This window comes from Streptosporangium sp. NPDC050148 (assembly GCF_055586505.1).
In genome coordinates this window covers 95000-188539 of record NZ_JBVJIA010000017.1, presented here as the reverse complement: position 1 = coordinate 188539, position 93540 = coordinate 95000, and the positions used below count along the sequence as shown (strand labels likewise).

At 69.0% G+C, this 93540-nt stretch carries 87 protein-coding genes and 2 pseudogenes; 45 read left to right on the top strand and 44 right to left on the bottom strand.

Annotated elements, in window-relative coordinates; translation table 11 throughout:
- Positions 1 to 158 precede the first annotated feature (158 nt).
- The 3 genes and pseudogenes from ACZ6RT_RS20935 (at position 159) to ACZ6RT_RS20925 (ending at position 2118) form a co-directional block, all read left to right on the top strand.
- The gene (locus ACZ6RT_RS20935) at positions 159 to 1187 is read left to right on the top strand and encodes an IS110 family RNA-guided transposase (RefSeq protein WP_470155454.1); all 1029 of its coding nucleotides are present in this window, start codon (positions 159 to 161) and stop codon (positions 1185 to 1187) included.
- Positions 1188 to 1247: 60 nt separating this feature from the next.
- Positions 1248 to 1916, top strand: a pseudogene (locus tag ACZ6RT_RS20930) (IS3 family transposase); the annotation flags it as partial.
- Positions 1917 to 1974: 58 nt separating this feature from the next.
- Positions 1975 to 2118: an IS3 family transposase gene (locus ACZ6RT_RS20925; RefSeq protein ID WP_470155460.1), complete on the top strand. Its 144-nt coding sequence runs from the start codon at positions 1975 to 1977 to the stop codon at positions 2116 to 2118.
- 256 nt (positions 2119 to 2374) lie between these two features.
- Here the strand turns inward: ACZ6RT_RS20925 and ACZ6RT_RS20920 are convergent, their stop codons facing one another.
- A complete protein-coding gene (locus ACZ6RT_RS20920) occupies positions 2375 to 3604 on the bottom strand; it encodes a restriction endonuclease subunit S (protein ID WP_470155452.1) in 1230 nt (409 codons plus the stop codon).
- Between the two features lie 131 nt (positions 3605 to 3735).
- Positions 3736 to 6180 carry an N-6 DNA methylase gene (locus ACZ6RT_RS20915; RefSeq protein WP_470155450.1) on the bottom strand — a complete coding sequence of 815 codons (2445 nt, stop codon included), beginning with the start codon at positions 6178 to 6180 and terminating at the stop codon, positions 3736 to 3738.
- Positions 6181 to 6342: 162 nt separating this feature from the next.
- Here ACZ6RT_RS20915 and ACZ6RT_RS20910 point away from each other — a divergent pair.
- Positions 6343 to 6786, top strand: a pseudogene (locus ACZ6RT_RS20910) (transposase); the annotation flags it as partial.
- A 254-nt stretch (positions 6787 to 7040) separates the two neighbouring features.
- Positions 7041 to 7472 carry a transposase gene (locus tag ACZ6RT_RS20905; protein ID WP_470155448.1) on the top strand — a complete coding sequence of 144 codons (432 nt, stop codon included), beginning with the start codon at positions 7041 to 7043 and terminating at the stop codon, positions 7470 to 7472.
- Positions 7473 to 7878: 406 nt separating this feature from the next.
- Here ACZ6RT_RS20905 and ACZ6RT_RS20900 read toward each other — a convergent pair whose 3' ends face one another.
- From ACZ6RT_RS20900 to ACZ6RT_RS20890, 3 genes are all read right to left on the bottom strand, one after another.
- Positions 7879 to 9996, bottom strand: coding sequence for an AIPR family protein (locus tag ACZ6RT_RS20900; protein WP_470155447.1), 2118 nt, complete (start codon positions 9994 to 9996; stop codon positions 7879 to 7881).
- Positions 9997 to 10785: 789 nt separating this feature from the next.
- The gene (locus ACZ6RT_RS20895) at positions 10786 to 13089 is read right to left on the bottom strand and encodes a polysaccharide lyase 8 family protein (RefSeq protein ID WP_470155445.1); all 2304 of its coding nucleotides are present in this window, start codon (positions 13087 to 13089) and stop codon (positions 10786 to 10788) included.
- Positions 13090 to 13680: 591 nt separating this feature from the next.
- On the bottom strand, positions 13681 to 14520 hold the full coding sequence (locus ACZ6RT_RS20890; protein WP_399193756.1) for a class I SAM-dependent methyltransferase: 840 nt from the start codon (positions 14518 to 14520) through the stop codon (positions 13681 to 13683).
- A 146-nt stretch (positions 14521 to 14666) separates the two neighbouring features.
- Here ACZ6RT_RS20890 and ACZ6RT_RS20885 point away from each other — a divergent pair, with 146 nt between their 5' ends.
- Positions 14667 to 15344, top strand: coding sequence for a winged helix-turn-helix transcriptional regulator (locus ACZ6RT_RS20885; protein ID WP_470155444.1), 678 nt, complete (start codon positions 14667 to 14669; stop codon positions 15342 to 15344).
- A 116-nt stretch (positions 15345 to 15460) separates the two neighbouring features.
- On the opposite strand, the gene ACZ6RT_RS20880 is transcribed toward ACZ6RT_RS20885, so the two are convergent.
- The 5 genes from ACZ6RT_RS20880 to ACZ6RT_RS20860 form a co-directional block, all read right to left on the bottom strand.
- Positions 15461 to 16231 carry a hypothetical protein gene (locus ACZ6RT_RS20880; RefSeq protein WP_470155442.1) on the bottom strand — a complete coding sequence of 257 codons (771 nt, stop codon included), beginning with the start codon at positions 16229 to 16231 and terminating at the stop codon, positions 15461 to 15463.
- Entirely contained in the window at positions 16228 to 17799 is a 1572-nt protein-coding gene (locus ACZ6RT_RS20875) for a substrate-binding domain-containing protein (RefSeq protein WP_470155440.1), read from the bottom strand. The genes ACZ6RT_RS20880 and ACZ6RT_RS20875 overlap by 4 nt, the downstream gene beginning before the upstream one ends.
- On the bottom strand, positions 17796 to 18920 hold the full coding sequence (locus tag ACZ6RT_RS20870; protein WP_470155438.1) for a hypothetical protein: 1125 nt from the start codon (positions 18918 to 18920) through the stop codon (positions 17796 to 17798). Before ACZ6RT_RS20870 ends, ACZ6RT_RS20875 begins: the two co-directional genes overlap by 4 nt.
- A gap of 122 nt (positions 18921 to 19042) precedes the next feature.
- The gene (locus ACZ6RT_RS20865) at positions 19043 to 19600 is read right to left on the bottom strand and encodes a hypothetical protein (RefSeq protein WP_470155436.1); all 558 of its coding nucleotides are present in this window, start codon (positions 19598 to 19600) and stop codon (positions 19043 to 19045) included.
- A 12-nt stretch (positions 19601 to 19612) separates the two neighbouring features.
- Complete coding sequence (locus ACZ6RT_RS20860; RefSeq protein ID WP_470155434.1) at positions 19613 to 19894, bottom strand: hypothetical protein; 282 nt, start codon at positions 19892 to 19894, stop codon at positions 19613 to 19615.
- A gap of 198 nt (positions 19895 to 20092) precedes the next feature.
- Here ACZ6RT_RS20860 and ACZ6RT_RS20855 point away from each other — a divergent pair, with 198 nt between their 5' ends.
- Positions 20093 to 20956 carry a hypothetical protein gene (locus tag ACZ6RT_RS20855; RefSeq protein WP_470155433.1) on the top strand — a complete coding sequence of 288 codons (864 nt, stop codon included), beginning with the start codon at positions 20093 to 20095 and terminating at the stop codon, positions 20954 to 20956.
- Positions 20957 to 21166: 210 nt separating this feature from the next.
- Here the strand turns inward: ACZ6RT_RS20855 and ACZ6RT_RS20850 are convergent, their stop codons facing one another.
- The gene (locus ACZ6RT_RS20850; protein ID WP_470155431.1) at positions 21167 to 21964 is read right to left on the bottom strand and encodes an MBL fold metallo-hydrolase; all 798 of its coding nucleotides are present in this window, start codon (positions 21962 to 21964) and stop codon (positions 21167 to 21169) included.
- 47 nt (positions 21965 to 22011) lie between these two features.
- Here ACZ6RT_RS20850 and ACZ6RT_RS20845 point away from each other — a divergent pair, with 47 nt between their 5' ends.
- The 3 genes from ACZ6RT_RS20845 to ACZ6RT_RS20835 all read left to right on the top strand — a co-directional run bounded on the left by ACZ6RT_RS20845 (position 22012) and on the right by ACZ6RT_RS20835 (position 24191).
- Positions 22012 to 22497 carry a MerR family transcriptional regulator gene (locus tag ACZ6RT_RS20845; protein WP_470155429.1) on the top strand — a complete coding sequence of 162 codons (486 nt, stop codon included), beginning with the start codon at positions 22012 to 22014 and terminating at the stop codon, positions 22495 to 22497.
- A gap of 172 nt (positions 22498 to 22669) precedes the next feature.
- The gene (locus tag ACZ6RT_RS20840) at positions 22670 to 23098 is read left to right on the top strand and encodes a nitroreductase family deazaflavin-dependent oxidoreductase (protein ID WP_399193774.1); all 429 of its coding nucleotides are present in this window, start codon (positions 22670 to 22672) and stop codon (positions 23096 to 23098) included.
- A complete protein-coding gene (locus tag ACZ6RT_RS20835) occupies positions 23091 to 24191 on the top strand; it encodes a winged helix DNA-binding domain-containing protein (RefSeq protein WP_470155428.1) in 1101 nt (366 codons plus the stop codon). Before ACZ6RT_RS20840 ends, ACZ6RT_RS20835 begins: the two co-directional genes overlap by 8 nt.
- A gap of 232 nt (positions 24192 to 24423) precedes the next feature.
- Here the strand turns inward: ACZ6RT_RS20835 and ACZ6RT_RS20830 are convergent, their stop codons facing one another.
- The 3 genes from ACZ6RT_RS20830 to ACZ6RT_RS20820 form a co-directional block, all read right to left on the bottom strand.
- Positions 24424 to 24891, bottom strand: a complete 468-nt coding sequence (locus ACZ6RT_RS20830; RefSeq protein WP_470155426.1) for a DUF429 domain-containing protein — start codon at positions 24889 to 24891, stop codon at positions 24424 to 24426.
- On the bottom strand, positions 24888 to 25169 hold the full coding sequence (locus tag ACZ6RT_RS20825; RefSeq protein WP_470155424.1) for a hypothetical protein: 282 nt from the start codon (positions 25167 to 25169) through the stop codon (positions 24888 to 24890). Before ACZ6RT_RS20825 ends, ACZ6RT_RS20830 begins: the two co-directional genes overlap by 4 nt.
- 164 nt (positions 25170 to 25333) lie before the next feature.
- Complete coding sequence (locus ACZ6RT_RS20820) at positions 25334 to 26572, bottom strand: hypothetical protein (RefSeq protein ID WP_470155422.1); 1239 nt, start codon at positions 26570 to 26572, stop codon at positions 25334 to 25336.
- A gap of 337 nt (positions 26573 to 26909) precedes the next feature.
- Here ACZ6RT_RS20820 and ACZ6RT_RS20815 point away from each other — a divergent pair, with 337 nt between their 5' ends.
- The gene (locus ACZ6RT_RS20815; RefSeq protein WP_470155420.1) at positions 26910 to 28160 is read left to right on the top strand and encodes a sensor histidine kinase; all 1251 of its coding nucleotides are present in this window, start codon (positions 26910 to 26912) and stop codon (positions 28158 to 28160) included.
- Entirely contained in the window at positions 28157 to 28804 is a 648-nt protein-coding gene (locus tag ACZ6RT_RS20810; RefSeq protein WP_470155418.1) for a response regulator, read from the top strand. Before ACZ6RT_RS20815 ends, ACZ6RT_RS20810 begins: the two co-directional genes overlap by 4 nt.
- A gap of 99 nt (positions 28805 to 28903) precedes the next feature.
- Here the strand turns inward: ACZ6RT_RS20810 and ACZ6RT_RS20805 are convergent, their stop codons facing one another.
- The gene (locus ACZ6RT_RS20805; RefSeq protein ID WP_470155416.1) at positions 28904 to 29251 is read right to left on the bottom strand and encodes a VOC family protein; all 348 of its coding nucleotides are present in this window, start codon (positions 29249 to 29251) and stop codon (positions 28904 to 28906) included.
- 144 nt (positions 29252 to 29395) lie between these two features.
- On the opposite strand from ACZ6RT_RS20805, the gene ACZ6RT_RS20800 reads away from it, so the two are divergent.
- Together ACZ6RT_RS20800 and ACZ6RT_RS20795 are read left to right on the top strand one after the other, a co-directional pair.
- Positions 29396 to 30580, top strand: coding sequence for a transglycosylase SLT domain-containing protein (locus ACZ6RT_RS20800; RefSeq protein ID WP_399193789.1), 1185 nt, complete (start codon positions 29396 to 29398; stop codon positions 30578 to 30580).
- Positions 30581 to 30606: 26 nt separating this feature from the next.
- Complete coding sequence (locus ACZ6RT_RS20795) at positions 30607 to 31224, top strand: hypothetical protein (protein WP_470155414.1); 618 nt, start codon at positions 30607 to 30609, stop codon at positions 31222 to 31224.
- A 139-nt stretch (positions 31225 to 31363) separates the two neighbouring features.
- Here ACZ6RT_RS20795 and ACZ6RT_RS20790 read toward each other — a convergent pair whose 3' ends face one another.
- From ACZ6RT_RS20790 to ACZ6RT_RS20775, 4 genes are all read right to left on the bottom strand, one after another.
- A complete protein-coding gene (locus ACZ6RT_RS20790; RefSeq protein WP_470155413.1) occupies positions 31364 to 32326 on the bottom strand; it encodes a tetratricopeptide repeat protein in 963 nt (320 codons plus the stop codon).
- Positions 32313 to 32450 (bottom strand): hypothetical protein, encoded by a 138-nt coding sequence (locus ACZ6RT_RS20785; RefSeq protein ID WP_470155412.1) that lies wholly within the window; start codon positions 32448 to 32450, stop codon positions 32313 to 32315. Before ACZ6RT_RS20785 ends, ACZ6RT_RS20790 begins: the two co-directional genes overlap by 14 nt.
- Positions 32451 to 32547: 97 nt before the next feature.
- Positions 32548 to 33321 carry a MerR family transcriptional regulator gene (locus ACZ6RT_RS20780; protein ID WP_470155410.1) on the bottom strand — a complete coding sequence of 258 codons (774 nt, stop codon included), beginning with the start codon at positions 33319 to 33321 and terminating at the stop codon, positions 32548 to 32550.
- Positions 33322 to 33891: 570 nt separating this feature from the next.
- Positions 33892 to 35079 (bottom strand): esterase-like activity of phytase family protein, encoded by a 1188-nt coding sequence (locus tag ACZ6RT_RS20775; RefSeq protein WP_399193798.1) that lies wholly within the window; start codon positions 35077 to 35079, stop codon positions 33892 to 33894.
- Between the two features lie 352 nt (positions 35080 to 35431).
- Between ACZ6RT_RS20775 and ACZ6RT_RS20770 the strand changes: the two genes are divergently transcribed.
- The 5 genes from ACZ6RT_RS20770 to ACZ6RT_RS20750 all read left to right on the top strand — a co-directional run bounded on the left by ACZ6RT_RS20770 (position 35432) and on the right by ACZ6RT_RS20750 (position 40917).
- On the top strand, positions 35432 to 35674 hold the full coding sequence (locus ACZ6RT_RS20770; protein WP_399193801.1) for a hypothetical protein: 243 nt from the start codon (positions 35432 to 35434) through the stop codon (positions 35672 to 35674).
- 204 nt (positions 35675 to 35878) lie between these two features.
- Positions 35879 to 36886: a glycosyltransferase family 4 protein gene (locus tag ACZ6RT_RS20765; protein WP_470155408.1), complete on the top strand. Its 1008-nt coding sequence runs from the start codon at positions 35879 to 35881 to the stop codon at positions 36884 to 36886.
- A gap of 187 nt (positions 36887 to 37073) precedes the next feature.
- A complete protein-coding gene (locus ACZ6RT_RS20760) occupies positions 37074 to 38213 on the top strand; it encodes a glycosyltransferase (protein ID WP_470155407.1) in 1140 nt (379 codons plus the stop codon).
- Positions 38210 to 39436, top strand: a complete 1227-nt coding sequence (locus ACZ6RT_RS20755; protein ID WP_399193807.1) for a glycosyltransferase — start codon at positions 38210 to 38212, stop codon at positions 39434 to 39436. Before ACZ6RT_RS20760 ends, ACZ6RT_RS20755 begins: the two co-directional genes overlap by 4 nt.
- 239 nt (positions 39437 to 39675) lie before the next feature.
- Positions 39676 to 40917, top strand: a complete 1242-nt coding sequence (locus ACZ6RT_RS20750; RefSeq protein WP_470155458.1) for a glycoside hydrolase family 130 protein — start codon at positions 39676 to 39678, stop codon at positions 40915 to 40917.
- Positions 40918 to 40992: 75 nt separating this feature from the next.
- Here ACZ6RT_RS20750 and ACZ6RT_RS20745 read toward each other — a convergent pair whose 3' ends face one another.
- The 4 genes from ACZ6RT_RS20745 to ACZ6RT_RS20730 all read right to left on the bottom strand — a co-directional run bounded on the left by ACZ6RT_RS20745 (position 40993) and on the right by ACZ6RT_RS20730 (position 43937).
- Positions 40993 to 42012 (bottom strand): YihY/virulence factor BrkB family protein, encoded by a 1020-nt coding sequence (locus ACZ6RT_RS20745; protein ID WP_399193809.1) that lies wholly within the window; start codon positions 42010 to 42012, stop codon positions 40993 to 40995.
- A gap of 118 nt (positions 42013 to 42130) precedes the next feature.
- Positions 42131 to 42841 carry a DUF3618 domain-containing protein gene (locus tag ACZ6RT_RS20740; protein ID WP_399193811.1) on the bottom strand — a complete coding sequence of 237 codons (711 nt, stop codon included), beginning with the start codon at positions 42839 to 42841 and terminating at the stop codon, positions 42131 to 42133.
- Positions 42817 to 43218, bottom strand: a complete 402-nt coding sequence (locus ACZ6RT_RS20735; protein ID WP_344899474.1) for a phage holin family protein — start codon at positions 43216 to 43218, stop codon at positions 42817 to 42819. Before ACZ6RT_RS20735 ends, ACZ6RT_RS20740 begins: the two co-directional genes overlap by 25 nt.
- Positions 43215 to 43937 carry a hypothetical protein gene (locus ACZ6RT_RS20730; protein WP_399193813.1) on the bottom strand — a complete coding sequence of 241 codons (723 nt, stop codon included), beginning with the start codon at positions 43935 to 43937 and terminating at the stop codon, positions 43215 to 43217. Before ACZ6RT_RS20730 ends, ACZ6RT_RS20735 begins: the two co-directional genes overlap by 4 nt.
- A 392-nt stretch (positions 43938 to 44329) precedes the next feature.
- Here ACZ6RT_RS20730 and ACZ6RT_RS20725 point away from each other — a divergent pair, with 392 nt between their 5' ends.
- Both ACZ6RT_RS20725 and ACZ6RT_RS20720 read left to right on the top strand, forming a co-directional pair.
- Complete coding sequence (locus tag ACZ6RT_RS20725) at positions 44330 to 44911, top strand: hemerythrin domain-containing protein (protein WP_470155405.1); 582 nt, start codon at positions 44330 to 44332, stop codon at positions 44909 to 44911.
- 91 nt (positions 44912 to 45002) lie between these two features.
- Positions 45003 to 45245, top strand: coding sequence for a CDGSH iron-sulfur domain-containing protein (locus ACZ6RT_RS20720; protein WP_399193817.1), 243 nt, complete (start codon positions 45003 to 45005; stop codon positions 45243 to 45245).
- 156 nt (positions 45246 to 45401) lie between these two features.
- Here ACZ6RT_RS20720 and ACZ6RT_RS20715 read toward each other — a convergent pair whose 3' ends face one another.
- Positions 45402 to 46673 carry an iron-containing redox enzyme family protein gene (locus tag ACZ6RT_RS20715; RefSeq protein ID WP_399193819.1) on the bottom strand — a complete coding sequence of 424 codons (1272 nt, stop codon included), beginning with the start codon at positions 46671 to 46673 and terminating at the stop codon, positions 45402 to 45404.
- Positions 46674 to 47115: 442 nt separating this feature from the next.
- Here ACZ6RT_RS20715 and ACZ6RT_RS20710 point away from each other — a divergent pair, with 442 nt between their 5' ends.
- Positions 47116 to 47571, top strand: a complete 456-nt coding sequence (locus ACZ6RT_RS20710) for a hypothetical protein (protein ID WP_399193821.1) — start codon at positions 47116 to 47118, stop codon at positions 47569 to 47571.
- 177 nt (positions 47572 to 47748) lie between these two features.
- Positions 47749 to 48300, top strand: coding sequence for a MarR family winged helix-turn-helix transcriptional regulator (locus tag ACZ6RT_RS20705; RefSeq protein WP_470155402.1), 552 nt, complete (start codon positions 47749 to 47751; stop codon positions 48298 to 48300).
- Positions 48301 to 48468: 168 nt separating this feature from the next.
- On the opposite strand, the gene ACZ6RT_RS20700 is transcribed toward ACZ6RT_RS20705, so the two are convergent.
- The 4 genes from ACZ6RT_RS20700 to ACZ6RT_RS20685 all read right to left on the bottom strand — a co-directional run bounded on the left by ACZ6RT_RS20700 (position 48469) and on the right by ACZ6RT_RS20685 (position 52029).
- Positions 48469 to 48870, bottom strand: coding sequence for an STAS domain-containing protein (locus tag ACZ6RT_RS20700; RefSeq protein WP_470155400.1), 402 nt, complete (start codon positions 48868 to 48870; stop codon positions 48469 to 48471).
- The gene (locus ACZ6RT_RS20695; RefSeq protein WP_399193825.1) at positions 48870 to 50516 is read right to left on the bottom strand and encodes a PP2C family protein-serine/threonine phosphatase; all 1647 of its coding nucleotides are present in this window, start codon (positions 50514 to 50516) and stop codon (positions 48870 to 48872) included. Before ACZ6RT_RS20695 ends, ACZ6RT_RS20700 begins: the two co-directional genes overlap by 1 nt.
- A gap of 197 nt (positions 50517 to 50713) precedes the next feature.
- Positions 50714 to 51658, bottom strand: a complete 945-nt coding sequence (locus tag ACZ6RT_RS20690) for an anti-sigma factor RsbA family regulatory protein (protein ID WP_399193827.1) — start codon at positions 51656 to 51658, stop codon at positions 50714 to 50716.
- A complete protein-coding gene (locus ACZ6RT_RS20685) occupies positions 51655 to 52029 on the bottom strand; it encodes an STAS domain-containing protein (protein WP_470155398.1) in 375 nt (124 codons plus the stop codon). The genes ACZ6RT_RS20690 and ACZ6RT_RS20685 overlap by 4 nt, the downstream gene beginning before the upstream one ends.
- Positions 52030 to 52176: 147 nt before the next feature.
- Here ACZ6RT_RS20685 and ACZ6RT_RS20680 point away from each other — a divergent pair, with 147 nt between their 5' ends.
- Positions 52177 to 53169: an NAD-dependent epimerase/dehydratase family protein gene (locus ACZ6RT_RS20680; RefSeq protein ID WP_470155396.1), complete on the top strand. Its 993-nt coding sequence runs from the start codon at positions 52177 to 52179 to the stop codon at positions 53167 to 53169.
- Positions 53170 to 53289: 120 nt separating this feature from the next.
- On the opposite strand, the gene ACZ6RT_RS20675 is transcribed toward ACZ6RT_RS20680, so the two are convergent.
- Positions 53290 to 54627 (bottom strand): aminotransferase class I/II-fold pyridoxal phosphate-dependent enzyme, encoded by a 1338-nt coding sequence (locus ACZ6RT_RS20675; RefSeq protein ID WP_470155395.1) that lies wholly within the window; start codon positions 54625 to 54627, stop codon positions 53290 to 53292.
- A gap of 288 nt (positions 54628 to 54915) precedes the next feature.
- Here ACZ6RT_RS20675 and ACZ6RT_RS20670 point away from each other — a divergent pair, with 288 nt between their 5' ends.
- The 4 genes from ACZ6RT_RS20670 to ACZ6RT_RS20655 all read left to right on the top strand — a co-directional run bounded on the left by ACZ6RT_RS20670 (position 54916) and on the right by ACZ6RT_RS20655 (position 59828).
- The gene (locus ACZ6RT_RS20670) at positions 54916 to 55524 is read left to right on the top strand and encodes a TetR/AcrR family transcriptional regulator (RefSeq protein ID WP_470155393.1); all 609 of its coding nucleotides are present in this window, start codon (positions 54916 to 54918) and stop codon (positions 55522 to 55524) included.
- Positions 55525 to 55679: 155 nt separating this feature from the next.
- The gene (locus tag ACZ6RT_RS20665) at positions 55680 to 57413 is read left to right on the top strand and encodes an ABC transporter ATP-binding protein (RefSeq protein ID WP_470155391.1); all 1734 of its coding nucleotides are present in this window, start codon (positions 55680 to 55682) and stop codon (positions 57411 to 57413) included.
- Positions 57410 to 59503 carry an ABC transporter ATP-binding protein gene (locus ACZ6RT_RS20660; RefSeq protein ID WP_470155389.1) on the top strand — a complete coding sequence of 698 codons (2094 nt, stop codon included), beginning with the start codon at positions 57410 to 57412 and terminating at the stop codon, positions 59501 to 59503. The genes ACZ6RT_RS20665 and ACZ6RT_RS20660 overlap by 4 nt, the downstream gene beginning before the upstream one ends.
- A gap of 79 nt (positions 59504 to 59582) precedes the next feature.
- Positions 59583 to 59828: a transcriptional regulator gene (locus tag ACZ6RT_RS20655; RefSeq protein WP_399193841.1), complete on the top strand. Its 246-nt coding sequence runs from the start codon at positions 59583 to 59585 to the stop codon at positions 59826 to 59828.
- A gap of 57 nt (positions 59829 to 59885) precedes the next feature.
- Here the strand turns inward: ACZ6RT_RS20655 and ACZ6RT_RS20650 are convergent, their stop codons facing one another.
- Both ACZ6RT_RS20650 and ACZ6RT_RS20645 read right to left on the bottom strand, forming a co-directional pair.
- Positions 59886 to 61271, bottom strand: a complete 1386-nt coding sequence (locus tag ACZ6RT_RS20650) for an alpha/beta fold hydrolase (RefSeq protein WP_470155387.1) — start codon at positions 61269 to 61271, stop codon at positions 59886 to 59888.
- A 263-nt stretch (positions 61272 to 61534) separates the two neighbouring features.
- Entirely contained in the window at positions 61535 to 61960 is a 426-nt protein-coding gene (locus tag ACZ6RT_RS20645) for a DUF4259 domain-containing protein (RefSeq protein WP_470155385.1), read from the bottom strand.
- Between the two features lie 205 nt (positions 61961 to 62165).
- On the opposite strand from ACZ6RT_RS20645, the gene ACZ6RT_RS20640 reads away from it, so the two are divergent.
- Positions 62166 to 63011 (top strand): NAD-dependent protein deacetylase, encoded by an 846-nt coding sequence (locus tag ACZ6RT_RS20640; protein ID WP_470155384.1) that lies wholly within the window; start codon positions 62166 to 62168, stop codon positions 63009 to 63011.
- Here ACZ6RT_RS20640 and ACZ6RT_RS20635 read toward each other — a convergent pair whose 3' ends face one another.
- Both ACZ6RT_RS20635 and ACZ6RT_RS20630 read right to left on the bottom strand, forming a co-directional pair.
- Positions 63012 to 64388: a xylan 1,4-beta-xylosidase gene (locus ACZ6RT_RS20635; protein ID WP_470155383.1), complete on the bottom strand. Its 1377-nt coding sequence runs from the start codon at positions 64386 to 64388 to the stop codon at positions 63012 to 63014.
- A gap of 251 nt (positions 64389 to 64639) precedes the next feature.
- On the bottom strand, positions 64640 to 65365 hold the full coding sequence (locus ACZ6RT_RS20630) for an HAD family hydrolase (protein ID WP_470155381.1): 726 nt from the start codon (positions 65363 to 65365) through the stop codon (positions 64640 to 64642).
- Between the two features lie 353 nt (positions 65366 to 65718).
- On the opposite strand from ACZ6RT_RS20630, the gene ACZ6RT_RS20625 reads away from it, so the two are divergent.
- The 8 genes from ACZ6RT_RS20625 (at position 65719) to ACZ6RT_RS20590 (ending at position 72692) form a co-directional block, all read left to right on the top strand.
- A complete protein-coding gene (locus tag ACZ6RT_RS20625; RefSeq protein WP_399193853.1) occupies positions 65719 to 65982 on the top strand; it encodes a hypothetical protein in 264 nt (87 codons plus the stop codon).
- A gap of 39 nt (positions 65983 to 66021) precedes the next feature.
- Positions 66022 to 68040 (top strand): hypothetical protein, encoded by a 2019-nt coding sequence (locus tag ACZ6RT_RS20620; protein WP_470155379.1) that lies wholly within the window; start codon positions 66022 to 66024, stop codon positions 68038 to 68040.
- A 104-nt stretch (positions 68041 to 68144) separates the two neighbouring features.
- Positions 68145 to 68378: a hypothetical protein gene (locus ACZ6RT_RS20615; protein WP_470155377.1), complete on the top strand. Its 234-nt coding sequence runs from the start codon at positions 68145 to 68147 to the stop codon at positions 68376 to 68378.
- A 64-nt stretch (positions 68379 to 68442) separates the two neighbouring features.
- Positions 68443 to 68598 (top strand): hypothetical protein, encoded by a 156-nt coding sequence (locus ACZ6RT_RS20610; RefSeq protein ID WP_470155375.1) that lies wholly within the window; start codon positions 68443 to 68445, stop codon positions 68596 to 68598.
- Positions 68599 to 69257: 659 nt separating this feature from the next.
- Positions 69258 to 70142 (top strand): alpha/beta hydrolase, encoded by an 885-nt coding sequence (locus ACZ6RT_RS20605; protein ID WP_470155374.1) that lies wholly within the window; start codon positions 69258 to 69260, stop codon positions 70140 to 70142.
- Between the two features lie 10 nt (positions 70143 to 70152).
- Positions 70153 to 70890 carry a VOC family protein gene (locus ACZ6RT_RS20600; RefSeq protein ID WP_470155372.1) on the top strand — a complete coding sequence of 246 codons (738 nt, stop codon included), beginning with the start codon at positions 70153 to 70155 and terminating at the stop codon, positions 70888 to 70890.
- A 167-nt stretch (positions 70891 to 71057) separates the two neighbouring features.
- Positions 71058 to 71843 carry a carbon-nitrogen hydrolase family protein gene (locus tag ACZ6RT_RS20595; RefSeq protein WP_470155370.1) on the top strand — a complete coding sequence of 262 codons (786 nt, stop codon included), beginning with the start codon at positions 71058 to 71060 and terminating at the stop codon, positions 71841 to 71843.
- Positions 71844 to 71897: 54 nt separating this feature from the next.
- Positions 71898 to 72692, top strand: coding sequence for an MOSC domain-containing protein (locus tag ACZ6RT_RS20590; protein WP_470155368.1), 795 nt, complete (start codon positions 71898 to 71900; stop codon positions 72690 to 72692).
- A 12-nt stretch (positions 72693 to 72704) separates the two neighbouring features.
- Here the strand turns inward: ACZ6RT_RS20590 and ACZ6RT_RS20585 are convergent, their stop codons facing one another.
- The 5 genes from ACZ6RT_RS20585 to ACZ6RT_RS20565 are packed head-to-tail and all read right to left on the bottom strand — an operon-like array spanning position 72705 to position 79936.
- A complete protein-coding gene (locus ACZ6RT_RS20585; protein WP_470155367.1) occupies positions 72705 to 73502 on the bottom strand; it encodes a DUF6339 family protein in 798 nt (265 codons plus the stop codon).
- On the bottom strand, positions 73502 to 74398 hold the full coding sequence (locus ACZ6RT_RS20580) for a hypothetical protein (RefSeq protein ID WP_470155365.1): 897 nt from the start codon (positions 74396 to 74398) through the stop codon (positions 73502 to 73504). Before ACZ6RT_RS20580 ends, ACZ6RT_RS20585 begins: the two co-directional genes overlap by 1 nt.
- On the bottom strand, positions 74395 to 76359 hold the full coding sequence (locus ACZ6RT_RS20575; RefSeq protein ID WP_470155363.1) for a hypothetical protein: 1965 nt from the start codon (positions 76357 to 76359) through the stop codon (positions 74395 to 74397). The genes ACZ6RT_RS20580 and ACZ6RT_RS20575 overlap by 4 nt, the downstream gene beginning before the upstream one ends.
- Positions 76356 to 77381: a PD-(D/E)XK motif protein gene (locus tag ACZ6RT_RS20570; RefSeq protein ID WP_470155361.1), complete on the bottom strand. Its 1026-nt coding sequence runs from the start codon at positions 77379 to 77381 to the stop codon at positions 76356 to 76358. The genes ACZ6RT_RS20575 and ACZ6RT_RS20570 overlap by 4 nt, the downstream gene beginning before the upstream one ends.
- Entirely contained in the window at positions 77378 to 79936 is a 2559-nt protein-coding gene (locus tag ACZ6RT_RS20565) for a Z1 domain-containing protein (RefSeq protein ID WP_470155360.1), read from the bottom strand. The genes ACZ6RT_RS20570 and ACZ6RT_RS20565 overlap by 4 nt, the downstream gene beginning before the upstream one ends.
- A 670-nt stretch (positions 79937 to 80606) precedes the next feature.
- Here ACZ6RT_RS20565 and ACZ6RT_RS20560 point away from each other — a divergent pair.
- Positions 80607 to 81704, top strand: coding sequence for a DNA cytosine methyltransferase (locus tag ACZ6RT_RS20560; RefSeq protein ID WP_470155358.1), 1098 nt, complete (start codon positions 80607 to 80609; stop codon positions 81702 to 81704).
- 56 nt (positions 81705 to 81760) lie between these two features.
- A complete protein-coding gene (locus tag ACZ6RT_RS20555; RefSeq protein ID WP_470155356.1) occupies positions 81761 to 82231 on the top strand; it encodes a very short patch repair endonuclease in 471 nt (156 codons plus the stop codon).
- Positions 82232 to 82284: 53 nt separating this feature from the next.
- On the opposite strand, the gene ACZ6RT_RS20550 is transcribed toward ACZ6RT_RS20555, so the two are convergent.
- A complete protein-coding gene (locus tag ACZ6RT_RS20550; RefSeq protein ID WP_470155354.1) occupies positions 82285 to 83508 on the bottom strand; it encodes a helix-turn-helix domain-containing protein in 1224 nt (407 codons plus the stop codon).
- Between the two features lie 854 nt (positions 83509 to 84362).
- Between ACZ6RT_RS20550 and ACZ6RT_RS20545 the strand changes: the two genes are divergently transcribed.
- Positions 84363 to 84992 (top strand): ATP-binding protein, encoded by a 630-nt coding sequence (locus ACZ6RT_RS20545; protein ID WP_470155352.1) that lies wholly within the window; start codon positions 84363 to 84365, stop codon positions 84990 to 84992.
- Positions 84993 to 85188: 196 nt separating this feature from the next.
- Here ACZ6RT_RS20545 and ACZ6RT_RS20540 read toward each other — a convergent pair whose 3' ends face one another.
- The 3 genes from ACZ6RT_RS20540 to ACZ6RT_RS20530 form a co-directional block, all read right to left on the bottom strand.
- On the bottom strand, positions 85189 to 85548 hold the full coding sequence (locus ACZ6RT_RS20540) for a hypothetical protein (RefSeq protein WP_470155350.1): 360 nt from the start codon (positions 85546 to 85548) through the stop codon (positions 85189 to 85191).
- A gap of 236 nt (positions 85549 to 85784) precedes the next feature.
- Positions 85785 to 86432 carry a TetR/AcrR family transcriptional regulator gene (locus ACZ6RT_RS20535; RefSeq protein WP_399193879.1) on the bottom strand — a complete coding sequence of 216 codons (648 nt, stop codon included), beginning with the start codon at positions 86430 to 86432 and terminating at the stop codon, positions 85785 to 85787.
- 47 nt (positions 86433 to 86479) lie between these two features.
- Entirely contained in the window at positions 86480 to 87325 is an 846-nt protein-coding gene (locus ACZ6RT_RS20530; RefSeq protein WP_470155348.1) for a class I SAM-dependent methyltransferase, read from the bottom strand.
- Between the two features lie 194 nt (positions 87326 to 87519).
- Between ACZ6RT_RS20530 and ACZ6RT_RS20525 the strand changes: the two genes are divergently transcribed.
- Complete coding sequence (locus ACZ6RT_RS20525) at positions 87520 to 88359, top strand: alpha/beta fold hydrolase (RefSeq protein WP_470155347.1); 840 nt, start codon at positions 87520 to 87522, stop codon at positions 88357 to 88359.
- Between the two features lie 3 nt (positions 88360 to 88362).
- Here the strand turns inward: ACZ6RT_RS20525 and ACZ6RT_RS20520 are convergent, their stop codons facing one another.
- Together ACZ6RT_RS20520 and ACZ6RT_RS20515 are read right to left on the bottom strand one after the other, a co-directional pair.
- Complete coding sequence (locus ACZ6RT_RS20520; protein ID WP_470155345.1) at positions 88363 to 88755, bottom strand: PPOX class F420-dependent oxidoreductase; 393 nt, start codon at positions 88753 to 88755, stop codon at positions 88363 to 88365.
- 152 nt (positions 88756 to 88907) lie between these two features.
- Positions 88908 to 89420: an FBP domain-containing protein gene (locus ACZ6RT_RS20515; protein ID WP_399193887.1), complete on the bottom strand. Its 513-nt coding sequence runs from the start codon at positions 89418 to 89420 to the stop codon at positions 88908 to 88910.
- A gap of 257 nt (positions 89421 to 89677) precedes the next feature.
- On the opposite strand from ACZ6RT_RS20515, the gene ACZ6RT_RS20510 reads away from it, so the two are divergent.
- The 4 genes from ACZ6RT_RS20510 to ACZ6RT_RS20495 all read left to right on the top strand — a co-directional run bounded on the left by ACZ6RT_RS20510 (position 89678) and on the right by ACZ6RT_RS20495 (position 93423).
- Positions 89678 to 89893 carry a hypothetical protein gene (locus ACZ6RT_RS20510; RefSeq protein ID WP_399193889.1) on the top strand — a complete coding sequence of 72 codons (216 nt, stop codon included), beginning with the start codon at positions 89678 to 89680 and terminating at the stop codon, positions 89891 to 89893.
- A 121-nt stretch (positions 89894 to 90014) separates the two neighbouring features.
- Complete coding sequence (locus tag ACZ6RT_RS20505; RefSeq protein ID WP_470155342.1) at positions 90015 to 90680, top strand: P-loop nucleotide/nucleoside kinase family protein; 666 nt, start codon at positions 90015 to 90017, stop codon at positions 90678 to 90680.
- Positions 90681 to 90956: 276 nt separating this feature from the next.
- Positions 90957 to 91448 (top strand): DUF4262 domain-containing protein, encoded by a 492-nt coding sequence (locus tag ACZ6RT_RS20500; protein ID WP_399193893.1) that lies wholly within the window; start codon positions 90957 to 90959, stop codon positions 91446 to 91448.
- Between the two features lie 109 nt (positions 91449 to 91557).
- Positions 91558 to 93423 (top strand): CASTOR/POLLUX-related putative ion channel, encoded by a 1866-nt coding sequence (locus ACZ6RT_RS20495; protein WP_470155340.1) that lies wholly within the window; start codon positions 91558 to 91560, stop codon positions 93421 to 93423.
- Positions 93424 to 93540: the final 117 nt, after the last annotated feature.

The following is a 93540-nucleotide window of genomic DNA, read 5'->3' as shown; positions in this document are numbered from 1 at the left end:
CGGTGAGTTCTCCACGCGCCATGGCGATGGCCTACCAGGACGGCAAGCCACCGCGCAGGCGAATCCCCCTGATCTCAACTCCGTACAGGCCCTAGGCGTGCCCGCCGGAGCGGCTCGGACCTCGAAGTTGCTGGTAGGTGACTGTTCAGGAGGAACGGTTGATCGTCATCGGCGTCGACGCCCACAAACGCACCCACACTCTGGTCGCCGTCGACCAGGTCGGCCGCAAACTCGCCGAACGCACCGTTCGCGCGACCCCCGACGGCAATGCCGACGCTGCGACCTGGGCCGCCCAATGGACCGAGGTCACCTTCGCGATCGAGGACTGCCGGCACGTGACCCGCCGACTGGAGGCCGATCTGCTGCGCGCCGGCCACCGGGTCGTGCGCGTCACCACCCAGCTGATGTCCGGCCAGCGCCGCTCAGGCCGGGAACGCGGCAAATCCGACCCCATCGACGCACTGGCGGTCGCCCGGGTCGCGTTGCGCGAGCCGAACCTGCCGGTAGCTCACCTGGACGGTCCCTCTCGGGAGGTGAAACTGCTGGCCGACTACCGCGATGACCTGGTTGTTCAGCGGACCCGAATCTGCAGCCAGCTGCGCTGGCACCTGCACGAACTCGACCCCGAGCTGGAGATCCCCTCCCGCGGAATTCGCCGTCGCCGCGTCCAAGACGAGCTGTCTCAACATCTGGCCGACATGCCAGGGATCGTCGCGCAAATCGCCCGCGAACTGCTCGAGCGCTGCAGGCAGTTAACCGTGCGCATCAACCAGCTGGAAGGTCAGCTGAGACAACTCGTGCGAGCCATGGCCCCACAGTTGCTGGCCATCCCCGGCTGCGGCGTACTGGGCGCGGCCACGATCATCGGCGAGACCGCCGGAGTACACCGATTCCGCTCCAAGGCAGCCTTCACCCGCTCCACCGGCACCGCCCCCATCCCCGTCTGGTCGGGCAACAGCAGCCGGGTGCGCCTCAACCGCGGCGGCAACCGGCGCATGAACTGCGCCCTGCACATGATCGCCGTTACCCAGGGCCCGCGGTATCGGTCCGGGCAAGGCCTACCTCGACAAGCTGATGGCCGAGGGCAAGACCCGCACCGAGGCCATCCGCCTGCTGCGTCGCCGCCTGTCCGACGTGGTCTACCGCACCCTCAAAGCCGTCGATGCCTCGATCTCCGATACCGCTGAGCAGATGCTGGCAGCGGCGGCTTGACGACATAGGAGCATCCGGGAGACGGATCGGCCCAGATGAGGTTCCGGCTGATTCATGCGGAGAAAGACCACCACGACGTCTCCCTGCTGGCCCGGGTGCTGGGTGTGTCGCGCCAGGGCTACTACGCCTGGGCCGACCGCGGTCGACGCGGGGCGTCGGCACGCGCCCGCCGTGACGCTGAGCTCACCGAGAAGATCCGTGCTCACCACGCTGCTTCGGATGAGATCTACGGAGCGCCACGCATCCACGCCGACCTGCGTGAACTCGACGGCATCTGCATCGGCCGCAAGCGGGTGGCCCGGCTGACGCGCGCGGCCGGACTGGCCGGGGTCTCCCGACGTCGGGGCTGTCGCACGACTATCACCGACCGCAAGGCGGTCGCCGCCTCAGACCTGGTGAAGCGAACATTCAAGGCCGATGAGCCGGACCGGATCTGGACCGCCGACATCACCTACGTGCCGACCTGGCAGGGCTTCCTCTACCTCGCGGTGGTCTTGGATATGTTCTCACGGCGAATCGTCGGCTGGGCGATGGCCGAGCACATGCGCACCGAACTGGTCACCGACGCCTTGGCGATGGCGATCGGTCAGCGCCGGCCTGATGCCGGGGTGATTCATCACAGCGACAAGGGCGGTCAATATACCTCTGTGGCCTTCGGACGGCGGTGTGAGCAGGCCGGGGTGCGCCGCTCCACCGGCCGCACCGGCACCTGCTTCGAACTATACGAGCATCAACGCGATCACCTAGAGCTTCTTTGCCTCCCTGAAGTGCGAACTGCTCAACCGTCGCACCTTCCACGCCAGGTCACAAGCCGAACGAGCGGTGTTCGCCTACATTGAGGGTTTCTACAACCCGCGCCGCCGTCACTCCGCGAACGGACACCTCAGCCCCGCCGAATACGAGTGACGCCAAGCCCACAAGCCCACTCACGAAGACGACTACGCTGCCGCGTAGCCGCAAGCCCTGATGTGTCTACCGAACCGGGGCAACTCCAGTCTGGGTCAACGCCACACCCGCAGCTTAAAGCAGCTGACGATAAGATCGAAAGAAGCTCATATCCGTCTTCGAGGCAGCCCACCTGCGGCGGCCTGTTGCCAGGTGGTCGCTGGCCGCGCTGCGGCTTTCCGACCAATCGCAGCCAGCGCCATCACTGACAACAGGGCTACCCAACTGAATACCGAGAGCGGCCGATCGCGATCGCTTTTTCAGCCTCTTCATCAGCAATCTCCAGCCGCTGATTAGCTTCATACTTCATCTTTATAGCGTCGGCACTTGCCGACTCCCAGAGCTCAGCCAGCTCCCTCTGGATATCCAGAGGAGGCACCGGTATCTCTAGTTCACGAACATCCCTACTGTTGATGGTAGCGAGATTCGTAGTCTTCTTAGCTCTCCCCCTGAAGTGAATTCTACTCGGCCTTGTCTGCATATACGCCAACGCGTATCCAGGAAGCAGCTCTTGGTCATTGAGGCGTACTCGAAGGATATGGTTTTGATGAACACAATTTTCGATCTCATTACGCCAAATTGCTGGACGACCCACCAGCTCCGCACTGTTTCCCTCGCAGAGCAGAATATCTCCATCTTCCAACCGGTATTGAGGGAATAGCTCGGGCGGCACCTCAATCTTTTTAACCTTATTTAGATCAAGATATCCATCCTGAACATTGGCCACCCGCAGGTACGGGCGCGCGTTATCTCCAGGGCGACTATGAGGGCTGACCTGAAGGCCATATGACACGGCCGACAGAGATTCCTCCCCAAGTAACCGAACCGGAAATTTGCTTTCGAGTTCGGAATGAATACCGCGAGCGATAGCCATCGATCCCGCTGCAGACCATTGTTGAAGTCGGCCGTATTCCACCGCGAAAGGACCTTTAATAGATGGAATCTCAGGGAAGGAAAGTCCCAAGGTTTCAGAGATGCGCGAAATGGTCTCATCTCGCACCCGACGACTCTCACTTAGGAGCCGATCCGACTCAAGCAGTTTTTCGCGGTAATTTCGGACGATACTCTCCTGTTCACCCAAAGAAGGAACAGGGATGGGGATTTTCTCGAACATTTCTGCAGATACACGCTTACGTCCCGAGTGGCCAACGACAAGCGCTTCGACTTGCGCCCGAAAAATATGAGTGCGGAGAATCAAACGCACAAAGTCAGGCAATAGATCGCGCTGCCCGGAGACAGAGTAGATGGGAAATTCATTGGTAAAGGCAATTTTGCCAAACCCGTGAGGTACTACACCGATAGCACCATTTCTAACATCAATTCGCGAAAATACAAGATCACCTGGATGCGCGACGTAAGTGGTTCCCTTAAGTTGAATTTTCTCAGGACGCAAAGTAATTTGGCCATCGAAGTGAACAGATCCGATACGCAAGTCGCCTCGATTCACCTCCTCGCGGCGACTTGCCACTAGACCCAATGGCACAACCTCATTACCAGAGCGCTGCCATCGAGGCCTCAAGAAGTGCTTGACGTCCCATCGTTCGAGTGCAGATGATGGTGCAATCTGTATTATTGCCGTCACGCCTCATCCCCCGTTATGCTAATGGACTCTCTAAGCATGCGTTGGCTCTCTTCTAGAAATAGGCCTTTATCGTTAAGGAATCGCTTGTACGCGGCATGGATATCAGGCAGCTCATTGAAGACATGAGTTCCTGTTTCACCGGTAGCAGTAATCCCTGCTTGACTGACTTCAGCCATGAAGACAGGGTATGACAACACCTCTCGTGTTCTCATGCGTGTGAGGCGCTGCACCTCACGCTCAAGTTCAGCCTGCCGAGCTGTCGCTTCCCGCCGCAACTCACGAGCCCTCTCCCGATCCGCAGGCGTAACAGCCATGCGAAGGCTGCCCTTAAGTTCTCTAAGTCGTTTACTTGTAGCTGTGGTCTTAGACGCTGAACGTGAGAGCGTAACCTCAATATCATCTATTTCATCGATGAGAACAGCTAGCTCCTCTCGATCATAGATATTACTACGGCGATGCAGGCTATCTACCTCCTCGAATTTTCCTGCAAGCTCTTCTTGGATAGCTCCCTGTACTTCTGTCCATGTCTGACGCCACTTTTGCGACTCCTCATCCGTGAATTTCTGCAGAAACACAAGAGAAGTCTTTACTGTCGCTTTGGAAGAGGCGAAGACATCCTGGGGAATTGAAATTATGGCTTGAAGTTTTGCTCGCTCTTCGACATACTCTCGCAGCCAGGCTAGTGACGGGTTGTTCAAAATCCCGTCGGGCAGGACAATGCCCATACGGCCACCAGGACGCAAGAGTCGCAAGCAACGTTCTACAAAAAGAGTTTCAGTAGGACGATTCTTTCGCACTCGAGAGATATTATCTGGAGCGGCAATTGGATCACGACCGATATCAAACAGCTGGAGAACTGGCATTTTCTTCGACTGCGCATTAAGCAGACGAGCGTGGGATTCAGCGTATGGCGGGCCATATAGCTTTTTATACTCAGCGACTTTCGATGGGCTGTCGATACGGGTCTGCTCCGTGGCCCCAACAATCTGATCCGCCCCGACATTCGCACCGAATGGCGGATTAGTTACGACTACGTGAAAGCGGCCCTCGAAGACTCCAGCGGTATCGATGAGGCCATCGTGGTAGTAGATCCCGCCATGGCCGTCACCGTGCATGATCATATTCATTTTGCTCGTACGCGCTGCTCGTGGCTCAGCATCTACACCGTAGATATTTTCGTGTGCGATTCTAAAGAGGCGCGAAGATTCATCCATCTGATCCACTTCCCTGCTGAAGTCGCTTTGCATCTGCTCTAGTTCTCGAGCATGGCGCTCCTCGCTCCAGTTTTCATCGGTAGCCAGCTTGTCTAGTCTCTCCTCTTCTGCAGCCATGAGGTCATGAACGTCTCTTTCGACCTTTTCTTTCAGATGCTCGAAAACCTTAATTAGAAAGCCGCCCGTGCCAGCCGCTGGATCACAAATAAGCTCCTTTTCTTGAGGGTCAAGCATCTCCACCATAAATTCGACTATGGGGCGGGGTGTGAAAAACTGGCCAAGTTCGCCACGGAAGGTTTGGCCTAGAAATCTCTCGAATGCGATACCTTTGACGTCATCTCCAGTATTCGAGAGGTTGAACTTCTGAAGCTTTCCGACGATCCTACGAAAGGTCTCAAATGAGACCCGAAGACGTTCGTTTTCACTAAAGAGCGCATCAGCTTTATAGTGATCCTCTGTTACAGTAAAGATCTGCTGCAGGACTCTGGCATCGTCCTTAATCAGGTTTGTTTTAGCGAAATTATCGAGCGTGTCTATACTGAAGACCTCGGCGCGATCCATTCGCTCAAAGGCCATTTTAATAAACAAGATTTTCGAGATTTCGTCGAAAGCTGCACCCGGGTCCATTTTGTGGTTATCTCGAAGAATGCAGTGGCAATCGAACAAGAGACGCTGAAATTCATCTCTCGTGAAAGCCTTTGTGGATCTACGGATTTCGGCGAGTCTTTTGGCGTCTCCTAACTCATCAGCTTTAGGGATGGTAGTGATCTCTATGCGTTCACCCGGCGCTCCAGGGATCAGGCGAAGGTATGCGGTCTCCCGCATGTTGTGCATGACTAGAAATTCTGCTCCCACGCTTCGAGCATAGGACTCTCCTTGATCGTAGTCATTCACATTGATAGAGACGTTCTCAGCTTTCACCTCGACAACTATGCGATAATTGCGATTAGCGTTGAGATCATCGCTAGATTCCGAAATAACGATATCCGCCCGCGCTGATCCACGTCCGCGCTGAGTCTTCACCTCTTGTCGCATTTGCCCTAGGGAGTATCCCCAGTTTGTGTGAAGATCATAGATGAATTGCTGCCGTACACGTTCTTCAGGCTTCGCGATGAGCCACTGACCTCGAAGAGGAGCCCAGATCCACTGACCGCTGACGTGCAGGGGGGCATTTGAGGGCCCGTAGGGCGACTTGGGTGCAGTGGTGGGCTTACCGCTAGTTGTCACCGATCTTCTCCTTCAAGGGGCAGCACAGTAGGTGAGACTACGACCTGCGGAGCAATGCTTGAGAGCTGCGGATCGACTGGGAAGGGGTGTACCTTCCCAGTGATCGTTTGAGGCTCTCACGCATGGCCGACGTTGGCGCGTCGGCCGCGGAAGGCCCACCCGATGCTCACCGTAGTCCTCGAGCCCGCAGGCAGCGACCGCCGTTTCACAGACAACTCCACCTCGTTGTCGCTGATCGATGAGATCGTGCGTGAGGGCACCCGCCGGATACTGGCCCAAGCGCTCAAGGCCGAGGTCGATGCCTACATCGCCCAGTTCACCGACGAGCGCGACGAGAACGGCCGCCGCCTGGTCGTGCGCAACGGCTCCCACCAGACGCGGGAGGTCCTCACCGCAGCTGGCACCATCGAGGTGAGCACACCACGCGTCGATGACACGCGCATCAACCCCGATACCGGCGAGCGGCGGCAGTTCTCCTCGGCCATCCTGCCGCCGTGGGTGCGCAAGACCCCGCGCAGCACCAAGGTGTTGCCGCTGCTGTATCTACACGGCCTGTCCTTCGGTGACTTCGTACCCGTCCTGGGTCAGTTTCTCGGCTCAACCGCGCACCAGTCTGATGTACCCCGAGTTCGGTGGAGTCGGCTGCCGCGAGGCCCACGCGATCTTGGCCATCGCCCCGACCCCCGCCAAAGCCGCCCGGCTGAGCCGGCCGTAGATCTGCGCCGCCCTCAAGCCCAGTGGCCGGATCTACCACCTGCAGGCCTGGACCGAGAAGATCCACACCGGGCTGCGCCCCGAGCACCTGCACCAACACCCCCGTCGAAGAAGCCTACGGTTACCAAGCCCTGGCACTGCTGGCGGTGCTGGACGCCGCCTGCACCTCGGCCGCGGCCCTGAAAGAGGCCACCGTTGCCGCGTTCCGCGCGCACCCCGGCCTGGGCGATCTAACCGGCGCCCGACTGCTCGGCGAGGTCGGCGACAACCGCACCCGCTTCGCCAATGCCCGAGCCCTCAAGGCCTACGCCGGCGCGGCCCCCATCAGCCGCTCCAGCGGACGCAGCCGCGCCGTGACGCACCGCCGGGTCAAAAACCAGCGCCTAGCCCCGGTGGGGTATGTGTGGACATCCGCCGCTCTGACCGCCTCACCTGGAGCACGAGGCCACTACGACCCGCGCAAAGACCAGGACGAGCGCCACGCTGCCGCCCTGAGCAACCTCTACAACCGCTTCCTGGGCTGCCTGTTTTCACTGCCTGACCTACCAGTAACGGGCGGCGTTTCCCATATCGGCTGAGTAGTCCGCCGCAGCGTGGGTCAGCTGGGCTGAGCACCATTGCCGCTGGGACTTCGCAGCCCTCAAGACCCCCGCACGCGCCGGAGCAACCGCCGATGCGCCCGCTGTCATGCCTACGACCCGTCGTTCGCGCCGACGGTCACTCCGGACCGGGTTGACACGCCTCGCCTATCGGATGTCTCGGGCTTGACGGCCTTGCGGTACGGATCGGCTTGCCATCAGATGACGTGGTGACTCTCTCGGCGTCAAGTAATCGTCATCCTCAATAACCACCGGTACCGGTTGATGAAGATGAATCGCTTGCAATTCTATCCCGACGACGCGGCAGTTGACACCGGAGAATTCCTCAGGGTAGACCTCAACGGCTAGCCTGAGCTGGTGAACCTGCGTGCTGAATTAGCTCGGCTCATTCTTCACCGTCCTCACGTTCCATGAAAATAGCCTTGGCGAGATCCCACAGAGAACCCTCGCCTGGAAGATGCCAGCGTGAGGGCCCTTGGACAGAGACCGGAGTGGCGGTCCATCCCGCCTCTTTCCAGATGCGGGTGACCAAACCCGTAGGCGTGTACCTTATGCCGTCGGCGGCCCAGAGCAGCGGCTTCCTGCGGTCATTTACCCAACTTGCCTGACCACGTCGTGAATCCTCAGCCAGCCAGATTTTCAATGCTTCGCGTTCGGGGTTAGTCTTCGGTTCGAAATACAGGGTTGTTCCATCAGTAAGGCGGCCCGCGTCGATCAGAGTGGGTACGGCGTTAGGTCGCCTGGGTCGGCGGGGCGGAGGCAACGGCCGGTACTCTGCCGGAACGTCAGGCGCTGCTCCCCCACCGGCAAGGTCTTCAATGACTGTCCTGGTCAGGTAGCGGTACCGGTCAGGGTTAGTGAGGGTACTGGTAATAAGGGAGGTCGAGCCATAGGTCTGGTCGACACGGTGAATCAGCCACGCGAGAGCTTGCTCAGTCAGCTCGGGAATTCCCCTCAGGACAAGCTCCCAGTCGATTTCGGAGTCTTCGATCTCGCCGCCATCGATGCGCTGAATCACAATGTGAGCGATCAGAGACTCGCCATGCTCCGCAATAGTTTGAGCTCTTCCTTCGCGGGCACCCTTACTGGCGTAAAGAGCTATTTGGACCGCCCGGTTGATCTGGACGGATCGCCAGATCTGGAGTGCGGTCGGCTGGTCACCAAAAAGCAGTTGATAGGTGCCCTCTTCCCAGAGAAGTTCCGTACTCCGCTTGGCGCGGACCGCCAAATCGGGATTGCTGTGTGCACAGGCTAGCGCAATAGCCGCCTCGACAACTGAGCAACCGAGCTCAGCTGTAGGCTCCTTCTCTCCGGTCTTGAAGACATACTCCTTCTGGAGTGATAACGCAAAGTCGAGCCTGATATCAAACTGGACGCGATCAAGAGCAACGACGAGTTCACGCCGCCCGACATGGTTCTGTGTATTCGTCGCCCTCGTGACTGTCATGCCGAAGTCGGATGGACAGTCTCTTGTCGAGATGATCTTGATTCCGACGTGAGCGCGGGCGACAGCCTCAGGAGCCTTTCGGAGCGCCTCATACGTGGCCATGGCCGTCTGTGCCCCATTTACCACGCTTGCACCTTTTAAGGTAAGTTGCACTGGCCCATAGGCGGCCTTGTTCCAGTGATGTACCTCCACCGTGTCACAAAGAATAGTCATCCCGTTGTTGCGGTACCAGAAGGACTCAGGGTTCTCGATCAATGTCTCTATGAGCCCGTGGTTGACCTCGGTCAAGCCGAGCGGCTGCCGGATGTTTTGGTCGAAAAGCCGGTCACGGTGCTGATCGAACCAGTCCGCAACATCAGCGGCAGGAACCCGCCCCTGGTAGGCGTTGTACGGCTGACCGAGATTGAACCACTGATCCAGTTTGGCAACCAATTCAACCTCTGGCATCGCAAGATCATCTCTGATGACCTCCCAGAGTCGCTGTGCTCCCCAGACCTCGTGGCTGAGAAAGGTATTAAACTGGTTGACACTTTCCTCGAAGTCACCGAGTGTCAGTTCGACGTCGGGATGGAGATTCCCCGGACCCATCAGCGCGATCAGAAAAGTGATCTTGCTACGTGGATCCCAGGGGCCATTCTTGATTTGCTCCGCATACCGCCGAAGATTGTCGTTGAAGCGGTCGAACTTCCGATCTTCAAGAAGCCGGAGTCCCTCGAAGAAGGCGCGTGCATCAGCAGCGCTGAAGCCCGCATTCCCACGTTGGTTCCACTTGCTCTGAATGAAACAGATGTGAAGGCCACCGTTGAGCGGGACAATGGCATCGACGCCCATGTCGGCACGTCCGTCGACCAAGTAGTCGACAACCTCACGACTGTCATGACCAGAGAGCTTGCGCGCCACCAAGGCCGCCAGTGCCCTACTAAGGAACTTACGTTCCTGCTCGCCCGGATCTGGATGAGTGTAATCAGACAGGTCAATCAACCCGTCGAACTCACGGTGGAGGGCGGCACGGACCTGCTCCACCTGAGGAGACCTGCCGGTCGACTTCGTCGTCATTGACTGTCCTTCTAGTTCTCCGCCGCGGGTCGGCACGCAGCTCTGCTCGCCACTCGTCGCTCTATACTGGCGCCTAACACTGACAGTCGTCGATCATTTCAGGAGATTCGCACCGGGTTGCACACTTCTCGTGTATCCGCTACCCCGGGGTGCACCAAGATCTTTGGCCGTCACTTACGTCCTCCACAGGCGGAGGCGGGGGCACGCTCCCGCGGGCACAGGACATAGGCGGGATGATCAAGTATGTCGCGCTCATCCTGTGGAGCATCTCGGCAGGTCAGATCATATGAGCTAGTGTGCGAGCACTGCTCTCCAAAAGCGGGGGTCGCATGTTCGAGTCATGCCGGGGGTACCAGATTTGACCGGTAGCAAAGCGCCATTGACCAGCAAAAACGCTGGCCAAGACCTCCTTGATGTATCCGGGGCTGTACCTCTACCAGCGATCGCTGGCCGCTGATCCTCCAATGCCCTCCCAACGATGATCTTTAATCGTCTAGACCCGCGCTGTCCTGATGGCGTGCGATGCAGAGGCTTAGGCGCCGACGGCAACACCCCGGAATCGAATCCACGCAGAGGGAGAAAGCCAAGGGTCTCGTCACGAGCGCTTCGGCGGCGCCGGAAGCGAGAACCGCTCTCCGGTCTAACATGCGGACGGTGCGATGCCCGGCGGTGGCCATGGTGGTGGTCACGGTAGAAGTCTTAAGAAGCTCATCGGGCTTCTCTTCTTCGTGGCCCTGTACGCGATTCGCTCGTCGATCTCGTACCTCATCAATTTCGAGCATCTCGCCCTCATACGCGAACCTCCGCCGTGTGCGCGTGCCCACGGCTGCCCCTTACCTCCACCTTGAGGGCGGTCTTGGCCTTGCGCACGCTGCGGTCGCCTTTTTCGACCGATCTCACCGGCCAGGGCAACGTGATCTTCACCTCGTCGACGGTCCTGGACGGGTCGGAGACCGCGAGCCGTACCCGCTTGCCGGCGTGGTGGACCAGCAGGGTGCAGGGGCCGTCGACGGTGAGCGGCCCGTCAGGGGTCTCGATGGTCCCCGAGCGCCAGAAGACGGCGGCGGTCACGCCGTCGCGCGAGATGGCCTGCACCGCCGCGGAGTTGGCGAGGATCTCGATCCGCCCGTCGTAGGCCTCCATCTGCGTGATGGAGGCGTCGGGCAGTACGGCGTAGGCGTAGCGCGCCTTGCGGGGGTCGACGCCGTGGTCGATGAGGATCGTCGTGTAGTGCCTGGTGACAGGGGACGTGTCCCCTCCGGTGGTGGCACCCTTGTCGATGTCCCGCCAGCGGCCGGTGCGCTTCGTGCGGATGACCTTCGCGTCGGCGTCGTCGAGCAGCGCGTAACCGGCCACACCGTCCAGGTGGATCCAGCCGTCGCCCCGGGTCAGCGGCGGATGCCGGTCGTGGGTGTTGCGGTTCTCCACGACGGTCTCGATACGACGGCCGTCGGAGGCGGTGATGCCGGCGCCGAGGGCGATCACCGCGTCGTCGAGCAGGAACCATGCCTTCCTGGCCCGCAGCGAGGAGCCACCGGCGATGAGTCTCATCGCGGCCACGCCGTACTCGCCGTCGAGCGCCACGCCGCCCGCCCACGGGGTGGGAGGCAGACGACGGTGGTCGTGCGGGAGATCGGCGCGCCTGCGGGTGTCGACCGTCGTGCCCGGCAGCCGGTACGGGTCGATCGTGGGCCACAGGTCGTCGTTCCAGTGGGTGAGGTCGCCGGTGTAGAGGTAGGTCATGCCGTCGCCGGTGTACCAGCCGTGCAGGTTCTCCCGGTTGATGGCCTCGGCGGCGCCGATGCGCCGCGAGCTCATCGCGATCGCGTACGCCCAGGTAGGGCGGCGGTGCACGACCCGGTCCATGTCGGCGAAGACGTACGTGCCCGTCGTGCGCGGGCCGACCGGCACCGACGGGTCGGCCAGCAGGGCGGTGGCCCTCGCGATGCTCGCCGGTGGTGCGAGCGTGCCGTAGGGGGTGGCCTGGTTGCGGGTGAGCCAGCCCTTGACCAGCGGTCGCCAGCGCCGGGCGTGGTGCTCGGGTGCCGTCTCCAGCAGGGTGAGGACGGCCTCGACCGCCTTCTGTCCCGAGTGGTGGTCACGGTGGCCCTGCACCGAGATCTGCCGGCCGCGTACGCAGTCCATCATCAGCCCGTCGAAGACGAACGGCACGAAGGAGCGGTCCACGAGGTCGTAGACGTTGTCGATTCCGGTGATCTCCCACGGTGACCCGGAGAGCATGGCGATCAGCTTGGCCACGCTCTCCAGGTAGTCCACGCCGTAGCTGCCGGTGTAGGGGTACACGTCGTGCTGGATGAACGATCCGTCACGGTAGAAGCCGTCGCCCGGGCCCCTTGTCGGCCGTAGCAGGTCGGAGACGGCGTTCCTGGCCCGCTTGACGAGGCGGGCGTCGTGGGTGAGCACTCCGCGCATCGCCACCGCCATGGCCTTGCCCGCGCGGTTGGCGCCGGTCTCGACGACGCCGGGGTGGCTGACGCGGCGCTCCGGGTCGGGGCACCAACGGCGCAGGGGACGCAGCCAGCGCTCGATGCGGTCCGGGGGCAGGCCGTCGTACAGCAGGGCGCAGGTGTCGGTCAGCGAGCGGGGGACGCCGATCTCCCACCAGAACCAGTTGCTGCCCCGCCGGTCGAGTCCTTCGTGGTACGCGTGCTCGTAGAGGAAGTCCAGCGCCCTGACAGCGGTCCGGGCGATCTGGCCGTCGTGGTGCATGGCGGTGCCCGGCGTGGCCCAGGCCAGCGCCAGTGTGCGCATGCGGTTGTAGGAGCGGTTGAAGTTGCCCGTCCGGGGGTCCGACAGCGGCAGGTCGGACCACAGGCTCGGGCGACCGGCAGCGGGGTTCAGCTTGCGCAGCACCGCGTTGGCCGACCCCTCGAGCATCCGTGCCCTGTCGATGTACGTCCTGTCGGTGCGAGCGGAGTCGTACGACCCGCCGGCCAGCAGGCCCACCCACCGCTCACGCGCGGCGTCGAACGCGCCGGCGCCGGTCGCCTCGGCCGGTCTCGTCCCCAGGGCGAGACCGGCCACTGCCGCGGCGCTCAGCAGGGCGGACCGCCGGCTGAGGGGGTGGGTCATAAAGCTTCTTCCGGCAACAGGGCAGGTATCAGACGAAAAGATCATAAGTCGGCATGCAGGTGGATCATCCGGCTCTTCCGACGGCGAGCGGGCGTACGAACGTCGCCGGGAACGCGCGGTACCCGGCTCGGGCGGTGACAAACCGGACCGATCAGCCGACGGTGTCTCACCGGCCGGAGCATCCCGAACTGCCGGCTTACCTGACCGAACAAAGAGCCTCAAAAAGGGTGGAAGTCGCTCCGTAGCCATCCAGGAGAGGACCCGACGAAAGCCAGGTAAGGTCCGACCGATTGTACGCTTTGTGGTCGTCCGCGCGGCTCCTGCTCCTGGGGTACGGATCTGGTTGTGATCGAGGGACGGTCCGGGAGAGGTCCTCACACCGGATCGTCGCGGCGCGAAGTCAGCGACCGGCGAGACAGCTCTCAGGAGTCCTGTCATAGCGGGTGGGGCCGGTTCACTGTGCCCGGTGGGCGAACACCCCCCGCCGGGTCATGATCCGGAAAACGTCGGGGCCCTGGTCGCGGCCGAGAACGGGACCGTCCGGGATCACGATGGCCTCTCGGGGTGGGCTGCCGCCGGCGGTTCTCGTCGTCAGTCGCGCTTGCGTGCCGTGAGGAGGAGGTACTCCCACTCCATCACCGTTCTTCCCTCACCGTGCATATGGCGGCGGGCCAGTTCGGTGAGGGCGTGGTCCAGTGCGGCGACCCGGTCGGAGTCCCCTGCCATTCCCCGGTAGACGGCGACGGTCGGGCCGTAGTTGGCCTTGAAGTAGTCGAGGAACGCACCGGGGTGAGCGAACCGGTCGATCGTGACCGTCTGCCGACGTGCGACGACATCGGTGACCGCGTCTCCGAGCAGCGCGCGGACATGATCCTCGCTGCCCCACAGCGGAGGGGGTTGCGCGCCGGACGGAGGCGGAGGCGCGTACGGTTTCATCGTCGCGAACATCTGTCCGACGAACCCCTCCGGCGTCCAGTTGAGCAGGCCGATCGTGCCGCCCGGACGGCAGACCCGGACCAGCTCGCCGGCGGCGACCCGGTGGTGGGGGGCGAACATGACCCCGAGACAGGACATGACCGTGTCGAACTCGCCGTCGGCGTACGGCAGGGCTTCCGCGTCGTCCTGTCGCCACTCGACCTCCGCGCCGCGCCGTGCGGCCAGGGCTCGTCCCGCCTCCAGCAGTTCCGGGGTCAGGTCGCCGGCCACCACGCTCGCCCCGGTCAGCGCCGCGGGGATGGCGGCGTTGCCGGACCCGGCGGCCACGTCCAGAACCCTGTCCCCGCGTCCGACCCCGCACGCCTCGACCAGGATCGCGCCCAGCTCGGGGATGATCTCGGTGGCGACCGCGGGGTAGTCGCCCAGCGCCCACATGGCGCGGTGCCTGGCCTTCAGCGCACGGTCGGCCTCTGACGCCTCGCCCTGTACGTTCATCGTGCTTCTCCCTCATCGTCGCGGTGGACTGGGATCGACGGTAGGGAGGGACGGATCCGCCATCCAGTACACGATCTGTACCAGCACCCGCCGAGAGCCGGTCGGCTCTCACCGGCGTTCACGGCGGCGGAGCTTAGACTCGGGGCGTGGGCTCCTCGTATCACCAGTTCTGCCCGGTCGCCAAGGCCGTGGAACTGCTCGACGAACGCTGGACGCTGCTCGTCATCCGGGAACTGGTGTGCGGGACCGAGCGTTTCAACGACCTGCGTCGCGGCCTGCCGCGCATGTCCCCCACGCTGCTGTCCCGGCGGCTGCACCGGCTCACCCATGCCGGCATCGTGGAGAGGCGCGTCGAAGACAATGATGTGCGATACGTCCTGACCCAGGCCGGCCACGAGCTGCGACCGGTGGTCGAGGCACTCGCCGCCTGGGGCGTCCGCTGGATCGGAGAGCTCGGCGACGAGGACCTGGACCCGAAGCTGCTGCTGTGGGACATGCACCGCAACGTCGACCGGACCGTCGTTCCGGACGGGCGGACGGTCGTCGAGTTCCGGTTCCCGGACGTGCCACCGAGCAGTCGCCACTGGTGGCTCGTGATCACACGTGGCGAGGTCGACGTCTGCGACACCGACCCCGGTCACGCCGTCACCGTGACGGTGACCGCCGGCCTGCGGAGCATGGTCGAGGTCTGGCGCGGCGACCTGAGCTGGCCGGACGCGCTGCGCGCCCACGCGGTCGAGGTGCAGGGCCCCGAAGCGTTACGCCGCGCCGTGCCCGTGTGGTTCACACTCCCCGGCTGGGCTTCCGTACCCCGGCCCGTCTAGGACGCGGACGTCCGTCCTGCCGGGCTGCTTTCCTCTCTTTTCCGATGACGTGGATCGCTCATCGAGCGCTTCGGAGATCGTGCCGTCGGCCGGCGCCTGTCGCCCTCGACGGGTCGTCACTGGAAGATGGTGAGGACGGGGGAGATCACCAGCTGGCGGGTGCCGGGGTCCCAGTGCCTGATCTTGCCGAGGCAGCGCGCGGGGAACGGCTCGTCGGGCACGCTGCGGCGCAGCTGGGCGGTTTCGCAGGTGACGGTCACCCTCGGCAGGTCGTCGGAGAACTCGTCGGGATCGCCGTAGGGCGCCGAGAACGTGGTCGTCGTCTCGGACGTGGCCGTGACCCTGAACCGTCCCATGACCGAGACGAAGGTGAACGGGTCGAGTTCCTGCAACCGGGCCGCGTCCACCCGCTTGGCCCGCTTCTCGTAGGTCCGCTGCAGCGCGTGGTCCAGGCCGGCGCTCGGCGTGATCGTGCAGTTGAAGAGATCGACGTACACGATGTCGTTCGCGTTGTCGAGCGCGCGGGCGATGCGCCCGATGACCGTGATCGGCCCCTCGTCCTTGATGGACTTGATGAGCTGCTCCCTCTGGTCCTCGGCCGTCATCTCCGTGCTCACGCGAGAGAAGTTGCCCTTCACCTTGCCCCCGAAGCCGCGGCGGGTCGTCTCCTGGACCGAGCGCTGCAGGTCCGGGTACTTGTCCTCCTGCAGGTAGAGGTCCATGGCGTAGTCCTCGTCGAGGTAGAAGCAGCTCCCCGGCTTGTGCCTCCTCACCCAGGCCGACCGGCGGCGCTCAGTGAGCGTGTACACCGCCCAGGAGCCCACCGCGACGACGAAGGCCCCGACGGTGATCAGTTGCCACACCAGCATCCATCCTCCAGAGGTCATCGGCAGCCACGGGTCTCCTTGAAAGCCCGATCCAGCGAGGACGCGTCGGCGTCCACCATGCGTCCGCCGGTCGCCTTGGCCACCCGGTCCAGTTCGGCCGGGTCGGCCTCGCCGAAGCGGATGGCGTACGTGTGCACGGCCCTGGTCTCCGGCGGCAGGGCCCTGTACCGGCTGAGGAACTCCTTGGGTCCGATGCCCGCGTTGTTCAGGCCGTCGGTCATCAGCACGATGGTGACCGGCCGTTCCGGGTCGGCGCGCCTCAGTTCGCCGGCGCGCCCGTAGGCGTGGTCGAGCGCGGACCACACGGCGGTGCGCCGGTCGAACCTGTCGGTGGCGAGGAACGCGCGGATGGCGTCGACGTCGTGCGGGCCGGCGATGGTGAAGCCGCGTTCCGCCCGGACGTCCCCGCCGAAGCGCATCAGGATGAACCGCTCGCCCCGGTAGAAGCGTACGAACCTGCCGACGGACGAGTCGTCGTCACCGCTGAGTCCCTCGAAGGTGGATCGCAGCGCCTTGATCCGCTTCCTCCTCATGGAACCGGAGTAGTCGAGTACGAAGATCACCTGACCCGCCGACCTGGCGCTCGGGTCGTAGCCGGCCAGCAGCCGGTCGACGACCTCGGGGCGATCCGGGTAGTACAGCGCGTTACCGATCTCCGTACGCAACCGCGGATCCCGGGTCACACCGGGATCGACGGGGCGGCGCAGCGTGCGCTGCATGATCTTCCGCTGCGTGTCCGCGCGGGTCAGCCATGCCACGACCTTGTCGTAGGCGGCGCGGCGCGCCGGATTGAACAACAGCAGCGGGTACTTGGACAGCACGATGCCGTCCTCGGGGTAGACGATCTCCAGCGGCTCGCGCAGCCTCCCGCTCGCGTTGAGGGACAGAATCGTCGACTCGTACTCGATCAGCGCGTCGGCCTTCCCCTGGTCCGCGACGAACGCGTCGACGAGCCCGGCCGACGACGCCGCGGTCAGCGTCCGGCCGGAGAACAGCCCGCGTAACCGGTCGCAGGTGACGTCCTGCGGACGCAGCGCGCTGCCGGTGCCGGCGGCGGCGGTGGCCACGCCGACCAGGGCGGCCAGCCCGCTGTTGGCGTGGCGCGGGTCGGCCATGCCGAAGCGCACCAGGCCTTCGGCCGCGCCGTCCGCGATGTCCGCCCAGGACAGCTTCGGGTCCGGTGCGTTGCGGCGGAGCCGCTCCGCGGTCCGCGGCCGTACGCCGACCACCACCGGTGACATCATGATCTCGGTGGACAGGGGGCGCAGCCGCCTGCCCGGCTCCTGCAGCTTGAGCTGCAGGTAGCGGTCGTCGGACAGCCAGGCCAGGTCGTGGTCGTCGTCGCCCTTGGCGAGCGAGACGGAGGCGTCCACGGTGCCCCGGTGGTCGAGGACGACCTCGATCCCGGTGTCCCGCCGGAGCTCGTCGAGCAGCGGGCGCAGGTCGGCGAGCTCGGAGCTCGCCAGCACCCGCAGTTTCGTGTCCGGCTCGTCCGGGGCACAGCCGGTGCCCGCGATCAGCATCGCGCAGGCCACCAGGCCGGCGAACGCGCGCGGACGTCGCCTCATGGTTTGCACTCGCCGACCTCTTCGAGCAGCTTTCCCAGAAGGGGCAGCTCCGGAAGTTCCGCCCGGGTGTAGTCGGTGCGCTCGTCGGGCCTGGGCACGAGGCGACTGTCGAGCAATTGGAAGAGCCGTCTGGTCCCGGCGGTGTCGGTGCCGTCGATGACGCGGAAGCCGAGTTCCGCCATGCGGTAACGCAGCGCGGAGTCTTTGAGCAGCAGCTCGCCGAGCCGGTCACCGTCGTCCGTGTTGAGCGAGATGTACCCCGGATCGGTCTGGAGCTCCTGCTTCGGGTAGAGCAGCACCCGCTCGGTGTCCGGACGCCCGGTACGGCGCCGGTGGTCCTGCTGGTAGGCGAAGAACTGGTGCTCGTACACCACGACGACCGGCCCCTGACTCTTGCCCTCCGGTGTGACGTAGATGAGCCAGAGGTCCGACTCCGGCATGCCGGTCGCGACGATGAGCGGCCGGACCTCCTTGGCGATCCGCTTCACCTCGGCCTCGGTCTGCACCGGCTGGTCGTCGTTCTCCACGAAGGCGACCAGGCCGAGGTAGGTGGCTCCGGAGTTGGACCGGCACACCCCTGCGGTCTGGGCGAGTACGCGGTTGCCGTTGGTGATGCTCCTGCCGCTCGGGGCCGTGTACGTGCCGATCCCGATGTCGTTCCAGGTGTCTCCGCGTTTGCCCAGCTCGATGAACTTCGCCGTGTCCAGGGTGTAGTAGAGCGCCCGGTCAGGCCCGCCCGAGTGCCGATCCGCGACGCCGTTCCTGACCAGGGTCTCGGCGTACTCGCGGTAGCTGGCGAGCACGATCGGGCTGGTGAACAGGCGCGTCGTCCGGACGTACCGACCCTCCTTGCGGCGGTCGCTGTCGATCAGATCCGCGGCCGGCTGCCCGGACGGGAAGGCGAAGTCGTAGTACTGGGTCTTCTGGTTGACCACCTCGTACACGACCTCACTCGAGCCGCGCGCGGTGACCTCGACCCGCATGTTGTGCTTCAGCAACAGCCGCTGGACTTCCTCGTCGTTGAAGAAGTCCTGTTTGGAGGCCATGATGCCGCGGATCGTGACGACCGGGTCGGCAGGGTCGGCCGGGGCGGCCGGCGTGCCCGCGACGTGCAGGTTCACCAAGCCGAGTACGGCGACACAGACGGCGATCGCCGACAACCACCCCAGGGGCGAACGCCAAAAGGGGGGTTGACGGGGGATGGTGAGTGAAGGTTCTTCAACGACGTGCGAGAGATCGGCTGTCACCGCAACTCCTTGCACTCACTTTCGCCTACATCCCAAGCGTATGCGCCAAGACCCGACAATGAGGGCAATTCCAAGGTATGTCGTTGGGGCGAATGTCCCACAATGGAATGAGTGACAACAAGTGGCCTGTTTATCCAGAAAGACGGAGAGTGTCCAATCATCCAGACGTGAAACAGATGCGAAACGATCAAGGACGATCTCGACCATAGTGGTAGGTCAAACGGCCCCAGCGGCCGTGATGGCAATCTCTCCCAAAGGGGACCGACTCCTGCCGGGACGCTCTCCGGACCGGTCACCACGCCCTTCACCAGGAAATTCCTTGATCGCTTTTGGTTGATCCCGAGTAGCCGCAGGTCAATGACCATGAACCAGTGCGAACCGGTCTCGGTAACGTTTCCGCAGGTCATCTCGGGCACCAAAAGGGCCTTGGGACACCCCTGGGCCGTGGTGAGCAAAGTTGGGGACCATTCGCCGAGCACTTCAAAGATCTTGCCGTTGGCTCGCGTCTGCCGCCGTTCAACGCACTTGGCGTAAACCGGCAGCAGCACGTCCACGCTGTGACCGGTTCACCGGGCCACAGCCTGTCCGAGAAGGTCGCAGTTCTGGCGGCGCAGACCCGCAGCTTCCTCCGGACGTAGAGCCACGTAGTACATGCAGGCGAACATGCCATGCAGCCGTCCACCCCGGGTCCGGCCGACCATACGGACCGCCCTCAGCGGCGCACGAGCCTGTTCTGGATCGACGACGGTACGGGAGTCGGCTACGCCAGCGGTCGCGGGCGGAGTCCACGTGATCGCGTACAGCGGGTTGGCGGGCAGTTCCTTCTGTTCCACGGCGAGTTCGAGCAAGGAATGCAGGCCGCACGCTTGCGGCGCACCGTGTTGGCCGCGACCTCATTGCCGCGAAGGTCACCGTGATCGCGTCCAGCGCGGTCCGCGGTTGTGCATAAAAGCGGTCTCTGCAATTATCTGCGACTTAAGGATCTCCCGCTGTATCGCGTCCGGTTCCTGGACCGCGTCAGGCCCTATAGGAGGCTGATCTTCACCATGCACTCCTGGGTTGATCACTGGCCGATCGTCGATCCCACCATCCCTCCCCACGACAAGCGCCGGATCCTGGGAAACCAGGATCTCATGAGAATGTCAGTGGCCTCCCAACAGCGCCATGGCCATTCTCAGTCCTCGAGCGGTTGGCTGATCGCCATCGCCGCAATTTTCTGCACGACAACCGTCGCCTCTATTGGCGTGGCGATTGCCGAAGGGGAACCGGTAGCCCTAGTCGTCCTCGTCTTGCTCTCTGTGCTCATGACAACATTCTTCGTGTGGGTATATCAGGGATCCGCCGATCGGCTGGCACGCGTCTACCATGATCGCTATGTGCTCCCCAGCGATCTCGACAACGAAGCCCACGCCCTGTTCCGGCGAGCCACCAACGCGACCATGACAGTCAGCTGGTCCCAAACCAGTCAGCGGGGATTTCTGGATTCCGTCGCCAACAACGTGCTGTTTCCCCATCAACTGTGGGAGATCAGTCGGCTTCTACGCTTTCAGAGCATTCTCCGCGCTGAGCAGGCCGCCGCCACCCGTGGCGTCGTCGTCACTCCTGAGCTGAGGGCCGTATTGGCCCCCCAGCAGCAGGCCCTACGGCATTCGGTCGCGACGGTCACACGGCGGATCGTGGAGCTTGAGGCCTACGCGCATCGAGTCCAGGAGGCGGATGCCGCGCTCAGGGCTCATGAGCAGCTACAGCACAACGACAAGTACCGTTATCTGCTCGCGCATACCGATGACAGAATGGGCATGCAGAACCTCATGCAGCAGGCAGCCGCTGTGGAGAGCACTCTCACACGAAGCGTGCAGGATGCCATCGCAGCGGGTCAGACCCTGGCTGTGCCGGCCTCCGGCTACTGACTCGTGGGCTCGCCGTACAAAGAAGCGCGTCGAAGTGCGCTTCCCGCTCGCAGGTGTAGCAGTCCGCGGGCATCGTCATGAGGTCCGATGGTACGGGCCGGGCCGGTCGTGTTGCGGCCGTACCGGGGCCTCGATGAGTGCCGGGACCTTCGAGAGGTCACGTGTCGGTGCGTGTACCGGGATCCACCGCCGTCCCGCGATCGCCCAAGGTCAGCGGTAGCGGTCCAGTTCCCACGGATCGTGGGCGCTGATGACCGAGACCTCGTCGCCGTGGTCGCGGACGAGCTCGCGCAACCGGGCCTGGGTGCCGAGCCGAAGGTCGCGGTGCACCTCCGAGCCGGTCTGCACGATGTCGAGGAGGGGGTGCGGATGCGGGTTCCCGTCGAGTTCCCGGTGGTAGTAGTAGGCGTCGCCGCAGTGCAGGAGCCAGCGATCGCCGTCGCGCACGGCGACTCCGGTGTGGCCTGCGGTGTGGCCGCCGAGCGGGACCAGCCGGATCTCCGACGGCAGGCCCCTGGGCTGGACGGAGGTGAACCCGAACCACTCCTCGCCCGGCTCGGGGGTGTAGGGGACCCATCTGGGGCCGTGTGCCCAGTGGGCCGGGCGGTAGCGGAAGCCGGGTGCCTCGGTGGTCGCCGCTTCCAGCTCGGCGGCGAGGACGTGGACCTGGGCGTCCGGGAAGTCGGGCAGGCCTCCGCAGTGGTCCACGTCGAGGTGGGTCACGATGATGTGGCGTACGTCATCGGGTGAGTGTCCCAGCCGGACGACCTGGCGGAAGGCGGTCTCCTCCTCGTCCAGTACGGGCTGCGCCATCTCGACCCAGTCGGACCCGAGGGTTTCGCCCGGGTCGCGGATGTCACCGAGGCCGAGGCCCGTCTCGACGAGGACCAGGCCGTCGGAGTCGGTCTCGACCAGCAGGCAGTGGTTGACGGCGTGGGCGGGGGCCGGGCCGTCGTAGGTGGCCTCGATCTGCCGTACGGACCCGCAGTTGAGGTGGTGGATGTTCATGGCGGCTAGTGTGTGACTTGAAGTGCGATTCAAGTCAAGGAGGCACGGTGGCCGAACCGCTGCTGGACATCGCCGAGGTGGCCGAGCGTTCCGGGCTGGCGCCCTCGGCTCTGCGGTTCTACGAGAAGAGGGGCCTCATCGCCTCGTCGGGTCGCAACGGCCTGCGCCGTACCTACCGGTCCGACGTTCTCGATCGTCTCGCCCTCATCGCCTGCGCCCGCGGCGCCGGGTTCACGATCGCCGAGATCGCCAGGTTCCTGGTGGCCACGCCCGACGACACCGGGCTGCGGGCGCGGATGGCGGAGAAGGCGCGGGAGCTGGAGGAGGACATCGCCCGGCTCACCCGGATGCGCGACGGTCTCCACCATGCCTCGACGTGCATGCACGAACCGCTCGTGGCATGTCCCGACTTCAAGCGCACGTTCAAGGGCCCCGTGCCCCCGGTCATCGGCAGGGCCCGGCCGGACGGGCGACGGCCGACAGGCGTGGCGGCGGCGTCCGCGGGCCGCGCCGGGGCCGGCACCGGGGAGTGACATCTGGTCGCTCCTCCCCCGTCGTGCCGTCAGGGGAGGGATCGCCGTCGGGGTGTGGGACGTCTTCCGGCGGGTCCCGGGGCTTGGTCGAGCAGCATCGGCCTTGGCACGTCCGGAGGACCGGAAGACCGCACATCGGGAAATGTCCCCGGACGCCGATAGCGTGAGCGGCATGAGCGACGAGATCATCGATTCCCCCACCGACTGGGTCGCCAAGCACCTCCGCACCTACGTCGAGTCGAACGGCGCGAAGGGCCACCTCTACCACGGCAGGCCCACCCTGCTGCTGACCACCGTCGGGCGCAGGTCCGGGCTGAGGCGGCGGACCCCGCTGATCTACGGTCGCGACGGTGACGCCTACGTGGTCGTCGCCTCCAACGGCGGGGCCGACGACCACCCGCTGTGGTACCACAACATCCTGGCCCATCCGCAGGTCGAGGTGCAGGTGGAGGCCGAGGTGTTCACCGCCGTCGCGCGGACCGCGACCGCCGCGGAGAAGCCCGCCCTGTGGGAGCAGATGGTGGGGATCCACGGTGAGTACGCCGACTACCGGCGCAAGACCGCGCGCGACATCCCGGTGGTGATCCTCGAACATGCCTGAGGTGCTGGCCCTGCGTGCGCTCAACCGGGCGACCCTGGCGCGGCAGTCGTTGCTGGAGCGGTCGGCGCTGCCGGTGCCGGAGATGGTCGAGCGGGTCGCCGGGCTCCAGGCCCAGACCCCGCACACGTGGTACGTCGGCCTGTGGTCCCGGATCCGGGACTTCGACCCCGAGCGGGCGGCCGGTCTGCTGGAGGACCGGACACTGGTGCGGATCGCCCTGATGCGGTCGACCATCCACCTGGTCACCGCGCGCGACTGCCTGCGCTGGCGGCCGCTGGTCGAACCGGTCATCGGGCGCGTCACCCAGGGCGCGTTCGGCAGGCACCTGCGCGACCTCGACCTCGACGCGGTCGCCGCCGCGGGCCGCGAGCTCCTGGAGGAGCGGCCGATGACCTTCGGCGCGCTCGGCAAGGAGCTCGCCGCGCTGTTCCCCGGCCGCGACGCCGCGGCCCTCGCCCAGGTCGTACGGGCCAGGGTCGCCCTGGTCCAGGTCCCGCCCCGCGGCATGTGGGGCCGGAGCGGCCCGATCGCCCACACCAGCGCCGAGCACTGGCTCGGCGCGCCACAGGAGGCGGCCCCCTTCATCGAGGACTTCGTGACCCGCTACCTCGCCGCGTTCGGGCCCGCGAGCGTCATGGACGTGCAGGCCCACTGCGGGCTCACCCGGCTGCGCGAGGTGATCGAGCCGATGGACCTGCGGATCTTCCACAACGAGCAGGGCGGGGAGCTGTACGACCTGCCGGACGCGCCGCGGCCCGCCGAGGACACCCCGGCCCCGGTCAGGTTCCTGTACGACTACGACAACGTGCTGCTCTCCTTCGCCGACCGCGGCCGCATGGGCACCCTCGATCCCGAGCAGGTCAGGCGTGCCTGGCCCGAGCACGGCCCGGTTCCCGGTCCGGTCCTCGTCGACGGGACGGTCGCGGCCACCTGGGCGACCGTTCGCGAACGCGGCACCACGGTCCTCACCGTCACCCCGTTCGCTCCGCTCACCGCCCGCCACCGCGACGAGACCGAGGCGGAGGGCGAGCGTCTGCTGCGCCTCCTCGCTCCCGCAGACACTCACGCCGTCCGCGTCACCGCCCCCTGGTGAGCCGATCCCCGACGCGATGTGGTTTCCACGATGGTGAGGCGCCAGGACCCGTCCTGAACGGCATCGTCCAGGACGAGCCGGGTGAGGCCGCCGAATGAGCGGAGGGAGCGAGCGCGCTCTCCGGCGGGCTGTGGCGTTTCACCCCTGTGGCCCGTGCGGAGCCACGGCCGGGAGGCAGGACGCCCATCACCCGTCCAGCTCACTCGGAGGCGTGACGGAGCCCACGCGGCCCTCACCCGTGCAGCTCGTGCAGAGGCGTGGTGGGCAGGGCGATCCAGCCCTCGGTGCGGGCGGGTCCGATCTGCTCTCCCGCCGGGACGGTCGCCAGGCCCAGCGACGCGGCGCGGGCCGTGAGGGCGGCGACGACGGCGTCGGTGGCGTCGTCGGAGGCGCGGCAGACGCGCTCGTACGGGCCGAGGTCGAGCCAGGGCGCCGCTTCCCGTAGAGCGTCCACCAGGTCCCCGAGGGTCGCGAGGTTGGCGGAGCGTTTGTAGCCGCGGAAGGGGAGCCCCCACCGCCTGAGCGAGGCCGCGGGGTAGACCTCCACCACGACGCCGTCACCGCGGCGGTCGGCCGGACGGCCTCGGCGGGCGAGTTCGGCCAGCAGGCCCGCGCAGCGCATGGCGGTGTGGCCGATGCGGTCGGCGGAGACGCTCAGCGGGGTGAGACCGGTCAGGTCGTGGACCACCCGGTCGGTCACCCGGAGGGCGAGGTTCCTGCGCCAGTCCCGCCCGGCACGCCCGCGGGCACCCGGACGTGCCCGGCGCGATGGGCGGCGACGAAGTCGACGAACGCGTCCGGCCAGCCGATGGGGCAGTCGACACCGGCCTTGTCCGCGCCCATGACGGCCTCGACGATCATGTCGTCGTCCGCCTGGATCTCGATCCGGCTGACACGGGCACCGTCCGCGGACCAGTCGAGCCATGCCACGGCCGTCCTGACCGCCTCCGCCGCGAGATCGACCCCGACCGTGAGCATCCGTCCACGATAGATCGGCTCGTCCGGGAGGCGGACGGGGAGGCCGGGTCAGAGGGAGAGGCGGGAACCATCGGGTCGGCCGAGGACGCCGGGGTGACCGGATCAGCCGGAGAGGCCGGGATCACCGGGTCGGACGAGGACGCGGGGTGACCGGGGTGACCGGGTCAGCCGGAGAGGCCGGAATCATCGGAACGGCCGGGGACGCCGGGGTGACCGGGCAGGTCGACGTGGTCGAGGCGGCCAGGGCAGTCGGGTCGGCCGGGGCAGGTGTTCCGGCGGCGCCGGTGGTAGGCGAGGGTGGCCACGCCCAGCGCGATCCCCCACGGCACCCACAGCAGACCGGGCGCGGCGGAGCCGTTGATCCCCCCGTCGAGGAGGGCCCACCGCCACACCGCCAGCCCGGCCACGGTCACCGCGACCGTCACCACCGTGGCCGGGATCACGGCCATCGTCACCGGCACCCGGCGTCCGCCGAGGTAGGGCACCCAGCGCGGGAAGGTCTCACCCCAGCTCATGGCCAGCCCGGTCGTCAGCAGCGCGCCGCCGACCGCGCCCAGCGTCAGGCTGTACGCCAGGATCGGGTTGATCCCCTTGGACTGGAAGTCGGCTGCCAGCGCCCGGACGAACGCCTCGTCCACCCCGAGCGGGATGCCCAGGTTCCAGGCCGCCCGCTGCGCCGCGTACGGCAGCGGTGCCAGCACCGCCACGGCGGTGGCCCACCGGCCGATCCGCGTCCAGCGCCGCCGGTCGTCCGGGTCGGCGGGCGGGCGGCCGCAGGCGGCGCAGGGCGGGCGGCGCAGGACCTGCGTCGCGGTGGCGGCGAGCAGGATGCCCCCGGCCACGCACAGCGCCTGGTTGAGAACCGGCCAGTCGACCAGGCTCACGTTCCCGAACAGCGAGTAGGCGAGGTTCTGCAGGATGCGGACGTCCGGGGCCGCGAGCAGCAGGGGTGTCGCGAGGACGAACAGCACGGCGGCGAGCGGCCGGCGCGGCAGCCTGCGTCCCCACGGCATCACCGCCGCCAGCGCGGCCACCACCCCCGTCGCGCATCCGACGGCGATGACGGCGCCGGTGGGACCCGGTGTCGCGGCGGCCAGCCAGCTGCCCATGCTCTCGGCGTTCGCGTCGGAGGGACCGAACGGGAAGCCCGCCCCGCCGGACGCCCAGTACGCGCCCAGGGATCCGTAGACGAGGCACCACAGCGCCGCCGCCCACGCGACGAGCGCCGGGGGCCGGTCCACCGGGTGATCGTGACGCCGCCCGCCGGTCTCGATCCCGGTCTCGATCCCGGCCGCGGACGCCGAGGTCCCGGCCGCGGACGCCCGGTTTCCCCCTGTCGATCTCTCCGGCGGGCGCGTCGGCTCGTGCGCGGCGGCGCGGCCTGAGGGGGTCGGGTGGGACATCACGGCTCCTCGGTTCTGCCGCCCCGGCGGGGCGGTCACGGGTCGAGCCTCGCGCCCGGTACGGCCCGCGGGACATCCCCCGATCGGCAGACGCGGCGGGGGGCGCGGGTGACCTATGGTGAGGCTCGTGCCGACCACCCCGACGACCGCCGACCAGGGACGACCCGGTGACGACCGGGGACGACCGGGCGCCGGCCGGGAACGATCCGGTGACGACCGGGGACAAACGAGTGCCGGCCGGGAACGAGCGAGTGCCGGCCGGGGACGAGCGAGTGGCGACCAGGAACGACCGGGTGCCGGCCGCCCGGCCGTACGGGCGGGGGTGCCGGCCGGTGCGGTGGGGACGCTCCTCGCCCTGGCCGCGGTGCTGCGCCCGCACGCCGCTCCGCCGCACGTGCTGCCCGCCGTGCTGGCGCTGGGCACGGTGGGCGTGATCGCGGCCGGCCTGCCCCGTACCCGCCGGTTCGTCGCCGTCGCCTCCGGCACGGTGTCGCTGGTCTCGCTCGCCGCCACCACGGTCTGGTTCTCGGGCCCGGCCAGGACCGGTGGCGGTCCCTGGCCGCTGCTGCACACCCTGGCGATGATGATCCTCGTCGCGCTGGCCTGCCGCTGGGCGCCCGTCGCGCAGGCCGTGGCCGCCGGTGTGCTCGCGGTGCTCGCCCTGGCGTTCCTGGGGATCCCGATCACCGGCCTGGCGGCGGCGTCCGGGTGGGAGTTCGCCGCGATCTGCGCGTTCTGGTCGCTGGCCGCGTTCGTCGGCGCGGGAGCCGGCGGGTACCTGCGCTGGCTCGACGCGCAGCGGGTCCGGTCGGTGCGTCACGCGCGGCGGGCACAGCGCCTGCGGCTGGCCACCGACCTGCACGACTTCGTCGCCCACGACGTCAGCGCCATGGTCATCCAGGCGCAGGCCGCGCAGGTGCTGCTGCGCACCGACCCCGAGGAGGCGGCCCGGATGCTGCAGCGGATCGAGGCCGACGGCACCCACGCGCTGGCCTCCATGGACGGCACGATCCGGGTGCTGCGCGAGCTGGAGGAGGGCACCGCGGGAGCCCGTACGACGTCACCCGGTGTGGCCGACCTGCCGGAGCTCGTCCGGCGGTACGCCGGTTCGGGCACGGGCCCGATCGAGCTGGAGACGGACCCCGGGCTCGGCACGGGCCTGAGCCGTCAGGTCGACACGACCGTGTACCGGGTGGTGGTCGAGTCGCTGACCAACGTACGCCGCCATGCCGCCCCGGGCGCGACGGTCACCGTGACGCTCCGCCGGTCCGCAGAGGGGGTCTCGCTGACGGTGACCGACCGGCCCCCGGACACGGATCCGGGACACCGCGAACCCGGCGACCGGCCGGGTGCCCGCGAGTCCGGCGACCGGTGGGACGGCGTCCGCGACCCCGCGGGCCGGCGGCACAGCGGGATCGGGCTGGCCGGGCTGGCGGAGCGGGTCGAGGCGCTCGGCGGCACGTTCTCCGCCGGTCCCCTGCCGCCGGGCGGCTGGCAGGTGCGCGCGTGCCTCCCCGCGGGTGTCGCGGGGTCTCCCGGCGACGCGGTCGAAGGGTCTCCCGGCGACGCGACGGAGCCGGCGCCGTGACCATCCGGGTGCTCGTCGCCGACGACGAGGAACGGGTCAGGTTCGGGTTCCGCACGATCCTGAACTCGGCGCCGGACATCGACGTCGTCGGGCAGGCCGCCGACGGGATCGAGGCGCTGGAGCTGACCCGCAGGCTGCGGCCGGACGTGGTGATCGCCGACATCCGGATGCCGCGGATGGACGGGCTGGAGCTGACCCGGATCCTGTGCGCGCCCGACGCCCCCGTCGTGACGCGGGTCGTCGTGGTCACCACCTTCGACCTGGACGCCTACGTGCACACCGCGCTGCGCCACGGCGCGTGCGGTTTCCTGCTCAAGCACTCGGGCACCGCACTGCTGATCGAGGCCGTCCGCGCCGCGATGCTGGGCGACTCCCTGATCAGCCCGTCGGTGACGGTACGGCTGCTGCGGCGGCTGTCCGATGTGCGGGACGCGCCGGAGGTCCCGTCGCCGCTCACCGACCGGGAGCTCGACATCGTGTCGCTGGTCGCGGACGGCCGCACCAACCCGGAGATCGGTGCCGAGCTCTACATCACGCCGGGCACCGTCAAGACCCACCTGGCCCACATCCAGCGCAAACTGGGCGTCCGCAACCGGGTGGGCATCGCCGCCTGGGCGTGGGAGACCGGCCACCGGCGGTCGTGAGGCCGAGCCGCCCACGGGGTTCCGTGCGGTCGTGAGGCCGAACCGCCGCGGGCTCCGTACCGTCGGATCCGCTTCGCCGGGATCACCCCGCCGAGCGGGTCACACGTGTCCCAGGACGTTGACCACGCGGCCGTTCGGGTCGCGGACGAAGAACCGGCGGACGCCCCACTCCTCGTCCTGCAGCGGGTGCACGATCTCGGCGCCGCGCTCGCGCATGACCGCGTAGGCGGCGTCCACGTCCTCCACCTCGATGCTCATGTCCGGGACGACGGGTGCCGTCCTGTCCTCGGTCATGATGCTGATCTGCGCGGTGGGGGTGGACGGCGCGGCGAGGGTCACGATCCAGCCGTGGTTCATGACCTCCTGCAGGCCGAGGAGCCCGTAGAACGCGACGCTCTCCCGCATGGCGTCGGACCGGACGTTGGGAACGATGCGACGGGCGATCATCGGGCCTCCTGCGGCAGGTGACGAACATGAGGTGATCCTCCCGCCCAGGATGGCGCACGGGTGCCGCGCCCGGGCATCGCCTTCTGACCGGGACGGTCATCTTCCACCCCCTCCCACCGCCCTCGCTCGGGTACGTTGGGCCCGGTGAAGGATCAGCATGCGGAGATCGCACCGACGGGACGTGACCACCGGCCGGGCGGGCGGGTCGTGCCCGCGCGACGGAACCTCCCCGACCACGGGGTGCGGCACAGCCTCCCGGACCACGGGGCGCGGCAGGACCCTCCGGTCCGCGGGACGTCGCGGACGGGCCGGTCGCGAGGCAGGCCGGTGGTCGCCTCGCTCGGCGCGCTCGCCATCGCCCTGACCACCGCGCTCTCGGGCTGCGCCGCGTCGCAGGGTGCCGTCGCACCGGCCTCCGGCGACCGGGCGGACTCGGCCCCCGAACCGTCGCGGACGGAGCCGGCCGGCACGGACCCCGCCACCGGCACGGGACGGGCCGCGACGGCACCGCCCGGCGAGGGGACGGCGACGCCTCCGGCCGAGCAGGCAGCCGGTCAGGTACCGGCCCCGCCCGCGCCGGACGTGGCGATCCCCACCGACCCTGCCGCGCTGGCCCGCTCCCTGACCACGACCACCGCGCGGCTCCGGCGCGCCATCGACGACTGGAGGCGCGACGGCGACCCGGGCAAGGGGAACCCGCCCGAGCCGGTGGTGCTGCTGACCCTGCACCAGCAGCGCATCTACCGTCACCTGGTCCGCAACCAGAAGGTCGCCTCCCGCACCTACGCCCGGCTGCCCAAGGCGCTGGCCGCAGAGGCGAAGGCCAACGTGACGGCCGGACGCAACCTGCTCTCCCTGGTCAAGCCGATCAGCGGCGCGGCGAAGTTCCGTGTCCAGCCGGCCAAGCCCGCCGACTTCCTGCTCGCCCAGTTCAAGCACGCCGAGCGCCGGTTCAAGGTGGACTGGGAGGTGCTGGCGGCGGTCATGTTCGTCGAGACCAAGTTCGGCCGTGTGAGGTCGCCGAGCCACACCGGCGCCAAGGGGCCGATGCAGTTCATGCCGCGCACCTGGGACGCGTACGGGATGGGCGGCGACATCCAGGACACCCGGGACGCCCTGCTCGCCGCGGCCAACTACCTGCGCGCCTCCGGGGCGCCGCGCGACTACCGGCGCGCCCTGTACGCGTACAACCACTCCTACGCCTACGTCGACGCGGTGCAGCTGTACGCGCGCCAGATCGAGCGGGACGTCAGGAACTACTACGCGTACTACAACTGGCAGGTGTTCGTGGTCACCACCCGCGGCGACCGCCGCCTCACCGGTCCCTGACCGGGCCGCGGAGGGCTGGGAGAGAGATGCTGGCCGAGGAGTTCGGTTACCGGGTGCTGCCGGGGGCGGCTCTGGACACGCCCGGCGTGGAGGAGATCCTGCGGGGCCGGGAACGGCCGCTGCTCCTGGGGTTCGCCCTGCTCGCCGCCGAGGCGGTGCTGCTGGTGGTCGCGGCCGTGACCTGGGGGCCGGGGTCGGCCGCCGTCGTGGCCCTCGCGATCGCCCTTGTGGTGACCGCCGCCCCGGTCCTGCTCTGGCGCCGGGCCCGGCGCCTGGAGCGGGCGGTCGTGACCACCTACGGCTGGCAGGTGTGGCCCTGCGCCACCGAGTCCGTGCGGGTGATCGCCTCGGAGGGCCGGCGGGAGGGAGGACGGCGGTGGGGCCGGCAGAACCGGGTCGTGCTCCTGCGGCCGGACGGTCAGGCTCAGTGCACGTTCCTCCCTCCGGGTGAGGGGGCGCGGCCGGACGGGGAGGTCTGGTTCGCCGGTGACACCCGGTTCGGCGGGATGCTCGCGATGCCCGGCGGGCTTCCCTTCCGCTACGTCGTCCGCGCCAGGCCGGGCGGGGCCCGGGGCACCCCCGAGGAGGACCGCGCCGCCCGCGCCTCCGGTCTGATGCCCCGGTCCTGGCGTCCGCGCGGCTGACGCCGTGGTCACGTCCCCTGAGCGTCGTCCCCGCCACCGCGACCGGCGCTGCGACCGGCGCCGTGACCGGGAGCCCTCTCGGAGGCCGTCCCCACCGCAGTGACCGGGAGCCCCCGGAGGGCCGTCCCCGCCGCCGCGGTCAGGAGTCCCCGGACGTCGTTCCCACCACCGCGGCCAGCCGCTCCACCTCCGGATGGCCGTCGCCCAGCACCCGGCGCTTGATGGACAGCGCCTCCCGGTAGCGCCGATCCGCCTCCTCGGCCCGCCCCTGGAGCGCGTCCAGGCGCGCCAGGTTCACCTGGCACACCGCGACCTCGTAGTGATCGGCTCCCAGGCGGTCGCGGAAGACGTCCAGGGCACGGCGCAGCGCGTCCTCGGCCTCGGCGTGCCTGCCCTGGGCCGCGAGCACGGCACCGAGCACCGCCAGGTCCCCGGCGACCTGCGGGTGGGCCGGTCCGAGCGTCCTGCTCCGGATCTCGATCGCGGCCCTGGCGTGCTCCTCCCCTCCCGGAGCGCCCCGGGCGTGCGCGAGTCCCGCGAGGTTGTGCAGGGCGTCCGCCTCCATCAGGGGACTTCCGCCGTGCCGCTCCAGGTGGGACAGCGCCTGCCGGTACCGGGCTTCGGCCTCCTCGTGACGGCCGGTGTCCTTGCCCAGCACCCCCAGGGCCAGCAGGACGGTCGCCCGTCGTACGTGGTCGGTCTCCTCCAGCAGGGCGAGCGCCTCGTGCAGGTGGGATGCGGCCTCGGCGTACCGGGCCGCCCTGCGTGCGACGTCGCCCAGGAGGAGAAGCGCGTCGGCGAGCGAGCGGTCGCGCTGCGGCTCCGCGGGGGCCCGCGTCAGCGGTTCCACCGCCTGCCGGGCGCAGCGGTACGCCCGCGCGTACCGGGTGAGCCCGTGCCACAGCGTCGCCAGCTCGACCAGGAGCGCGGCCCGGTCGGCGGGGTCCACCCGGTGGACGGTCTCGTCCGCCCGCCGTGCCCACCGCTCCCCCTCGGCGTACCAGCCGCGTCCGCAGCAGTAGGTCCCGCGGAGCAGGTACCGCCGGATCGTCCTGATCCGGCGGTACCCGGCGAGCCGCGTGAGCCGCTCAGTCGGCGTCAAGGGGCGGTTCGCAGTGGTTGGCGATGCGGATGGCCTCCGCCGTCGCCGTGTCGCTCATCAGAACGACGAGGAACGGGACGGCCAGTGCCGCCGCGATGGTCCCCAGGCGTCTCATCACACGCATGAACGCTCCTTCCGTCGTGGTGCTCTCAGCCGTCATCGTGGCCACGCGGTCTTGTGGATCGCTTGGGAACGACTGCCACGACGCGCGGAGCACGGGTTCATCCCGCGTCCTCCAGTTTGATCATCAGGTGGGTGACGAGCCGGTCCGGCGGTGTGGTCGCGGGGTCGGAGACGTACACCTCGCGCAGCGGGCCGACGGGGGTGTGCCCGCGCTCTCCCGCCCAGGCGAGCAGCGCGTGCCCGGTGAGGGAGATCTGGTCGTACGGCCCCACGTGGGTGGCCGAGGCGTACGAGCCGCCCGGCAGGACGTCCCGGGACGTGCCGGGGACGTCCCGGGACGTCTCGGCCGCGACGGTCACCGGGACCTCCTGCGTGAGGTCGAGCGGGAACAGCCCGATCAGCAGCCCCTCGGGCGGGCCCACGGCCGCCATCAGCCGGGCCATGCACGCCGAGGTGACGGCGCCGATCTCCTCAGGTGCCGCGACGTCCCGCACCACGGCCACGCGCCGGGCCGGCTCGTGGACGACGGTCACCTCCGGGCGGGGCATGCCGTCGGAGAGGATGCGCTGCAGCGCGGCGACGTTGCGCTCGCGGCGTGCCAGGTCGGCCCGCATCCGGTCGCGTACCCCGTCCAGCACGCCGGTCTCGCCCTCCAGCACCCGCGCGATGGACCGCAGGGGCACGTCCAGGGAGCGGAGCATGGCGATCAGCATCGCGGCACGTGCCTGCCGTGGCAGGTAGTAGCGGTATCCGGTGTCCGGATCGACCCGGTCCGGGGCCAGCAGGCCCAGCTCGTCGTAGTGCCGCAACTGCTTGACGCTGAGCCGGCACAGCCGGGCGAACCGCCCGATCGGCAGGTGTCCCTCGTTCACGTCACCAGCATGGACGCTCCCACGGCGGGAGGGGCCGGCCGGGCCTGCAGGTCTGGCCGGCCCACCGCGGGGTACTCCTCCCTCCGAGGGCCGCCACGGCTCCTGAAATGACCGGAATTCATCCATTCATTACGGCTCGGGGATCCGCCCCAGGTCGTCTGAGACGCCCATTCGTATCGGTCGTACCTTATTCGGATTCGATGAGGCGTTTCCCTCCGGAGTAATACGCGCGACGAATCCCCCCGGCAGGGGGACGACCCGATTGGCCGGTGATGGCCGCCATGTAATCACCGTCCGGGGCCTCGCGGCGCGGACGCCGCCCCGTGAGATGACGACCCTGCCGCCGGGACCGTCCCGGGTGGCTCGTGACAGGCGGCTGATCGCGCGTCCGGCGCGCCCGGGACCTGAATGCCAGGTCCCGGGCGCGCCGAATCGTTCAGAAGGCGGATCATGCCGAAGGCGGATCGTTCTCAGGGCCGACCGTTCCGGTGCCGGACGGCCGTGAGACCGGGTCGACTCACAGCCGGGTCGCCTCGACCCCGGACGGCCTCAGAGCCGGATCACGGCCCCTCAGCAGCCCCGCGCGGCGAAGGCCAGGAACTGGTTGGCCTCCCGCCGGTCGAAGTTGTCGTCGGCGCCGACCACCAGCGTGCACTCGCCGGTGCGCAGGCGCGGGCCCCAGGCCAGGCTCTCCAGGTTCTGCACGGGCGTCCGTACCGTGCTGAGGTCGGAGACCAGGCGCTTGACCACCGGACGGTACGGGCGCCCGCCGACCAGGCTGTCCCTGTTCAGCACGTTCGTGGCACCGCCCAGGTCGACCTCGTACAGCTTGGCCCGGTAACCGACGCCCTCGATCCAGGAACGCTCCAGGGCGAGGTAGCGACGGTCGTCGATGGCCAGGATCTCCGACACGCCGCTGTCGGACTTGCCGTTCGCCGGGATCGGCGCCGCGGGCAGCGGGTCGATCGGGTAGGCGTACTGCGCGCGCGGCCGGCCGTCACGGCTCCACACGGTGATGCGGGCCGCGGCTCCGCGCCGGGCGGTGGGCACCGGGCCGTCCTCGTGGCGCGGCCCCTCGGTGACCGCGACGACGGAGTGCTCGGTGGTGGTCAGGCCCTCGAACCCGAAGTTCCGGCGGGGTCCGCTGGCGGTGGCGGTCATCTTCAGGTTGCCGGGCATCGACAGGTCGCCGAGGTGGCGGCCCCTGCGGTCGGTCCAGCGGACGAACAGGTCGGAGACGGGGATGTCGGGGTTGGCCTCGTCCGGCCGGTCGCCCTCCTGGGCCCAGATCAGGCGGCGGCTCCACCGGTCGAAGCGGATCGTCTCGGGGTCGGCGGAGCGGGGCCGGCCGTAGGCGGGGTAGGCGCTCCCGCCCTGGCGGCGCAGGGTGGTGACCCCGGTGAGGTTCACCCCGGTGAACGCCCCGGTGGCGCGGTCGATGGCCAGGCGGCCGGTGTAGAAACGGGCCGGGTTGTAGCGCCACCGGTCGTCGGAGATGAAGTACCAGGTGTCGGTACGCGGGTCGCGGTCGATCCCGGACAGGCCGCCGACGGTGGTCCCGGAGAGCCGCAGCTTGTGCGGCAGGCGCTGCTCCCCGAGGAAGCGGGTGATCCGGAGCTCCCTGGCGGGTGCCGCCGCGGTCGTCGTCTCCGTGGAAGCGGCCGTCGCGGCCGTCGACGACTGCGTACCGACGGCCGCGAAGCCGACCGTCGTCATGAGCGCGACGGCGATCGCCGTCATTCTGCGCGAATTGGCCATATGACTTTCCTCATCCCAGAAAACATCCCCGGAGGGCTGGCTGGAATATGAGACCGCGAACCACGGGAAACATCCACCGGAATCGGTGTTCGGAATGGCGTTGTCCACTTAATGCCACGCGTAGCCGAGAGTTTTTTATGATTTTTCATCATTGAATCGGCGATCGCGACAATGGCCTTCAAAGCCGGTCGGCACGGACAGCCGGGGCGAGACCGCGCGGGACGGCCGCCCCGCGTCAGGGACGCGCGACGGGGAGCGTGCGACGGGGTTTCCGGCCTCCGGGCGGGCGGGGGGTACTCTCGGAAGGGACGCCGACAACTCCGCCGGGTCTACTCCACTTGGACGGCGAATCATGGCGGACACCGAACCCGTATGCGAGCTGCACCTGCGGATCGCCGGGCAGCCCCACGACCTGATGCTGCGCGTGCACGGCCACCGGCCCACCGAGGACGAGGTGGCGGGCTGGATGCGGGACGGCGCGGTGACCCGGCTCCAGGTCACCGAGACGGCCGGCCGCGCCCCCCACACCATGCTGGTGAACTTCGGCAGCGTGGTCTTCGCCTGGCTCCGCCCCTACCAGTCCGGCCAGAGGTGAGTTCTCGGCGTGTCCTCATCGGCTCGGCCGGGGTGGATCCTCGACGTGTCCTCGCCGTCCCGGCCGGGAAAAGGATCGTCGACGCGTTCTCAACGGCCCGACGAGAAGCAAGAACCCGGCATGTACGCCGGCCGAGCCAGGGAGTGAACACGTGACATCGCAGGAAGGTCGCGGTCATCCGCTTCCGGGCGGGGCGGGCGCCCCGTGAAGGTGGCCCTGCTCGGCCCGGTCGCCTGGCGCACGCCGCCCCGGCACTACGGGCCCTGGGAGCTGGTCACCGGGCTCCTCGCCGAGGGGCTGGTCGCCAGGGGCGTCGACGTGACGCTCTTCGCCACCCTGGACTCGATCACCGCGGGTTCGCTCGACGGGGTCTGCCCGGCCGGTTACGCCGAGGACCCGTCGATGGACGGGCGGGTCTGGGAGGCCATGCACGTCGCGCACGCGCTGGGCCGCTCCGGCGAGTTCGACCTCGTGCACAACCACCTCGACTGGCTGCCGCTGGCCTTCGCCGGGCACTGCCGCGCCCCGATGGTCACCACCGTCCACGGCTTCTCCGGGGCGGGGATCCTGCCCGCCTACGCGCGTGCCCGGTCGGCGTACGTCTCCATCTCCGACTCCGACCGCTCCGACGAGCTGGACTACGTCGCCACCGTCTACCACGGCGTGGACCTGGGCCTGCTGCCGTTCGATCCGCACGGCGGTCCTGGCCTGGTCGTCTTCGGCCGCGTCCATCCCGACAAGGGCACCGCCACCGCGATCGAGATCGCCCGGCGGGCCGGGCTGCCGCTGACCGTCTGCGGGATCGTCCAGGACCGGCGGTACTTCGACGAGGAGGTCGCCCCGCACGTCGACGGCGAGCGGGTCAGGTTCCTCGGCTCGGTCGGCCCCGAGCGGCGGGCGGAGATCCTGGGCGGCAGCCTGGCGCTGCTGCACCCCATCGCGTTCGACGAGCCCTTCGGCCTGTCGGTGGTCGAGTCGATGGCCTGCGGCACCCCGGTCATCGCCTACCGGCGCGGGTCCATGCCGGAGGTGGTGGACCCCGGGATCACCGGCCTGCTGGTCGGCACGGTCGAGGAGGCGGTCTCCGCGGTGGCGCGCGTCGGCGCGATCGACCGGGCGGATTGCCGCGCCCAGGCCGAACGCAGGTTCGGCGTTGACCGGATGGTGAACGACTATTTACAGGTATATCGCAGCATGCTGGGCCGTAAATAGGGCATTGATACTGTCGAAGTGACGCAGAGCCTGCCATTGGATGTGGGATCGCGGAAAGCCGGCCCCGACGAGGACGGCCCCGGCACCAGGCTTCGAACTCCATCCGTCATCACGCCGGCCGATGGACGTCTCCACCGCGTGAGGCCGCATCCGCACCCGGAGCGGCCGATGACCGGAGGTATGACAGTTGGTCCGCACATACGGCTTTCTCAGCACCCATCCGCCCACCCAGTGTGGGCTGGCGACCTTCAACTCCGCGCTGGCCGCCCACCTCGGTGAGGGCGGGACCCGCGGCGGGATCGTCCGGGTCGTCACCGACTCCGACGACGCGCGTCCCGCGCGCGGGGTCGTGCACACCTGGACGCCCGGCGAGAGGGAGGGCTGGCGGGCGGCGACCTCGGCCCTGGAACGGTTCGACGTCGCGGTCGTCCAGCACGAGTACGGCATCTACCCGGGCGCGGACGGCCAGGACGTCCTGCCGCTGCTGCGCGCCCTGTCCGTGCCCAGCATCGTGGTCCTGCACACCGTGCTGACCCGCCCCACCCCCCGGCAGCGGAGTCTGCTGGAGGAGATCGTGGACGCCGCGGGCGCGGTGGTGACCATGACCGGCACCGCCCGCGACCGATTGTTCGGCGGTTACCGGGTGGACGCGCGCAAGGTCTCGGTCATCCCGCACGGGGCCGCCGAGCACATGCACGTCCTGGCCGTGCGGCAGCCGCGCCCGCGCCTGCTCACCTGGGGGCTGATCGGCCCGGGCAAGGGCATCGAGTGGGCGTTGCGGGCGCTGTCCCTGCTGGGCGACCTCTCGCCCTCCCCGACGTACACGGTGGCGGGCAAGACCCATCCCAAGGTGCTGGAGCAGTACGGCGAGTCCTACCGCGACGGGCTGGAGCGGCTGGGCGAGCGGCTGGGCGTGGCCGAGGACGTGCACTACGACCCGATCTACCGCGACCAGACCACGCTGATCCGGCTGATCCGCTCGGCCGACGTGGTCGTGCTGCCGTACGACTCGCAGGAGCAGGTCACCTCCGGGGTGCTCATCGAGGCGGTGGCGGCCGGCGTGCCGATCGTCGCCACGTCCTTCCCGCACGCGGTGGAGCTGCTCACCGACGGGCCCGGCCTGCTCGTGCCGCACGAGGACCCGGTGGCGCTCGCCGCCGCGGTGCGCCGGATCCTGACCGAGCCTGGCCTGGCCGACGAGCTCAGGAACCGTGCCCGCGTGGTGGCCCCGACCCTGCTGTGGCCGGCCGTGGCGGCCCGCTACGAGAACCTCGCCCGGAGCCTTCTGTCCGAGCGACCGGCCGCCGCGGCGGTGGCGCTGCCGTGACCCCGGCTCCCCCCGTGCCCCCCGGCTCCTCCGAGGCCCCCCTCGCCCCGGACCCCGCCGGGTGTTCCACCGCGCCCGCCGCCGTACCGTCCGGCCCGGACTTCCGGCACCTGGTACGGCTGAGCGACGACACCGGGCTGTTCGAGCACGCCCGGCACGCCGTCGCCCGCCGCCAGCACGGCTACTGCACCGACGACGTCGCCCGCGGGCTCGTCGTCGCCTCCCGCGAGCCCTCGCCGTCCCCGGAGGTGCACCGGCTCGCCGAGCGCTACCTGGCCTTCCTCACCCACGCGCAGGACGACTCCGGCGCGTTCCGCAACCGGCTCTCCTACGACCGGCGCTGGAGCGACGAGCCCGGTCTCGGCGACTGGTGGGGGCGGGCGCTGTGGGGCCTGGGCACCGCGGCGGTCCGCGACCCGGCCCGGTGGATCCGCGAGGAGGCCATGATGGCCTTCACCCTCGGCGCGACCAGGAGGTCCCCGCACCCGCGGGCCATGGTGTTCGCCGGGCTGGGCGCGGCGGAGGTGCTGCGCGCCCACCCGGACAGCGCCCCGGCCGCGGCCCTGCTGTCGGACGCCGCCCTCGCGGTCGGCCCGCCCCCTGACGATCCGGACTGGCCGTGGCCGCAGCCGGAGCTGACCTACGCCAACGCGGCCCTGGCCGAGGTGCTCATCAGCGCCGGTCACCTCGGGGGTGACGGCCGTACGCTCGCCGCGGGCCTGCGGATGCTGGCCTGGCTCGGCGAGGTGCAGACCACGGGCGGCCGGTTCTCGGTGGTCCCGGTGAGCGGGTGGCGCAGGGGCGGTCCCCGGGACCGCTACGACCAGCAGCCGATCGAGCCGGCCGCGCTCGCCGACGCCTTCGCCGTCGCGGAGGCCGTCACCGGCGACCCCGTCTGGCGGGCGGGGGTGTGGCGGGCCGTGGCGTGGTTCCGGGGCGTCAACGACGGTGGCGCGGTGATGTGGGACGCCGCGACCGGTGGTGGCCACGACGGCCTGACCCCGTACGGCCCCAACCTGAACCAGGGTGCGGAGTCGACCATCGCGTTCATCTCCACGATGCAGCACGCCGAGCGGCTGCGCGCGGCCGGGCACTCCCCGGAGGCCGGGCTGCCGCGACAGGGCGGGCGGCCCCGGCACGGCGATGCCGTACCGGGCGAGGGTGCGCGGCAGGACGCGCGGCGGGCCGGCGGGCCGCCTCTCGGACGGGCCGAGACGCCGTGACCGTCCGGGACCTGGCCACCCGGCTCGGCCCGACCCTGGCACCGGACCCGCGCAGGGTGGTCGTCAAGCTGTTCGTCCCGGGTGAGGACGCCGCCCTGGTGCGCAGCCGGGCCGCGGCCCTGATCGACCGGGTCGCGCTGCTGGGGCCGGACGAGACCGCCGCGCTGCTCCGGGAGACGCTGCGGCGGTTCGGCGACCGGCACGGCGACCTGGAGGCGACCTTCCTGCACCACTACGACATGGTCCGCCACCGCGTCCCGGGCCATGTCGAGCTGGGGCCGGACACCCGCCTGCTCGTCGGGGCCTACTTCAGCCACGAGTACGCCGTGGAGGGCGCCGCCCTGTGCAACCCCTCGATGGTGGCCCACCCCGACCAGTCCGGCCTGCTCCCCGGGCAGCTGCGCACGGTGATCAGCACGCGGCAGATCGGCGAGGGCCACCTGTCGTCCATCGGTTTCGCCACGGTGCTGCTGGGCCCGGGGGCGGAGCTGGCCGTCACCGACCGGTCGGGGCCGCTGACCCTCGGCCCCCGGCGCGGCACCCTGCACCGGCGGGACCTGCTGGCCGCGGCGCTCGCCGACGAGGACCGCGACAACGAGGTCTCCGCGACCGTCCTGGGCTCCCTGCCGGACCTGTTCGGCGACGACGAGTTCGAACGGGCCGTGGCGCGGCTCCCGGCCGACCTGCTGGCCCGTACCACCACGCACGCGACCCTGGAGGAGATGCGCCGGTCGACCGCCGCGGACTACGCGGTGACCTTCCCCGAACAGGTCCCCGTCGAGCGGCGGGTGCTCTGGCCCGCCAGCTCCGCCGAGAGCAACGGGATGGAGGACGCCCGTTTCGTGCGGGTCGTCGAGGAGGACGGCACGGTCTCGTACCGGGCCACCTACACCGCCTACGACGGGCGGCACATCCGCTCGCAGCTGCTGTCCAGCGACGACCTGCGCAGCTTCGAGGTGACCCCGCTGCGCGGGCCCGGCGCGGCCAACAAGGGGATGGCGCTGTTCCCCCGCCGGGTGGGCGGGCAGCGGCTGGCGCTCTGCCGTTCCGACGGCGAGACCATCGGCCTGACCTCGCTCGACGAGCGGAGCAGGTGGCGGCGGCCGATCCCGCTGCACTCCCCCCGCCAGAGCTGGGAGCTGATCCAGGTGGGCAACTGCGGCTCCCCGCTGGAGACCGCGGCCGGCTGGCTGGTCCTGACCCACGGGGTCGGCCCGATGCGCCGCTACGCCATCGGCGCGCTCCTGCTCGACCTGGACGAGCCGCACCGCGTCGTCGCCGAGCTCCCGGGCACGCTGCTCACCCCGGAGGAGACCGAGCGCGACGGGTACGTGCCCAACGTCGTGTACTCCTGTGGCGGCCTGCTGCACGCGGACGCCCTGTGGTTGCCGTACGGGGCGAGCGACGCCCGGATCGGGTTCGCCCACGTGCCCCTGGACGACCTACTGGGCGCGATGCGGCCGCTGCCGGGCGAGCACTAGAACGGCCCGGCCTCCTTGGGAGGCCGGGCCGTCGGACCGTCGAGCCGGGCCGGTCGTGCGGCCGGCCCGGCCGGGTCAGCCCTTGATGTCGCGGACCTGCTCGCGCTCCTCGTCGTCGAACTTGCGGGTGTCGCGGGGCTCGACGTAGGGCTCCTGCCGCTCGGACTGGCCGGCCTCGATGGCCCGGCCGCGGGCGAGCTCGGCGTCGAACTCCACGCCCAGCAGCACCGCCACGTTGGAGATCCACAGCCAGATCAGGAAGACGATGACGCCGGACAGGGCCGCGTAGGTCTTGTTGTAGGCGCCGAAGTTGGCCACGTAGAAGGCGAACGCGGCCGAGGCGACGATCCAGAGCACCACGGCCAGGGCACTGCCGGGGGTGAGCCAGCGGAAGCCCGGGTGGCGGACGTTGGGCGCGGCCCAGTACAGCAGCGCGAGGGTGGCCATCACGATGAGGACCAGGACGGGCCACTTGGCGATGTTCCAGACGGTCAGCGCCGTCTCGCCGACCCCCAGGACCTTCCCGGCCTGGTCGGCGAGGCCGCCGGTGAACACGACCGCCACCGAGCCGACCGCCATCAGGATCACCAGGACGGTGGTGATGGCCAGCCGCAGCGGCAGGGTCTTCCAGACGGGCCTGCCCTCGGGCATCTCGTACATGACGTTGGCGGCGCGCATGAAGGCGCCGACGTACCCCGAGGCGGACCAGAGCGCCACGGCGATACCGATGATGGTGCTGATGCCGGCCGCGCGCGGGCTGCTCTGCAGGCCCTGCAGCACGGTGTCGAGGGTCTGCTTGGCGGGACCGGGGGCGATGGCGCCGAGGTTGTCGACGAGCGACTGGGTGGCCGACTGCCCGAACAGGCCGAGCAGCGAGACCACGGCCAGCAGCGCCGGGAAGATGGACAGCACCGCGTAGTAGGTCAGGGCGGCGGCCCAGTCGGTCAGGTTGTCCTGCTGGAACTCCTTGACGGTGCGTTTGAACACCGCCCACCACGATTCCTTGGGCATCTCGGTGGGCTTGTCGGGAGCCGCCTGGTCGTCCGCCGCGCGACCGGAGCCGGTGACCGGGCGTCCGGTGTCCTGACCTGACATGGGGGTTGCACCGCCTCTGTCGGAGGCCGCCGCCCTCTGCGGTGAGGACGGCGGCGCTCGGATCTTCTGATGAATCCGCCGGACGGGCCGGGGCCCGTCATCGGCTACCGGTCACCGGTTACTGGTGACCGTTGCCCGGACGGGCGTGGTCGGCCACCTGCTGAGCCTGCTCCCGGGCGTGCTCACCGGTGGCCTGGGCGGCTCCGGTGGCGCTCTCCTTGACCTGCTGGACGGCCTCCTGGGCCACTTCCTTGGCCTCCTGGCCGAGCGACTGGGCCGACTCCTGCACCGCCTGCTTGACGGGCTCGATCACGCCCTCGGCCTGCTCCATGATCTGCCCGGCCGCGCGCTCCTCGGCCGCGGTCCGCGGGATCAGGGTCGCCGCCAGCAGCCCGGCGCCGAAAGCGATCACTCCGGCGGCCAGCGGGTTGCCCTGGGTGCTCCGCATCGCCTGCTGAGGCGCGTTCTGGACCACCTCGGCCGCCTGCTGGGCACCCTGCTTGACGGTCTCGGCGGTGCTGGAGGCCGCGTCACGGACGGTGCCCACGGTGCCGGAGGCGGCGTCACGGACGGTCTCCGCGGTGCCGGTGGCGGCGTCGCGCACCCCGGCCGCCGCGTACGACGCCTGGTTGCCGACCTTGTGGACGGCGTACGTCGGCGTGCCCATGACGCGCTCGCGCACCGTCTGGATGCGCCGGCGCACGGTGTCGGTACGGCGGCGGACGATCCGCTTCGGGCTCGTCCGGTCGGCGAGACGCTCCACGTCCGCTGCCAGCTCGGCGCGGGTGGCGTCGATCTCTGCCCTTATTTCGTCAGGTCCCGTGCCCATTGGGCATCCTCCTTGAGCGTTTCAACGGTACGTTCCGGCTTGGGCTGCACCTCGCGAAGCCGGGCGCGCCCGGTCGTGTACAGCACCGCTCCCACCACCGCCCAGATGACGGCGACGATCAACGCGGCCCATCCCAGATCCATGACATTGCCCAGGCCGAACACGACGGCCAGCGTCAGCAGCAGGGCGACCATGTAGCCGGCGAATCCGGCTCCCCCCAGCAGGCCCGCCGCCTTGCCGGCCTTACCGGCCTCCTCGCGGAGTTCGGCCTTGGCCAGCTGCAGTTCCTGGCGGACCAGCCTCGACAGGTCCTCCCCGATCTCCCCGACCAGTTGTCCCAGTGACGGCTCACTCGGCTCAGGGCCGGGATAGCTCATCGGATCTCACCACCCAGACCGGTGTTCGGCGGGGTGCTGCCGGGGCCGCCGAAACCCTCGCGGGTCGTCGTCGGCTCGGTGCCGTACGGGTCCACCGAAGGCCGGACGACCGGCTCGGTCAGCGGCTGCGCCGACACCGGCGGCGTGGTCGGGTAGGGAGTGCTCGGCGTGGTGGGGTAGGCGGGCGGCGTGTAGGACGTGCCCGTCCCCGTCCCGGCTCCGGTCGCGGAGGAGCCGGACGCGGCTCCGCCCGAGGCCTTGGCGGCCCTGCCGATCAGGAAGCCGGCGGCGACGGCGCCGAGCAGGAACGCTCCCGGACGACGGCGCGCGAAGGTCTGGACCTCCTCCACCGCCCCGGCCAGCCCGTGCTGGTCGAGGTAGTCGGCCGCGCGCCGTCCCTGGTCGGCGACCTGCTGGACCACTCCGGACACCGGTGAGTCGGGCTTGGCGCTCTCGCCCATCGCGGCCAGGTCGTCGGCCCACTGGCGGATGCCCTGGGCGGCGCGCTGGCTCTGCTGGTGCGCCTGGTCACCGACGCGGCCCTTCAGCTGCTGGACCACCTGGCGAGCCTGCTGCTTGGCCTCCCCGGCGACCGCCTGCGTCTGCCCCTTGGCGGTCTGGGCGACCTCCCCGACGGCGGACTTGGCGTGCTGAGCCGTGCTCGGGGAGTCCTGGCCATAGCCTGGGCGCTCCCCCGCCCCGGTCGGAAATTCACTCATCGATGCCCTCCAAAGGTTGTGCATCTCGACTGAGTCTCCGGTTACCCTCCTGGCCCCTTCCCATTCATCAGACTTCTGAAATTCACGGAAAGATCTATATGCCGCATAAGGTTTTTACCATCTGAGCTGCTGTTGGACGGCCGGATGATTTTTTCGATCTCCCGGCACGAGACGGACCGGACCGGGAGGGAGGACGTCCAAGGTCAGGGGCTCGTACAGGCACATTGATCGCAAACGAGTCCCGTCGAACGCCATATTTGGGATAAATGTTAAGAATGTATTTTGCTGAGACGCCTACCCCGCCTCGGCGCGCTTATTCACGCCCCATCGGGAGCCGTCGTGGTTTCGCGGCGCGAGCAGGGGTAATCGACCGGAGAGCCGAAGGGGGCCCCATGAGTGACCGCCGGATCGCACCCGAGCTGATGGGTGAGAACGACGTCGTGGATCTGCTGGTGCGCCAGCACGGGATGATCGGGGAGCTGTTCGACGAGGTGGAGGGGAGCACCGGCGAGGGCGGGCGGGCGGAGGCCTTCCAGCGGCTCGTACGGCTGCTGGCCGTGCACGAGACCGCCGAGGAGGAGATCGTCCACCCCTACGTGCGCCTGCTGCTCGACGACGGCGACGAGGTGGTGGACGGCCGCCTGGCCGAGGAACGGGAGGCGAAGCGGCTCCTGGCCGGCCTGGAGGACCTGGGCCCGGAGCACCCGGACTTCCCCGCGGGGCTGCGGGCGCTCCGGACGGTGGTGCTGGCCCATGCCCGCGCGGAGGAGGAGCACGAGTTCCCCCGGCTGCGCGCGCGCACGAGCGTGGCCGAGCGACGGGCCCTGGCCGCGGGGGTGAAGGCCGCCGAGGCGGTGGCGCCCACCCACCCGCACCCGGGGAACGAGTCGGCGCTCGGGAACCTGCTGCTGGGAGGCCCGGTGGCGATCGTGAACCGGACCCGCGACGTGATCCGCCAGGCCATGGGCCGGTAGTGCGTACGGGCCACGATCACCGTTCGCGTTTCTCCGCGACATCAGCGGGCAGTCTTCTCTAATGCCACATAAAGGGGACAATTCGGTCACAGTGACCACGTGTGAGGACGGCCCCCTGCTGGTTCGGGGGCCTTTCGAGCTGCTCACCCAGGACGGCCGGACCATCGACCCCGGCAGGGCGACGGTGGCGCTGTGCCGCTGCGGCCGGTCCGCCGCCAAGCCCTTCTGTGACGGCTCGCACAAGGCGATCGGCTTCCGCGCGCCGGGCGAGCCCGACCCTCCTCAGGACGGACCGGACCGGACCGGGAACGGAGCGGGCCCGGACGCCCCGTGACGGGGACTCGATGACTCGGTGACGGGAACGGCCTGGATCGCCGGGCGCCCCCCGGTGGACCGGCGGGGGGAGACGACCGGTGGCGGGGGACGGCCGGGGTCGCCGGGCGTCCCCCGGTGGATCGGCGGGGGGCGGCCGGGGACCGGACGGCGGCCGTCACGGCCCGATCGTGGCGCCCGCCTCCCGCAGTGACGAGACGCCCCGGCGCCAGCTCCCCATCACGTGCTCGGCGAAGAGCCGGTCCAGGGTCAGGCCGCAGGCCGCCCCGTACAGGACGTCACCGGCGCGCGAGGGGTGCTGCGCGACGAACCCCCCGCACATGTCGTGCGCGGCGACCTGCTCGTGCACGGCGTCGGCCTGCACGTGCTCGTCGTAGAAGCGCGAGGTCTCCTCGTCGCCGCCCAGCCGCCGCACCCCCCGGGAGTAGCACCCGTTGGGGATCGAGGAGGTCATCTCGAACGCCGCCAGCTGGCCGAGCAGCGCGCCGAGGTGACGGCGGTGCAGGCCGAACAGCGACATCGCGTTGGAGATCGCGAGCGTGATCGCGGGCACCCGGCCGAGGTAGGCGCCGTAGGAGTCGTCCATGCCCAGGCCGCGCATGGTGGTCCTGAACAGCTCGGAGTGCATCCGCCCGGGACGCCCGCCGCCGTACTCGTCCATCTGGATCTCCACCAGGGCGGCCTTGGAACGGCCGCGCAGGCGGGGGATCCCCCAGGTGTGCGGGTCGGCCTCCTTCAGGTGGTAGATCGACCGGTGCGCGACGAACTCGCGGAACTGGGCCAGGTCGGCCTGGCGCTGGAGGAACACCGACAGGTCGGGCCCCTCGGCGGCGGCCACCAGCTCGACCAGGGCCCGGCGCGTGTCCCCGGGCCGCGGCGCGGGCGGGCAGGACACGGCCCGCGCCAGCCCCTCCTCGAACCGCGTCTCCAGGATCTCCCGCACCTCCAGCAGGGAGGGGTTCCACTCCCACCGCTCGTCCACCCCCCGGAAGCCCTGGTAGTGCAGCTCATAGCAGACGAAGAGCGCCAGCTGCACGTCCTCGTCCGCCAGGACCGGGCCCGCGAAGCGCGCCGGGAACGACATCAGCGGGAGCGAGAACAGGCCGAAACGGTGCGGAGGGCGTACCAGCCGCTCGAACAGGAGCGTGGTGATCGGCCCCCGCGCGGCGGGCAGCTCCGGGGCCCGGATCTGCGGCGAGGGGCCGGCGGGATCGGTCCCGGCGGGCGCCGTCCCTCCCGGGACGGCCGGGGAGCGCGGGGCCTTGGACGGGCCCGCCGCCGCCCGGGGATCGGGCGTCCCGGGAAGCCTGGACAGCTCGGACAGCTCGGACAGTTCGGACAGCTCGGAGAACCCGGAAGGACCGGGTCCCGGGGCGGCGGGGCCGGGCCCCGGCGCGAGCGTGTCCGCACCCCGGGACGGATCGTTCACCGTGACGCCGTCACCGCGGACGCCGGCGGCGCCCCGCCCGCGGCGATCGGAAGCGTCGAACCCATGTGTCATGCGTCCCCCCGTCGGATGCCCCCAGACCGGTGCGATGCCCGTAGCCGTGTCCCCGAAACGCTTCCAAGATCGCGCTTTACCCCCGCTGAACTGCATAAATAACGGAATATGGTGAGGCGGCGCCGGCCGTCGGCGGCACCCCGGCCGGCCGGGGTGCCGGGGCGACGGAGCGGGAGAGCCGATCGGAGGGGCCGATTCGGGGAGGAGTGCCCGATCGAGGGAAGAAGATCGGTCCGCGGACGGGGGGACGGTCCGGAATCGGGGGATGAACCCGGATCTCGGGAAGGACGGAGAACGGGAAACCGCGGTGCCCCGGCGCGTGGAGCGGGGGAAGCGGCGGGGTTCCGGCACGGGAAGGTACGGTCAGCTCATGTCCGAGCACAGCATGCCGCACGACCTCGCCGCCTGGGCGTGCCCCCACGGGCAGGACGCTCGCCGGGGTTGCACGACCTGCTACGAGGAGTCGAACGACGCCGACCAGTCCCAGCCCTCCTGGGAGGTCGCCGCGTGGTTCACCACCTCCAGGCCGATCCCCATCAGGACCCTCCAGGACGCGCACCATCACGGCCGCTACTTCGCCCTCGACCAGCCGTCCACGCCGCTGGTCTACCTGCTGACCGGTCACGCGCGGGCCGGGGGCAGCGTGCAGGCGATCGCGGGCGTGGTGGGTTTCCTGCTGCACAATCGGCACGTGGTGGCCGACTTCACCGTGACCGAGACCCGCGCCACCCGCCGCTCGCCCGCCACCCCCAGCGCGCCCAAGGCCACCCGCCAGACCGACACCTGGCTCCAGGACCAGCGCCGCCCGGACGGCCGTACGCGCTGAGCCGGGCGACCGGACGGGTGACAGGGCGGGTGACAGGGCGGGTGACAGGGGGCGGGTGACAGGGGCGGCGCGCGTCCCTAAACTCGACAACGCCATTGTCGGAGCCGCGAGCAGGAGGTGCCCGTGTCCAGCGACCCTCCCGGCTCCGCGGGCTCCACGGGCCCTTCGGGGTTCCCCGTGGCTTCGAGCTCCGCGCGCCCTTCGAGCTCCGCGGTGTCCTCGGGCTCCCCGGCTCCCCCCGTCGCGCCGGCCCCCCCGGGCTCCGCGGGCTCCGCGGGCTTCGAGCTCCCGCTCCGGCTCTTCCTCGGCTTCCGGATCCTCATCGACGAGCTCCACGCCGAGCTCGCCCGCCGGGGACACCCCGACCTGCGGCCCATGCACGGCTTCGTGATGCAGGCGATCGGCTCGCGGGGCACCACCGCGGTGGAGCTCGGCCGCCGGTTGGGCGTCTCCAAGCAGGCGGCGGGCAAGACGGTCGACACCCTGGAGCGGCTGGGCTACGTCGAACGCGCCCACGACCCCGACGACGCCCGGCGCAAGATCGTGCGGCTCACCGGGCGGGGGGTGGACAGCCTCGTCCTGTCGGCGCGGATCTTCGACGACCTGCGCGCCGGATGGGCGAGGACGCTGGGCGAGGACCGCCTGCGCGCCCTGGAGGCCGATCTGCGGGCCGTGACGCCCCTGGACGTCTTCCGGCTGGACGTCCCCGGCTGGTTCGGCGGCTACTGACCGCCGTCACCGGTCCAGCGGCCCGGGACGGCCGCTCGGCACCACCGCGCGGAACGGCGGCTCGAACCAGCCGCGCGAACCGATCGCTCGAACCGGCAGCGCGAACCCGGCCGCTCAGGTCGACCGCGCAAACCGACCGCCCGAACCAGGCCACTCGAACCCGACCGCTCAGGCCGACCGCTCGGGCCGGTCCCCCTGCTCGGCCGTCCGCCGGGCGTCCAGGGCCTCGCGCAGCGTGGGAAAGGCCCGGATGCGCATCGTCAGGCCGGTGATCCACAGGATGCGCGTCGCGCCGCGTTCGGTGGCGACCAGGCTCAGCTCGCCCCCCTCCTCCAGGGAACGCTTCCAGCACAGGACGATCAGGCCGGTCGCCCGGGAGTCGAGGAGGTCGAGCCCGGTGAGGTCCAGGATCAGGTCCGGCCCGAACCGGTCGAAGGCGCGGTCCATGAACTCGACGACGAGCTCGTGGATGGAGAAGTCGAGGCTGCCGCCGATCACCACGACCCCGATCCCCTCCTCGGCGGTCGCCCCCAGCTCCGCGGCGGTGGTCCTCAGGTGGAGTTCCGTCATCACCCCTCCCCCCGGGCGGGCGCGACGACCTGGACGACCAGGACGCAGGTGTCGTCGGTGTCGCTGCTCGGCACCATGGCCTCCATGACCGCCTGCAGCCGGTCGTCGCCGTGATGCGAGCGCAGCACCTCGGCCACGGTCGCGCTCACCAGGTCCAGCCCCTCGTACAGGTCCCGGCCGCGTTTCTCGATCAGCCCGTCGGTGAACATCACCAGCAGGTCGTCCTGGCGCAGCCGTACGGAGCCGTAGGTGTAGGAGGCGTCGTCGAAGACGCCGAGCAGTACCCCGGGGTGCAGCAGGCGCTCCACCCGCCCGCCCCTGGCCAGCAGCATCGGCGGATGCCCCGCGTGGGTCCAGCGCAGCATCCGGTCGGCCGGGGTGTAGCGGGCCACGATCGCGGTGGCCAGCACGTCCGGCCGGAGCTTGCAGAGCATGCGGTTGAGCGTGGCGAGGATGCGCGCGGGATCGTGGTGGGCGAAGGCCAGGCCGGTGATGGCGTGGCGCAGCTTGGCCATCGCGGAGGCCGCGGCCAGCCCGTGCCCGGCCACGTCCCCGACGGCCAGCAGCACGTCCCCGTCGTCCAGCTCGATGGCCTGGTACCAGTCGCCGCCCAGCCACGCCTCCTTCTCGGCGGGGGCGTAGCGCGCGGACACCCGCAGGCCGGGAAGGCTCCGGGGCTTCTCCTCGACCGGCATGATGACGTTCTGCAGGCTGACCGAGAGGCGGTTCTCCTCCTCCAGCCTGCGGTTGGCGACGGCGAGGTCGTCGGCGGCCCGGCGCCAGGAGGTGATGTCCTGGACGACCGCGTGGATCTCCAGCGACGTGCCCTGCGCGTCCCGGACGGCCTCGGCGAAGATCCGGACGTGCCGGACGCCCGGCCCGTCCTCCCCCTCGGCGGGCAGGACGCGGATCTCGAACTCCTGGGACTCGCCGGTCTCGGCCAGCGCGGCCAGGGCCCGTTCCAGGACGGCCCGGTCCTCGGCGACGGTGGCGGCGGCGTACTGCTCCAGCGTGAGGGGGCCCTCGGCCGGGTCGCGGCCGTGCATCTCGTACACCCTCGGCGACCAGGTGATCTCCCCGCTCGTCAGGTTCCAGTGCGCCCAGCCCAGGTTGCCGAGCTGCTCGGTGCGTTCCAGGCGGGCGGCCAGGCGCCGTTCGCCGTCGTGGCTGACCCAGGTGTTGAGCAGGCCGCCGGCCACGCGGGCGGAGCGCACGCCGTACCAGGAGCGGTGCGGGACGCCGTCCGCGTCCTCGACGTGCTCGTACAGGTCGACGCGTCCGGGCTCGCCGGTCTCCATCACCCTGAGGTAGGTCTCCCACAGCTCGGTGCCGTGGACGGACGGGTAGCGCTCCAGGGTGCTCGCGCCGACCAGTTCCTCGCCCTGACGGCCGTGCACGTCCCGGGCCTCCGGGCTGGCGGCCAGGATGAGGAAGTCCAGGATCGCGCCCGTCTCGTCGCGGACCGGCCTGGACCAGGTGGCCGCGCCCGGCATCACGTCGAGCATGGCCCGTACCCCGGCCGTGACGCCGGGGGAGGGGTCCTCGATCCCGGACGGGAGCGCCAGCGTGCCGATCGCGTCACCCACCGGCCCCTGGGCGGCACCCCGCAAGGGGAGCTCGTGCTCTTCGGGCAGCGGTGTGGCCAAGATGGCGTTCTCCCAGGTGTCGCTGTTGCCGGCTTCGTCGGTGTTTCCAGGTTTTCCAGGTTTCCGGTCCGCCGGGAAGAGCGGGCCGAGGTCGTTCTCGTCCAGGATCGCACTCTCTCGCCCTGCCGTCCCATGCCGGGACGTTTTAAACGGGATGGAAGTACCGGGTGGACGCGGGACCGGGCGCGAGAAGGCTGTCAGGGGACGTCGAAGTACACGCGGACGGTCGTCCTCCCCCGCTCGGTGTGGACGCGGACGAGGTCGCCGAGGAGGTTGGTGACGAGCAGGCCCCGGGAGCCCCGCTGCCGGGAGTCGGCCGGGCGCCGTCCCGCCAGGGGGTCGGCGATGTGACCGGTGTCGCTGACGTCGAAGACGATCCGGCGGTCCTCGGTCCAGATCCGCGCGACCCCGGAGCCTCCGCCGTGTTCGAGGCTGTTGGCGGCCAGCTCGCTGGCGATCAGCCTCAGGTCCTCCAGCCGCTCCCCGGCCAGGCCGATCCCGTCCGCGTACGCCACGGCGAAGGCGCGCACCCGCCACAGGTCGTCCGCGCCGAAGGCCAGGGTCTCGGCGCCGGCCGGCTCGGGCAGCGGCCCGCCGCAGTCCCGGATGACCCGCTCGGGCGCGTACCCGGTGCTGGCGCGCGTGTCCGTGCCGTCGATGATGACCGGGTGGGTCTCCTCGGCGTGCCGGATGATCTCGGGGTCCAGCCCGTCGGCGTCGTACGGGCACAGGATGGTGACGTCCCGCCCGGAGAAGGCCAGGTTGATCAGCGCCTCGTGCTGCAGGCAGGCCACGTACTCGGTCGGCGAGCGGTCGGGCCAGATGGGCTCGCCGACGACGCGGACCCTGCGCCCCGGGTGCAGGTCGGTGAACGCCCACAGCACGGCGGGGATGATGCGTCCCGGGTTGCGGCCGGCCTGCTCCATGTCGACGAAGAGCACCTCGGCGTCCTGCGGCGCGACCTCGCCCAGCTCGTCCCGGATCAGCGCGAGGTTCCGCGCCGGGACGGCGACCGCGACCGGCTCGCCGGCCTTCAGCCCTTCCAGGATGAAGGGGACGGTGCCCTCCAGGTAGTCCCGGTCGCCGCGGTAGAACAGCGCGGGATGGACGAAGGGTTCCGTCTCGGCGGTCGTCACGCTCATTTGGTCTTCACTTCGATCGACACCGAATCCGATCCGATCAGGGCCAGCACGGATCTCAGGCAGTAGGGCGCGCTGTGCAGGAAGAGCCTGCCGCCGCCGACGAGGGCCCGCGCGGCCTGCTCCAGCAGCCAGGCTCCGCGCACGTCGATGAACGTCAGGCCGGACAGGTACAGGTGGCGGTCGCCGCCTCCCGACACCAGCTCGCTCAGCGCCTCCTGCCAGAGGCGCCTGGTGGTGCGGTCGACCTCACCGCTCACCTGCAGGCCGGGCGGCGGCCCGAGCGCGTCGATCCGGAGACCACCCCCGCGGGGCGGGTCGCCGTCGTGCTCGGAGCAGGGATCGAGAGGTCCCGTCTGTGGCGAGATCGACACGCTGACCGTCCTGAAATAGACGCTTGACTCCCATAACGTACCTGCTCGTCACTCTCGGCAGGCACGCGCGGGACCGCCGGGCCGGGCGGATCGCGGAGGCGGGCCGACGGGTGGGCACCGCCACCTGGGGCGGCGACAATGACGGGCATGCGAATTCTCATCGTCGGCGGTACCCGGTTCGTCGGCAGGCACATCACCGAGGCGGCGCTCGCGGCCGGCCACGAGGTCTCCCTGCTGCACCGGGGCAGGACCGGGGCGGAGCTGTTCCCGGGCGTCGAGCGCCTTACGGCCGACCGCGACGGCGACCTGTCCGTCCTGCACGGCCGGAGCTGGGACGCGACCGTCGACGTCAGCGCCTACTTCCCCGGCCAGGTCACTGCGCTGTCCGGGGCGCTGTCGACCGGCCGGTACGCCCTCGTCTCCACCACCGCGGTCTACCGGGTGCCCGTGGCGCCGGGGTTCACCGAGGACGCGCCACTGGCCGAGCTCCGCGAGCTCCGCGAGCTCGACGGGCCGGTCCCCGAAAGCGTGACGGACGAGACGTACGGGCCGCTGAAGGTGCTCTGCGAGCGGGCCGCGGCGGACGCGTTCGGGTCCTCGACGCTGGTCGTGCGGCCCACGTACGTCATCGGCCCGCACGACCACACCGGCCGCTTCACCTACTGGGTCAACCGGATCGCCCGGGGCGGGGAGGTCCTGGCCCCCGGCGACCCGGACGACCCCATCCAGGTCGTCGACGCCCGCGACCTGGCCACCTGGATCGTCTCCATGGTCGAGGAGACGCGGCCGGGCGCCTTCCACGCGGCCACCCCCGCCCCGCCGTTCTCCTTCGGCGACCTGCTGGAGACGATCGCGGCCGAGGTCGCGCCCCCCGGCACCACCCTGACCTGGGCGGGGCAGGACTTCCTGCTCGCCGAGGGCGAGACCGGCCGGTCGCTGCCGCTGTGGTCGGAGGGGGACCCGCTCATGGCGATCAACGCCGCCGACCCGTCCGCCGCCCTCGCCGCGGGGCTCGACCCGCGCCCGCTGCGGCGGTCGATCCGCGAGGTCCGCGAGGCGGAGTCGTCCTTCTCCACCCCGGGGGCCGTCGACGCGGGCAGGGAGGCCGAGCTGCTCTCCCGCTGGGCCGCGCGCTCCTGAGGGCCCCGCTCCCCGGCCGGAAGACCGCTCTGCGAGGCGCCGCCCGTCAGAGAGCCGCTCTCCGGACGCCGCCTCCAGGAAAGCCGCGCTGCGGGGCGCCTTTCCTGGAGGGCGGTGCCCTCAGAAGGGGTTGTCGGCGGTGAAGCGCACGCCGGAGAACCGGCTCCGCCACGCGGTGACCTCCGGCGCCACGGTGACCGGGTCGGTCCCCTGGTCCAGGCCGCGGGCGATGAACGAGGCCAGGGCGGGCATGTCCGCCTCGGTCATGCCGAGCCTGACGATCTCCGGGGTGCCCAGGCGCAGGCCGTTGACGTCCCCCTCGATGGGTTCCGTCGGCAGGCCGATGCCGCAGGCGAGCAGGTTGGCCTCGCGCAGCCGGCGGGCGGCCCGCTGCCCCCCGCCGTAGCGGTGGGCCGGGACGGCGAACTGGTGGGAGCGGGTGCACCCGCGCTCGGCGGCGAAGACCGGGACGCCGAGGGCGAGCAGCTCGTCGGCCAGGTGCCGCGCGGTCGCGGCCATCGTCCGCGCGTAGGCGGGTCCGGCCGCCTTCCAGTCGAGCATGGTCATGGCCAGCGCCGCGGTCTTGCCCGCGTCGAAGTTGGCGGTCAGCCCGGGGTAGGCGATCGCGTCGAGCCGTTCGGCCAGCTCGGCGTCGTCGGTCACGATGAGCCCGCCCGCCGGGCCGCCCAGGCTCTTGTAGGTGCTCATGGTGATCAGGTGGGCACCCTCCTCCAGCGGCCGCGGCCAGACCCCACCGGCGATCATGCCGCACAGGTGCGCGGCGTCGAAGAGCACCTTGGCGCCGACCGTGTCGGCGATCTCGCGGATCCGCGCCACCGGGTGCGGGAACAGGTTGAGGCTGCCGCCGACCGTGATCAGCGCCGGGCGTACCGTCGCGGCGAGCTCGGCCAGCGCGTCGACGTCCACCGTGTACCCGTCCGCGGTGACCGGGGCGGGGACGGTGTTCAGGCCGTACAGGCCCGCGGCGCCGGGGCCGTGGTGGGTGACGTGGCCGCCGATGCTGGCCGGCGGGGCGATGATCGTGTCCCCGGGCCTGCAGACGGCCATGAACGTGTAGAGGTTCGCGAGCGCCCCGGAGCCGACGCGGACCTCGGCGTAGGTGGCGCCGAAGACCTCGGCGGCCAGCTCGGCGGCGATGATCTCGATCTGCTCGATCGCCTCCAGGCCCATCTCGTACTTCTCCCCCGGGTGGCCCAGCGAGGGCCGCGACCCGAGACCGGCGGAGAGCAGCGCCTCGGCCCGCGGGTTCATGACGTTGGTGGCCGGGTTCAGGTTGACCGACTCGACGTCGTGGATGCGGTGGTTCTCGGCGACCAGTCGTTCGATCTCTCCCTGCACCCGGGATGGCGTCCGGTCCGTCACGGCCTTCAGGACGAACCGAACACGATCCTCGGTGACGGCGGGCACCCAGGGACGCTGGGCGAGGGTACGGGGCATCGGGTGATCTCCTGACCGGCAGGCAGACGGCTGCCGGGTGAGGCGGGGACGGTTCGTCTGCCACACGACGGTAGATCGAAGGTGACGCCCGGCGCATCGGGTGAAAGACGGGGTTTTCAATGCGCTTTTCCTACATCTGTTGCAAAAAACGGATGAAAGAAGGAACAAGGCGACACACCCGTCACACGGGTCACGGGGGCCACCGGACCGCGAGGGCCGTTCCGGGGCGGGTCCCCGCCCGCCGAATAAGTGAGTGAGTAACTCACTCATTCGCTGTAGGGTTCCCCGGTGACCTCGATCCCGCCGCGGGCCGCGCCTCTCCCGCCGGACGAGCGGCGTGCGGCGCTCATCGCGTCCACCCTCTCGCTCGTGCTCGCCCACGGTCCCGACGTGAGCACCCGGCAGATCGCCCAGGCGGCGGGCGTCGCCGAAGGAACGATCTTCCGCGTCTTCGCCACCAAGGACGAGCTGGTGAACGCCGCCGTGTCCAGTGCCTTCGACCCCGCGCCGGTCCTCGCCGAGCTCAGGGACATCGACGGCACGGCCCCGCTGGAGGACCGGCTCGTCGCGGCGGTCGAGATCATGCAGCGCCACACCAGGCGCATCTTCCGCCTGATGAACGCGCTCGGAGCGGCGGGGGCCGCCGGGGCCGAACGCACCCACCGGCAGCGCATGGAGCACGCGGAGCTCACCCACCGGGCGATCGTGGACCTGATCGTCCCCGACCGTGACCGGCTGCGCTGCGAGCCGGCCGGCGCGGCACAGCGGCTGAAGCTGCTCACCATCGCCTCCGGCCATCCCGCGTTCGTCGGATGCGACCCGATGTCCCCGGCGGAGATCGTCTCCCTGCTGCTCGACGGAATCCGCCGGCGTCCCGACCCTGGCCCGCAGCCTTGACCTCAACAAAGGTTCATGTCGGACGCTGATCCCACCATCTCCCCTCGAAAGAGACCGCTCATGATTCTGGCCAACGGGGCGCCAGAGCAGGCCGGCCGGTACGCGGCCCCCCTGCACGACGTCCTCCTCCCCTCCGCCCGCGGCGCGGTGCCGCCGTGCTGACCCGCCTGCTCCGTACCTACCTGCGTCCCTACACGGGCGCGCTGGCCGCCGTGGTGGTGCTGCAGCTGGTCGGCACCATCGCCTCGCTCTACCTGCCAAGCCTGAACGCCGACATCATCGACCGGGGCGTGGCGGTCGGCGACACCGGATACATCCTGTCCGCCGGCATCTGGATGCTGGTCGTCTCCCTGGTGCAGATCGCCTGCTCGGTCGCGGCGGTCTACTACGGCGCCCACGCCGCCATGGGGTTCGGGCGCGACGTCCGCTCCGCCGTCTTCCACCGGGTCGGCGGGTTCTCCGCCCGCGAGGTCTCCCAGTTCGGGGCCCCCTCGCTGATCACCCGGGGCACCAACGACGTGCAGCAGGTCCAAATGCTCGTCGTGATGACCTGCACCATGCTGGTCGCCGCACCGATCATGGGCATCGGCGGCATCGTGATGGCGCTCCGCCAGGACCTCGGCCTGTCCTGGCTGATGCTGGTCTGCGTACCGGCGCTGCTGATCTCGATCGGCCTGATCATCTCCCGCATGGTGCCCCAGTTCCGCGCCATGCAGACCCGCATCGACCTGGTCAACCGGGTGCTGCGCGAGCAGCTCACCGGCATCCGCGTGGTGCGCGCCTTCGTCCGCGAGCGCGAGGAGACGCGCAGGTTCGCCGAGGCCAACGAGGCGCTGACCGGGACGGCGCTGCGGGTGGGACGGCTCACCGCGCTCATCTTCCCCGTCGTGATGCTCATCCTGAACGCCTCCAGCATCGCCGTGCTCTGGTTCGGCGCCTGGCGGGTGGACGGCGGCGACATGCAGATCGGCGCCCTCACCGCGTTCCTCATGTACCTGATGCAGATCCTGACCTCGATGATGATGGCCACCTTCATCTCGATGATGATCCCGCGCGCCGCGGTCTGCGCCGAGCGGATCGCCGAGGTGCTCGACACCGACTCGTCGGTGGTCCCGCCCGCCGACCCGGTCCGCGAGGTACGCGGCCACGGCGAGCTGGAGATGCGCGACGTCGAGTTCCGCTACCCGGGCGCGGCCGCACCGGTGCTGTCGGGCATCACGTTCCGCGCGACCGCCGGGCAGACCGTCGCCGTCATCGGCAGCACCGGCTCGGGCAAGACCACGCTGCTGTCGCTGATCCCCCGGCTGTTCGACGCCACCGGCGGGACGGTCCTGGTCGACGGCGTCGACGTGCGCGAGCTCGACCCCCAGACGCTCTGGAAGCGCATCGGCCTGGTGCCGCAGAAGCCGTACCTGTTCAGCGGCACGGTCGCGAGCAACCTGCGCTACGGCAACCCCGACGCGAGCGACGAGGAGCTGTGGGAGGCGCTGGAGGTCGCCCAGGCCCGCGACTTCGTCGAGGAGATGCCCGGCGGCCTGGACGCGCCCATCGCGCAGGGCGGCACCAACGTCTCCGGCGGCCAGCGCCAGCGGCTCTCCATCGCCAGGGCGCTGGTCAGCAAGCCCGAGATCTACCTGTTCGACGACTCGTTCTCGGCCCTGGACCTGGCCACCGACGCCCGGCTGCGCGCCGCCCTGCGCCCGCACACCGCGCGGGCGGCCGTGGTCATCGTCGGCCAGCGCGTCTCCACCATCGCCGACGCCGACCAGATCGTCGTCCTGGACGACGGGGTGATCGTCGGCCTCGGGACCCACGACGAGCTGCTGGAGTCCTGCCCGACGTACATCGAGATCGTCGAGTCCCAACTAGCCGCGGAGACCGCAGCATGAGCGACCGGCCCACGACCACGACGCCCCCGGCCGGGCCTCCGGCGGCCTCTGCGCCCGCGACGCCCGCGACGCCCGCGACGCCTTCGGCGACCCCGGCGGCCCCGGCCGCTCCGGCCGCCCCGACCCCGCGGCCCCCGGTGGGCGGCGGCCCCTTCGGGCGCGGCCCCATGGGCGGGATGGGCATGCCCGCCGAGAAGGCCATGAACTTCGGGCCGTCCACCCGCCGGCTGATGCGGCGGCTGAGCCCGGAGCGCCCGAGACTCCTGCTGGTGATCGCCCTGGCCGTCGTCAGCGTGGTGTTCTCCGTCATCGGGCCCAAGGTCCTCGGGTACGCGACGGACCTGATCTTCACCGGCGTGATCGGCAGGCAGCTCCCGGCCGGGACGACCGCCGAGCAGGCGGTCGCCGCGGCCCGCGCCGCGGGCAACGACAACTTCGCCGACCTGCTCGCCCGGATGGACGTCGTCCCGGGCCGGGGCATCGACTTCGGCGCGCTGGGCACGGTCCTGCTCTGGGTCCTGGCCCTGTACGTCGCGGCCTCGCTCTTCGCCTGGCTGCAGGGGTACATCCTCAACGACGTGGTGCAGCGGACCGTCTACCGGCTGCGCGAGGACGCCGAGGAGAAGATCAACCGGCTCCCGCTGCGGTTCTTCGACGGCCAGCCGCGCGGCGAGCTGCTCAGCCGGGTCACCAACGACATCGACAACGTCTCGCAGACCCTGCAGCAGACGCTGAGCCAGCTCCTGGTCTCGCTGCTGACCGTGATCGGCGTGCTGGCGATGATGTTCGTGATCTCGCCGCTGCTCGCCCTGATCGCCCTGGTGACCATCCCGGTCTCGATGGTCGTCACGGGCATGATCGCCAAGCGCTCACAGCGGCACTTCGTCGCACAGTGGGCCCACACCGGCACCTTGAACGCCCACATCGAGGAGGCGTTCACCGGCCACGAGCTGGTGAAGGTCTTCGGCCGCCGCCCCGAGGTGGAGGAGGTGTTCCGGCAGCGCAACGAGGAGCTGTACAGGGCCAGCTTCGGCGCGCAGTTCGTCTCCGGGATCATCATGCCGATGATGATGTTCATCGGGAACCTCAACTACGTCGCGATCGCGGTCGTCGGCGGCCTGCGGGTCGCCACCGGCACGATGAGCCTGGGCGACGTTCAGGCGTTCATCCAGTACTCGCGGCAGTTCACCCAGCCGCTCACCCAGGTCGCCTCGATGGCCAACCTGCTGCAGTCGGGGGTCGCCTCGGCCGAGCGGGTCTTCGAGCTGCTCGACGCCGTCGAGCAGGACCCGGACCCGGCCGACCCGGTCCCGCCCACCGTCCGGCAGGGCCGCGTCGAGTTCGAGCGGGTCTCCTTCAGCTACGACCCCGAGCGGCCCCTCATCGAGGACCTGTCGCTGGTGGCCGAACCCGGCCACACGGTCGCGATCGTCGGCCCCACCGGCGCGGGCAAGACCACCCTGGTCAACCTCGTCATGCGCTTCTACGAGCTGGACGCGGGAAGGATCACCCTCGACGGCGTGGACATCACCGCGATGCGCCGCGAGGACCTGCGCTCGCACATCGGCATGGTGCTCCAGGACACCTGGCTGTTCGGCGGGACCATCCGGGAGAACATCGCCTACGGCAACCCGGAGGCCACCGAGGAGCAGATCCTCGCCGCCGCGCGGGCCACGTTCGTCGACCGCTTCGTCCGGACCCTGCCCGACGGGTACGACACCGTGATCGACGAGGAGGGCGGCAACGTCAGCGCCGGCGAGAAGCAGCTGCTGACCATCGCCCGCGCCTTCCTCGCCGACCCGTCGCTGCTCATCCTGGACGAGGCGACCAGCTCGGTCGACACCCGTACCGAGGTCCTGGTGCAGCACGCGATGGCCGCGTTGCGCTCGGACCGGACCAGCTTCGTCATCGCGCACCGGCTCTCCACGATCCGCGACGCCGACCTCATCCTGGTGATGGAGGAGGGCAGGATCGTCGAGCACGGCACCCACGAGGAGCTGCTCGCCGCCCGGGGCGCCTACCACCGCCTGTACTCGGCCCAGTTCAGCGGCGCCCTCGTCGAGGCGGAGGAGGAACTCGTCGAGAAGTGAGGCCGGGCCGGGCGGCGGCCGGCCGGGAAGACGGCCGGGTCAGGAGAACCGGGTCGGGAAGAGGGCCGGGTTCTGCGCCATGCTCTCGGCGGTGGAGTCCGCGGAGTTCTCGGTGCTCCGCGAGACCCTCGCCGTCAGCGACTCGGTGCTGAGCAAGCACGTCAAGGTCCTGCAGACGGAAGGGTACGTGGAGGTGACCAAGACCTCGGGCAAGGCCGCCAGGAGCACCTGGATCGCGCTCACCGCCGAGGGCCGGCAGGCACTGGCCGGGCACCTGGCCGAACTCCACCGCCTCAGCGACCTGGCGAACGTCGACGGCGGATGACCCCCGGCACGTCCCGCCCGGCCCCGGGGCGGCGGTCCGGGGGTGTTCCCCGTCCGGTCAGCAGGTCGTCCCCGCGGCCGGCAGCACGCGGTCGGCCAGGTAGCGGTCGATGTGGCCGCGGGCGCAGGGGTTGCTCACGTACAGCGTGTGCCCCGGCCCCTCGTGGCGGACGACGGTGCTTCCCGGGACCTGGGCGACCACCCGCTGGACGGCGTCGGACTCGCCCCAGGCGCCCGCGCCGAGCAGCGGCGGCAGCCCCTTGGGCAGCGGGGCCGGCGGGTTGGTGACCGGGACCGGCCAGCCGACGCAGCCCAGGGTCCCGGTCGCCAGCGTGTTGGCCGTCCCCGCGTCGGGCGCGGCCCTGCGCAGCCGGGCGATCGTCGCGTCGAGCTCGGCCCGGTTCGCCGGACGGGGCCAGTCGAGGCACTCGGTGACGCCCGTGGACTGGTCGGGGTAGCGGGCGCCCCGCTCGGGCAGGAAGCCGGAGGCGTCACCGGCGAGCGCCCCGCGGACGTCCCTGGCCAGCTCGGGCCATGCCGTCTCGCCGTCCCGGGCCGCGCCGATCGCGAACGCCTGCAGGTCGCGGCCGTCGTAGGCGATCCCGGCCCGCTTGGCGGGGATCGGCGTACGGTCGGCCCTGGCGACCAGCCCGCGCCACCGGACGCGCACGTCGCGGCACTTCCCCTCGGCCGCGCACCAGTCGAAGAACCGGCCGAGGGCCTCGTCGTTGCTCCTGGCCATCTTCTCCATCTCGGCGCCCCAGTCGGCGGTGGCGTGGTTCCAGGTGCCGTCGAGCACCATCGTGCGCACCCTGGTGGGGAAGAGGCGGGCGTAGTCCTGCCCGTAGAACCCGGCGTAGGAGGCACCGTAGTAGTTGAGCCCGGCGCTGCCGAGCGCCTTCCTGATCGCCTCCATGTCCCTGGCGTTGTCGGCGGAGCTCATGTTCGCGAAGAACTCGGGATCCTTGTTCCGGCAGGCCTCGGCGTAGCCCCGGTTGGTGTCGGAGAGCCGCCCGAAGTCGGCGTCGTCCCGCGGGAACTCCGGCAGCGGGACGCGGGTCCAGGTGCACGGCAGGCCGGTGCTGAGGCCGCCGAACTGCTCGCCGTAGCCCCGGGTGTCCCAGGTGACGATGTCCATGCGCTTGCGCAGCCCGGCCCACCAGTTCCCCGACCGGGTGATCGAGATCCCCGGCCCGCCCGGCCCGCCGTAGGCCACCAGGGCGGAGCCCTCGGAGACGCCGGTGGCCTTGAGCCGGCCCAGCCTCAGTGTGATCCTGCGGCCGTCTGGCTTGCTCCAGTCGACCGGGACGCGCAGGTCTGCGCATTCCATCCCGCTCGTGTCCTTCGGGCAGGGGGCCCAGTCCAGGGGCTCGGCCCGCCCCGCCTGCCCCGCCTGTACGCCGGAGCCCAGCAGGCTCAGGGCGACCACGATCGATGTCATCATGCGGCCACGATCTCCGAACGGGCGCCCCGGCCGCGTCGGCCCCCGGTCCGATCCGCGGAGGGCGGATCATCCCGGGGGATGTCATCCCGGCGCGCGACCGGGCGTCCCGTCCCGAGGGCCGGGACGGGTCACCCCGCGTCACCCGTGACACCTCGCGTCACCCGGCGTCGTCCGGCGACGTTCCCCGGAAGGATCCTGGAAAGCGCCGCGACGGGCCACCGCGGAACGTTCCAGGAAAGGGGCCGGGGACGTACCCGGGCCGGTCAGGAGGAGGCGCCGCCCTCCCCGTCCGCGAGGAGGATGTTCCGCAGCCGCAGGACGCTCGTCCTCCACAGGTCACCGGCCCCCTCCGCCGACCACAGCTCCAGCAGCTCCGAGGGCTCGGCCATGACCCGGTCGAGCGCCTGGACGGCGAGGCCCCCCAGCTCGGCCGGGAGCACCGGCAGGGGCTTCTTGGGACCGTACGGGCTCAGCACGGCCTCCCCACCGGGACGCTGCGCGGCGACCAGCGCGGCCGCGGCCAGGGCCTCGGCCGCGTCGTCGGAGTCGAGATGGTCGGTGGTGCCGGCCGCGCGGGCGAGCGCCTCGCGGACGAGCTCCCCCCGCTCGTCCTCGTCGGCCTTGTCCAGCCTGCCGGAGAAGTCGGCCGCCGTGTCGTTGTCGAAGGGGCCGAGGTCCCAGGTGCCCATGTACGTCTCCAGGTCGTCGTGGTGCGCGGGTACCCGGACATCGTGGCAGGACGCACCGACAGACCGGGCACCGGCTCCTCGCCACCCCCCTGCCCACCTCGTCCCCGGCCTGCCACGGCCTCCCCGGGCATCGCCCCGGCCCGGTCTCCGCGCCGGTGCGGGACGCCGGTGCCGACCGGTCCGCGGGGTGAGGCAGCATGGAGGGGTGAACGAGGATGCGAACGCACTGGCGAAAATGCTGGCCGCGGGCGGCGTCGTGGTGCTGAGCGGTGCCGGCCTGTCGACGGAGTCGGGGATCCCGGACTACCGGGGGCCGAGCGGCGCCCTGAGGCGGCACAGCCCGATGACCTACCAGGCGTTCCTGTCCGGCCCGGTGGCCAGGCGGCGCTACTGGGCCCGCAGTTACGTCGGGTGGCGGGCGATGGCCGGGGCGAGGCCGAACAGCGGCCACCGGGCGGTCGCGGACCTGCAGCGGCGGGGCCTGGTGACCGGCGTCGTCACGCAGAACGTCGACGGCCTGCACCAGGAGGGCGGCGCCCGGGACGTCATCGAGCTGCACGGCAGCCTGCACCGCGTGATCTGCCTGAACTGCGGCGACCTGAGCTCCCGGGAAGAGCTGGACGCCCGCCTGACCCTGGCGAACCCCGGGTTCGCCGCCCGCGCCGTCGCGGTCAACCCCGACGGTGACGCCGAGCTCGGGGACGAGGAGATCGACGGGTTCGAGGTGGTCGGATGCCGGGCCTGCCCGGAGGGGATCCTCAAGCCCGACGTCGTCTTCTTCGGGGAGAGCGTCCCGGCCGGCCGGGTGGGCGAGTGCTTCGCCCTGGTGGAAGGGGCGCGCCTGCTCCTGATCCTTGGGTCGTCGCTGACGGTGATGTCCGGCCGCCGGTTCGTCCTGCGCGCCGCGAAGCTCGGCATCCCCGTGGCGATCGTCAACCAGGGCCCGACCCGGGGGGACGAGCACGCGGCGCTCACCGTCGACGCCCCCCTGGGCGAGATCCTTCCCGCGCTGGTCGACCTCACCGGCCCCCGGGCCGCGACCGCGCGGTGATCAGCGGCCGCTCCACCTGATCTCGTACGGCCCGAGGGCGAACTCCCTGCCGTCCACGGTCGCGGTGACCTTCGCCCCGGTGGTGTTGACCATGACCATCTGCTGCGGCTGGGCCAGCACCCGGACCCCGGGGACGGAGGAGGTGACCGCCTCCAGCCTGGCACCGGCCGGGAACCACCGGGTGAAGTCGGCCATCAGCCGTCCGGTCGGCTGCTCGGCCCCGGTCCGCGGATCCCACATGCAGGGCAGGCAGGTCCCCTGCTTGACCTGCGGGTTCCAGTACAGCGCCGTGGCGGCGCCGCTCTCGGCGAACTCGATCATCGAGGCGGCCTGGACGGCGAGCCGCATGGGCTCGGGCCACACGGTCTTGTCCTCGGGGACGAAGTACCACTCCGACCACCAGACCGGCAGGTCGGTCTTCTCCCGCAGCCAGGTGGTGACCGCGCTGAACTTGCCCAGTGCCCCGAACGCGTCGGGCAGCAGCTCGTGGGCGTCGGTCACCGAGGCGCCGTCCACCACGACGAAGTCGGCGCCCTTCTTGTTCTCGAACCAGTACTCGAAGGCGTCCAGGGCGTTCTGGTTGACGACCCCCCACGGGCCCCGCAGCTCGGAGTTCCCGGTCCTGTTGCTGTCGAAGCCGAGGTAGGGTCCGCCGACCTGCGCGTCGGGCCTGGCCGCCTTCACCGCGTCGTAGACCTTGTTGTACATCGCGGTGTAGCCCTTGTAGTCCGCCGGTTTGGAGTGGTCCTTCCAGAAGCCCTTGAACTCGTTCCAGACCATGAAGTACTTGACGTCGCGGTACTTCGTGGCGACGGCCGCCGACAGCCTGGCGAAGTCGTCGAAGTGCTTGGGGTAGGGGGCGTCCTCCAGGTGCTCGGCCCAGGCCGAGTCCTGGGTCGGCCCCTCGGGTCCACCCTTCATCCAGTCGGGGGCGCAGCAGAGCGTGATGATCTGCGTTCCACCGGAACGCCTCATGAGGTTCGTCCGGCTGTCGAGGTCCTCCCAGTAGAACTCCCGCGGGCGGGGCTGGGGGTTGAGCGCGCCGAACCCCATGATGTGCTGGTTCTGCAGCATCGGGGTCTGGGCCAGCCGCTGGGCCACGGTCTGCTCGAACTGCGGGGTGACGTTGTTGGCGCTGACCCCGGTGTGGGTGAACCCCCAGCGGGGCCAGGCAGGGTCGACCTCCGGGGGCTCCTTGATGTCCGCGGTGGGCGCCGCGGACGGGACGACGGCGGGCCGGCCGTCCTGGGCCGCCCGGTCCACGCTCTCCCCCGAGGAGCAGCTCGCGACGACCAGTGCCATCGCGACCATCGCCGCCCCGGAGACGACCCTCCGGCCGGGACGCCGCCACATCGATCCCCATCCGAGCGCTGACACCTGAAATCTCACCCGATCCTCACCGTTCGCCGTGACCCGAGCGTTCCACGAGCCGTGTAAGGACGGCATACAGGAGCACGGTCCACGGGCGGGCGTCATGCGCCCGCGTGTCGGGGAGCGGGACGACACCCGGGCCGGCGCCCCGGACGGCGTGGCCGACCGGACGGCGTGGTCGATCGGACGGCGTGGCCGGCCGGACGGCGTGGTCGGCCGGACGGTCCGTCACGTCGCCTGACATCGCCCGCCGGCGCCTACCGCTCGCCGACCGCCCGGTCCGTCACGCCGAGGACGGCCCGTACGACCGTCTCGGTGTCGGTGAGGTCCTCCAGCACCAGTTCCGGACCGGCCGCGTCGAGGACGGCGGCGTCGTTGAAGCCCGTCGCGACCGCGATCACCCGCGCCCCGCCCTCGTGACCGGCACGGACGTCGTTGGGCGTGTCCCCCACCAGCACGGTGTCGCGCGCACCGAACGGCCGCCCGTACTTGCCCGCGGCGCGCTCCTGCGCCAGCGCCACCAGCGCCGCCCGGTCCTCGTGGTCGGTGCCGTACGCGCCCACCTCGAAGTCCACGAAGCCCTCCAGTCCGAACACGGTGAGCTTGCCGACCGAGACCGGCTCGGTGTTCCCGGTCAGCACCGACTGCACCACGTCCGGGCGCTCCCCCAGCGCCGTGAGCACCTCGCGCACCCCGGCCAGGGCCCGCCCGCGCTCGCGCATGACGGCCTCGCGCACGACGAACGCCTCGGCGAGCGCCACGTAGAAGGAGTCCAGCAGCCGATCGGAGACCTTCACCCGGTGGGCCCGGAGGATCTCGGTGACGATCGCCCGTTCGGTCCGGCCGGCCACCTCCACGGCGTGCTCCATCCGCCGGCCGGTGACGGCGTGCAGCGCGTGGTCGTAGGTGTCGGCGGTGACGCCACCGGCGTCGATCAGCGTGTGGTCGATGTCCCACAGGACGAGCGTCATCGGAGAACTCACCGGCCGAGCATAACGAGACCGCCTCGGCGACGCGCCCCTCCCTCGGCCGTGAAACAGCGGGAAAGCATGGGAGCGTTCGTTTCGGATCGACGCCCCCTGGGCATCGAGATGCCGCGAGCGTCCCGTCGAAGCCGAAGAGACTCAGGAGCGATCATCGGTCTTCCGTTCCACGGCCGGAGCGAAAAAGGCTCACCTTGTGAATCGGGAGAGAATGATCGTCATGCGGTGATCTCCGTTTCCCGAATCGCGGCTCTGGCGTTCCGGCGGAGAACATTATTAGAGTCTTTCCGTCAGGATCCCGTACCGTCACGCGGCCCTACCCCGCAGAGAGCAGCGTCCAAGGGAGGTTCGGGGTGACCCCCGCCGATCTGGCCCAGTGCAGGGCGGACATGTCCGCGGTCACCACCGCGATGAACGAGATCCTCGAGGCACTGCGCGCCGTACCACCCCTGTTCGGCAAGGAGACCTGGCAGGGGTCTTCGGCCGACGCCTGGAGTGACGAGTGGAACGCCCGCCGCGCGCATCTCCTCTCACTGCTCGACGCGGTCGCCAAGGAACAGCAGGCGATCGTCACCCGGATCGAGAAAGCCGTGGAGGCAGGCGGGAACACCCGATAGGAAACCCGCTCCATACGTGGAACGTACCGAGAGGACGGCATGGGCGAATTCGTGGGCGTCGCTCCCGACAGGCTGGAGAAACTGACCGCTCAGCTCAAACGGCTCCACGAGATATTGGCCGACCGCGGTTCGGTGATCCAGCGGAAAATGGAGAAATGGGACGCGCAGGTCGGCTTCGGCGCCCTGCCCCGCCTGGTCGACACCGCGCGGGACGACGCCCGCGACATGGAGACCCGCACCGAACGGGCCTACGAACTGGCCCGCCTGAAAGGCTGGGACCCCAAGGCACCCGTCATGGGCATGCCCGGCCACGTCCCCGGCCCGATCCCTCCCCCCGTCGTGCCGCTGGACTGGAAGGCCACCGGCCGGAGCGGCTTCCAGGCGGAACGCGACGCCACCGCGCTGGTCACGGCCATGGACGGTGAGAACCCGGAGGGGAAACGCGCCGCACTGCGCGAGGCGGCCGAGAAGCTACGGCTGCATCCCAAGGACAACGACTACCTCAGGACCTTCCTGCAGATCGCGGGCCCGGCCACGGCCCAGGCCGCCCGGGTGCTCAACGACGGGGACCACTCCGAGGGCACGCTGTTCTCCTGCCAGGACCAGGGTGTCCTCACCACCCTGGCGGGCGCCCTGGCCGCCGCCGGCAGCCTGCGCACCGGCAGCGGCAAGGACGCCAGGCCACTGATGTCCGACGCGACCCGGGCGGCGCTCACCAGGGCCAAGGACCCGTGGTCGGTGGGCATGCTCCTCAAGCACGGCCCGTCCGGCAAGGACTGGGACTCCCGGCTCCTGGCCGACATCACCCGCTCCCTGCTGGACGCGCGCAAGGCCGGCACGATCTCCTTTCCTCCCACGCGATCCGGCAACGGGTCGTCCGACCTGGGCGGGGACGTGTTCCGGTTCCAGAAGGTCCTGGCCGACCACGACCCGGTGATCGCCGCCCTGAACCGGTCGGCCGAGAACGGCAAGGCGGCCCGCCATGTTCTCGGTGACCCCGACAGGGGCCTGACCTACACCCGGATGCTGGTCGACGACTCCTGGCGGACCCCCGGGTCGGACTCGTTCCACCGGCGACCGGCACCGCCCGGCGGCATGACCGACCCTTCTCCCAAGATCGGCCAGGTCGACCTCTCCTCCCACGTCGGCACCTTCCTGGAGGCCGCCGCCTCCGCGAAGCGCGGCGGAGGCACCGACGCCAGGGAGTCGGCCTGGTCGGTGGTCAACATCGCCAAGGCCACGGCGGAGTTCTCCAGATTGAACCCGGAGAAGGTGCTGCCGGCGGAGACGCGTAGGGCACTGAACTTCGCGATCGACCGTTATCTTCCGGACTTCGCCGCCTCGGCTCATCATGGAAGCACCAGCGAAGCTGTTTTCAACACCCATTCTCCGAACGGACCCTGGCTGTCCTACCCGTCTCCCGGAGACCTCAAAGGACTTCTCAAACAAGCACTTCACGACAAGAAGGATCTCGGCAGGCTCCTTGGTTCCATGGACGCACGGCTCAGTGGAGCCGCGAAGGCGACCGTTTTGGATCCGTTGAGACAGAATTACCTTTCAGAAATGGCGGCACTATACGGTTTCGTCTCCAAGATCGAGGCAGATCGGAGTTTCAACGAGGCCGACAAGAAGGACACTCAAAACAAGCGGGACGCAACCTTCTTGTCCATGATCAGCGGGGGGTTCGGCGCCGTGAGCTTCACCAAGGCCGTAGCGGCGGGGACCAGCGCCCAGGTTTTCACCGCTCTCGCCCAACCACCGATCAACCAGGCCCTTGACACCGATCATGTGATGGACGCCCTGAAGGACAACGCGGAAGCCTTCTACGACCGAGTGCTACGGGTGAAGATCCCCGTTGTCCAAGGTCTGATCAATTCAGGCGCCATAAAGGTGGAGAGCGATGCATCGTGGTTCCGCGGCGGCGTAATCATCCCGAACGCCGAGTTCACCCACTGGTACAGCGTCAACGAGCGGAAGAGAGTCGCCGGCAAGGAGCTCGAAGAATGGGTTCGAATGACCGAGGCCGACATGCAGACTCATCGAGGAATGACGCCTTAATGAAGCACATGGGAAGATTTGCCGCATTCGTTACGCTTATCACGGTAACAGCTTGCTCGGCCGAGCCTCCACCCCCACCTCAGCGCGAACCGTGGGAAAAAAGGATGGACGCCATACATCAGGTCGTCGAATGCCTTGCCAAACACAAAAAGATTCCCGAAAAGGAGGTAGAAAAAGCCTCCTGGATTGCCAACGGCCGTCTTTCCCCGAACGGGGAGTTCACCAACTGGTACAGCGTCAACGAGGAAACAAATTTCGCGGGTAAAGAACTTGAGGAGTGGACCGCGGAAGCCGAGAAGGCAGGTGGCTCCTGGAAGTGCCCGTTCGCCACCCCCTGATCCACCTCCCCCTTCACCCCCCGGCCCGGAGACCACCCTCGGCGATGCCGTGCTCTGCCGGACGGTGAGCGTGGTCGCGAGCTCGAAGCCGACCTGCGACGTCTTCTCCCCGCGTCCCAGGGCGAGCGCGGCCGCGTACCCCTCCTCGCGGGTGAGACCGGCGCGCACCACGAGGGAGGACTCGGCCGTCAGGCCGGCGGTGTCCATGGCCGAGCGGTAGCCGTCCAGCCTGGCGCGGCAGCACAGGACGCGGTCCGGGCCGCACCGAACGGAACGGCGAAGGATGCCGTACCTTGACAACTTCCGTCGCGAAGCCCTGTAATGACGGGCATGTCGCGTGCCACCGGCCGGGAGGACGGCGGTGGCATGGAGGCGCCGTAGCAAGGGATGACGTCGTGAGTTCACACTTCACAGGCAGCGGCTGACCGCACAGCGCCCGCGCGCCGTCCCCGCGTCCGGTGGCACCGAACACCACCGTCACCCGCGAGCCCTCCCCGAATCCGGCGGGCTCGAATTCGACGGGTTCGCATTCGACGGGTCGATGACCGGCTGACGTCCCGCTGTTCTCGCGTGCTCATCGGGATCCCGCGTCCTTCAGCTTCGCAGCCGGTTCGGCCCGTGACGGCTCCGCGCCGCCCGCACCACGGGCGACCACCACCGCGCGCGTACGCACCACCGACCACGACCGCGTGCGCCCGTGCCACAAGTCACCGACCACCACCGCGCGTACGCACCACGGGCCACCGACCACCACCGCGCGCGTCCGGCATCCTCACCGACGCCACCGTCGCGCGCGTCCACCGACCTCACCCGTGCCCGGAGCAGGCCCGGCACGCCGATGCCACCTGCCCGCCCACTCCCGGAAAGGGACCCCGCATCGTGAACGTCACACGCATCCCCAGCACACCCGGCGACAGCGCCGAGACCCTGTCACGGCTCATGACCCTGCACACCAGCCCCCCGGCCCTGCCCGGCGATGCCGACCTCACCCCCGTCCTGCCGCGCACCGGCGGTGTTCCCGGCACGTGGGTCACCGCGGGCCCGGCCACGGTCGAGAACGGGGTGACGGTCTATCTCCACGGAGGCGGATTCGAGTACACGAACCCCCACTTCGAGCGGCTCATGGCCCATCGCCTGTCGCAGGTGACCGGTCGCCCCGTCCTGGCGGTGGACTACCGGCTCGCCCCGGCCCACCGGTATCCGGCCGCCCTCGACGACGCGGTGGCCGCTTACCGGAGCCTGCTCGGCCAGGGCGTGCCCGCGTCGCGGATCATCCTGGCGGGCGAGTCCGCCGGGGGCACGCTGCTGCTGTCGGCGCTGCTGGTCCTCAAGGAGGCGGGCGACCCGCTCCCCGCGGCGGCGCTGGCCGTCTCCCCGCAGACCGACCTCACCCTGTCCAGCCCGTCCATCGACGCCAACGACGGCCAGGACGTCGTCGGCCGGGCCGTCCTCGACCACGTCCGCACCCAGTACCTGGACGGGGAGCGACCGGACCGGGCACCCCAGTCCCCCCTGCACGGTGACCTGCGCGGGCTGCCGCCACTCCTGCTCGCGGTGGGCTCGAAGGAGGTGATGCTCGACGACTCGCGGCGCTTCGCCGAAGCGGTGGCCATCGCGGGAGGGGACGTCCGGCTCGACATCTACGAGGGCATGCCCCACGCCTTCCACGCGACCGTGCTCCTGGCCGACCCGCCTCCGGTCGCCACCACCCTGCTGCGCCGCATCGCGGAATGGGCCGACGAGGTGGCCACGGCGAGCGCGTAAGGTCGCCGGCATGGCACTGCGACCCGTTCAGGTGAACGTGAAGGCTCTCGACGCCTCGGCGGTCGGCCGCTTCTGGGCGGAGGCGCTCGGCTGGAGCGCCTACAACCCCGGCGTGACCACCTACGTCGGACCCGTCGGTGGCCTGGTCTGGCCGGACCCGGTCGCCGTCGGCGTCGACGTCGTTCCCGTCCCCGAACCCGGGACGACGAAGAACCGCGTGCACCTCGACCTGGCCACCACCTCCGTGGCCCACCGGGCGGAGCTGGTCGAGCGCCTGAAGGGGCTCGGTGCGACGTCTGCCGACATCGGCCAGGGTGACGTGCCGTGGACGGTCCTGGCCGACCCGGAGGGCAACGAGTTCTGCGTGCTGGAGCCCCGGGAGATCTACCGGGACACCGGGCCGATCGCCGCGGTGGTCGTCGACTGTGCGGACCCGCGGGCCATGGCCCGGTTCTGGGGGGACGCGATCGACTGGACCCTGCACGACGTCACCGACGACCACGCGGTGCTGCGCTCGGCCAGGGGCGTGGGCCCGTACCTGGAGTTCCTCCGTACGCCCGGTGTGAAGACCGTGCCGGACCGCGTCCATCTCGACCTGCTGCCGTATCCCGGTGACGACCAGGCGGCGGAGGTGGCCCGGCTGCGGTCGCTCGGCGCCACCGACCTCGACCTCGGCCAGGGCGACGTGCCGTGGACGTGCCTGACCGACCCGGAGGGCCACGAGTTCTGCGTCCTCGCCCCGTCCTGACGCGGAGCCGCACCGACACCCCGACCCTTACGAGGTCGCCTTCGGTTGTCCCCGAGCACCTCGTCCGGCGTATCCGGCTCGGCACCTGTGGCCATAGCCGGTCGACGCCGAGCACCGGAAAATGCCGGCGACCAGTCGAAAGCGCCCGCCTGATACCTTCCTGGCTCATGCTCGTGCGCGCGGCCGTTGCCCAGATCCCGATCTCCTGGAGCATCTTCGACAACCTGAACGAGATCACACAAGTGGTCGAAACCTGCACCGATGACGACCTGATGGTCTTCCCCGAGGGAGCCCTGTCCGGTTACGGCGCCGACCTGACTCCGCTTTCCCGGCTGGATCCGGCCGAGTTGGAAGTGGCCATCGTCGAGCTCGCCGAGGTGGCCGCGCGAACCGGTGTCCATGTGATCTGCGGATCACTGATTCCCGACGCCGGGCAGTGGTGGAACGCCTCTCTCATCCTCACCCCCAAAGGTGGGCGACACACCTACCGAAAGATCAACCTGGCGATGAACGAGCGCGGCGTACTGACCGCCGGTTCCGCCCTTCCCGTGCACCGGCTCACGCTTCCCGCGAGAGAGGTCACCGTCGGGACGCAGATCTGCCGCGAGATCCGCTTCCCCGAGCAGTGGCAGCACCTCGCCCGTTGCGGCGCACAGATGCTCGTGTATCTGACGAATGCCGCCAACCCCACCGAGCCGTACGGGGTATGGCGTAGCCACCTGATCAGCCGGGCGGCCGAGAACCAGCGATGGGTATTGTCGGCCAACGTCGCAGATCCGGTCACCCACTGCCCGACGATGATCGTCTCCCCGAGGGGCGAGGTCGTCGCCGAAACGGCCGGCGGGGAACCTGCCGTACTGCGCGCGATGATCGACATCGGCGACGCCGGTGACTGGTACCTCGGCCAGCGCCGCCACGACGTCATCGACGCCCGCTACCTTGGTCCGGTCTGACGAGCCGCGTCCAGGTCCATATTCCCAGGGAACTCTTTTTCCTATTCTCGTTCCATGGAAGTAGAGGAGATCCGCACCTACCCCCTCAGGTCCGCCAAAGGCATCCCTCGTTCGTCCGCTCACGTCCTGCCGTGGGGTCTGGAAGGCGACCGTCGCTGGGGAGTGGTGGGCCCGCTGGGAGAACTGATCTGGGTAGGCGAACACCCCCGGCTCCTCTCGGTCTCGGCCGTCGAAACCCCCGAAGGCGGCCTCCACCTGTCGGCGAAGGACATGGGCGAGCTCACGGTCCCCCCGGCCACCGGCGACATGCTCCCGCTCAGTTGCTCCACTCTCGACCGAGCCGTACTCGCCCACGCCGACGCCCATGAATGGTTCACCTGCCTGCTCGGCAAGCCCGCCCGCCTCGTCTGGCTGGACGACCCCGAACGCCGGACCGTCACCGAGAAACACGGCGGCCTCTGGGACGGCCCCCTCCTGCTCGTCTCCAGGAGCTCGCTCCGGCGCCTGGACGACTGGATCACCGAAGTCGCCATGGAACACCAGGAACACCCCCCGGACCCCCTCGACATCGCCCGCTTCCGGCCCAACGTCGTCATCGACGGCGCGAAGCCCTTCGCGGAGGACACCTGGACGTCGGTCCGCATCGGCGAGGTCGACTTTCGCGTCTCGGTACTGTGCGACCGCTGTGCTGTCACCATCTGGGACCCGAACACCCAGGAGCGCGGCAAGGAACCCCTGAGGACCCTGGCGAAACACCGCCGCTGGGACGGACATACCTGGTTCGGCATCCGCCTGGTGCCCAGGAACCTGGGCGAACTGAGAGTCGGCGACGAGGTCCGGCCGGGATAATTCACGAAAACGTCAGTTGATCAACTCTTTTCCAAGGTTCTCGGGATTCACCAGAGAAACGTTATGAATGGCCGCGACGGACGCCATGGCGGCGGTACGGAGCTCGGCATCGAGATTGCCCTCGTCCAGGGCGTCGAAGAGCGTGAACGGAGCAAGACGAAGAAGTCGTTTCAAAAAGTCTCGAAGAACGGCTCGTTCCTCGAGCCCTTTGAGATCCAAATCGTTCCATACTCGAAGGATGGCCTTCACAAGGTGCGGGCTTCCACCGAGCGCCTTACGTCGAGCATAGATCTGATCGAATGCGGCCTCTCCAAGGATCTTGAGCGCCGCATAAGAGTTCGCATCGTCCGGCGAATGGACGAGGTGGGCACGCCACCATAAACGGCCGAACACGTGACGAGTGATGTCCGTACCACGAACGCGATCTCCAGGCGGTTGCGGATAGCGCCAGTAGGCCACGTCCGGGAGCAGGACGAGGGCGAGAAACGCCCAGACATCTCCCGAGGCGGCCTCAGCGGGCACGATGCCCATTTCAGAGTGAAGGGTGGCCGCGAGCCACAAGTCCAGGTCGGCACGGTGCTCCCGAGTGGACTCATTGGGGAATCCGGCCTGTCGAGCGAGATCGATGCTTCTTTCGCGTAGCTCCTGAAGCCTCCTCGCAGGAACTCGATCACCGCCGGTGGCGACATAGACGGCGGACTCGTGAGTCGTGGCCGCACGCTCCGTCAATTCGGCCAGCGACAACCGCCGATAGGTCTCATGAAGTGGTTTTGCCTGGCCGCTCAGAAGGCGGGGGTAGAGGAATCCCATCAGACGTCCTCGAAGATTTTCACTGCGGCTTGAAGATCAGAGGTGAAGAGGCTGGGCGCCTGTTCAAGACGTAAACGCATATCATTGATCGAGGAGCCTGGGAACAATCGATGAAACAGAGCCGTCAAAGTGGCCCCCAGAGTTTCTTCCGGAAAGGTCGTCTCATCGACGAAGTCAGGGTGTCGTAGAGCATGCTCGATCATGACCCGAGCGACATCGGCGTACACGGCCGACAAAACAACTCGATCGATCGATCTGGGCCTGCTCGCATTTCGGAAAGCGGTCGCCGTCACCGAATTCTGTTCGTTGATCAGGAGCAGGAGAGACCCCATGGTGGCGCCGAGAAGGTTGCTGCTGATCTGTAAATGCGAGGCTGCGCCTTCGGGGAAGGAGGTCTTGGAGAAGTCGATGACGGCCATCGGGAACTGCGGAGCATCTCCTTGCAATCGCAACGTATGGCGGTCACTCCAGAGCACGGAGCCCGCTCGGCGGGCCGCGGCCGGGTTGCCGTCATGTGACGGCTCGGCCAGGACCAGGACCGTGTCCAGGATGAGCAACCCACCGAGATCGGCTCCCTTGAGCCGTGCGGACATCTCAATGTTCCGCACGCCTCGCTCTTCGAGGCGGATCCTTACGGCGGGAGCTCTGAGACTCGACCCCGTGGCCGTCCAGACGACCGTGAGGTTCAAGACAGAGTCCGGAGGCAGCCCTGCCTCGGAACGCGCTCGATCGAGGTCGACGCGAACCGACCGACGAAGATTCAGATCCATCAGGTAATCCCAGTCGGGCAGCGCGTCCGGCATCGGAAGCTCATCGTCTCCGACGACCATCGTCCACTCATCGGGCTCCAGGACGTCGTCGGAAGGAGTCCGGTACGGAAGAATCCGACGGCTCATGACGCCACCTCCATCGCTCTCGTCACGATGGCGATCTCGGTCATCGTGTCGGCCGCCGGACGGACGATCGCGTACCAGACCGCGCCGTCTCCGCCCTCTACGACATGCGACGCCACTCGATGCATGATGCCGGTACTGTCCTCCCAGCCGATGAGAGCCGGTGAGTCCGCGGCGAGCGGTGGATCGGTCTCACGCCCTCCGGTTCCGGCCAAAGCAACGGCAAGGTCGATATGGACGCGTTGCCGTCCCGGAACCGGAAGGCGGAACGGCTGAACGATGACCGCGATGCCGGAACGCTCGTCCAAGTAAGGGTCCTGGACGTACTCCACGCGCGGACGACGACGAACAGGTCTGGCAACGGGGGTCGGGCCTGAAGGTGTACTGACAGGCGAGAGTCCACTCACGTCACCTCTCGAGGCCGTGCCGCTGTTCGTCGCTTTCGTGGTGCCGTCCTTCTCCGGTTCATCGGAACCGATCACGGCGCCTGGGCGAGGACCGATCCGCACATCCCCCGGCTTGCCGTAATCGGTGGCTCCACCCGTCCCCCACGTCCCCCCGACCAGGGGAGAGAACTTGCTGCTGGCCGCGCCGAGCGCGACCTGAGCAGATCCACCACGGGCGCCACCGCCCAGGTCGAGCACACCTTCCAGGGCTTCCTTGATGCGTTGAAAGGTCGTTCGCACGTACGTGTTCTGTGGATGATCGAGGAATTGGGGATTCCAGGCATCGTGGGTCGGTGGTTCGGCCTTGGCGTACGTCTCATCGAGCGCCTCGTCGGCACGAAAGACACCTGCGTACGAGATGTGCTCGCTGGCAGGCTTCGGGCCGGCGTGGTAGGTGACCACCAGTTCCGGAGCTCGTAGAAGACAGATGTGGTGAACGATGGATTCGATGCCGACCGTCACCGCCGCCGAGGTCGGTTCCAGTGTGGGAGCGACCCTCTTCTCAAGGCCGAGGCGGCCCAGAAGCCGCCTGGGCCTGCGGCACTCCAGCACTTTTCCCTCGCCGGAGGTCATGCGTCGGTAAGCGGCGACGAACATGTCGAGGGGGCGGGTCAGGTATGGATCAGGGACCGGAAAGTCGACACCGTCACAGGTCACGGTGAAGCGCATCGCGGGTCCACCGGTCGATGTCTCGAGCATCTTGGGCCAAAGGTGCCAAGCGATCGTGTCGGCGAGATACGCCGCGACCTCGGCGGGTCGGTCCTCCCCGAGCAGAGGATCGATCGCGACGATCGTGGTGCCGGTCTCTTCCGGTTTGAACGGTTGCAGCCCGAGCCGCTGTGCCATCGCCTCTGCTTCGGTTCCGACCAGTGGTTCGATGACGTCACCGGATGTATCCCCCCACCAATGACGTCCGGTGTAGCGCTTAGCCCCTGTCGCCTCCTGTGCCAGGTAGCTCTTCCACAGGGCGCAACCGATGAGTCGAGTCTCATGGCCGGATTCCGACCTGCAACGGGTGTGCACAAGGATCGTTCCAGAGCCGGAGAGCAGGTAGAAGACCCCTCTACCGAACCCGTAGGTGCCACCCCCATGCTCGGTGTCTCTCGGTTCGCCGATGTTGCGCACGAAGGATACGAAGTCATGGTCCTTGGTGATGGCGTTGTCCGCTCGGGTGGGTCCTCCCAGCCCTTTGGTCCCGCGGTCGGAAATGACGGCGAGCCGTATGGTCGGACTTCGCAAAGACGTACGAAGCGGAAGTTGTTCATCAAGCGGAGCGTTCCGTTGCATCAGATCACGCCATGTCGCCGCATGAGCGGCCCCGACCGTCCGTAGATCGATGCGGTAGTCGACCGGTTCCGCCCGATCGACGAGTCGGGCGTCCCAGCTGTTCTGTGTCGATTCCCGTACGAGGATCGTCAGAAGATCCAGATTGGGGCGGCCGAGCTGATTGCGAATACCCTCGGCGGTGCTGGCACCACCTGCGGGAAAGGACTCCGAGAACCAGGCGGGGTCGGTCATGAGGACTCCTCAAGCATCTCGGCGAGGTGGTCGTTCATCTGCTCGGGATGTAAAGGAACCGGCGGCTCGCGAGAAAGATCGATCGTGTAGTGGACGTCGAGAACAGCGACCGGAACACGCGGATTCCTGAGATCTTCAGCGATGAGTCTGGGGAAGTTCGCGTCCACTTCGTACCATCGCTCCTCAGTGATCATGAAACGGATGTCGCGGTAAGCGGCCGCATCGGCGGGCCGATATCCGGCTTCGGCCAAGAGACCGTGGAGCGCGACCTCCTCCTCGCACAGGTGCAGCGCACGTGCCACGAGCTCGGCCAGACCATCACCGCGATCGGCGCTTCGGGCCACTCGGAACCAGGCGAGTTGCAAGGTCCCGTCTTCGGGCGCCTCCAACTGGTTCAGGCCGTGGATCCTCGTTCGACGCCCTTCGACAGTGGCGGAGGCCTTGACCTCGACGGCCCTCTTCGTGGTCGTGAAGTCATGTCGATGTCCACGTGGGCCCACCCAGAGTCGTTGGGCGCCCGGATCCTTTTCAAGGAGCCGCACCAGTACGGTGAGCTCTGCGAACAAACCGATCATCTGCTCCACACCGAGTGCTGCTTTACCTGTCTGAAACAACGATTTCCAGCGGTCGAGCACCGTATAGAGAGCTTTGATCGGATTGGCGGGTTGAGCCCCCGCGGTCTTGAGCACGTCCGCGCACAGGCCGGTGAACAGGTCGTTCAGATCGGTACGTAGACAACACAGATCGGCGTAGATCTGAAAGGTGTTCTCATCTTCCAGGGCACGACTCCTCAACGTCAGCACGGGGCCGTCGAGCCGGCGTCGCACCTTCTGGTGCGCCTTGACCGGCACCAAAAGATGGCGATGTCCTTCGTGATCTACCGCTGCAGCCAGAACGCCGTTCGCAGAGTCGACGGGGAGTTCCGACATGCGCAGCACATGAGTCGCAGAGACCGGCTCTGCCGCCAGTTCCGCCCAGTGTTCTTCGATGAGGTCGCGGAGGACGTTCTCATTGTGGCTCACCCGATGTCCTCGGCATCTATGGGGCTGAAGTCCTCCTGCTCGATCTCCACACCGGACAGGTCCGCCGAGATGTAGTTCCACTCGACCGTGCTGTCGTCACCGTTCGGCTTGGGGAAGACGAGCCCGACGCCGATGACGTGTTCGGCGGCGTTCAGCGGCGCACGGCGTACCTTGGCGGGTGCGGGCTGGGACGTCTTGTCGATCGGGTATATCGTCAGTAGACCGATCCCGGGCAGTTGCCGAAGACGCTCCTCCACGATCCGATTCTCTTCGAACCGGCCGGTGTCCCCTTCCAGGTCGATCGCGGCGTCCCTACGGCTCATCAGCGTCTTGATGTCGGCGTAATCCGCTTCAGGGGTTTGGATTCTGGCGCGAACGATTCGCCCGACCTCGACGCCCGGAGCGAACTCATAGTTATGATCGTCGGATCCGACGGGATTGCCGATGATCGCGATGTTCCATCGACGAAGGGACCCCGCAGCGCGCACCCGTTTCTCGATGTAGCGGATCAGTAGATCGGCATTGCATTCTTGCGACTTCTCGTGAAAACGGTAAGCGTTCAGGAACCCGATGACATGTTGGTGGGGAACCTCGCGGAACAGATAGCGGCCGGCCTCAGGGCGTTCCTGCCGTCTGACAGCGGTATTGGACGCTGCGATGATGAGTGTCCGTGCCGCCTCCTGGTTGACCTTCAACCAGTCGGCGTCGGTGTGGAAGTAACGGGTCTGGACACGTTGCCCCCCGTAGGCGGAAGCGGCGTTCACCGCCGCCTTCATCTTGGCTGCGGTCGTGACGCGCAGCGCCGGGTGTGTGCGCAGTCGGACGGCGAAGGTGAGGGGGGTCTTGTCCTCTGTCATGTAGACGTCGATGTCACGCCGCATCTCCGTCTCGACAGTGGCCAGATGACGGAACCACTCCTGTAGTTCCGTCGTCAGCCAGATGCGGGGCAGGTCGGCGTAGCCGTTTCTATAACCGAACCAACGCCCCATCTGTAACAAAGTGTCGTAGGCGGACACTGCCCGCACGAAGTAACTGACGGACAACCCCTCAAGGGTGAGTCCCCGGGACAGTGTGTTGCCCCCGACCGCGATGGCGACGACGGGCCCGTTCTCGTAGTCCAGCCGATCCTCACTGCTGGAGTTGTCCATGATGATCCGACAATCGTCGAGGACCTTGGGCAGTTGGGGCATGAGGTCGTCGAATTCGACCTTGTTCTCGTCGAACTCCTCCGCAGGTACACGAGCGGTCTCCGAGTCCCATAGCCGGCGCAGGTCGTCGAGAACGATCGGATCATCGAGCCGCCCTCTCATCTGCGCGCACAGGTGATACAGAGGATCACGAAAGCTGTTGTGCACCGCGGTGTTGACGCTGGTGTGGATCAGCATGGTGCTGTGCGGGTTCCCTGTGCCTCGCACTCGTCTGGCCGCCGTGCTCAGCCAGAAGTAGTGGATCGCGTCACGGAGTGTCTCGGTGATCTCCGGCGTGAAACCTTGAACCTCGGCACGCGTGTGAGGACGTACGCACTCGACATCGTCCTTCGGAACCTGTCGGATCATGTCGTAGCCGTCATCGACCTCCTCAGGATCCTCTCCGTCGAGGGCGTACCGGCCGAAGAGGACCTCGGTGCCGAAATGTCCACTCGGCTTGGGCAGGTTGACGATGAAGTGCTCCGGATAGAGATCGTCCGCGCTCGGGTCGATCAGGAGGTTGGCGAACGGAGTGGCCGTGTATCCGACGTACGCGGACTTGGGCAACCGGTCCAGGATGCGACGGATCAGCGGGTTGATCGATCTGGTCGCGACCGTCGCCTGGTCCGCCTCGTCATCGATGATGAGGGCCGGACAGTCCTGCAGGTAATCCGACGCAGAGTTCAACCAGGTGGCGAACTTACGCAACACCGTGGCGTTCTTCTTGACGACGCAGAGTACATGCGTCTTGTTGCTCTTCCCGAAGAATGAGGCGGCGTTGGCGGTCGGAACGAAATCCTTGTCCATGTCGGTCAGCTGGGACCACCGCGTGGGATTCGGTTCGACCAACTGCTGTACGAGCCTCGCCTGCGTCTGTCGGCGCAACCCGTTATGGATCCCCGCGAGCACGATGAAGAGCTTGTAACCACGGTCCGCGGCCTTGGCCATCACCGCCGTGAAGTTGGTCGTCTTCCCGGACTGCACGTAGCCGACGACGAGACCACGCGTGGAGAAGGACTTCTCCTTCGGATGGCTCAACAGCGACACGATCCTGGTCGAAGCCTCGTCAAGGCTGTTGATCGACTCCTGCGACCAGTCCGACTTCCGGAGCATGACGTCGATGGCCGGCCAACACTTGTCACGCGGGCGTGGGCCGGTGTACCAGGTGTCGCGGTTCCCGAGCACCACAGAGTGAGGCTCCTCCATCTCTCTGATTCGGATGATCTCCCGCTCGTGACGCGCGATGATCTTTTGGATGATGTCGTCATCCGTACGCAGGATCTGCAGGCTTTTCACCGCTTCCTGCGGGGTCCCGGTTTCAAGGAGATTCCGGAACACTTCGTACACCTGATCGAACTCATCACCCACGCGCTTCCCTCACCGTTCCGTGGATCCCAGTCGACCCGACCCGTCGGCCGTATACCCGATCGGGAGACATTCCAAAGAGATGTGCGCCCATCGCTTGACCATCTCCATGCCCGGCCATGGCCGAAGGGGAATCACATTACGGCGCGAAGACGACCTTTGCCGAGAGTGGAACAAAAAGCCGTCCGCTTTGTGAACATTAATGCGGAACGTGCCATGGTGAGATGTTGAAGGCGCGTGATCCTGAATGTTGCCGGACTCCAGACCCTCACCGAATCCATAACGGAGAGTCACGGGAGTGATGTCCTCATGGTCCACCCGACAAAACGGACAATAAGCACATGCAAGACAGAGGCCGAGGGCCGCGATGAGTGTTGACTCGATCACGATCGAAAGCGCATGAGCGTCGATCGTCGACCGGCCCCAGATGAGGACATCTTCCGCCTCGACAGCCCATCGCAGCCCTGCCATATGCCTTGACCAGGGACGACTCTAAAGGTGGTGGGCCCGAAAGACTCGCCTCAGACGCTGAGCACGATCACACGGCATCGCTTCGACCCCACAAGCCCTGTCACGCCCCGGTAACGTTAGGCTCTTTTGGATCATACGATTTCGTGACGGCCCTTATTATGCGAACGCCGGTTCGTAGCATGGAGGGCGGTATCACAGGTCGATGTCCGATCCCTCCCAAGCCACGACTCCCCCCTTCCGCGTCATCGACCTTTTCGCAGGTTGTGGTGGACTCTCGGCAGGTTTTCGGGCGACCGGATCGTTCACTCCGGTGGCCGCGGTCGAACAGAATCTCTTCGCAGCGGCCACTTATGCGGCCAACTTCGGTGAGGAACACGTTTACCACGGAGACATCGCGGACTGGATTCAAGGAGATCTGCCATCCGCCGATGTCGTCATCGGCGGTCCTCCCTGCCAAGGCTTCTCCAATCTCGGCGCGAAGCGCGAAGACGATGAACGCAACGAGCTCTGGGAGCGCTACGTCGACACGCTGGTCAAAGTCCGCCCGAAGGCGTTCCTGCTCGAGAACGTCGACCGGTTTCTCAAGACCCGTCAGTTCGTCCAGTTGCAGGCAGAAGCCAGAACCGGCAGGTTGAAGGATTATGAGATCGATTTTCATATTCTGAAGGCCACCGATTTCGGGGCCGCCCAACTACGTCGGCGCGCCATCGTCATCGGCACCCATAAAGATCTTCGACAGATCGAGATCCCGCCCACACAGTTGGCGGCCACGGCCTGGAAGACCATCAAGGACGTGCTGGCGGACCTCGAACCCAAGATCCCGAAGGGTCACGTCGACCTACCCGCCGGTCGAGAGTTCAGCGCCTTCGGCAAGGTGGTGCCGGGGACGTACACCGCCTCAGAACTTCACATCACCCGGAACTACACGTCCTTGTCGGAGAGGCGCTTCGCGGCGATCCCCACCGGAGGCAACCGCTTCGACCTGACGGAAGACCTGAAAGCGGACTGCTGGAAGAAGCACACCACTGGGTCCGGAGACGTCATGGGAAGGTTGGTGTGGGGCAAGCCGTCCGTGACGATCAGAACCGAGTTCTTCAAGCCCGAGAAGGGGCGATACTTACATCCTGACGAGCCTCGGGCCATCTCTCACCTTGAAGCGGCTCGTCTTCAGGGTTTCCCGGATGACTTCAGGTGGTGTGGCACCAAGTTGGAGATCGCCCGACAGATCGGCAACGCCGTCCCTGTCCCTCTCGCGGAAGAACTGGCTCGGCACATGGCGGAGCATCTCCGTGCGTCCTGAGATCTCACTACGGAAGTCCACACAGGCGGGACCCCGAGTTCGATGATGTGGGCGGCATGAGCGTCCCTCGGCCGGCGCAGGCCTCCAGCCCAGGGGTTCGTAAGAGCATGCAGGCGAACAAAGGCCGAGACACCAAACCCGAGCTGGCCCTGCGCAAGGCGGTTCACGCCCTAGGGCTCCGCTATCGCGTGTCGGTTCGTCCCTTGCCGACCGTACGGCGCACCGCCGATCTGCTGTTCACGCGAGCGAAGATCGCGGTGTTCCTTGACGGCTGCTTCTGGCATGGCTGCCCGGAACATCACACCAGGTCGGCCACCAACGCCGAATACTGGGCCGAAAAGGTCAGACGCAACCGGGAACGTGATGCAGAGACCGATGACCTGTTCACGGCGGCGGGCTGGCTCGTGATCCGCGTCTGGGAGCACGAGGACGCCCAGCAGGCCGCCAAAAAAATCTTTGATGAGTTCACGGCTCGTCGATCCTCGACGATGAGGGCTGCTCACAATGATCACGAACCACCCTCATAAGAGTGGTTTCCCCTCCCTCGGATACGAGTCTCCATCGATTCCCTTCGAAGGTCTCAAAGGATGTGCATTCGCACACCGAGCCGCCGGATCCGCTCCCGATACCCGTACCGCTCAAGTTCCAGCAACGTTCGTACGGCCTGCTGGGCCATCGGGTGGTTGCGGACGAGCATCGGAGCGACCTTCTCCGCGCGTTCGAGTTCCGTCAGGGCGTCGTCACGTTTACCGCACCACAGCAGCCCTCGGGCGTAGTCCAGATGGTGGTAACCGGCACGACTGGCAGGGAGGTCCTTGGGGAGGTGGACCGTCTGTGCCCGTTGTACGGCCTGCGGTCCGTCACCCAGTTCGACGGCTATGGCTACGCCGTGGATGTCGATGTTGGGCTGGTTGGTGGACAGCTCGTAGTAGTTGGTGCGCTGGTGTGCACCAAGTCGGGTGACCGCCTCGGCCGCGAGCCTGTGTCGTGACCATGCCTCATCGGCGTCGTTCTTACGAGCTGCCGTGATCGCGGCCCTCAGTTGGAGTCCTCCCCAGACGGCCAGCGCCTCTGGATGACCCGCGGTGTACTCGCCCTCGATCTTCGTGCATGCCATGTCGAGCACGGCGAGCGCGTCGTTCCATGACGTGCTGGCCCACAGGTTCCTGGTCCGTAGGTAGGCGAACAGCGCTTCACTGTAGACGTCTCCCGCTCGCTCTCCCGCCCAGTGAATTCGGTTGGTGGCGATCACCGAGAGATCGGCGTAGCCGAGGTTGTAGGCGACAGCGTCGGCTGCCCGATAGGCGATCGAGAGCAGTTGGTAGGCCTTCCTGCGATCGGCGTCAGGGCAGAGGTGGGTCGCCGCCTGAAGTTCGGCGATCAGCGCAGGAGTCCTGTCGGCCATGTCGGCATAGCGCGTCTCCCGACGTAACCACATGAGACGTTCGACCTCGGATCGCAGCTCGAGAATCGGGCGTACGTCACCGGACCATTCGGGGTCGAGGTCGTAGCGTTCCAGTTGACGACGGATCTCCTGGATCGCCGAGTGCCCTCGATCCTCATCCGGCGTGTCGCCACGGTAGGGACGCGCGGTGAGCTCGTTGGGGTGGACGCGCAACACCCGGGAGAGGGTGTTGATCAACGCGATGGAGTCCAGCGGGATGCTGTCGTTCTCCACCCCGGACACCCAGGACTGCGCGCGGCCGATGCGTCGCGCCAGCTCGATCTGGGTGATGCCCGCGCGCTTACGAGCACGTCGTACGCGCCTTCCCACACTCTCCACAGCCGGGTCAGAGTAGGCCATGGCCTCACGGTAACCCGCCGTACCGCGCTTGGCTCCCGTCCCCGCCAAAGTATCAACCGCACTGATGTCGTTGCCTCTCCGCATCACTACCGTCGCTCTGCGTGAAGGAGCGACGGATGCGGAAACGGCCGTTGATACGGGTGATCGGGCCACCTGACCTCGATGACGAGGTGTCGCTTCGGACCGGCGCTTCCCGGAACGGAAGCTCGGTCACCGGCCACGGCGCGAGTGTGGTCGGCGACGTCGTAGAAGGCGGCTCTGCCAGGCGAATGAGGTCGCCGGGCAGAGCTTCGATCGCACAGTGGAGGTGCGACCTGTGTCCAACCATAGGGGAACCATTAAGATCGTCAGGGTCCGCTGGCATGCCGAGCGGCCGCCCTCGCCCCTCGGGTGTCGCTGGTGCGGTCATCCCCCGTACGCGCACGACGCCGCCGGCCTGCCGCACCGGCCCGATCACCTGTGGGAGCAGCCCACCCCGGCGCAGGTCCGTACCCGCATGACGGCCCGGCGTCGTCTCGGGCTCTGCGGTCGGCTGCCCGCGCCCGTGACCGGACACGTCACGCCGAACCCGCTGACCACCGTGCCCCTGCGCGCACCGGCCCATCCCCCTGCGAGCTCACCCACAGGCAGGGGACGCCACGCGCGACCGGCCGCGATGGCCGCGCCGCCCCACGGGCAGGAGTCGCCACCGGGTGTACGGCTCCGGCCTGGCAGGCGTGAGCCGTACCGGAGAGGGGTTCAGGTATGAGCTCTCCTCGCGGCGGCGTCGCGACCGGCGCACCGGCCGACACCGATACGGCGGACACGACGGACGTGGTCGACACCGGGATCGCACGCGAAGGGGGACGGCCGGAATGACCGTGCGACTGCTGTCCGCGCTCGTCGGGGTGTTCGCCGACCGATTCCGGACGACGACCGGCGACGCCACTCGACCGGTCCTCCCGGGAGCGATGTGGTCACCGCATCTGGGACGGATACCCGGATGGTCGGCGTCCCAGGCTCGTACGCCCGTCATCTCCCAGCGGTTCGCCGCCAGTCGTGACCAGGTCAGGCAGGCGCGGAACTTCGTCGCCGAGCTCCTGGGGGACGGTCACCCGCTCCTCGACGACGCCCTGCTCCTGACCAGCGAGCTCGCCACCAACGCCGTCGGGCACTCCGACTCCCGTACCGAGACCTACGGGCCCGACCTCGGCGAACTGGACGACCGGCCTCGGGAGTTCGTCGTCACCGTGGCGTTCACCGCTCACGGCGTACTGGTCACCGTCCAGGACGCCGGAGCCTCCGGCGTTCCCTGTACGAGGGACTCCGGGCCGGCCGCCACGGGAGGTCGCGGGCTCGTGCTCGTCAACGAGATCGCCACCCGCTGGGGCTTCCACCGCGACTCCATCGGGACCGTCATCTGGTTCGAGCTGGGCTCATCCGGCGCGGAGGCCGAACGACCCGGTGCGCCGGTCCGGTGGACGGGGCCGTACGACCGCGACTGAGCCGGGCATGACGACGGCGCATCCCAGGTCGTTCCTTCCGTCGCGAAGCCAGGGATCTCGCCCGGGTCGGTGGCCGGGGACGCGAACGGCCACCGGGTGATCCCCGGCCGTCATGTCGACGGACGGGGACCACCCGGTGGCCGCGCGTCGTGCCCGGTCGTGCGGCGACGGTCGCCGTACGGTGGCGGGCAGGTGGTCAGCAGTCGCAGATGAACCCGTAGGTGCCCCAGTCGGCCTTGATGGTCAGCTGGTACTTCGTGCCGTAGAGGCCGTTGACCGCACCGCGGAAGCTCTTGTTCGGGCTGACCGTGCCGCGGCCCACCCGTACGCCGGTCTCGCGGTCCCAGACCTCCCAGGTGGCGATGGAGGTGGTGTCCAGGCCGATCCACACGCGGTGCAGGTCGGTCCTGGCCGGGGTGTAGCCGCTGGCGCACTTGTTGGTCAGGTAGGACGGCCGGCAGGTGTGGCGCGTCTCGGCGGCTGCGGGCTGCGCGAAGACGACGGATGCGGCGACGACACTGAGCGCGACGAGGGCTGATTTGAAGGATTTGCGCATTGAATCGGTCTCCCTGATCAAGGTTTTGGGCGCGGCCAGTATGGCATTCGCGTGATCAGCCCATAAGACCCAATTCGGGAGCTTTTTCGTACGAGGGGACGATCGAATACGCATTTTTCGCCCGTGACCTGGTCCGGCTCGGAAAGGAGGGGCGGAGCGACATCGTTCGGAACGGCCGTGCCGGGACGGGGCGACAGCGTTCAGGCCGACAGGTGCGGTGCCGAAGCGAGCACCGTTCAGGACGACGGTGCCGGGCCGATGCCCTTCAGGACGACGCTGAGCAGCTCGTCGACGAACCCCGGGGGGATCTCCAGCGCGGTCGTCGTACCGCCGCCGAGCAGGTGGGGCAGGACCAGCTCGTGGCAGGCACCGATGATCATCGTGGCGGCGGCCTCGGTGTTGGCGTCCGGGGCGAGGCGGCCGAGGTCCCGCTCGGCGCGCAGGTAGGCGGCCAGGTCCGCCCGCAGTCCCCGCCCGCCCGCCACGGGGTTGGGCAGGCTCGCGAACCGGACCAGGACCTCGGGCCGGCCGAGCAGGCCCGCGAAGGAGGGCAGGATCGCGGCGTGCAGCGCCAGCCCCTGGGTGATGTAGGCGCGCAGGTTGTCCTCGACCGTCCCGCTCCCGGCCGTGGTGGGCCGCTCGCCCAGCTCGCGCTCGACGGTCCGGACATGGGCGTGCAGGGCGAGCGCGAGGAGCTCTTCCTTTCCCTCGAAGTGGTTGTACAGCACGCCGTCGGCGACCTGCGCCTCGCGGGCGATGTCGCGTACGGTGAGCCCGGCCGTGCCGCGCCGGGCCATGAGGCGTCCGGCCGCGGCGATCAGGTGCTCGCGCAGGCTCCGGTCGCCCTCGCCGTCACGCAGGGCGGCTGCTTTTCTGGGTGACATCGCATCACATCGTAGTGACCGCCCGGGGCCGCGCCGAGGCGGAACGGTCAGGTACGGGTGGCGGTGATCAGCCAGGCGGCGCCGCGCAGCCGTACGGCGTCGGGCTCCTCGTAGGGGCGCAGCGCCTCGGTGAGCGCGTCACGGGCGCGGGCCGCGGTGGCCTCGTCGACCTGGTCGAGCAGGAAGCGGACCGGCCCCCACGCTCCGAGGAACCGGCTCGCGTCCTCGGCGTCCCGGCCCCACACCTGGGGCGCGTCGACGGGCGTGGAGGACACTTTCTCGAAGCCCGCGCCCGTGAGCACCTCGTGGACGCGGTCCGGGTCGGCCAGCGACTCCGGTCCGGGAGCGCCGGGGTCGGCCGGGGCAGGGTCCGGCGGCAGGTGCTCCGCCATCGCCCCGAAGACGGCGCCCAGCTCGTTGTCGCCCATCCCCCGCAGGGACAGCAGGGCCAGGCGTCCTTGCGGCCGCAGGGCGCGTCCGATGTTGACGAACGCGGCGACCGGGTCGGCGAAGAACATGATGCCGAACCGGCTCACGGCCACGTCGAAGCTCGCGGCGGCGAAGGGGTGGACCTGGGCGTCGCCCCTGGTGAAGGTCACGTTGGCGACCCCCTCGCCGGTCGCGGTGGCACGTGCCCGCGCCAGCATCGGTTCCGACAGGTCGATCCCGGTGGCGTGCCCGAGCCGCGCGCGGCGGGCGGCCAGCCGGGTCAGCTGCCCGTTGCCGCATCCGACGTCGAGCACGTGGTCGTGGTCGCCGATGGCGGCCGCCGTCAGCAGGTGGTCGTTGAAGCCGCTGTTCACGGCGTCGTACCTGTCCTGGTGATCGGCCCAGTGGTTGCCCTCGTAGCCGTTCCAGGCCTCTGCCTGCTCGGTGTTGACGATGGAGGACATCGAATCCCTTCCGTGGATCTCGCCGGACGGCGTGACCGTCCCTCGTCTCCGGTACGGCCACGACGCCCACGTTGTGAACATTCGTTCATGAATGCCTGTTCATAATGAGAGCAGGGGAAGGGAGATGTCAACCGTCACGCGGGTTGACCTTGTCACGGTGACAGGGCCTTCACTGTGGCCGAGGAGGTGGTTCCATGACCACGATCTACAAGTCCGAGGCCGGTGAGCGCGAGCTCCGCGACACCTACCGGCGGGTGCTGGACGCCTGGCCGGTCCCCGCCGAGCACCTGCGGGTGCCGACCCGTGAGGGCGAGACCTTCGTCCTCGCCTCCGGCCCCCGGGACGCGCCGCCCCTGGTGCTGCTGCACGGCTCGGGCGCGAACACGTCGATGTGGCGGGAGGACGTCGCCACCTGGTCCCGGCACTTCCGCACGTACGCCGTCGACCTCGTCGGCGAGCCGGGGCTGAGCGCGCCCTCGCGTCCCGCCCTGGACTCCGACGCCGTGTCCCTCTGGCTGGACGACGTACTCGACGGGCTCGGGATCACCGGTGCCGCGTTCGTCGGCGCGTCCCTCGGCGGCTGGACGGCCCTGGACTACGCGATCCGCCGCCCGGAGCGGGTGACCCGCCTGGCCCTGCTGTGCCCCGGCGGCGTGGGACGGCAGAGGGTCGGCTGGATCCTCAAGGCCCTGCTGACCCGCCCGTTCCGGCGCGGCGGGCTGCGCGAGTCGGCGATGGCCGTGGCAGGGCTGGACGGGGAGCGGGACCGGGAGGTGCTCGACGCCGTCGTCCTGACGTTCACGCACTTCAACCCGCGCAGGGAGAGGCTGCCGGTGTTCTCCGACGAGGCGTTGCGCGGCCTGGACATGCCCGTGCTCGTCATCGTCGGCGGCCGGGACGCCATGCTGGACTCCCGCGGGACCGCGCGGCGCGTCCGTGAGTGCGTCCCGCACTCGACCGTGAACCTGCTCCCCGAGGCCGGTCACGCCATCCTCGGCCAGACCGGGCCGATCGACGCGTTCCTCCGGGCCTGAGGGTCAGCCCATGCCGCTGATCTTCTCCGGCTCGATGACGAACATCACGCGGACCTGGTCACGGCCCCCGTACCAGGGGTAGGGGGTGCCGAGGTAGCGCTGGGCGAGCATCTCGATGTGGTCGGCCGCGCCTTCGGTGACGACCTTGAGCACCCTGCCCCGTACCTGGAAGTAGCGCGAGGGGTCGGCGGGGTCGGAGACGGCGACGGCCACGCGCGGGTCCCGCTCGATGTTCCTGGTCTTCAGGTGACTCTGCACGCTGTTGATGATCACGTGCTCGCCGTCGGTGTCGACCCAGGTCTGGGTCAGCTGCGGCGAGCCGTCGGCCATCGAGGTGGCGAGATAGCAGGTGCTCGGCCGGCGCAGCAGCGCGAGCAGTTCTTCGGTGAGTTTCACGGCGATCTCTCGGCCAGTCGGGTGCGACACTGTCCTGGCAGCTCAGCACGGTCGTGACGAGCCTACTCACCGCCTGCCGGCCGGGGTCGGGGCGGGTCCGCGACGGCCCCGGGCCGGCTCACGCCGAGCGCGGGCCACGGCCCAGGACCGGCTCACGCCGAGCGCAGGTCGCCGTCGAAGACCTTGTCCAGGAAGCCCTCCAGGTTGGTGACGGCCCGCGTGATCCGCTCCTCGGTGGTGAGCGTCTCGAACCGCACGCCGGGCTCGGACCTCTTGATGTCCCGTACGTACAGGGAGCAGGCCAGGTCGGCGCACATGTAGGTGCCGACCGTGTTGCCCTGGCGGCCCGCGGCGCCGACCCGGGGCGCGACGAACAGGGATACCCCGGTGCCGGGGTGCGGGGTGACGCAGACCGAGCAGACGGTGCTCTTGGTGAAGCTCCTGCGGACCTCCTGCGCGACGCGCAGACAGACGCCGACCAGCTCGCCCCGATGCCCGGCGACCAGGTAGCCGCGGTCCGGTGCGCCGGGGTCGCGCCAGCCCAGGAAGTCGAGATCGGCCCAGGGCAGCTCGGGCAGGGCCCTGGGCAGGTTGATCCTGCGCGCCTCCCCCTTGGAGCAGTTGACGAAGGATCCGCGGATCTCTTTCTCGCCGATCGGGTCCATGGTTCACCTACCGTTGTGAATGATCTTCCGCGTGCCCCCGTCCCGGCGCTCACGGCCGGTCGTTCCAGGTCGGGGGGAGAACGGGGTGACGGACGCGGCCGGAGGGCGGCCCCTGCGGGTATGGCCGGTGGCCAGTTTTCCAGGGTGGTTCCTGCCGTGTCGACCGGTTTTCCGGCCCGTGGCCATCGGTCCCCGCGGGCTCCCGGGGCAGGGAGATCCCCCGGGACGCGGGATCGGGGCGCTGGCACAATACGGGCATGCGATGCACCCAGTGTGACGGCACGGACCTGGAGCCGGGATTCGTCGAGGACGGCGGGGAGCACTCCCACGGCTACGCCCGCTGGATCGCGGGTCCGCTGGAACGCGGCATCTTCGGCGGCGTGAAGCGCTTCGGGAAGACCCGCTGGGACGTCGAGGCCTTCCGCTGCACCCGGTGCTTCCATCTCGAACTGTTCGCCCGCACGCCGGACTGAACGACGCGGGAGACCCGCGTGCCGTCACGGCCGGGGTCGGCCGGGGTCGGCCGGGGTCGCGGACATGCGAGTCTCGCATCCCCGTACGACAGGATCGGGCGGGGTGGCTACCCTCGATGTCATGATCGTCTGGTTGAACGGCACATTCGGCGCGGGCAAGACGACGACCGCGCGGGAGCTCGTCTCGATCATCCCCGAGGCCCGGCTCTTCGATCCGGAGCAGGTCGGCGTCATGCTGCGGCACGTCCCGGACCTGCCGCCGGTCGAGGACTTCCAGGACTGGCCACCGTGGCGGGGCCTGGTCGTGGAGACCGCCCGGCGGCTGCTCGCGTACGTCGGAGGGGTTCTCGTGGTCCCGCAGACGGTCCTCGTCGAGAAGTACTGGACGGAGATCCGGGCCCGGCTGGAGCGGTCCCGCATCCCCGTCCACCATGTCGTGCTCCACACCGACCAGGCCACCCTGACCCGGCGGATCGAGGAGGACACCGCCGACCCCGAGGCCCGGCAGTGGCGGCTGGACCACCTCCCGGACTACCTCGACGCCCTGCCCTGGCTGATCCGCGAGGGGAAGGTCGTCGACACGACGCAGCTGACGCCGTCGCAGGTCGCGCACGCCGTGGGCCTTCAGGTCGAGGGCGGCGGGCACCGCCCGGCCGCCAGGACGCCGGGCGCGGCGCCGGTCGCCCCGCCCGCCAGGACCGGCGTACGGCGGGCCGGCGGCCGGGTGCGGCGAGCCCCCGCCGAACGGATCCTCCCGGGGACCTCCGCTCCCGGTGATCTTCCCTGAGGGGTCCCCGGGGGACCTGCCACGAGATCTCCGGGCCCGGTGACCGCGCAGGGGCCGGGCCCGGTGGATTGCGCAGGATCCGGGCCCGGTGATTGCGAGGGGCCGGGCCCGGCCGCCGGGGAGCGGCCGAGGGCGCCGCACGCGAGAGCGGACCGGCGTCCGGTCCCGGCCATCGGGGCCGGGCCCGCGCCGTCCACTTCGATGCCCGTGGCGCACTACGCTCGGTATATGTCCGACCAGCCTGTTTGTCACTGTCTGCTGTGTGTCCGGAGCGAGGTGGAGCTCGACGAGGCGGATCTGCGGACGATACGGAACGTACGGGACCGGGGGTGGGCGGTCGTCATGGTCCCCGAGGACGAGGACGGGCCGGGCTGGGCGTTCACCGTCGGGCTCTGGCACACGCTCCGCTCCCCCGAGGTGGCCATGTTCGGCCTGCGGGTGGACGTGATGGGCAACTGCCTCAGCACGCTGGCCGACGGGATCGCCGCCGGGCACCACCTGGCCGAGGGTCGCGAGCGGGACGACGTGATCAGGAACTACCCGGTCGTCGCCAAGCCGGTGGACACGAGCTGGTACCGGTCGCTCTTCGGCACGGCGCTGCACTTCTACCAGCGGCCCCCGCTGCCCTTCATGGAGATCGTCTGGCCCGACGCCGCGGGCCGTTTCCCCTGGAACGACGGCTGCGACCCGAGGCTGCGCGAGCTCCAGCCCGCCCTGTGGATCCCCAAGGACGATCACGCCCCGGGCCCCTGGACCAAGCTGCCCTGACGGGCGGGACGGCGGGCCTGACCGATCCCGGTCAGACACCCGAACCCCCGTGGTGGCCTACGATTCCATGCGATCGTTGACATTGTTCACTCACGGGGGGAGGCGATCCGTGTCACGGGCGACGTTCCGGGAACGGCTGCGCTACTGGTTCGACAACACCATGTCGCGTGGTACGACGGCCCTCATCGGGTGGCTCGCCCTCATCTCGTTCAGCCTGATCGTGCTGGTGACGGCGGCGAGCCTGTGGCTGACCCCGCGCGAGGCCGCCGAGCACCACGGCGCCGCGGGCATGCTGTGGACGACCCTGATGCGCACGCTGAGCCCCGGCAAGGTGGCCACCGACACCGGGAGCGCGCCGTTCGTCGCCCTGATGTTCATCGCGTCACTGGGCGGGATCTTCATCGTCAGCGCGCTGGTCGGCATCCTCGCCAACGGGCTCATGGGCAGGTTCGAGAAGCTGCGCAAGGGCAGGTCCCGCATCATCGAGACCGGTCACATCGTGGTCCTGGGCTGGTCGGAGCAGGTGTTCACCATCATCAGCGAGCTGGTCCAGGCCCACGCGAGCGACCGCAAGTCGGTCATCGCGATCCTCGCCGACAAGGACAAGCTCGCCATGGAGGACGAGATCCGGCAGTTCGTGGGCGACACCCGCAGGACCCGGCTGGTCTGCCGGACCGGCCGCCCCTCCGAGCCGACCGACCTCGACCTGATGAACCTGGGCTCGGCCCGCTCGGTGGTCGTCCTGTCCCCGCAGGGGGAGAATCCCGACGCGCACGTCATCAAGACGCTGCTCGCCCTGGCCAGGCGCGACGGTGACCACCCCCCGGTGGTCGCCGCCATCGCCGAGAGCTCCAACATGGCCGCCGCCCGCCTGGCCGGTGGCCCGGACGTCCACCTCGTCGACTCCGACGACACCGCCTCCCGGCTCATCGTGCAGTCGTCGCGGCAGTCGGGCGTCTCGGTGGTCTGCATGGACCTGCTCGACTTCACCGGCGGCGAGATCTACCTGCGCTCGGATCCGCACTTCACCGGCATGACGTACGGCTCGGCGCTCCCGGCCTACCAGACCGCCACGGTGATCGGGCTGCGCCGGGCGGACGGGATCGCGCTGAACCCGCCCATGGACACCGTGATCTCCGCCTCGGACGAGATCATCGTCATCGCCCAGGACGACTCGATGATCCATCTGGCCGACGGCATGCCCGGCGCCCGGGAGGAGGCGATCGTCTCCTACGAGCGCACCGGGCCGAGCCCCGAGCGCACGCTGGTCCTCAACTGGAACGGCCGGGGCCGCCAGATCGTCCGCTACCTGGACGCCTACGTCGCGCCGGGCTCCATGCTGGACATCGCCTCCGACCACCCGGGGGCGACGGCCGTCCTCGACGGGCTGAAGAACCTCACGGTGAACGTCAAGGAGTGCGACACCTCCGACCGCTACGCGCTGGAGTCGCTGGGCCTGGGCCTCTACCAGCACGTGATCGTGCTCTCCGACGACCGCTTCGACCCCGGACACGCGGACATCCGCACCCTGACGACGCTGCTCCACCTGCGCGACATGCAGACCACCCTGCACGAGCGCTACTCGATCGTCAGCGAGATGCACGACGAGCACAACCGGGGCCTGGCCGAGGTGACCGAGGCCGACGACATCGTGATCAGCGACACGGTGATCGGCCTGCTGCTGGCGCAGCTCGCCGAGAACCGGCACCTGGCCGAGGTGTTCGGCTGCCTCTTCGACTCCCGGGGCTCGGAGATCTACCCGCGTCCGGCCGAACGGTACGTCCGGCCGGGGGCGCCGGTCGACTTCGCCTCGGTGATCGAGTCGGCCCGCCGCCGGGGCGAGACCGCGATCGGCTACCGCCTGGCGGATCGGCAGAACGAGGCGCCGCACTTCGGCGTCGTCCTCAACCCGGACAAGTCACGTCCGCTCCGGCTCGGCCCCGGCGACTCGGTGATCGTCCTGGCCGAACGCTGATCCTCGCGCCCCGGGGGGGGGGGGGGGGGTGGGGGGGGGGGGGGGGGGGGGGGGGGGGGGGGGGGGGGGGGGGGGGGGAGGGGGGAGGGGGGGGGGGAAAAAAAAAAGGGGGGGCAA

Excerpts from the sequence above, each read along its gene's own strand:
- ACZ6RT_RS20820 (WP_470155422.1), bottom strand. The coding sequence starts at position 26,572 with ATGTCCCACCCGACCCCCTCAGGCCGCGCCGCCGCGCACGAGCCGACG.
- ACZ6RT_RS20645 (WP_470155385.1), bottom strand. The coding sequence starts at position 61,960 with ATGGGCACCTGGGACCTCGGCCCCTTCGACAACGACACGGCGGCCGAC.
- ACZ6RT_RS20615 (WP_470155377.1), top strand. The coding sequence starts at position 68,145 with ATGGACGCCATACATCAGGTCGTCGAATGCCTTGCCAAACACAAAAAG.
- ACZ6RT_RS20770 (WP_399193801.1), top strand. The coding sequence starts at position 35,432 with ATGGCGGACACCGAACCCGTATGCGAGCTGCACCTGCGGATCGCCGGG.
- ACZ6RT_RS20620 (WP_470155379.1), top strand. The coding sequence starts at position 66,022 with ATGGGCGAATTCGTGGGCGTCGCTCCCGACAGGCTGGAGAAACTGACC.
- ACZ6RT_RS20725 (WP_470155405.1), top strand. The coding sequence starts at position 44,330 with ATGAGTGACCGCCGGATCGCACCCGAGCTGATGGGTGAGAACGACGTC.
- ACZ6RT_RS20590 (WP_470155368.1), top strand. The coding sequence starts at position 71,898 with ATGGAAGTAGAGGAGATCCGCACCTACCCCCTCAGGTCCGCCAAAGGC.
- ACZ6RT_RS20895 (WP_470155445.1), bottom strand. The coding sequence starts at position 13,089 with ATGACCCACCCCCTCAGCCGGCGGTCCGCCCTGCTGAGCGCCGCGGCA.
- ACZ6RT_RS20740 (WP_399193811.1), bottom strand. The coding sequence starts at position 42,841 with ATGGGCACGGGACCTGACGAAATAAGGGCAGAGATCGACGCCACCCGC.
- ACZ6RT_RS20680 (WP_470155396.1), top strand. The coding sequence starts at position 52,177 with ATGCGAATTCTCATCGTCGGCGGTACCCGGTTCGTCGGCAGGCACATC.
- ACZ6RT_RS20750 (WP_470155458.1), top strand. The coding sequence starts at position 39,676 with ATGGTCCGCCACCGCGTCCCGGGCCATGTCGAGCTGGGGCCGGACACC.
- ACZ6RT_RS20600 (WP_470155372.1), top strand. The coding sequence starts at position 70,153 with ATGGCACTGCGACCCGTTCAGGTGAACGTGAAGGCTCTCGACGCCTCG.
- ACZ6RT_RS20675 (WP_470155395.1), bottom strand. The coding sequence starts at position 54,627 with ATGCCCCGTACCCTCGCCCAGCGTCCCTGGGTGCCCGCCGTCACCGAG.
- ACZ6RT_RS20555 (WP_470155356.1), top strand. The coding sequence starts at position 81,761 with ATGAGCGTCCCTCGGCCGGCGCAGGCCTCCAGCCCAGGGGTTCGTAAG.
- ACZ6RT_RS20560 (WP_470155358.1), top strand. The coding sequence starts at position 80,607 with ATGTCCGATCCCTCCCAAGCCACGACTCCCCCCTTCCGCGTCATCGAC.
- ACZ6RT_RS20890 (WP_399193756.1), bottom strand. The coding sequence starts at position 14,520 with ATGAACGTACAGGGCGAGGCGTCAGAGGCCGACCGTGCGCTGAAGGCC.
- ACZ6RT_RS20855 (WP_470155433.1), top strand. The coding sequence starts at position 20,093 with ATGCACTCCTGGGTTGATCACTGGCCGATCGTCGATCCCACCATCCCT.
- ACZ6RT_RS20835 (WP_470155428.1), top strand. The coding sequence starts at position 23,091 with ATGCCTGAGGTGCTGGCCCTGCGTGCGCTCAACCGGGCGACCCTGGCG.
- ACZ6RT_RS20850 (WP_470155431.1), bottom strand. The coding sequence starts at position 21,964 with ATGAACATCCACCACCTCAACTGCGGGTCCGTACGGCAGATCGAGGCC.
- ACZ6RT_RS20775 (WP_399193798.1), bottom strand. The coding sequence starts at position 35,079 with ATGGCCAATTCGCGCAGAATGACGGCGATCGCCGTCGCGCTCATGACG.
- ACZ6RT_RS20655 (WP_399193841.1), top strand. The coding sequence starts at position 59,583 with ATGCTCTCGGCGGTGGAGTCCGCGGAGTTCTCGGTGCTCCGCGAGACC.
- ACZ6RT_RS20515 (WP_399193887.1), bottom strand. The coding sequence starts at position 89,420 with ATGGACCCGATCGGCGAGAAAGAGATCCGCGGATCCTTCGTCAACTGC.
- ACZ6RT_RS20880 (WP_470155442.1), bottom strand. The coding sequence starts at position 16,231 with ATGACCTCTGGAGGATGGATGCTGGTGTGGCAACTGATCACCGTCGGG.
- ACZ6RT_RS20575 (WP_470155363.1), bottom strand. The coding sequence starts at position 76,359 with ATGACCGACCCCGCCTGGTTCTCGGAGTCCTTTCCCGCAGGTGGTGCC.
- ACZ6RT_RS20585 (WP_470155367.1), bottom strand. The coding sequence starts at position 73,502 with ATGGGATTCCTCTACCCCCGCCTTCTGAGCGGCCAGGCAAAACCACTT.
- ACZ6RT_RS20745 (WP_399193809.1), bottom strand. The coding sequence starts at position 42,012 with ATGTCAGGTCAGGACACCGGACGCCCGGTCACCGGCTCCGGTCGCGCG.
- ACZ6RT_RS20900 (WP_470155447.1), bottom strand. The coding sequence starts at position 9,996 with ATGACGACGAAGTCGACCGGCAGGTCTCCTCAGGTGGAGCAGGTCCGT.
- ACZ6RT_RS20650 (WP_470155387.1), bottom strand. The coding sequence starts at position 61,271 with ATGATGACATCGATCGTGGTCGCCCTGAGCCTGCTGGGCTCCGGCGTA.
- ACZ6RT_RS20875 (WP_470155440.1), bottom strand. The coding sequence starts at position 17,799 with ATGAGGCGACGTCCGCGCGCGTTCGCCGGCCTGGTGGCCTGCGCGATG.
- ACZ6RT_RS20710 (WP_399193821.1), top strand. The coding sequence starts at position 47,116 with ATGTCCGAGCACAGCATGCCGCACGACCTCGCCGCCTGGGCGTGCCCC.
- ACZ6RT_RS20700 (WP_470155400.1), bottom strand. The coding sequence starts at position 48,870 with ATGACGGAACTCCACCTGAGGACCACCGCCGCGGAGCTGGGGGCGACC.
- ACZ6RT_RS20595 (WP_470155370.1), top strand. The coding sequence starts at position 71,058 with ATGCTCGTGCGCGCGGCCGTTGCCCAGATCCCGATCTCCTGGAGCATC.
- ACZ6RT_RS20535 (WP_399193879.1), bottom strand. The coding sequence starts at position 86,432 with ATGTCACCCAGAAAAGCAGCCGCCCTGCGTGACGGCGAGGGCGACCGG.
- ACZ6RT_RS20730 (WP_399193813.1), bottom strand. The coding sequence starts at position 43,937 with ATGAGTGAATTTCCGACCGGGGCGGGGGAGCGCCCAGGCTATGGCCAG.
- ACZ6RT_RS20805 (WP_470155416.1), bottom strand. The coding sequence starts at position 29,251 with ATGATCGCCCGTCGCATCGTTCCCAACGTCCGGTCCGACGCCATGCGG.
- ACZ6RT_RS20660 (WP_470155389.1), top strand. The coding sequence starts at position 57,410 with ATGAGCGACCGGCCCACGACCACGACGCCCCCGGCCGGGCCTCCGGCG.
- ACZ6RT_RS20785 (WP_470155412.1), bottom strand. The coding sequence starts at position 32,450 with ATGCGTGTGATGAGACGCCTGGGGACCATCGCGGCGGCACTGGCCGTC.
- ACZ6RT_RS20690 (WP_399193827.1), bottom strand. The coding sequence starts at position 51,658 with ATGAGCGTGACGACCGCCGAGACGGAACCCTTCGTCCATCCCGCGCTG.
- ACZ6RT_RS20825 (WP_470155424.1), bottom strand. The coding sequence starts at position 25,169 with ATGCTCACGGTCGGGGTCGATCTCGCGGCGGAGGCGGTCAGGACGGCC.
- ACZ6RT_RS20550 (WP_470155354.1), bottom strand. The coding sequence starts at position 83,508 with ATGGCCTACTCTGACCCGGCTGTGGAGAGTGTGGGAAGGCGCGTACGA.
- ACZ6RT_RS20735 (WP_344899474.1), bottom strand. The coding sequence starts at position 43,218 with ATGAGCTATCCCGGCCCTGAGCCGAGTGAGCCGTCACTGGGACAACTG.
- ACZ6RT_RS20580 (WP_470155365.1), bottom strand. The coding sequence starts at position 74,398 with ATGAGCCGTCGGATTCTTCCGTACCGGACTCCTTCCGACGACGTCCTG.
- ACZ6RT_RS20840 (WP_399193774.1), top strand. The coding sequence starts at position 22,670 with ATGAGCGACGAGATCATCGATTCCCCCACCGACTGGGTCGCCAAGCAC.
- ACZ6RT_RS20525 (WP_470155347.1), top strand. The coding sequence starts at position 87,520 with ATGACCACGATCTACAAGTCCGAGGCCGGTGAGCGCGAGCTCCGCGAC.
- ACZ6RT_RS20505 (WP_470155342.1), top strand. The coding sequence starts at position 90,015 with ATGATCGTCTGGTTGAACGGCACATTCGGCGCGGGCAAGACGACGACC.
- ACZ6RT_RS20510 (WP_399193889.1), top strand. The coding sequence starts at position 89,678 with ATGCGATGCACCCAGTGTGACGGCACGGACCTGGAGCCGGGATTCGTC.
- ACZ6RT_RS20530 (WP_470155348.1), bottom strand. The coding sequence starts at position 87,325 with ATGTCCTCCATCGTCAACACCGAGCAGGCAGAGGCCTGGAACGGCTAC.
- ACZ6RT_RS20540 (WP_470155350.1), bottom strand. The coding sequence starts at position 85,548 with ATGCGCAAATCCTTCAAATCAGCCCTCGTCGCGCTCAGTGTCGTCGCC.
- ACZ6RT_RS20795 (WP_470155414.1), top strand. The coding sequence starts at position 30,607 with ATGCTGGCCGAGGAGTTCGGTTACCGGGTGCTGCCGGGGGCGGCTCTG.
- ACZ6RT_RS20545 (WP_470155352.1), top strand. The coding sequence starts at position 84,363 with ATGACCGTGCGACTGCTGTCCGCGCTCGTCGGGGTGTTCGCCGACCGA.